Source organism: Nocardia otitidiscaviarum NBRC 14405, from assembly GCF_000308635.1.
GTDB lineage: Bacteria > Actinomycetota > Actinomycetes > Mycobacteriales > Mycobacteriaceae > Nocardia > Nocardia otitidiscaviarum.
In genome coordinates, this window is record NZ_BAGD01000281.1 from 113364 (window position 1) to 223170 (window position 109807).

Below are 109807 nucleotides of genomic sequence, written 5' to 3' on the forward strand. Positions count from 1 at the left end.
GCACCACACTGGCAGTGTGGGGGTCAGGGGTTCGAGTCCCCTTAGCTCCACAGAAGGTGAATTCCTGCGGCTTCGTCTCGTTTGCGGCATGGTGCGAACCAATCGCATACCCCCGTTCGGGAATGCTCGTGCGCCGCTGGCTTGCACGGGATTCGCGTGGTCTGTGTTACGTCTGATCCGAGTGGCTGGTCTGCCTTCAGGCGGCGTCGGTGTGGTGGCTGGTGAAGTTGACGCGGGTGTCGTTGGCGTCGAGGGCGATATTGAGGGTCGCGTCCAAGGCGTCGGCGAGTTTGGCGAGCAGCGGGAGGGTCGGCACGGTGTCGGAGCCCTCGATGCGTGAGATTTTGGCTTGAGTGAGTCCGGCGCGTTCGGCGAGGTCGGCTTGGGTGAGTCCGAGTTCGGTCCGGCGGTCGTAGACGGCTTGGGCCAGTGCCATGGAGAGCCGGATTTCGCGTCGGGCCTCGGTGACGTCGGCGGATTCGGTGTAGCCCTCGGTGAGTTGGCGTCCCCGGAGTGTTTTCCAGCGTGCGTGGCTCATCTGTCCAGTTCTCCTCTCTCGATCGTGCGGGTGAATTCTTCATGGGCAGGTTCATGTTCGGCCTGGCAGACCTGCTGCGCGAGTTTCGCCCGTTTGACTTCGGCATCTTCGCGCATCCGTGTTTTGCGGAACACTGTCAGCAGGATCACTCGCCGTCCGGGTGCGAGCCAATAGGTGATTCTGATGGCCGCGCCGTCAATCGTTGGGCGCAGCTCACGGACCCCGTCGCCGAGATATCGGGCGTATGGCTCACCGAGCGATTCGGCCTGCTCTGCGAGTAGGCCGACATATTCATCGATCTTGAGGAAGTGCCTGGCAGGCAGTGCTTACAGCCAGTCCCGAACCTCGGGTTCGATCTCGATGGTGAAGAGTTCACCCACGTCGACAACGGTATATGTCGTTGACAGCATATGGCAAGTCGGAGCTGGATCGGATCGGGTCCGCTCAATGGCGGCTGCCTACCTGCCGAATCATGACCGGAGGCCCATCCACCAGCATCGCCCGGTTCGTATGCTGGTCCGTCAGGTCCACTCGAACACAAGGCCAGGCCCGGGCGATTTCCGGATCTGGGCCTCGGGTTACCGGTCCGCCGCCGGGGGATTGGCGGTCTGGCCGAGTTTTGCCTCGTGCTCGGTATTCCGTGCTCTCATCCCGCGCGGGAGAACACCGCGACCATAAAGTCGGATTCCTCTGTGTAGGGGCGTAGGTCCCAGGTCGAGAACCGCAGATCCGGTGTGAGCCCGGCGGTTTCGGCGTCGGCCAGGAAGTCCCGGAAGTCGTAGCCGCGATCGGCACCGAATCCCACCACCACTCGGCCGGTCGAGGCGACACTGCGGGCGAACCCGGTCAGCACTGTCACGCGGGTGGCGGGCGCCAGGAATGTCATCACGTTGCCCGCGCACACGATGGCGTCGAAGTCGGCGGTGACGCCACGGCCGGGGAAGTCCGGTGCGGCGAGATCGCCGACTATCCAGTTCGGGCCGGGGTAGTCCTGTTCCGCCGCGGCGATCAATACCGGGTCGAGGTCGACGCCGACCACGGTGTGGCCGACTCGATGGAGGTAGCCGCCCACGCGCCCCGGCCCGCAGCCCGCGTCCAGGACGCGGCTCCCACGCTCGAGCATCGCGTCGACAAGTCGCGCCTCACCGAAGATATCCGTGCCATCGGCCGCCAACGCCCGGAACCGCTCGACGTACCGCGCCGAATGCGTGGGGTTGGCGGCGGTGAGCTCCTCCCACTGATTGCGGGTGGGTCCGATCATCGTCAGTGCCTCCTTGCTCGAGTCGATACTCGGTTCACTGTCCCACGGTCGCGCCGACATTCCAGGACGACGAAGATCGCATTCGGTCCGGTCGCGTCGTGGTGCAGGGGAGTCTCCCGAAGTTGCGGCGCAGGTGGGCTGTTCAGGCGGGCGCGAACGTAGGCCGTCCGGCAATGGGCAGCCGTTGTGACCGGAGCGCGAGGACGATCATGACGGCAGGGAAGAGCAGGTCGCACAGCAGCACCCCACCGGTGTTGCCGGGAGCGTGGTCGCCGTGGGCGAACCACTGGTAGACGTGGCCGATCGCCGCGCCCCACAGGAACATGCCGGCGCCGAGGCCGATGGTGATGCGCTCGCGGGCGGTGGCCGAGACGGCGCGGAAACCCATGACGGCGAGACCGAGGTTGGCGAAGGCGATCTCGAACTGGAACGGGGTCCGGTCGAAGCCGATCGCGGTGGCCATCACGTCCGGGATGGTGAGGAAGGCGATCGTCATCCACAGGCTGCCGCAGCCGAGTGCGGCGACGGCCCACCACCGCTGCCAGGTTTCGAGGGCGGCGGCACGGGAGGGGCTGTGTCTTGTTCGGATCAGTGCGCCGACCACTGCGATCAGTATCCAGACCACCGGAAAAGCCGATTGGGCGAGGTAGGACATCTCGTTCATGACCTCGAGTGTTGCATGGTTAATATTAACCAGTCAAGATTCATATCCGCCGAGGCGAGGGCGCTTCGGAGTATTGGATGGAGCTATCGTCGGGGCTCGAGTAGCTTGGCCAGTGCGGCGGTGTCGCGCAGGTAGCGTTCGTACGGGAAGCCCGCTTCGACCAACGCGTCGCGCAGCTCGTTCTGGAGCGGCCGGTCGTTGCCGTGGAAGGCGTCGCGGCCGGCTTCGGTGGTGCTGACCAGTCGTCGCCGTCCGTGCTCGGGGTCGGTGCGGATCGTGACGAATCCGGCCGTTTCCAGCGGGCGCAGGGCTCGGCTGACCGCCGGGTCCGACACCGCCAGCGCCTGTGCCAGCTGATGCTGGGTCGCCGGCTCGATTTCTTCCAACGTACCCAGCAGGCGTATCTGGCTGTACGTCAGCCCCTCGGAGTCGTCCACGCGCCGCCGCGCGGCCTCCCCGAGCAGGTACACGACGCGATGCAGTAGATCCCCGAGTCCATCGTCCACATGCCGAACGTATCAGGGTCTTGCATGGTTAACATTCATTCGCGCGCCGGCCGGAAGTCTCGCCGTGCCCTCGGGAGCCTCGATCGGGAATCGCCGATCACTCGATCTGCTCGGCCAGCGCGACGAGGATGCCCGCCGGCCCGCGGAGGTAGCAGAGGCGGTAGCTGTTCTCGTATTGCACCAGTTCGCCGAGGAGTTCGGCGCCGTGCGGGCGGAGGCGGTCGAGGGCGTCGTCGATGTTGTCGACGGCGAACATGATGCGGTGCATGCCCAGGGTGTTGGCCGGAGTGTGTGGGTCGGTGTCCCGGGCTCGTGGCGACTGGTATTCGGTCAGTTCGAGGCGTCCGTGGCCGTCGGGGGTGCGCATCATCGCGATGTCCGATCGGACGCCTTCGAGTCCGATGAGGCGGTCCACCGAGCTGCCCTCGACCGTCGCCTCGCCTTCCAGTTCCAGGCCGAGTGCGGTGAAGAACGCTGTGGCTGCCGCGAGGTCGTCGACGACGATGGCGATGTTGTCCAGTCGCTGAATTGTCCCGGGTCGGCGGCTGCGCGGGTCGGTGTCGCCCATGATGGCTCCCTTCGGGGCGCGCCGCCGGTCCGGTGGCGCGTGTGTGTTGACGCTTGGTTCGAACTACTCGGTTGTAGCAGCGGCGTCCGAATGATTCTGTGGATCAGACGGGGAAACCAACCGAAATTCATCGATGCGGCCGCCCGATCGGCCTCGCGCCCGCTCTGCACCAGATAGGCGGATCCGCCTATCCTGATCGCGAGCAACGCGATACTCGGAATGAGCACAATGACCAGCACTCTGGTCCGGACGCTGACGGTCCGCCGCCACCGTGCTGAGATCTTGCGGAGGAACTGCTGCCGATCACCGAATTTGCGGAGGCCGTCCGGCGCATCGCGTGGGATCGCCGGTGTGGGGTCGCACCCTACGCGCGCCGCGCAAGCGCTCCTAGCGGGCGTGGTCGGGGTGGGTGAGGAGCCGGTCCATGCGTGCGCGGTTGTCGTCGTCGACGGGGGTCCAGACGGTGAGGATGGTTTCGGGGGTGGCGGGTAGTTCCATGCGGGTCAGGGTCAGCGAGAGGTCGCCGACCGCGGGGTGGCGGTAGATCATGGTGTGGGTGGGTGGGGCGGCGACGTCGCGGAAGGAGGCGACCATGTGGGGGAGGCCGGCGTCGCGGTTGACGAAGCAGCGCGCCTCGGCGGGGGTGGTGAACAGTTCCCACAGCACGTTGCGTGAGCCCTCGGGGGCGGTCAGACGTGGCCACAGCGCGGCCGCGGCGGCATTGTGGCCGAGCAGGTCCCAGCGGGTGTTGATGGCTGCGGCCGGATACCCGGTGACGGCGTCGAGGATGGATTGCAGGGTGGGAGTCAGCGCCCGCGCTCGGGTGGCCGTCGTCGGGATCGGGACCTCGGCCAGTCGGTAGAGGTGGGCGCGTTCCGCGCCGTCCAGGCGCAGCGAGCGTGCGATGGCGTCGAGGATTGCCGCGCCGACGTTGATGGGGCGTCCCTGTTCGAGCCAGGTGTACCAGGTCACCGATACCCCGGCCAGCCCGGCGACCTCCTCGCGCCGCAATCCTGGTGTCCTGCGCCGCAATCCGGGTGCCAGGCCGACCTGGGCGGGGGTGAGACGGTCGCGGCGGCTGCGCAGGAACGCGGCCAGTTCGGTGCGGCGGGGAACGGGAGGCACGGCGTACATCATCGGACACACCCGGCACCGGATGCCAGGCGGTTGCCGGGTGCTGCTGACACCAGTGTCAGCAGTGTCTTGGTACCGGTGCCGCGCCCCCGGCAGGCTGCGATTCGCACCATTCGACATTTCCAGACGAGGAGTCCATAGCTCATGACCGAAACATCAACGTGCGCAACGGCGTCCGCGCGGCAGAAAGCCACGTCCGAGGGTGCGGCCGGGATCGACGGTGTGCCTTTCACGTTGCGGTTCGCGGTGCGCAGCTACGAGCTCGACACCAATCACCATCTCGCTTCCACGGTGTATCTGCAGTACGCCGAGCACACCCGCTTCGCGTGCGGGCAGGCCGCCGGGCTGTCTCCGCAGCGGCTGCTCGCCGACGGGTTCGGGCCGATCAACCTCGAAACCACCGTACGCCACCATGCCGAACTGCGCGCCGACGACCAAGTCGACGTGACGTGTGCGTTCGTGTGGGGGCCGGGCAAGACCCACCGCGTCGAACACGTGCTGACCACACCCGACGGCACCCTGGTCGCCGAGATCACCAGTGTCAGCGGCCTGCTCGACATGCGGACCCGACGCCTGGTCGCCGACCCGGGTCGGGAACTGCGCGCCCGCGCCACCAACCCCGAGCTACTGGGTCTCGCGTGAGGCCGGGGCTGGACAGCGGCACGAAACACCGGCTGGGGCTGATCGATCACGGCTTCGTGCCGCGCAAACTGACCGTCAGCTATGTGGCGATCTGCACCGGAGAGGTCGATATCGCGCTGCTGCACGATGCCTTTCGGCTGCTGTGTCGCACGTATCCGATGCTGACCGGCACGATCGAGGTCACCGGGGACCAGTGCTGGCTGCGGATTCCCGGCGACGGCACGAGCGCGGCCACCACCGAGGTCGTGGCGGGCTCGATCGCGGACTGGCTCGCGGGCGCGGGGCTCACGCCGCTCGATCCCGCACGCTGCCTGGCGAAACTCACCATCGTGAGCGACGGCGCGAGGACCGCGGTCGCGCTGCGGGTGTGTCATGCGATCAACGACGCCACGTTGGGATCGGAACTGCTGGCCGTGCTCTGGCGCATCGCCGCCACGCTGGCCGGGAACGCCGCGTTCCCCGACGTCACGCCGGTCTACCCGCACAGCCTCGAACACGCCTATCACGCCCGCGGCATGGCCCTGCCCGACCTCGCAGCCTCGGTAGCGGCCCAAGTGCACAGCATCCCGGCCGCCGACCGCGGTGACGGCCCGGGGTTCGCGCCCGTGCCGAGCGGGCGGATCACCCTGTCCCAGGCCGACACCGCCGCGCTACGAGCACGTGCGCGGGCGTCGGGGACGACGCTGCACGCTCTGCTGTCCGCCGCGATCGTGCGGGCCGAACGCGAGCTGCTCACCGCAACGGCCGGTGACGCCACCGAATTGCCGATGGTCATGTTTCATCTCGTCGACCTGCGCGGCCACCTGCGTCCCGCGGCACGCTCCGACGAGGTCACCAACGCGTTGGGGTTCGCGCCGACGGTCACCGCGTGCACTCCCGGCGCTGACCTGGAAACGCTGGCCACGCAGGTGAAGGCGCAGATCGTCGCCGGCATAGCGGGTGGGTCCGCACTGGCGGTGATGCGAGCCGCGGCGGCGGTGGCCACGCACGGCGGCCCGCGCAAGGGCGTCGGGAACTTCATCACCAACTGGGGTGTGATGCCCGATCTCGCTGTTCCGGCAGGAATCGAGATCGTCGACTTCCGTGGCTTCGCCACCTCCGAGCCGGTGAGCTGGGTCGGCTACTTCGTGTCCACCTTCGCCGGGCGGTGCAGCATCGAGCCGGGGTTCTCCCCGCGCTTCCACCGTCCCGCACAGATCATGCGACTGCGCGAGTTCCTGCTCGCCAACCTCGGCGAACTGACCCGCGCCGCACTGCCCTGACCCACTCCTGTCATCACGAAAGCCGTTAGGGCGCAGCGGCATTCGTGTGCGAGACCGACCCGCCGGGGTGCGAGCGCAGCCGCCGGTTCGGAGTCCGAGTTGGCAGCCGTCCATAGTTACGTTACAGTCACTAACTGTAACGAAAGTCGGTGATCGTTCCGCAGCGGAGCGGGACGACACCTCTCGTTGAAGGAGACATTTCCATGAGCAACCACTTCGTCGCCTCGCTCGAGACCGCCCTGGCCTCCCTGGTGGGCCGCGCCGACCGAGGCGACGACGGGCAGTCCAAGCCGACGGTGGTCCTCGTCCACGGCGCGTTCGCCGACGCCTCGGGCTGGGAGCCGGTCGCGGCACGGCTGCATCGGCGGGGCTTCCCGGTGATCGCGGTGCCCAACCCGCTGCGCGGCCTGGCCTACGACACCGCTTACCTGCAGGGCCTGCTGGCGGGGGTGGAGGGTCCGAAGATCCTGGTCGGGCACTCCTACGCGGGCGCGGTCATCTCCAACGCCGCCCTCGCCGTCGCCGACGTGACGGCCCTGGTGTTCGTCGCGGCGTTCGTGCCGGACGAGGGTGAAGCCCTCGGCGGGCTCCTGGAAGCGCACGCCGACGCGTCGGTGCCGTCGCTGCCGCAGCAGGTTTTCCAATTCACCCGCCCGGACGGCTCCACCGGCACCGAAGTCTGGCTCGATCACGCCCGGTTCGGCACCGCGTTCGCCGCCGACGTCGACGCCGCCACCGCCGCCTACCTGGCGATCTCGCAGCGCCCGGTCGCCGCCGAGGCGTTCGGGGAAGCGGCCACGGCCGCGGGCTGGAAGACCGTCCCGTCCTGGGCACTGGTCGCGACCAAGGACAACGCCATCGCGCCGAGCCTGGAACGGTTCATGGCCGAACGCGCCGGCGCCACCGTCACCGAGGTCGATTCCTCGCACGCGGTCATGCTCAGCCACCCCGACGCCGTCGCCGACCTTGTCGAGCAGGCCCACCGGGGCACCCGCTGACCATCCGAGTCTGCGGCGGTGGGCGGGTATCGACGTTGCTGCCCACCCATCGGCACCCCTTCTCTATCCATCCACGGCACCGTCACCGCGCGCCGTTAATCATCAAGGGGCACACATGGATTCGTTCGACATCGCCGTACTGGGGCTGCGCGTCGGACTCGGCGCGGTGCTGATCGCGCACGGCTGTCACAAGCTTTTTCTCGGCGGGCGGCTGGCCGGGACCGCGGCCTGGTTCGAGAGTCTGGGGATGGCACCCGGCCCGCTGCACGCGCGGGCGGCCGCCGCCACCGAGATCGGCGCCGGGCTCGCACTCGCGGCCGGATTCCTCACCGCCCCCGCCGCGTCGGCGTTCGTGGCGCTGATGCTGGTCGCGGTAGTCACCGTGCACCGCCGCAACGGGTTCTACGTCATGGACTCCGGCTGGGAATACAACTTCCTGATCGCCTTGGCCGCCGTCGCTGTCGCCACCCTCGGTGCCGGTCGCGCCAGCGCCGAACAACTGCTGTTCGGCCACCCGGTGCTCACCGGCTGGACCGGGCTCGCCCTGGCCTTGGCGGGCGGGCTCGCCGCCGGGACCGCGCAACTGCTGCTGTTCTACCGGCCCGCTCCCGCGCCGACGGTGTGACCGCGCCGGACCACCCGTGCGACACCAGGATTCGATAAGGAACCGCTGCTGTGACGATCGAGATGAAAGCGACATCGCCCGGCGGGCCACGGTCGCACACATCCTGAGGGTTACAGTCCAGTCTTGTAACGCAACGCCGTAGCGAAGGGGAGGCCATGACCCGCCCGCACACCGAACCCGGCAACCAGCCACGGGCCGATAGGTCCGGCTCGCGAGGCGGGCGACCCCGGGATCCCGCCGTCGACGAGGCCATCCTCGTCGCGACGCGTCGCCGCTTGGTCACCGACGGCTACACCCGCATGGCGCTCGGCGACATCGCCGCCGACGCCGGTGTCACCCGCCCCACCCTGTACCGGCGCTGGCCGGGCAAACTCGAACTCGTCATCGACGCCCTCGACTACGGGCTGCGCGCCCAAACCGCTGCCACCCCACCATTTCCCATCGACGAGCTGACCCCGCGCGAGGCGTTCACCGAAGCCATCCGCCGCGTCGACCCCTGCTACCACAACCCCGACGCCATCGTCCTGCAAGGCGGGTTCATCAGCGAAGCCGACCGCGTCCCGGAACTCCTGAACCACCTCGTGACACGCGCCGTCGAACCCCGTGTCTCCCAAGTCGAACAGGTCCTGGCGCAGCTGATCGCCCGTGGCGCGGTGCGGCCGGACATCGACTCCCGCACCGTCGCCACCATGGTTTTCGGCGCCTTCTTCGGGGCGTTCCTGCGCGGCGAGGACGCCGTCATCCGCGCCGGACTCGCCGACAAGCTCACCGCCACCCTGTGGCCCGCCCTCAGCACCGACGCCCAGCACTGACCAGGACTCATCGCCCGCACGTCGACCTCGATGTCGATCCGTTCCAGGATCATGTAGGAGAGTCCGCCGATCCACCGCGTTCGGGGTAATCGGTGGCCTTCCGGGACCGTCTTCCGGCCGGGTACACGGTCGACGGCGAGGAAGGTCGGTTCACAGGCACGATGTGGTGGCCGATGAGGTCTTCCACCGGTCGCCCGGCCTCGCTTCGGTTCGGGGGTTCGGCGCCGTCGAAGATGGCGTCGAGGATGTCGGCGTGGTCGAGGGTGGCGGGCAGGCGGTGGGATGCGCGGGCGCTGACGATGACCGCGTGCAGTACGGCGGCGTAGATATGGGAGCGGGGGACGGTCAATCGCCATCCGTAGCGTTCGCGTTCGCGCAGCCGGGCTTCGACGGTGTCGAGCACGTCCACGATGACCTGGATCTCGATCCGGTCCGGGTCATCGCAGGGCATGGCGGCCGCCCAGAAATGCTGTGCTGTAACCGAATACGGCGTGACGCAGCAGAGTGAGCAGTGACCTGCGCGGCGTCGCCGGTAGCCGTATCGCGCGTGAGTCGAGGACCATGCGCCCGGCCGCCACCAAGGCGGTGCGCGCCCGCTGACGCACCCGGCAGGTGGCGATCCCGCATTCGAGATGCAGTTGCATGGCGATCAGCTCCATTCTGTCATCGACATCGGTTTAGCGTCGGCCGGGTGCTCCGGTGCGGGACGGGCCTTCAGCACACCCCTGGACGGCGCGATGGACGCCAGAAAATGGATAATTCGTTCGAGTTGATCCGAAACCCCAGCGGTGGGTCCACGAACGCGGAGACAATCGTCCGCACAGCACAGCAGCGTCATCCGAAAATCGTGGGTACGTCATCCAATCGGGAGGCCGCCATGGGAGAAACCGGATCCACAGTGCCGCGACGGCAGCTCGGCCGCTACCTGCGTGACCTGCGCCAGCAATCCGGGATGACAATCGCCGAGGTCGCTCGACGCATCGAGCGGGGAGCTACCACGCTGCAACGGCTCGAGACCGGCCAGGCCGACCGCATCCGATTGTGGGACATCGAAGCCCTGTGTCAGGTTCTCGGTGCCAGCGACACCGAGACAGCCGCCCTCAAAGGGCTCGCCCAACAGGGCAATACCAAGAGCTGGTGGCATGAGTACGGCGATCTCATCCCAACGAACTTCGATGTCTACATGGGCTTGGAATCGGCGGCGGAGTCATTGACCTCTTTCCAGGAATTGGTGCCGGGACTTGCCCAGATACCTGAATACGCCCGCACCCTGATTCGGTCCGTGCACCCGCGCGAACCGGGGTCCGAGATCGACCGCCGCGTCGAGATGCGCATGCATCGACAGGTGCTGATCACTCGTCGGGCGCAGCCTGCGGCGCTGGACGTAATTCTCGATGAGTCGGCTCTGCATCGGGTGATCGGCAGTCCGAAGATCATGGCCGCGCAGTTGCGTCACCTCGCAGACCTCAGCACCCGGCCGAACATCACGATCCGCGTCCTGCCGTACGCGGCGGGCACTCCTCTCGGCGATCTGACCGGGCCGTTCACAATCTTGGACTTCGGCGACGGCGACCGCCAACCCGCTGAGCCATCGGTGGTCTACGTCGAGAGCTACACCGGTGCAATGTACTTCGATGATCGCGATAGCACTGCGCGCTATCGTGCGGCGCACGACACCATGCGGCGGGTAGCGTTGGACGAGAGGCAGAGTCGAGACCTGCTTCGGCAGGTGAGTAAGGGAGCATGAGCATGAACGTCGATCTGTCCGATGCTCGGTGGTTCAAGAGCAGCTACAGCGGTGGCAGTCAGGATTGCGTGGAGATCGCACACCTCGCGGCGGGCGGGGTCGGTGTTCGCGATTCCAAGAACCCGACCGGACCGGCCCTGGTCTTCGCCCCCCGAGAATGGGACGCCTTCACCGCCGGTATCGTCGGCGGCGAGTTCGATCACCGGTAGCTGCTGATCGGCGTGCATGCTGGTGCACCGGATGAGGGCCCGCAGGGCGATTCGCGTGGGCCATTGGTGGTGGCCGATTACCCTCGGCGGGTTCCGCTCGTATGATCCTGCCGGTCTGGTGATCGCGGCGGCGTGTAGCAATCACGCTGGCGGACAGCAGGTTTCGATCCCGACCGGGGCGGGACCCGAGAATTGGGGGCGTAACCGGCGGCCTTCCCGGACCGATTCCCGAGTGGGGATGAAAACGGGAGGAAACCGTATGAACAGGATCATTAGAACGGGTCTGGCGGCCTTCTTTGCGGCCGGTGTGGTCGCGGGGTGTCAGGACGCCACCACACCGCCGGAGCCCGGAACGCCGACGCCCGGCCCGTCGGAACCGGGCACGGTGACCGGGACCGCCGCGCCGACGAACACGTCGCGCCCGGAGCAGCCGCCGGTGACGAGTTCGCCGACCGACGGCCTTCCCGCTACCGCGGGCAACGGTCTGTGCCTCGATCCGGGTTCGGACGTAGTAAGCGCGGCCATCACCTCGCTCGGCCCCTCGGTGGGCGGCGATCCGTACCGCATCGACAGCGCCACCGACGCGCCGGTCGGCTCGTGCCCGGAGTTGCTCTGGGTGCTGGCGACCACACCGGGCGGCACCGCCAGCTCCCCCTATCACGTGCTGTTCTTCAACCATGACGGTTACCTCGGTACCGCGACGTCCAAGGCCACGTCGTACACGAGCGTCGTCGGTTCCTCCGACCGCGCTGCCCAGGTGCGCTATCGCTGGCTGACCGGTGACGACGCCAACTGCTGCCCGTCGGGCGGCCCGGTGGTCATCACCTACACCCTCGGCTCGGACGGCCGCACGGTCACCCCGAATCCGTCGATCCCGGACGAGGTCGCGAATCCGGGCGCTCCTCGGTAATCCGAGCTGTCGGCCGGGCTGTGCGGCACCACCGATTCACAGCCACGGCACCCCCGCGCGCAACAGCACATTGGCGTAAGGCTGTGCCTCGCCGGTGCGGACGACGAAGCGGCACTGGGCGATACGGGCTTTGAACTCGGTGTGGTCGAGGAGCTTCGCCTGGAGGCGGTCGGTGAGCAGGGCCGCGGCGTCGGGGTTGTGAGTGGTGACATCGCTGCTGCCCCAGGCCGCCTCCACGGTGACCTCGCTCAGAATGAGGTCGAGTACCGGCTCGAACCGGGGGAGTCCGTAACTGATGCCGAGGTCGATGACCGGGACGTCGGCGGGAACGGGGAGACCGGAGTCGCTGACGGCGAACAGGTCGGTGTGCCGTAGCGCGGTGAGAGCCGACAACAGGTCGGCGTGGATGATTCCGGTGGATCGCACGATCGAAATCCTTTGCGGGGAAGGAGCGGTCAGGGCAGCTGGGCGGCCGGGGGAACGGTGCCGAGAGCGGCGGTGATCTGCTCATGGTCGGGGTAGGCGGTATGGGTGCCGGGGGACTGGACCGCCAGTGCGGCGGCGGCGGTCGCGAAGGCGACCCCGGCGGGCAGATCGTCGCCGCGTGCGAGCGCGGTGGCCAGTGCGCCGACGAAGGCGTCCCCGGCTCCGGTGGAATCGGTGGCGTGAATCCGCGGTGCGGGCTGATGTGCGCCGACGACGGTGCCGCCGTCACGGCGGACCCAGACGGCCCCGGCCGCACCCAGGGTGGCGACCACGGCGGGAACACCGCTGCGGCACAGTTCACGCGCCTGGTCGAACGCCTCCGGCGGTGTCGTCGCGGTCGCGCCGGTGAAGGTCGCGAGCTCGGTTTCGTTGACTACCAACGGATCACACCGATGCAGGAGATCCGTGGGCAGTTCCGCCGCCGGGGCGGCATTGAGGATGAACCGCCGTGCGCGTCGCGCCGCCCAGTCCACCACCCGCACCGGCACCTCCAATTGCGCCACCACCACATCCGCGTCCGTGATCAGCCGGGCCGCGGCGGTGGCGTCGAGCTCCGGATCGGTCTCCCACTGGAAGTTGGCGGCCGGGTCGACCACGATCTGGTTCTCACCCGAGGCGACGGTGATGTAGGCCGTTCCGGTGTGGGCACCCGGCACCTCGCACACCGCCTCGAGTCCGACGCCGAACTCACGCAGCGACTTCCGTAGCGAGGGGTCCGGCTCCGCACCGATTCGGGCCACGAACTCGACGCGCCCGCCAGCTTTGGCCGCCGCCACCGCCTGATTGGATCCCTTGCCGCCCAGATTGGTTCGCGTGCCGACCGCGAGGACGGTCTCACCGGGTGCGGGCAGCCGCGGCACCTCGCACACCACATCCCGATTGACCGAACCGAGCACCACCACGGTCACGGGCCCACCTCGGCGACATCGAGGTTGCCGGGTGCCGCACCGGTGATCAGCGCGACCAGCCGGTCGCCGTCCACCTCGTCGATGCGATGTGCGGCAACGGATCTGCCGCGCCGCAACACCACGACGTTGTCGCAGATGCGCAGCACCTGGTCGAGATCGTGGCTGATGATCAGCACCGTGACGCCGCGCTCGCGCAGCCCGCGCACCAGCTGTTCCACCGCGGCCGTTTCCCGGACTCCGAGTGCGGCGGTGGGCTCATCCATGATGACCATGGACTTACCCCACGCCACCGCCCGCGCGATGGCGATGCTCTGGCGCTGACCGCCGCTCATCCGTCGGACGGTGGTGCGCACCGACGGCACGTCGACATCCAGGTCGCGCAGGATCTCTCCGGCGCGGGCGATCATGGCCTTGCGGTTGACGATGCCGAGCGGATACACCAGCTCGCGATTGAGGAACAGGTTCTGCCAGACGGTCAGGTCGTCGATGAGCGCCAGATCCTGGTAGACGGTCTCGATACCCATCCGCCGGGCATGCTCGGGCGAGCGCAACCGCACCGGCTCGCCGCGGAACAGTATCTGCCCGGTATCGGGCGGCTGCACGCCGGTCAGGCAGCGCACCAGCGTCGACTTGCCCGCGCCGTTGTCGCCGACCAGCGCGGTGACCTCACCCTCGGGAATCGTCATGCTGACCCCGGCGAGCGCGCGCACCGAGTCGAACGACTTGGTGAGATCTCGTGCCTCCAGCAGTGGAATCGCCATGTGCTGACCTACTTTCGGAAGCGGGCGATGCCCGCGGCGAGCAGCAGTACCGCGCCGACCGCGACCGGCTGGTAGTACTGCGAGATGCCGAGAATGGTGAACCCGTTGATGAGCGAGGTGAAAAGCACCGCACCGCAGACTGTTCCGAGGACAGACGCCTTGCCGCCGGACAGCGATGAGCCACCCAGCACCACCGCCGCGATGGAACTCAGCAGATAGGTGGTCTGCAACGACGGATCCGCCCCGCCATTGCGGGCGACCAGCATGACACCGGCTATGCCGCACAGCAATCCGGACATGGCATAGGCGAACAGGCGAATCCGGTTCACCGGAATACCGGTGTCGCGGGCCGCCTCCAGCCGGCCGCCGGTCGCGAGCAGATGGGTGCCGATCCGAGTCCGGAAGATGATCACCGCCACCGCCAGCGCGGCCAGCAGCGCCAGCAGCCAGAACCAGCGCACCGGGCCGATGCCGTCGAGTGCGAGCCGTTGCAGGAACTGGGAACTCACCGCCTGCGTATTGCCGTGCGTCAACAGCAGCGTGATGCCGTTGAGCACGCTCAGCATGCCGAGAGTGACCACGAAATCGGTCATGCCCAGCCGACCGACGAGCACCCCGTTGACGACGCCGACCGCGAGCCCGCCGAGAATCGCACCGGTGATGCCGATCGCCAGAGGATAACCCTGTGCGGTCAGATAGCCGAGAATCGCGGCGGCCCACGGCAGGTTGGCTCCCACGGACAGGTCGATGCCGCCGGCCGTGATCGCGAACTGCTGGCCCAGGGCCAGTACGGTCAGAATGGTCGAGGCGACGAGCAGGTCACTGATGTTGTCCAGCGTCAGGAAGTGCGGGGTGGCGATGAAGAACACCACCCAGAGCACCACCAGGGCCAGGGGAGCCGCGAATTCCGCGATTCTGGACAGGATCTCGGTGCGTCCCGCGCGCTCGCGCGAGTCGACCGATGCGGTGTCCACGATGGCCGTCACTTGTCCAGGAGCCCTTCGATCGGGTTGTCGAAGGCGACGATCGGGCGCGGGAACGCCTCGATCTGCTGTTCGACATTGTCCGCGCCGATGAACGCGATCGGGGCGACGACGCGCGAGGGCAGGGTCTTACCCTGGTGCAGGGCCAGGCACCCCTGCACGGCGAGTTGGCCTTCCGCATAGGGGTATTGGGTCACGGTGCCGTACAGATCCCCGGACCGCACGGCATCGAGAGCGGCCTGGATGCCGTCGACCGAGATCACCTTGATCTGTTCCGACTTGCCCGCGTTCTTGATCGCCTGTGCCGCACCGAGTCCCATGGTGTCGTTCGCGGCGAAGATGCCGGTGATGTCCGGATGCGCCCGCAGCATCGCCTCGGTGACCTGCAGGCCCTTGTCCTGCTCGTAGTCGGCGGGAGCCTTCTGCACGATCTCCAGCTTGCCCGCCACGGCGTCGCTGAAACCCCGGTCACGGTTGATGCCGTTCTGCTCGCCCGCGATGCCCTGAAGCATCACCACCTTGCCGCTGCCGCCCAGCGCCTGCACCATCCGTTCACCGGCGATCCGACCGGCATCGAGATTGTCCGAACCGATGAAGCTGGCGTAGCTGACACCCGCCGCCTCGGACGCCTTCGCGTCGATCTGGGTGTCGAGGTTCAGGATCGGAATGTCCTTGCGCGCGACCGGCGTCAGCGGCGTGATCACATTGGTGCTGTTGACCGGGACCACGCCGAAACAGTCGTAACCCTGGGCCGCCATGGTGGAGATCTGGGCGTTCTCGCCGTCGGCATCGGTCTCGGACTGTCCGGCCTGGACGTCGACCCGCACGCCCAGCGCCTCCGCCTCGGCCTTCGCACCGTCGCGCAGCGCCGCCCAGTACGGGTTGGTGAAGTTCCGGGTGACGATCGCGATCTTGAAATCGTCGGAGCCGGAGTCATCACCGCGGCCGCAGCCGGTCGTCAGTGCGGCAACCGCGGTGACCAGGGCGACAGGTATCAGAGCGCGGCGAAATCGTGCATTCATCGTGAACCGACCTAATCTGTTTCGTAGTATCAACTCGTGTTGATCAACACGAGTTGAATGACAGTGTGTGATGCGGGTCACGAGCTGTCAAGGGCTGGTCTTTCACCGTCGGCCGGTTCGATGCTTGGATGGACGGTGCGCGAGAAGGAGATAACTCGATGGCGGTCACACGGGCCGACGTGGCTCGGCTGGCGGGTACGTCTCCGGCGCTGGTCAGTTATGTGATCAATGGCGGTCCGCGACAGGTCGCGCCGGCGACCCGGGCCCGCATCGAGGCCGCCATCGCCGAACTCGGCTACCGGCCCAATATGTCCGCCCGCAGCCTGCGCACCAACCGCGGCCACGCCCTCGGCATGGTGATTCCGGACGGCGCCAATCCCTTCTTCGCCGAGTTGTCGGCGGTGATCGAGGCGGCGGCGTTCGCGCGCGGGTACCCGCTGTTCGTCGGCAATGCCGCCGGAGATCCCGGGCGGGAACAAGCCTATGTGCGCTCGTTCATCGACCGGCGCGTCGAAGGGCTGCTGGCGATTTCCTCCGCCTGGGAGACCGGCATCGCCGACGCCTGCGAGCAGGCCGGAATGGTGTTGGTCGCCCTGGACCGCATTATCGATCCGGCGCGCTGCACCCACGTGCTGTGCGATTCGGTCGCGGGGGCGCAGCAGGCCGTGGACCATCTCATCGGACACGGCCACCGCCGGATCGCCTGCCTGAGCGGACCGCATGTCTCCACGGCCGAGGACCGGGTGCAGGGCTATCGGAATGCCCTGGCGGCCAAGGGCTTGCCCGAAGGCGTCATCGTGCGGACCGATTTCGGCGGCTCGGCCGGATATCACGCCCTGGCCGAGTTGACGGCCGGGCCGAACCCGCCGACCGCCGTATTCGTCACCAGCGATCTCCAGGCCATGGGAATGCTCCGCGCCGCCTACGACGCGGGACTGCGGGTGCCCGACGATCTGGCCGTGGTCGCCTTCGACGGCATCGAATACTCCCGGTACACCCGCCCCGGCCTGACCACCATGGTCCAACCGGCCCGCCGCATGGGTGAGCTGGCGGTGGACCTACTGCTCGAGCAGATAGAAAGCCGCACACCGGATCCCGGCATCATCCGTCTCGATGCGGAACTGCGCACCCGCGGTTCCTGCGGTTGCTCCGACGAGTTCTGACGCCGGTGCCGAGTGCTCGGATCAGGAGGAGGCCGCTCCGCGCTGGAGGCGTGCGCCCAGCAGGGTGCACCCCAGCGCGACGAGCAGGAGCAGCGCCAGGGTCCAGGCCAGGGCCGAGAACCCGTGCGGCGCTGCGATCGACGCGATGATCGGGCCGAGGGTGGCGCCGACGTAGAAGCTGAACATGGCGACCGAGGAGGCCGCCGCCCGGGCCTCGCCGCCGAGTTCACCGGTGGTCTGGAGGACGGCGGGCGCGATGACGCCGAGTCCACCGACCAGGATCGCGAGCAATGCGGTCAGGATGCCGATATGGCCGCCCTCGAAGGTGGCGGCCACCATGGCCGCCGCCGCGACCAGCGCGCCCAGCACGATCTGATTGTGCTTGGTGAGCCGAGCCAACGGCACCGCGAGCAGCGGCAGCGCCACCATGACCGGTAGCGCGCCCGCGCGCAGGGCGAGCAGTTCGCCCGACCCGTGGACCAGGCCGGTGATCTCGATGCCGGTGTAGACGCCCACCATGACGGCCATGGACAGGGCGCCCGCGATCAGCAGGGGGAGTAGCGGCGTGATCCGCAGTACCGCGGGGACGGTGGCGTAGCTGTGTAGCAGCGGACGGTCCGTGCCGGTCGGCGCGTCGGGGACCATGACCGCGCGCAGTGCCAGTGCCAGCGCCGCGAAGGCCACCGCCGATCCGAGGAACATGGTGCGCCACGGGAGCGAGGCGACCACGGCCTGCGACGCGATCTGCGCCAGCACCGTCGCGGCCAGGAACGAGGTGGCCACCGACATGGTCACCACGGCGCGATGCGCGGGCGTGATCCGGGTGGCCACATAGGCCATGATCGCGGGCGGTATCGAACCGACCACCAGGCCTTGAACGACCCGCAGGCCAATGGCGAGCGGCGCGCTGAGCGCCAAACCAGTCAATAGGGTGACCACTGCGGCGGCGAGCATCCCGGTCATCAGCACACGCCGGTGGCCGTACCGGTCCGACAGCGGGCCGAAGGCGACGAAGCCGCCCGCGTACCCGAAGGCGAAGGCGCTGATGATCCACGTCATGGCGCTCGCGCTCACCTGCCAGTCGGATTGCATGGCGGTGAACAGCGGAATCGGTATGTACATCTGCCCCGTCGCCAGCAGGGCGGACAGCACGAAGACCGGTAGCGTGCGCGCGGTGTGGGCGCGGTGCGTCGCGGTCGAGACCTGGGTGTCGGTCGGATTCGGCAGGGCGGTGGTCGGCATGGTGACGACGGTAGGACGCCGGTGACCATCATGTCAACCAAATAGTTGGATTACTGGATGCTAGAGTCGCCGTCATGAACGCTCCGGCCAAGCGCAGTGACGCGACCAGGCGGGCACTGCTGCGTGCGGCCCGCGCGGAATTCGCCGAGTACGGCCTCGCGGGCGCGCGCGTGGACCGCATCGCGGAGGCGGCGGGGGTGAACAAGGAACGCATCTACGGCCTGTTCGGCAGTAAGGACAAGCTGTTCGACGTCATCCTCATCGACACCATGCGCGAGTTCCTCGAGGTGGTGCAGCCGCTGTCGGAGACCGAACCCGGCGAATACGTGGGCAAGCTCTTCGACTATCACCGCGCGCATCCGCAGCTGCTGCGGCTGCTGCTGTGGGAGGGCCTGCACCGCGGCGCGGACGCGCACGACATCGACGGCTGGCGCGCCGATCACTATGTGCGCAAGTTCAATCGGGCCCAGGAGCAGTTCGGTGTGGACGAACGCCGGGCCGGTTTGGTGCTGCTCGCCCTGTGCGGGCTGGCCAATTGGTCGCTGGCGGTGCCGCAGACCACCCGACTGCTGCTCGGCGAGGCGGCCGACGACACCGAGGCCACCAAGCGGTTCATGGCCGATTTCGCGCGATCGGCCATGCGGGCGGGGCACGGGGATCTCGAACTGGTCAATGCATTGACCGATGACGCTCCCGGGCGCAGTGAGGATGTGCACGCGGCCGCGCGCAGCGAGGATGCGCGTGCGGGCGATGTGGTCGCCGCGGCCGCCCGCCGCCTGCGGGAGGCGCAGACGGCTGCCGCGGCCGCCCGCGACGACCTCGCCGCCGCACTGCGGGAGTCCCACGCCGCCGGGGTGAGCGCGAACCGATTGGCCCGGCAGGTCGCCGGTACGCTCTCCCGGCCGGTGGTGCTGAAACTCCTTGCCGCCGACACCGCTGACACCGACACCGCTGCCGCCGACGATGCTGTCGCCGACTCTGCCACCGGCGCCCGCTGACACCGACGCTGCTGCCGCCGCCGACTCTGCCGCCCCGCTACTGCCGCCGACCCTGCCGTCCCTGCTGCCGTCGATACCGACGTCCCTGCTGCCTCTGAGGCCGTCACCGCTCGCGGACGGAAGCGGCTTCCGATGTCACCGAGTCCTCCTCGGCGCTGGGTTATCCGGAGATGCTCGGCAACGGGCAGCCGAAGCTGCCGGTGGCGGTGCTCGCGGCGACCTGGACGGTCAGTGGCGTCAGTGTGATCACGTGGTCATCGCCCCAGCTGCCGATGGCCGTGAGCACGTGCTGTCCGGTGGTCTTCGGCGTCCAGGTCACCTTGGCGGCCTTGCCGACCAGGCCGCCGCCCACCTCGTCGGTCCCGATCGCGACGCCGTTGTCGTAGAAGGTGATCGGCAGCCCATTGCTCGAACTGCTGCCGCCGCCGACGAGATCACCGCTGGTGACCGCGTAGTCGCACCCGACCTTCGGATTCGATGCCGCCATCGCCACATACCCCTGGCCCGCGGCCGCCGCATGCGGCGCCAGCATCACCAGCGCCGCGCCGATGCCGAGCGTCGTCGCACCCAATCCGGTGCCGCGCACCCGAGTAGTAGCCATGAGATCCCTTCCGGCCGTGTAGCTCTCGCCCCGATCAGAGTGAAATTAGCATTCTTCACATTATCGCGCGGCTGATTCGCGCCGTTGGTTCACGCGGCCACGGTGAGGTGGAGCTGGTTCTCGATATCGGCGGGCGAGCCGGTGTAGTGCAGTACGCGCAGACCGATACTGGCGGCGGCGCGGCAGTTGTCGACGCGATCGTCTATGAACAGCACCCGGCCCGAATCGTGAACGCCGGTCGCCGACAACGCGTTCCGGTAGGTGTCCGGGTGGGGCTTGTTCATGCCCAGGCGAGCCGAGTAGAGGGCATCGTTCATCAGGGGACGCCAGTGGGAGGCATCGAGAGCATCACTCACGGGGTGCGGTGCGTTGGACAGCAGGACCATCGGGAGGTCGAGCTGTCGTGCCCGGTGCAGGAGCGCGACCACGCGGTCGTCGGTGCGGGTCCACAGCGCGGTGTCGACGGCACGCAATCGCTCGAGCAGGCCCGGGTTCGGGCGGTGGCCGAGTACGGCGGTCCAGAAGGCCGTGTCGTCGAGGTCACCGGAATCGTAGCGCTCGCGGGCGCTCCAGAAGGCGGTGCGAAAGTGCTCCAGCTGATCCGCCCGGAATCCGGCGAGTTCGGCCAGCTCGCCCCACATCGGGAGGGTCGGTTGCAGGCCGATGACGCCGTTGTAGTCGAAGATGACCGCGTCGAGTCGCGCGGGCTGAGTGGGCTGTGGGGTGATCACCTGTTCTCCAGTGCTCGATGTGAAAGGACGGCGACCACCGCGGCGAGCGCGGCGGGCAGGACGAGTGCGACGGGCAGGGTGGTCACGGCGGCCACGGCTCCGATGAGCGCCGGTCCCGCGAGCAGACCGAGGTAGCCGGTCACGGCTACGGCGGCGACCGCACGCGGACCGCCCGCGCCCGCTGCGCTGAACAATGACGGGATCGTGACGGACAGGCCGAGCCCGAAAGCGGCCCAGCCGAGCAGCGCGAGCGGCACGGTACCCGCGGACAGGCCCGCCACGAGTCCCACTGCCGCCAGGATCGCGCCTGCCCGAACGACTTTCGGCGCGCCGAAGTACGCGATGAGCCGATCGCCGACCAGTCGGCCAGCCGCCATGGCCGCGCTGTATCCGGCGTATGCGGCAGCACCGACCGCGGTGGAGGCGTGCAGTTCGCTGAGGTGAACCGCGGACCAATCGGCGGCGGCGCCTTCACCCAGCAGACACGCGGCGGCCAGCAAACCCAACAGCCAGAGTCGAATTCGAGGCAGCGCCGCGGGCTTCACGGGCGCTTGCGAGGTTTCCGGGAGTGGGGCCGGGTAGCCGATGTGGCGGGTCGCCGGTGCCACCGCGAGCGTGGCCGCCACGGCGATGGCCGCCGTGGAGGTGAAGATGTAGGTGTGCGAATTGTGCGCCGCGACAGCGACAATCAGCGCGCCGCCCAGGGCTCCGAGGCTGTAGGCGGCGTGCAGGCTCGACATGATCGGCCGACCGTAGGCGTCCTGACACCGAACCGCCGCCGCATTCGCCGCGACATCCAGAACGCCGTGCGCGGCGCCGAAGAGCAGCGCCGCCGCAAGCAGAGCGATCGGGTCCCGGCAGACGCCGAGCAGCGCCAAGCTCATGGCGAGGCCGAGTGCGCCCGCGGTCAGAAGTCGTGGCAGCCGGGCTGGTTCGGCCAGTCGGCCGCCGGCTTGCAGGCCGCCGACCATCCCGACCGCGGCGGCGAGGAGGACCGCGGCCAGACCCGCGGTATCCAGACCCGCGGCCTCCTGAACGGCCGGTATGCGTGTTCCCCAGACGGCCATCACGACGCCGAGCCCGGTGAAGTATCCGATCAGCAATCCCCGGCCGCGCACGACGGCGTCGGGTATCTCGTTCACGCACACCGAGACCGGTGGCGTGGTGGTGGGTGTCATGCAAGCTCCATCGATGCCGCCGCCGATCGCGCCGTCGAGACGGCCGTGTGTCGGCTGCGGGTGGATATGGCTGTTACCGCCTCCGTCGACGACGAAAGAGGCGCTCGGACATGGATGTGGGGACGTTCCGCGGATGAGGGCTGGAAGTCATGCGCCGCGCTGCGCGAACACGCCGAAACCTACCAAGAGGTCCGCCTGGCTACCACCCGGACGAGGGCCGTGGTGATCCGGTCCACACAACGCCGCTCGCGGGTCTGACCGGTAGTTTTGCCGTGCGGCGAAGCTGTCGCGACGGCACGGAGACGCGACGGTGAACTCAGCGTGCGGTGCGCCTGCGGTATTCGCTGGGCGCGACGCCGTGGAGGCGGTGGAAGGCGCGGCGCAGGGCGCGCACGTCGGCGTAGCCGACCCGGGTGGCGATGGACTCGACACCGAGTGACGACTCCCGCAGCAGGCGTGCGGATTCGGTGTGGCGGACGCGTTCCAGTTCGGTGCGCCAGGTGGTGTCCTCCTCGCGCAGGCGGCGCTGAAGGGTACGGGGGCTGGTCGCCATGCGGTGTGCGACGGCGCGGAGGGTTGGCGCCGAACCCTGTTGCAGCGCTTCGCGGATCGCGGTGTGCAACTGGTCCAGCCAGCCCAGCATCGGGCGGGCGGAGGTGATGGTGGTCTCGGTGTAGGACCGCATGATCGCGGCCAGTACCGGATCGGCCTCCGGAAGGGGCTGTGCCGCATCGGCTTCGGTGAAGGTGATGGTGGTGTGCTCCGCACCGAAGTGCATGTCGTCGGTGCCGAAGAGTTCCACCAGATGCCGGTGGTGCGGCGGCGGCGCGGTCGTGAACGTCACCCGCTCCGGGCGGAGGTGCCGACCCGCGGCGGCGCGTGCCTCGCGCAGAATGAGGCCCATCGCCAGTTCGTTGATCATCGAGCCACACGACAGGTCGGCGTAGGGCGTGCGGTAGACGACGGTGGCCGCGCCCGCGGCGTCCATGGTGACCTCCGCGCTCTCCAGCGGGTCGCGGACCGCCGCGAGCAGGTTCGCCCCGGCGGTGAGACCACCGGTCAGGGTGGGGGCGGTGCGGAACAGGTAGTCCCATGAACTGAGCAGTCCGGGCTGCCACAGGGTCGCGATCCGCGCGCCGCCGCCCCATGCCTCCATCTCGTCTCCGGCGATCTGCCAGATATCCAGCGCCATGGCGGAAGACAGTCGGACGCCGTCCTCGTGAATGGCCGCCATCCCGCGCACTCGTACGAGATCGGAGTCCTTCACCCCGGCCTCGAGCGCCGCGGCGAGGATCAGGCGCAGCATGTGCGGCGGCACCGTTCCTGCGATCACTTGCTCACGATAAAGCGGTTGGCGCGTTCTGTCCCGCGCACGGCGCATTGTGGTCTGACAGCAGGCCGAGCAGCGGTTTTACCTTCGATCTGTCAGGAGTTCGGTCCATCCGGGACCGGATCGAGAACGTTGGGACAGTGCAATGCGCAAAGTAGTGGGCGGCTTGTTCATCACCGTGGACGGCGTCGTGGAATCACCCGATCAATGGTCGTTCGATCTGTTCGACGAGGATTTCGGCGCGCATATGGGAACGGTGCTCGCCGCCACCGACACCATGCTGTTGGGCCGCAACACCTATACGGAGTGGGTCGACTACTGGCCCACCTCCACCGACGAGCCCTTCGCCGGACATATCAACAGCGTCCGGAAGTACGTCGTATCCGACACCCTCGACGAGGTCGGCTGGACCAACGCCACCCTGCTGCGCGGCGCCGACCTGGCTACCACCCTCGCCGAGTTGAAACGGCAGCCGGGCAACACCATCGGCACCGCGGGCAGCCCCACCCTGGTCCGCCGCCTGCTCGAGGCCGATCTGCTCGACGAACTGGAACTCATGATCTACCCGGTGGTCGCGGGCAAGGGGGCCCGCTTGTTCACCGACAACGGGCTACTGCACCGCCTCGACCTCGTCGACACCACACGCACCGGCAGCGGCATCGTCATCAACACCTACCGCCCGGCATGATCGACCCTCGAGGCCGACTGCCGGACCACCACGAATGAGTGATCCGGCAGGGTCCGGGCGAGAACCGCTGGCGGGAACCACGCCACGGATTCTCGGTCGGCGCGGACTCGCCGTCGGTGAGAATGCTCGGGTGCGCGTCGTATCGGCGGTCCGGCGTAACCGAACGCGGCTACCCGCTGCCGCCCGCCTACCACCGCGCGTGACGCGTGTACCGGGCATCGGATGGTTCCCGGCCGTTCACCTGTCGGTCCCGGCCCGCCGCTAGCGTGGTGGCCTGTGGCGCATGGATGGCGTAGGGCTGGGCAGGTAGCACTGGCGGTGGCGGTCGCGGGGGTGTTGGGGGCGCCCACGGCGCACGCGCAACCGGGGGTGCGGTTGCTGGGGGAGCGGGTGATCGCCCACGATCTCGATGTGCGGGGGACGGTGCTCGGTGGGCTGTCGGGAATCGACTATCGCGCGAGTACCGGCGATTACGTGCTGATCAGCGATGATCGGTCGGAACGCGATCCGGCGCGGTTCTATACCGCGCGCTTCACGGTGGACGGCCACGGGGTCGGGCCGGTCACCTTCACCGGCACCCACCCGCTGCTCGATCCCGCCGGTGCCGAGTATCCGGCGAAATCCGTCGACCCCGAGGAGATTCGGGTCGATCCGTGGACCGGCGACTACTTCTGGACCCAGGAGGGGGAGCGCGCGGACGGGGTGCTGATCGACCCGTCGGTGCGGATCGCCCGCCCGGACGGCACCTACGCCAGGGGTCTCCCGATACCCGACAACGAACGAATGCGCCCGGACACGGGTCCGCGCCGCAATGCCGCCTTGGAGGCCGCGACCTTCGCCGCGGGCGGCACCCTGTTCGTGACCGCGCTCGAGGGCCCGCTGCTCGAGGACGGTCCCGGACCCACCACCGGCGGCGGATCGCTCAACCGCCTGACCGTGCAGGCTCGATTCGGTCCGGTGCTGGCCCAGTACCTGTATCCGACCGAGCCGGTCTTCGCCGCGTCGCGCCCCGAACCGGGCCGCGGCGACAACGGCATCGTCTCCGTCCTCGCCGCCGACGCCCTGAACCCGTCGACGCTGCTCGTCCTGGAACGCGGCTTCGTCCCGGGCGTCGGCACCAAGATCCGTCTCTACGAAGCCGATCTGACCGCCGCCACCGACGTGCACGGCACCAGCGTGACCGACGCCCGCCCGGCCGCCAAACGGCTGGTCGCCGACCTGGACGAGCTCGGCCTGTCCCATGTCGACAATATCGAGGGCATGACCTGGGGGCCGCGTCTCGTCACCGGTGAGCGCACCCTGATCCTGGTGAGCGACAACAACTTCAGCGCCGAACAGGTCACCCAGCTCATCGCGCTAGCCATTCGCTGACCGGGCGACCAACGCGTTTCGCACGTACGGGGCCGGACCGCCCGGTACCGTCACGGACACAGCGCGTTGAGAGGTGGGCTATGTCACATTCCACTGATTCCGCGGTCGTCGTGGACGATTCCAGCGGCGCGGTCTCGCGACGTTGGATCGGCCTCGGCCTCGGCGTGATCCTGGCCGTGATCGTGTACTGGATACTTCCCGATTCGCTCGGTACGCCCGCCCGGTCGACCGCGGCGGTGGCCGTGCTCATGGCCGTGTGGTGGATGACCGAGGCATTGCCGCTGCCCGCTACGGCGCTGGTGCCGCTGGTGGCGTTCCCGCTGCTGAATGTCGCACCGATGGGAACGCGGGGGCTCGATGCCGTCGGGGACGACGCGACCACCGGTGATGTGCTCGGCGCCGCCGCCCCCTACGCCGACAAGATCATCTTTCTGTTCCTGGGCGGCTTCCTGCTGGCGGCGGCCATGCAGAAATGGGGACTGCACCGCCGCATCGCCTTGCGGACCATCCGTGCGGTGGGCACCCGGCCGGTATGGCTCATCGCGGGGTTCATGCTTGCCACGGCCTTCTTATCGATGTGGGTGAGCAATACCGCGACCGCCGTTATGATGCTGCCCATCGGACTGTCGGTGATCGTGCTGACCACTCGGCTGGGCGACGGGGACGGCGATCCCAACTTCGCCGCGGCGCTCATGCTCGGTATCGCCTACGCGGCGTCGATCGGCTCGCTGGGGACGATCATCGGCACCCCGCCCAACGGTCTGCTGGTGTCGAATTTGGCCGAGGAGGGCATAGCCATCTCGTTCGGCCAGTGGATGCTGTTCGGGGTGCCGATCGCCGCGGTGTTCCTGGCGCTGGCCTGGATCGTATTGACCCGCTTGGTATTTCCGCCGCGCATGTCCGAAATACCCGGCGGTCGTGCGGCCATCGACGAGCAGTACCGCGAGCTGGGGCCGATGTCGCGCGGGGAGATCACGGTGCTGGTGGTGTTCGTGACCACCGCGCTGGCTTGGATCCTCATCCCGACATTGTTCGGCTCCAATGGAATCGACGCACTGCGCGACGCCTTGCCGTTCCTGACCCGCATCGGTGACGAGGTGATCGCCATCGTCATGGCCATCGCCCTGTTCATCGTTCCGGTCGGCCGCGGCGAACGTCTGCTGGACTGGGAGACGGCCAAGGGCATCCCCTGGGGCATTCTGCTGCTCTTCGGCGGCGGGCTGTCGCTGGCCAATCAGATCCGGGTGACCGGATTGGGCACCTGGATCGGCGATCAGGTGTCCGGGCTCGGCGGCATTCCGATTCTGCTGCTGGTCGCCGTGGTCACCGGCCTGGTGCTGCTGCTCACCGAGTTGACCAGCAACACCGCCACCACCGCCACCTTCCTCCCGATCATCATCGGCGTGGCGGGCGGCCTCGGCCTGGACCCGATGCTGCTCGCGGTCCCCGTGGCCCTGGCCGCGACATCGGCCTTCATGCTGCCGGTGGCCACCCCGCCCAACGCCGTGGTCTTCGGTTCGGGACATATCCGCATCGGCCAGATGATCAGGGCCGGAATCGGTCTCAACGTGATCGGCATGGTCTTGATCACCCTGGCCATGTTCACTCTCGCCGGACCGATCCTGGGCGTGGACCTCTGACCCGGTCGCCCTCACGAGCCTGCGGGGACCGCCCGGGCCGTAGCGCGCGGGGGAGTACCCCGCCGGTCCCGGCGGTGCCAGGCGAACGCCAGCCCCATGGCGACACATAGCGCCGCGATCAGGGCGGTGAACACATTGAACGCGCCGCGGGTGAGGTAGGAGGACACGGCCGTCCCGATCACCCCGGCGGCGAACGCGAAACCGAAGCCGAGTGCCGGGACTGCATGTCGGTGGGGCAGCAGCGCGGCGGTGGTCAGCCATACGCACAGCACCAGATCGGGCAAAAGAAACAGGTTGTCCGCGTGGAATCGATTCCGCAGGAAGAGATAGAGAAAGGTCGGGAGGCTGACGGTGACGGCGGCCAGGCGGCCCGCGATCAGCAGCATGCCGCCCATCAGGCGAGCGCGCCGATCGTGCGTCGGGGGCGGGCGTACCGGATCGCCACACCGGTGAGTGCGGCGATGCACAGCAGGTCGAACACGATGCTGAACGGTGCGAGATCGCCGCGGATGGTCGGGTTCGGCAGGATCAGCAGCAGGAAGGTCGATTTGCCGACGATCGCGGCGATGGCCGCGGCGAACCGGGCGGAAGGGTGGAAGGCGGCCCACACCAGGGCCGCGCCCAGCAGGAGTTGCAGCATGCCGCGGTGTTGCAGCAGCGCGAGGGTCATGGGATCGGGATCGGTGACCCGGTAGGTCCATTCCAAGGCGTATGCGTCGACCAGTGCGATGGCGGGGGTGGCGGTGATCACCCCCATCGTCATCAGCAACACCCGCAGTGTGGATTCGCTGTTCGATCTCTCGGCCACAACCGTCTCCAATTCGTCAGTAGTGCTGATAATCAGGCTAGGCGACTATCAGGAGGCTGACAAGGGCGGCGTAAGGTATGCGCATGAGCTCGCAATCCCCCACGGAACTGGTCACCTCGTCGACCGGCTATCTCATGCTGCGACTCGGCGAGTTCCTGCGCGAGCTCACCGAAACGCTGTTGGGGCAATGGCATCTGAGCGCCCGAGACCTGCGTGTGCTCGGCTTCGCCGCCGCGCGGTCGATGTCGCAGCGGGAGTTGGCCGAGGCCGCCGGACTGGACCGCACCACCATGGTCGGTGTGCTCGACCGGCTCGAATCGATCGGTTACGCGCGTCGGGAACGCGACGAACACGACCGCAGGCGCTTCCTGGTGGCGGTGACCGAGACGGGGGGGCGCACCCTGGAGCAGGCGGTGGCCGAACTCGCCACCGCGCAGGCCGACTTCCTGGCTCCGTTCACCCCGGAGGAGCGGCGGCAGTTCCACGCCATGGTCGAGCGACTGTTCCGTGCGCACGATCCATCATGTGACCCGGCCTGATTCCGATGTGACACTGCTGCGGTAGCCGGATTGCCCGGTGCCGCACGGATTTCCGCCGGTCGAGGCCGTGTGGACGGCCTAGCGGGCGGGGGCGGGCTCGCCGGTCGTGCCCTCCCAGGCGCGTTCCGGCGGACTGCCTATGAAGCGGCCGCAGAGGAGGGCGGCGGCGGTGGCGACGATCCAGCCCGGCACGATCTCGTACCAACCGGTGTCGGCCAGGGCGTCGACCTGGCGCCAGACCACGACGGTGATCGCTCCGCCCAGAATGCCAGCCATCGCACCCGCGGCCGTCATGCGCGGCCAGTACAGCGACAGCAGGATGACCGGGCCGAAGGCCGCGCCGAAACCCGCCCAGGCGTAGGCGACGATATCGAGGACCGCGCCACCGCTGAGCGCCATCACATAGGCCACGACGGCGACCGCGACCACGGCCGCGCGGCCCACCCACACCAGGACTCGTTCGGAGGCATCGCGGTTGAGGAAGGCGTGGTAGAAGTCCTCGGTCAGGGCGGTGGAGGAGACCAGGAGCTGGCTGTCGGCGGTGGACATGATGGCGGCCAACACGGCGGCGAGCACCAGACCCGCTATCCAGGGAGCCAACTCCTGCTGGGTGAGGGCGATGAACACCGTTTCGGGATTGTCCAGCGGCTCATCGAGCGCCACCACGCCGATCAGGCCGACCAGACACGCGGCGGTGAGCGTGATGAGGACCCAGCTCATTCCGATGCGCCGGGCGGTGGGCACGTCGTCGGCGCTGCGAATGCCCATGAACCGCGCCAGGATATGCGGCTGGCCGAAATAGCCGAGCCCCCAGGCGAGCAGCGACACGATGGCCACGAATCCGAGCGAACCGCCGTCACCCCAGACGCCGTCGGCGAAGCTCGCCTCCGCGCCCATATCCAGCAGGTCGGGCGTCTTGTCCCGCAACGCGTCTCGTACCGCGCCGAATCCGCCGAAGCCGGCGACGGCGACAATGGGCACCAGCACCAGGGCGAAGAACATCAGCAGGCCCTGCACCACATCGGTGAAGCTCACCGCGAGAAAACCGCCCAGGAAGGCGTACAGGACGATCACCAGCACCGCGACCGTGATGGCCAGCGTCGAGTCGACGCCGAACACCTCCTCGAACAGCACGCCCCCGGCGACCAGCCCGCTGGCCACGTACACGGTGAAGAACACCAGGATCACCAGCGCCGACACCACCCGCAACAGCCGCGTGCGGTCCTCGAACCGACTCTCGAAATACGAGGACAGGCTCACCGCGTTACCGGCCCGCTCGGTGTAGGTGCGCAAGCGCGGCGCGACGAACAACCAGTTGAGATAGGTGCCCACCGCCAGCCCGACGGCGATCCAGGTGGCGCCGATCCCGGCCGCGTACACGGCCCCCGGCAGCCCCAACAACAGCCAGCCGGACATGTCGCTGGCCTGCGCCGACAGGGCGGCGGTGGGGGCGTTGAGTTTTCGGCCGCCGAGGGCGAAATCGGCGAGTGTCGCCGTCCGGCGATACACCCACACCCCGATCGCCACCATCGCCACCAGATAGATGACGAACGTGGTCAGCGTGACCGCGTCCAATTCGACCATGACGGGCACCTCCCGGGTCCGCAGCGGCTTGTGGCCGCGAGAACGTACGGCACCGCGTCAGAGCGGGTGTGCCCGGAAGCTGGTGCCCGAGTTGTCGGATCACCGTAGACGATGATCACGGCGCGCGGTGGCGACTCCCGAGATTTCCGTACCGGTCGATCTCATCCGGTCTGAGCGGCGTGTCGGGGGCGAGGAGTTCGATCGGTACCCTGCCGTGCTACCGCTGGCCGTCGGATTCGTCGACGATGTCGTAGTAGCTCATGCCGAAGGGCTGCAGCAGTGCGCGCATGAACCCGGGTCCGTCGTCGGGACGCACGTAGTTGCCGGTGCCGAGGACCTCGATACCGGAACGATGCCATTGCTCGGCGAGAGCGCAACCTCCGGGCGTAGTGAACGTGAGTGCCGCAGTACCGGTCTCGGTCAGACGAAACTCGGCCACGCGCCGGGGATCCCAGGAGCCGAGGTCGTATATCGCGACCAGGGTAGGTAGATGTTCGTCCATACGGCTGCGATTTCCTAAACGATAATGCCTGGCCGCCATTCTCTTCCGGTGATCTTACCGTCCCGTTGGATCTCGCCCAGGCGATCGACGGCTCCCCTGACGGCATCGTCGCTCAGACCGAGATCTCCGAGAGCGGCCTGCAGCTGATCGGGGTGCAACGCGCGGACGTCGCGCAGGACATCGGGGTGCAGTTTGCCGTCGTCGCCCGGGACTCGATCCTCGTTCATGTAGTGCGATATGAAGTCGGAACGTATACCGAATTGCGTATCCGGATACTCCGGGAACGTCAGCGAATGGTCGATAGCCACGGGTCGGTTCCGACCCGGCTCCGCCACCGTCCGGTAGTTGCCCGCGTGTCTGTCGGTATTGCCCATGATGTAGTCGAGTGCCGCCATCCGATGCCGGTCCACTCTGCGGTAATCCGCGATCAGGCTCGCTTCGTCCGACTCCACGAATTTCATCACCGCGCTGGGACCCAGATCCGCGGCGTTGTCGGCGATCCCCGCCGGTGGAACGAGATCCCAGCCGAGCAGGTGGTTCACCCGATACGCCGCGACCTCGCGTGCACCCTGACCGCCTTGGGTCGGGATGCTGGCCCGCGTTCGGATCTCTCCGGCGAACGGTTTCACCACGCTGCGGCTGCCATCGCTCGATTCGACGCGGTAGACCTGCTTCTTGCGGTGTCCGTGCTCGAGATCATTCCCCAACGTGGCGTCGGGTCCGTGCAGTGACTCGACGCGCCGTCCCGGATCCGGCTCCGCCAGGCGACGGCGCATCTCCAGTTCCTCGCGGCTCGGCCGGTAGACGTTCGATGTGGCAGGCGGGGTATTCCGCGGCGATCCGGAGGGCGATTGCCCCTCCATGGTCCTCGCATTGTCCCGGTCGACTCCCAGGATATTCGAGACTGTCGTTCGCACCTCGCCAGCACGTTCGCGCATCGACGGGGCTACCGCCTGATTGGCTTCCAGATGGAGTGCCGTTCTGACCCGCTGCATGATCTGTTGTCCCAGCCGGGTGAGCGACCCACTCATTCCATCGCTCCCCGTGCCCGGCATCAGTCAACCGGCATGACTCATCACGCCGCGTCATGATCATCCGAGATAACGGCAGTGCGCGTCGGGCAGGTATTCCCAGTATTGGTAAGGCAGGTGACCGATGATCGTGGGGGCCGCGGCTCTCCCACCGCCAGTGGCTATGCCGGTGCGCCGGGAACCACTCCGGCGGAGGAGGGCAGTTGGCCGGTGGCCGAGGAGAAGGAGGCCATCAGTTCCCAGGCGCGGGCTTGGGCGCGCTTGGACGCCTCGCGGCCGGCCGCCGCGACAGCGGTGCCCAGCTGTTCCAGGGAGATTCGCCGGGCGGCGGCGCCGAAGCGCACGTCGGTGAGTACACCGGAGGCGTCCACGGTGACCTCCACCAGGCCGTCCGCCGACTCGGCGGTGCAGCGCAGCGTGTTCAGCCGCTGATGGATGTCGGCGAGCCGTGCCTGTTGCTCGCCGAGTGCGCCGACGACCTGATCGATCTGCTCGCGCGCCGAATCGGTGGGTGAGCGCAGGTCTACTCGTTCCGCACTGTCCATCGCATCTCCTCGTCTCGCGATCCGGTTCGTTCGCTGCCATTGTCGGTTCTTCCCAGTGTGGGGAGCACCGCATGCGTGCGGCGGCGAGCGGACGCTCAGTCGCCGAGTGCCGTGATGGCGGCGCGCAGCCGGTCGGTGGCCTCGTCGGCCACGTCCTCGAGGGCGGGGGCGTCGGCGAGATCCGCCATCATGCGCGGGTCCGCTACCTCCACCAGCACGGTGTCGGGTCCGGCGCCGCGGACCACGACATTGCAGGGGAGCAGCAGGCCGATGCGGCGCTCGGCGTCGAGGGCGCGGTTGGCCAGTGGGGGATTGCACGTGCCGAGGATGAGGTAGTCCTCCATGTCGATGTCGAGTTTGGCCTTCATGGTGGCGCGGACGTCGATTTCGGTGAGCACTCCGAAACCCTGCTGCGACAGGGCCGTTCGGGTGCGTTCCACGGCATCGGCGAAGGAGGTGCGCAGGGTGGTCGACAGTTCCGGGTTCGTCTTCATCTCGTCACCTGCTCGCTATCGGTTGCGGAGGCGGCGCAGCCAGCCTCGGTCGGTATCGGTCTGGTGGCCGGGGCACCACTGGTCGGCGGGGACCGCGGCGCGGACCTGCGCGACATGCTGGCCGCAGCCGGACCAGGTGGTCTTGCCGCAGGTTCGGCAGCGGACGGGACTACACATGCGGGATTACCTTTCCGTGGTGGGTCATGCCGGGTTGTCGCCGTTGTCGACCGCGTCGGCGAATTCGCAGAAGGCTTCGTAGGCGCGGGCGCCGTGGATGGTGGCGGGGCCGCCGTGCATGAGGAAGGTGACGCCGATGGCCTCGGCGGCCTCCTGCCGGGTGGCTCCGGCACGAGCCGCGGCCTGCCCGTGCGAAGCGATGCACCCGTCGCAGCCCTCCACCACGCCGATGGCGAAGGCGATGAGTTCCTTGGTCTTGCGGTCCAGCGCCCCGGGCGCGAACGCCGCCTTGCTCAGCTCGCCGAAGCCCTTGTAGACCTCGGGAATGCTGCGGCGCAGCTCACGGTGCTGTGGGGACAGTTCGCGCAGCACCGCGGTGCCGTGCCGGGAGGTGTGCTCGGTGACAGGTGACATCGGTGTTCCTTTCGGCTCTCACTTATCCCCCCGGGGGGATACGAGACCCAGCGTACATCCCCCCGGGGGGATATACAATGAACGAGTCCGGCCGCGATTCGGCCGATCAGCCGAAGGAGATGGACCCATGCGACTAGAGCCCGAGGACACCAGGGCCGTGCTCACCCGGATGAAGCGCGCCCACGGCCATTTGGCCAGCGTCATCCGCATGATGGAGGAGGGCGCGGAATGTGAGGACGTCCTCACCCAGCTCGCCGCCGTCAACAAGGCGCTCAGCCGCAGCGGCTACGCGCTGGTGGCCACCGGCCTCCAGCACTGCCTGACCACCGGCGGCCCGGACAGCGTCGACACCAAGAAGATGGAGAAGCTCTTCCTCTCCCTGGCCTGAGTTCGACCGGTCGCCAGCGGGATTCCCGTCATCGCGCACGCTGTGGCAGGGTGGTCCGGGCAGGTGTCGTTCGGTGTTCGGAAGGCTCGGTGTGGTTTCGCGGTTGGGGCGCAGCAGATTTCCGTGGCTAGTCGCCCTCGTGGCGGTGCTGGCCGGGCTGGGTGCGGTGCCCGTGCCCGCCGCGGCCGACGCCGTCGACAACCATGTCGACGAGCTGGCCGAGGCGGCGGAAACACCGGTGCTGCACTGGAACGACTGCGGTGACGGGTTCGAGTGCGCGAGCGCGACGGTGCCGCTGGACTACCACCGTCCGCGCGACGAGGGCATCGAACTGGCCGTGATCAAACTGCCCGCCGCGGATCCGGATGCCCGAATCGGCACCCTGTTCGTCAATTTCGGCGGTCCCGGCGCGTCCGGCGTCGATCGACTGCGGGAACGGGCTCGCTGGCCCTGGCTGTTCTCCGCGGAGCTGCGGGCGCGCTTCGACATCGTCTCGTGGGACCCGCGGGCGGTGGCGCGCAGCGCGGCGGCACGGTGTTTTCCGAATACCGATGCGCAGCTGGCATTTCTGGGTGCGTTCCCGGATATGCCCGGAGATGCGGCGGGCGAGGCCGAATTCTATTCCTACAACCGGGAATTCGCCGAGCGCTGTGCGCGATCGGCGGGCCCGATACTGCGCCACGCCTCGACCGCCGATACCGCGCGGGACCTGGAACTGCTGCGGCGGGCCGTCGGTGAGCCGCGACTGACCTACCACGGCATCTCCTACGGCACCCTGCTCGGCGCCACCTACGCCAACATGTTCCCCGGACGTGTCCGGGCCCTGGTGTTCGACGGCTCCATGGACTTCCAGGGCAGCGTCACCGGCCACGGGACCCAGGGGACCACCGTTCCGCTGGACGCCCGCCAGGACGTGGCCACCGGTATCGCGGAGACCTTCGACGCCTTCCTGCGGCAATGCGCGCAGGCGGGATCGAACTGCGCCTTCTCCGCAGGGTTCCCCGGACTCAAGTGGCGGTTGATCGCCGAACGGGCGCGCTTCGCGCCCATCCAGTTGAACGGGTACACGTGGACGTACTCCGCCATCGTCAATGCGGCGTCGGACCTTTCGCGCCCGTCCACCTATCCCGAGCTGGCCGAACTGCTGCAGTCGCTGTTCGACGCGGTGTTCGGGCTGCCGGGCATCGCGCCGGTCTCCGGCGGGGCGAACTACACCGGCAATCGTACGGAGGCGTTCTTCACAACCCAGTGCGCCGACAGCACGGTACCCACCGATCTCGCGGTGTACAGCCGCGCCGCCGTCACCGAGGACCGGCGGGTGCCCTACTTCGGCCGGATCGGCGTCTTCGACATGATGGCCTGCGCGTTCTGGCAGGCACAGGACGCCGACCGCTACACCGGCCCCTGGAACCGCCGGACCGCCGCCCCGATCCTGGTGCTCAACAGCCGCTTCGACCCGGCCACGCCGCTGGCGGGCGCGTACGCGGGAGCCGCGCAACTGGCCGACGCCCGCGTCGTGGTGGTCGAGGGGACGGGCCACAGCAGCATGTACGTGCCCAGCACCTGTGCCGAACGGGTGAAGCGGGAGTATCTGTTCACCGGCGAACTGCCTCCGGCGGACACCCGATGCGAGATGGACCGGTCGCCGTTCGATCCGGCCTGACTCACCCGATGGTGACGAATCCCCGCTCCGCCATCCACTCGCGCGCCACCTGCGCCGGTTCGCGGCCCTCCACATCCACCTGCCGGTTCAATTCGGTGATGGTCTCGCTGGTGAGCAGTCGCGAGATCGGGGTCAGCACCTCGATCACCTCCGGATGCGCCGTGGCGAAATCCTCCCGCATGACCAGGGCCGCATTGTATTTCGGGAAGAATCCGCGATCGTCGGTGAGCAGCCGCAGATCCAGTGCGGGAATACGGCCGTCGGTGGCGGCGACGGAGCCGAAGCGGCACTGGCGGGCATCGGCGACGGCCTGATAGACGAGCGCGTCCTGCACGATCTGCTTCGGCACCCGACCGGCGTCGATGCCGTAGGTGCGCGTCATGCCCGGGAAGCCGTCTTGGCGCACATTGAATTCGGTGCCGACACAGGTGGCGGCAGCGGCCGGATCGGCGGCGACCAGCGCCGCGTAGTCGGACAGGGTCCGCACCCCGGTCTCCTCGGCCGTACGGGCGCTGGTCGCGATGGCATAGGTATTGTTCATGGGAGCCATTGCCGCCCAGACCATTCCGTGTGCGGCCAGATCGGCGTCCCGCACCGCCTCGAACTGCTCCCGGGACCCCGGCACCGGGGTCTCGTTGCCCAGGTAGTTGATCCAGCCCGTCCCGGTGTAGTCGTAGGCGATATCGATCTGCCCGCGCTCCTGCGCGGCGCGCAGACTGTTGGAGCCGACGATATTGGTGAGGTCGCGCACCTGTGCCCCGGCCGCGGAGAGCGCGAACTCGATGAGGTACCCGAGCACGATCTGCTCGGTGAAGTCCTTGGAGCCGACCGTGATCGCCACCCCGTCCAGTGCGGGAACCGGCTGAACAGAGCCTGGCTCGACGCGCAGCGGCACCGCGCTACCCGCCTCCAGGCCGCAGGCCGCCGCCAACATTCCGATGGCGAGCAGCACGGCCGTGCAGCCGCGCCGGATCCGACCGTTCACCGCAACCCCCTCGGGCCGAGGAACCGCTCGGCCAGCGCCCCCAGCCAGTCGATGAACAGGGCGAGCGCCACCGTCAGCAGCGCGCCCACCCAGAGCGTCACATTGTCGCGCAGCTTGTAGCCGGTATCGATGAGGATGCCCAGCCCGCCCGCGCTCACCAGGAACGACAGGGTGGCGGTGCCCACCGCCAGCACCAGCGAGGTGCGCAGTCCCGCCAGAATGTAGGGCACGGCGAGCGGGAATTCGATGCGCCGCAGCACCGTCGCCGCCGACATGCCCTGGCCGCGACCCGCGTCGACGATCGCCGGATCGACCTCGTCGTAGCCCAGGATCGTATTGCGCAGCACCGGCAGCAGTGACAGCAGCACGATGGGGGCGACCCCGATCCAGAAGCCGGTGGTGCGGGTGATCAGATAGAACAGCACGATGAGGCCGATGGCCGGGGCCGCCGCGCCGATATTCGCCAGACCGACGAACAGCGGTGTGAGACGCCGGAATCGGGGGCGGGTGAGCAGGGTGCCCAGCGGTACCGCGATCACGACGACGATCGCGACCACGGTGACGGTGATGAGAACGTGCTGTCGGGTGACGGTGGCGATATTGTCGGCGGTGAGGCTGGCCCGCTGCGTGGCCGTGAGGTCGCGCGCGAAGGCCCACACCAGAACTCCCGCGCTCAGCAGCACCGCGAGCAGCGGCTGCGCCACCAGCCGGATGCGTTCGGCGCGCCGCTCGGCCCGCGCGGTCACGCCGAATCTCCCGCGTCCGCGCGCGCGTGCGCGGTCCGGATGGCGGACAGGTGCGCGACCAGCGTGTCGATGGTGATCAGACCGGCGTAGGCGCCGCGGCGGCCGGTGACGACGGCATTGGCGGTGCTGTCGGCGAGCAGCGCCTCCAGTGCCTCCTGCAAGGTGGACCGCAGCGAAACCGCCTCGCCCACCGGCGTTCCCACCTCCCGCAGTGAGGTCGCGTGCGCGAGCTGGGGGAGGGTGACCCAGCGCAGCGGGCGGCTGTGGTCGTCGAGAATCAGCCCGAAGTCGCGCTGACCCCTGGTGAGTGTCTCGCGCAGCAGGTCGACCGAGGAGCTCTCCACCACGGTGGGGCAGTCGCCCAGCCCGACGTCGGCGACCCGGGTGAGGGTGAGCTGTTTGAGCGCCGCGTCCGCGCCCACGAACCCGGCCACGGTCTCGTCGGCCGGTTCGGCCAGGATCGCGGCCGGGGTGTCGTACTGCAGGATGCGGGATCGGTTGCCCAGCACCGCGATACGGTCGCCGAGCTTGACCGCCTCGTTGAAGTCGTGGGTGACGAAGACGATGGTCTTGCGCAATTCGGCTTGCAGCCGCAGCAATTCGTCCTGGAGCAGGCCGCGGGTGATGGGGTCGACCGCGCCGAACGGCTCGTCCATGAGCAGCACCGGCGGATCGGCGGCCAGCGCCCGCGCCACCCCGACCCGCTGCTGCTGACCGCCCGACAGCTGGCGCGGATAGCGATCGCGGAAGGTGCCCGGATCGAGCCCCACCAGCTCGAGCATCTCGTCGACGCGCGCGGCGATGCGGGCGCGATCCCAGCCGACGAGGCCGGGGACGGTGGCCACATTCCGCGCCACCGTGAGATGCGGGAACAGTCCGGCCTGCTGGATGGAGTAGCCGATGCCGCGCCGCAACCGGTCCGGGTTCACCGCCGCGGTGTCGCGCCCGTCGATGGTGATGGTGCCCGAACTGGGTTCGATGAGCCGGTTGATCATGCGCATGGTGGTGGTCTTGCCACAGCCCGACGGCCCCACCAGCACCACCGTCTCCCCGGCCGGAATGGTCATGGAGACCCGGTCCACCGCCGGATCACGCTGGCCCGGATAGTGTTTGGTGACGGCGTCGAGCACGATCTCGGCCCCGGAGACGGCCGGTTCGACGCTGCTGGTGTCAGGCACGGATACCCCCGGAAGTGGTCAGTCGCCCGGTGAGGACGAGGAGTGCGTCGAGCAGCAGGGCCAGGACCACGATGAGCACCGTGCCGGTGAGCGCCTGCGGCACCGCCGTCGGCGTGCCCAGCCGGGCCAGTCCCGAGAAGATGAGATTGCCCAGGCCGGGACCCTTGGCGTAGGCGGCGATAGCGAGAATCCCCATGATCATCTGGGTGCTGACCCGCATGCCCGCGAGAATGGCGGGCCAGGCCAGCGGCAGTTCGATTCGCGTCAGCACCCGCAGCCGGTTCATCCCCACGCCCCGCGCGGCATCGGTCACCGCCGGATCCACCGCGGACAACCCGACGATGGTGTTGCGCAGGATCGGCAGCAGCGCGTACAGCACCAGCGCGGTGATGGTGGGCGGAACCCCAAGGCCCAGAACGGGAATCAGTATCCCGAGCAGTGCGAACGACGGAATGGTCAGGATGATGCTCGCGGTGGCGGTCGCCGCCGCCGACCCCAGCGGGCTGCGGTGCACCAGCGCCCCGATCAGCACCGCCACCACCGAGGCGATGGCGATGGCCTGCACCACCGCGGAGACGTGCAGATACGAATCCGTCATCAGCTGATGGCGATGGTCGACGATATAGCTCCACAGGGTGTCCAGTGCTCACCCCTCCCACTGGTCGGTGTCGCGGCCGAGCATAGTGGGGAAACCGCGACGCCCGGGGATTTCGCCGGACACCGTCGCACCGACGCCGACTGACCGAACGGTATGGTCTGACCCGACGCAGGGAACACCGGTGCGAATCCGGGGCTGTCCCGCAACTGTCACCGAGGAGCGATCCGCCGAGTACGGCCACGACCTGCCCAGGTTGGAAGGCCGGTGGGGAGCGTCGATCCGGGAGCCAGGATACCTGCGCCAGCGGTACGGGATCACACCCACGAGGATGGCAATGAACAACTACACATCAGCCCGGCCCGGCTTCGGTCGCCGGCGTTTTCTGCTCGGCGGCATGGGCGCACTCGGCGCGGTCGCGCTGGGCGGCACCGGCATGCTCACGGGCTGCGGCAGCGAGACCGCTCCGGCGGGCGCACCGGATGGGCCACCGCGCCCGGGCGGGCGGCTGCGGTCGGTGATCGCGGGCCGCTCCGCGACCTCCGATGTGCTCGATCCGCACCAGGCGGGTAGTTCGGCGGGCGGCGCGGTCTCGAAGAACGTGTGGGACAAGCTGGTCGCGTACAACAACGACCTGACCCTGCGCTACCGACTCGCGGAGTCGCTGGAACCCAACGCCGACGGCAGCCAGTGGCGGATCCGGCTGCGCCCCGGGGTGGTCTTCAGCGATGGCACGCCGCTGACCTCGCGGGATGTGCTGTGGAGTTTCGAGCGCATGCTGGATCCGGCCAAGAAGTCCTCCGGTGACCTCGCGGCGGTCGACATGTCCCGCAGCCGCGCCGAGGGCGACCTCGACGTGCTGGTGGCGATGAAAACCCCGCTGGCCGACTTCGGTTCGGTGCTGGCGGGCTGGTACTGCTACATCGTCAAGGACGGCACCGGCGTCATCGACGGCTCCGTACTGCCGGTGGGCACCGGTCCGTTCGCACTGGAACGCTGGTCGCCCGGCGACCGGACGCTGCTGCGCCGCAACGAACGCTACTGGGACGGGCGTCCCCTGCTCGACGAGGTGGAGATCATCCAGATCGCCGAGACCGAGGCGCGGGTGAACGCCTTCCTGTCCGGGGAAGCCGATGTGGTGCACGAGATCTCGTACCTCCAGGCGCGCACGCTGTCCAGCGATCCCGACACCACCGTGGTGGTGCCGCCCGCGGGACTGATGGGCGCGTTCCAGATGCGGGTGGACACACCGCCTTTCGACGATGTGCGGGTGCGGCAGGCGATGCGTCTGGCGGTGGACCGGCAGGCCATGGTCGACGCGGTGTACTACGGCTACGCCGAGGTCGGCAATGACATCTACGGCAAGGGAGCGCCGTTCTACCACGACGGACTGCCGCAGCGCTCCTACGATCCGGACCGCGCGCGAGAACTGCTGCGCGCGGCGGGCAAGGAGAATCTGACTGTCACCCTGCCCACCGCCGACGGCACACCGGGCATGCTCGAATCGGCCACGCTCTTCGCCGAGCAGGCCAAGGCCGCGGGCATCACCATCAACCTGGAGTCGGTTCCGGCCGACACCTATTTCTCGCAGGTCAGCGGTAAAGCACCGCTGTCGCATATCGGTTGGTGGAACTACAGTCTCGACTACTTCTACGGCCAGACCATGACCAGCGGCTCACCGAGCAACGGCACCGGCTGGCGGCGGCCCGAGTGGGACGCCACCTTCGCGCAGGCCCGCGCCGCCATGGATCCGCGGCGGCGCGCGGCGCTGTATCGCGAACTCCAGGAAGAGCTCTGGAACGAGGGCGGCTACATCCTGCACAGCTTCGCCAAACGTCCCGACGCGGCCAAGAACTACGTCGGCGGCGTGCGCGACGGCGTGCCCGGCACCGACGACTGGGCCAACTACGCCACCACCTGGCTCGCCACCTAGGCATGCTCGGCTATCTGGCACGGCGCGTCGGCGGCGGTCTCGGAGTGCTGCTCGCCGTCGCGCTCGCGGTGTTCGGCCTGTTCGAATCGCTGGATTCGGATGCGGCCACGGTGAAACTGTCGCGCACCGGCGGCGGTGACCCCACCCCGGAGCAGTTGGCCGCGGTGCGCGCCGAACTCGGGCTGGACCGGCCCGCGCCGGTGCGCTTCGTGGCGTGGCTGACCGGCTTCGTCCGCGGTGACTTCGGGACCTCGCTCATCTCGGGACGGCCGGTGGACGAGGTGCTGCTCGGCCGGGTGGCCAATAGCGCCACCCTGGCGGCCATCACCGTCGCGCTGCTGATTCCACTCGCCCTGACACTCGGACTGCTGGCGGGAGCGCGGGTCGGGTCCCGCACCGATCGGCTGATCAGCACGGCGGCGCTGGCCGCGGAATCGGTGCCGTCCTTCGTCTTCGGCGTCCTGCTGGTGGCGACCGTATCGCTGTCGCTGCGGCTGCTGCCCGCGGTATCGCTGCTGCCGACCGGCGCGAGCCCGTGGAGTCGCCCGGAGATTCTGGTGCTGCCGGTGCTGTGCCTGTTGATCGGACTCTCGCCGCATCCGGTGCGGCTGGTGCGGGCGCAGACCGCGGAGGTCATGTCCCGGCCCTTCGTTCGGACCGCGCGGCTCAATGGCATTCGCGGGCCGGGACTGCTGCTGCGGCATGTCGCGCCCAATGCGGTGTCGGCGTCGATTCAACCGCTCGCCGGATCGGTGGTCGGGCTGATCGGCGGAATCGCCGTGGTGGAAACGCTGTTCAGCTATCCGGGCCTGTCCCAGGAGCTGCTGCGCGCCATCGAGGCCAGGGACTTCCCGTTCGTGCAGTCGGCGGCCGTGCTGCTGGCCGCGGTCGGTATCGGGGTCTATCTGGTCGCGGATCTGCTCACCTTGATGGTGAGTCCGAAGGTGCGGCACCTGGCCGTCGCGGGGGAATCGTCATGAGTCGTAGACCGATTCGTTCCGGCTGGCTGTTCGTCACGCTGGCCGTGCTGCTGGTGGTGCTGCTCGGACCGGCTCTCGCGCCGTACGGGCCGACCGCGGCCGTCGCGCCGCCGTTTCAGGGGCCGTCGGGGAGTCATCCGCTCGGGACGGATGTGGTGGGCCGCGATGTGCTCTCGCGGGTGTTGCACGGCGGGCTGCCGCTGCTGTCCACTGCCGGGCTGGCTCTCGTGGTGGCCTATGCGCTGGGGCTCGGGCTGGGGCTGATCGCGGGACTGCGCCGGACGGTGGACGGCTGGATCATGCGGCCCGTGGACGCCATCGTGGTGATTCCCTGGTTCCTGCTGCTCGCGGTGATCGCCACCGCCATGGGTGCGGGACCGGCCGCGATCGTGGTGACCACGGCCCTGGCGTCGGTGCCGTGGATCATCCGCATCGTGCGCACCGGCACGATGGAGGTCGCCGCCACCGGCTATCTCGAATCGGCGCGGGCGCGGGGGGAACCGCTGTGGCGGCTCGCGGTGGTCGAGGTACTGCCCAATCTGCGGTCCGTGGTGCTGGCCGATGCCGGAGTCCGCATGTCGGCCAGCATCTCCATGGTCGCGGTGAGCGGATTCCTGGGTTTGGGACTGCGGCCGCCCTCCGCGGACTGGGCGCTCATGATCACCGAGAACCGGCCCGGCTTCGGGATGCAGCCGTGGGCGGTGCTGGCACCCGCGCTGCTGATCATGGTGCTGGTGGTGTCGGTCAACATGGTCACCGACCGAGCGCTGAGTTCCGCGCGTTCGGTGGGAGCGTGGTCGGCGGATGTGCGGCGCGCCGGGATACGACAGGGGGGCGTGCGCGGGGCGGGTGTGCACCGCGCGGGATGGCGGCAGATGGGGTCGCGCGACGTGGTACCGGTGGCCGGACCGGGGTTGACTGTGGCCGGGCTCGATGTTCGCGATGCCGCCGGAAATGCTGTGCTGGAGGATATCTCGGTGCACGTGCCCGCGGGAAGCGGCTTGGCCGTGGTCGGTCCCTCCGGCGCGGGCAAGACCACCTTCGCGCTGGCGCTGCTCGGCGCGCTCCCGGACGGACTGACGGCCTCCGGCGCGGTGGGGCTCGGCGAGAACGGGCAGCGCCGCGCCGTGGGGTACGTGCCGCAGGATCCGGCGACCGGCCTCAACCCCGCGCTGCGCATCGGCAGCGTCCTGCGCGACATCGCCAGGCGGCACGGCGAATCCGACATCGCCGCGAGCGTGGCTGCGGCGCTGCACCGCGTCGAACTGCCTGCCGACCGCGCCTTCCGGCGTCGCTTCCCGCACGAGCTGTCCGGCGGTCAGCAGCAGCGGGTGTTGCTGGCCATGGCCCTGCTCGGCGACCCCGCCCTGCTGGTCCTCGACGAGCCGACCACGGGACTGGACGCGCGCACGCGGGATCGGTTGGTGGACACGCTGCTTCGCATCCGCCGCGACCGCACGAGCACCCTGCTCGTGATCACCCACGACCTCACCTCGGTTACTCCGCTCATCGACGACGTGCTGGAGCTGGACGCGGGGCGGTCGGTGCCACCGGTGACGCACGGAAGCGTGTCACCGCCGCCGAGAAACGGCGCATCCGGGTTTCCGTGTGATGGCGAATCCGCGACGCCCGGCGGGGTGGGCGGCTCGGTATCGAGGTCGCGGTGCACCGGTGCGGCCGCGCCGGTGCTGCGGGTGGACGGGCTCACGGTCGGGCATGGGCGGCGTGGGGGCTTCCGCCCCGTGGTGGAGGGGCTGTCGTTCGAGCTGCGCGCGGGGGAGTGCCTTGCCGTGACGGGGCGGTCCGGGGCCGGAAAGACCACGGTGGCACGGGCATTGGCGGGTCTGCACGCACCGGTGCGGGGTGCGGTCGAGCTCGACGGGACCCCCTTGCGTCCGCGCGTCGACCATCGGCCGACCGAGCATCGGCGCGCCATCCAGCTGGTCTTCCAGAATCCGGCCACCTCGCTCAATCCGGCCTACCGCATCGGTGCGCAGATCGGGCGGCCGCTACGACTGCTGCACGGACTCGACGATGCCGCCGCCGGACAACGGACCCGCGAGCTGCTCGCCGGTGTCGGACTCGACGCGGGGCTGCGCCTGCGACGGCCGGAACACCTGTCGGGCGGTCAACAGCAGCGCGTCGCCATCGCCCGCGCGCTGGCCGCCGCACCGCGCGTGCTGATCTGCGACGAGATCACCTCGTCGCTGGATCCGTCGTCACGGGACACCGTGCTCGACCTGCTCGAGCGGCTGCGACGAGAGGGGCTGGCGCTCATCGTGATCAGTCATCAGGAAGCCGTCATCGATCGGCTGGCCGATCGTGTGCTGGAGCTCCCGGAGCACGGCGCGGACGGTGGCGCGATATCGCCGTCGAAGGTGTCCCCGGAGACGTTCCCACTTGCGCCATCCGGTAAATCCCACTGAGCCACAGCAGGATTCGTCGCTCAGGAGTAGCGTCCACAGTGGGACTACGGTGGGAGGTACGTGGTGGACGGGGTCGTGCGGTCCGGAGATCGAGGGGTGATTCACGCGTGGTTGCGGGTGGTCGTCACGATGGTGGCGGCCGTCGCGCTCATGGCCTCGCTCGGTGCGGCGGTGGCCGATGCCGCCCCGGCGCGGCGCGCACCGGCCGGTGGTTTTCAGGAACTGTGGGTGCCGTCGAGCATGGGCCCCATCAAGGTACAGGTGCAGTGGGCGGCACGGGGTGGGAGTGCCGCGCTGTACGTGCTCGACGGGTTGCGCGCGCCGGACGACCACAGCCAGTGGACCAGTGACACCGATGCCCTGCGCCAATTCGCGGGTGACAACGTGACATTGGTGTTCCCGGTCGGCGGGCGGTCGAGCTTCTACACCGACTGGTATCGGCGGAGCGGGACCAACGGCCAGCGGCTGACGTACCGGTGGGAAACCTTCCTGACTCGGGAACTGCCCGCTTTTCTGGCGCGGTACGGCGTATCCCGCACCAACAACGGCATAGTCGGCGCTTCCATGGGCGGCAATGCCGCACTCGTCCTGGCGGCCCACCACCGCGACCAGTTCCGCTTCGCGGGCAGCTTCTCGGGGTTCGTGAATCCGACCTTCCCGCTGTGGCACGAGGCCATGCGAGCGGCGATGTGGGATGAGGGCCGTTTCAACGTCGACGACATGTGGGGTGTCCGGCGGGCGATCCCGCCTGGCGGCGCAATGACGCCACGGTGCAGGCCGAACGGCTGCGCGGCCTACCGATGTACATCTCCACCGGCAACGGCGTCCCCGGCCTGCCCGACATCGGCTACGGCCTCGGCAATACCGCCAATGCCATGGCCCTGGAGGCCATGACCCAGACCGCCGCCCGCATCTTCCACGACCGCCTCGCCGCCCTCGGCATCCCCGCCCGCTTCGACTTCGTCCAGGGCACCCACGTCTGGCCCTACTGGCAGCAGGCCCTCGCCACCGCCCGCCCCATGATCCTCGACGCCCTCCGCGCCCACTGACCAGAGGCAACTGGTCGGTCGCATCTCATGGCCTGGCGGCGGTGATATCCGCCCGCGGGCCGCGAGTACTGTCGAAGGGCATTGTTCGAACTCTGGTGGAGGTTGTGCTGATGGCTCGAATTCCCACGTCGTTGCTCGCGGCCGGTGGGCTCACCGGTGGTTTCGCGCTCGCACAGGCGACCAAGCAGCGGCAGTTGGGTGGGGCGGTGTTCGCGGCGGGGACCCTCGCAGCGGTGCCGCGGTGGTACAAGACCGCCGGTGCCGGGGGTGCGGCGGCGTTGACCGGGATGGCGATCGGGGCCATGGGGGCCTCGCATCCGCTGGCGAAGAAGATCGGGGCCTGGCCGTCGGTGGCGGTGGTCTCGAGCGCGGTGGCGCTGGCCGCCTGGGTCGCGGTCGACCGGCGGGCCTGAACACCCGCGTCCGGCACCGGGAAGTCGTCGTGAGGGAGCGGGCCGTGGCGGCCCTGCGGGTGACGGTCGCGGTCACGGGCCGCGATACGGCCGAGATCACCTGGTCACCCGCCGGGGACGCCCGCGTCAAGTTCGAGTACGCGCGAATCTTCCTGGTGCCCTTGGGTACCGACGCAACCCGCCGGTACCTGGAACTCGTGGACGGCCGCCGCACCGCGGCCGTGCTGCGCCTGCCCGCCCTCCCCGACGGCGACTACGCCATCGAGGTCGACGCCTACGGCAGCGCCAGCTGGGGCGACGGCAGGCTCGACGGTCGCGGACGCAGCGCCGCCTTCACCCTCGGCGATCGGGGCTGAGCCGCGCTCCGGTCGCGGCGCCGCCTGTCCGGCGCGCCGCATAAAGTTGCGCCATGACGATCAACCCGTTCTTCGGGCGCAGCCCGCTTCCGTACGAACTCCCCGTCTTCGCGGAGATCGCCGACGAGCACTACCTGCCCGCGTTCGAACGGGGAATGGCCGAGCAGCTGGCCGAGGTCGCGGCCATCACCGCCACCGGTGCGGAACCGACCTTCGCGAATACGATCGAGGCCCTGGAACGCTCGGGTGCCCTGCTGACCCGGGTGTCGAATGTGTTCTTCAACATCGCCTCCGCCGACTCCACCGAACGGATCGAGGCCATCGAGGCGGACATCTCGCCGCGGCTGGCGGCGCACCGGGACGCCATCCACCTGGACCCGGCCCTGTTCGCCCGCGTCGAAACGCTGTACGAGCGGCGTGACGAACTCGATCTGGACGCCGAACAGGCACGGCTGCTGGAGCAGTACCACATTCGATTCGTTCGCGCCGGTGCCCGGCTGGATGCGGCGGGCCAGGCCAGGCTTCGTGAAATCAATGCCGAACTCGCCGCGGCGGCAACGGAATTCGGGCAGCGCAACCTGGCGGCCGCCAATGCCGCCACGCTGATCCTCGACAGCGAGGCACAACTGTCCGGGCTCTCGCCCACGGCCGTCGCCGCCGCGGCCGAACTCGCCGCATCGCTCGGGCACCAGGGCAAGTGGGCATTGAGCCTGCAGAACGTCTCCAATCAGCCGGTGCTGGCGCAACTGGCCGACCGGGAGGTGCGGCAGCGGGTCATGGCCGCCTCGCTGGGGCGCGGCTTCGACGGCACTGGTGACAACGCCGCGCTCGCGGCTCGCATGGCCGCACTGCGGGCCGAGCGGGCGACGCTGCTCGGCTACCGCGACCACGCCGCCTACGCGGTCGCCGACCAGACCGCGAAAACCGTCGCGGCGGTGGAGGATATGCTCGCCCGCCTGGTCCCGCCCGCGGTCGCCAATGCCGAGCGTGAGGCCGCCGAACTCACCGCCGCCATGCGGGCGGAAGTCGGCGCCGACGCCGAAATGCGCTCCTGGGACTGGCAGTTCTGGTCGGAAAAGGTACGCGCCGAACGCTTCTCGGTGGATGCCGAGGCACTGCGCCCGTATTTCGAACTGGAACGCGTGCTCTTCGACGGCGTGTTCTTCGCCGCCGAACAGGTCTACGGCATCACCCTGCGGGAGCGGAAGGATCTGATCGGCTACCACCCCGAGGTCCGGGTCTTCGAGGTCTTCGACGTCGACGGCGCACCGCTGGGGCTGTTCCTCGGCGACTTCTTCACCCGCCCGTCCAAACGCGGCGGCGCATGGATGAACGAACTGGTCAGCCAGTCGGCGCTGTTGCGACAGCGGCCGGTGGTGGTCAACAATCTCAATATCGTGAAGCCGCCGGAATCGGAACCGGCCCTGCTCACCTGGGACAATGTCCGCACGCTCTTCCACGAGTTCGGGCACGCGCTGCACGGGCTGTTCTCGAACGTGCGCTATCCGTTCTTCGCCGGCACCGAGGTGCCGCGCGATTTCGTCGAGTTCCCGTCGCAGGTGAACGAGATGTGGATGTCGCATCCGGCGGTGCTGCCCAACTACGCCAGACATGTCGAGACCGGCGCGCCCATGCCCGCCGAGCTGGTCGAGCGCATGGCCGCGGCCGAACGCTTCGGCGAGGGTTTCCGCACCGTCGAGTATCTGGCCGCCGCGCTGCTGGACTGGGCGTGGCACCGCATCGCCGCCGACGCACCGGCCGACGCCGAGGCGTTCGAACACCAGGCGCTCCGCGCGGCCGGAATCGCGCTCGCCGCCATTCCGCCGCGCTACCGCACCGGTTATTTCGCCCACATCTTCGCCGGGGGCTACGCGGCGGGCTACTACTCCTACATCTGGAGCGAGGTGCTCGACGCCGACACCGTGGAGTGGTTCGCCGACGGTGCGGCCCCGATCCGGGACAAGGGCGAGACCTTCCGACGGGAACTGCTCTCGCGCGGCGGCTCGGTCGATCCGCTCACCGCCTTCGCGGCCTTCCGCGGCCGGGCCCCGGAGGTCGGACCACTGCTCGTCCGACGCGGCCTGACCGCCTGAGCCGCCCACGCGCGGGTTCATATCGGGCGGGTATCGCCGGTATAGTCGCCGCGGATGAGTTGTTCCACCGCTGTTGCTGTGCCGAAGTCGCCGGACCGCCGTTCGAGGCGGGTCATGTGGCTGGTTCCGCTATTGTGCGCGGGCCTGGCCACGCTGTGCCTCACCGCGTCGGTCTGGCCGTTCAAGGAGATCAGCGGCGGCTTCATCGACCTCCAGGTGTACCGGCTGGGTATCGATACGCTGCGGCGTGGCGGTGACCTGTACGGGCAGTTGCCGCAGACCACCATCGGCATCGGGCTGCCGTTCATCTATCCGCCCTTCGCCGCGCTGGTGCTCATGCCGTTCGCGCTGGTGCCCTGGCCGGTGGCGGCCGTGGCCTTCTTCGTGACCTCGGTGGCCGCGCTGGCGGTCACGCTCTACGTGGTCGCCCGACGGATCTGGCCGGGCGCGGGGCGCCGTCGGCTCGCCGTCTTCGTCACCGCGTGCGCGACGCCGCTGGCGCTGCTGCTGGAACCGGCCCGTTCGACGCTGGACTTCGGCCAGGTCAACCTGCTACTGATGGCGTTGGTGGCGGCCGACTGCCTGGTGGAGAAGCCGCGGTGGCGGCGCGGCGCGCTGATCGGCATCGCCGCCGCGGTCAAATTGACCCCGGCCGCCTTCGTGCTCTACTTCCTCATCCGCCGCGATTACCGCGCCGCCGTCACCGCCGCGGTCACGGGGGCCGCCGCGACCGCGGTCACCTTCCTGGTGCTGCCCCGGAGTTCGATCGACTACTGGTTCGGCGGGCTGGGCAATGCCTCCGGGCTCAGCGGGTCGGCGTTCCATACCAATCAGTCGATCCAGGCCGTGCTGACCCGGCTCTCGGTGCACAAGCCGCTGTCCACCATCCTGTGGTTGGTGATCGCGGCGGCGCTGCTGGTGCTGGTGGTGGCGGCCATGCGCCGGGCCGTGGACTGCCCGCCGCTGCTGCTGGCCATCAACGCGGTGTTCACGCTGCTGGTCTCGCCGATCTCGTGGTCGCACCATTGGATCTGGATCGCTCCGGCCCTGCTCGCCATGGTCGGATACGCGACGCGACTGCCGTGGCGGCAGGGGATCGGCTGGTACGCGGCGGCCGCCGTCACGGCCGCGATCTACGTGATCGGTCCGCAGAACTGGCTGCCGGACGGGGAGCATCGCGAGACGACCTGGACGCCCTGGCAGCACTTCATCGGCAATACCTACATCTGGTGGAGTCTGCTGCTGGTGGCGCTGTTCCTGGTGGCCACCCGGCGGCGGTCGCTGCCCGCCGCCGTCACCGCACCCGAGCTGACGCCCGCCCGGTAGCGGACGCTACTGGCGATAGGTCGCCAGGAAGCGGCCGATGCGCTCGATGATCGCCTCCAGATCGTCGGCGTGCGGCAGGGTGACGATCCGGAAGTGGTCCGGCCGCGGCCAGTTGAAGCCGGTGCCCTGCACGATGTGGATCTTCTCCTGGAGCAGCAGGTCCAGAATGAACTGCTCGTCGCTATGGATCGGGTACATGTCCAGGTCGATGCGGGGGAAGGCGTAGAGCGCGCCCTTGGGCTTGACGCAGGAGATGCCCGGAATGGCATTGAGCGCCTCCCAGGCGCGTTCGCTCTGCTCGCGCAGCCGCCCGCCCGGCAGGGTGAGGTCGTGGATGCTCTGATGACCGCCCAGGGCGGCCTGAATCGCCTGCTGCGCGGGCACATTCGCGCACAGGCGCAGCCCGGCGAGCATGGTCAGGCCCTCGAGGTAGTTCTCGGCATGCTGGGTGGGGCCGGTGACCACCAGCCAGCCGGAGCGGAAGCCCGCGCAGCGGTACGCCTTGGACAGGCCGGAGAAGGTCAGGCACAGCAGATCCGGGGCCAGGGTGGCGGTGGCGGTGTGCGGGGATTCGTCGTAGCGGATCTTGTCGTAGATCTCGTCGGAGAACACCACCAGGCTGTGGCGGCGCGCGACCTCCAGGATCTGGCGCAGCACCTCGTCGGAGTACACCGCGCCGGTGGGGTTGTTCGGGTTGATGATGACGATGGCGCGGGTGCGGTCGGTGATCTTGGATTCGATATCGGCGACATCCGGGAACCAGTCCGAGGATTCGTCGCACACGTAATGCACGGGACGGCCGCCGTTGAGCGTGGTGGCCGCCGTCCAGAGCGGGAAGTCCGGTGCGGGAACGAGGACTTCGTCGCCGTTCTCCAGCAGCGCCGTCATCGCCATCATGATCAGTTCGGAGACGCCGTTGCCCAGGAAGACGTCCTCGACGTCCACATCGGGCAGGCCGAGCGTCTGGTAGTACTGCACCACCGCCCGGCGCGCGCTGAGCAGGCCCTTCGAGGTGCAGTAGCCGCTGGAGCCGGGCAGGTTGCGCACGATGTCCTGAAGGATCTCGGCGGGCGCCTCGAAGCCGAACGGCAGCGGGTTGCCCGTGTTGAGCTTCACCACATGATGACCCTCGGCCTCCAGCCGCGCGGCGTGTTCGGCCACCGGGCCGCGGATCTCGTAGGAGACACCCGCCAGCTTGCTGGACTGCTTGACCTGCATGAACAACCCCTTCTCGATCCGGTTGCCGCACACTCTACTTGGAAAATCAAAGTTTGTGCTTGGAATTTCCAAGTGACACGTTACAGTGGGCTCGTGCCACGCCGAAGCTACGACCACTACTGCGCCGTCAGCCGGGCCCTCGATATCGTCGGGGACCGCTGGAGCCTGCTGGTGGTGCGCGAATTGTGTTCCGGGCCGCGCCGTTACAGCGATCTGTTCGCCGATCTACCCGGCATCAGCACCGATATGCTCGCCGCCCGGCTCAAGGATCTGGAACGCGAGGGCATCCTGACGCGCGGGCGGGCCGGAACGCGGGCCGCGACGGTCGTGTACGAACTCACGCCCGCGGGACTCGCGCTGCGGCCCGTACTGGACGCGCTCTCCGCCTGGGGAACGCCACTGCTCGGCGAGCGCCGCGCCACCGACGCCGTACGCGCCCACTGGTTCGCGCTGCCGCTGGGACGCGCTGTGGCCCAACTGGTTCCGGAGGGCACCGTCACCGTGCGCATCGGCGATACGGTGTTGCACTACACGGTCACCGACAGCGGGATCGCCCATTTCGACGGTCCCGCCGTCGACCCCGACCTCGAACTCCATCTCGATCTGTCCGCGGCCATCGCGGTGGCCACGGGCGCTCGGTCGCTCACCGAGGCGGCCAGAACGCCTGCGCCGGAACGGTGAACGACCCGTTGTTCACCACGCCGCGCCGATGAATCCGCCGATGACGGCACCGACGAAGCAGCCGACGATCGCGCCGACCAGGAAGAACCAGATCCCGATCAGTACGCCGATCACGCAGCCGATCGCGATGCCCGCGAAGATGTGGCCGGGGCCGCCGGCCTCATTGACGAAGGGCAGATCCTGAGAGGTGAGCGCGGCCGGCGTCGGTCCGCCCACCGGGGCGAGGGTCAGTTCGGTATCGCTGTGCAGAGTCGGCGTGACGGCGAGGTTCGCGCCGGCCTCCGTGCGCAGGCTGGTCGGGATCGCCCCGACGACCGCGCCATTGTCCGCCACCACCTGCACGGCGTCCGGCGTCAGCACGAATGTGCCGGAGGCGAGGGTGATGAGGGCATTCGAATGATCCGCGGCCAGGGTCGCGGTGTAGCCGACCGGGCCGTCCACTCCGCTGACGCTGAGGCCCGCCTGGCCGTGAGCCGTTGCCATGGTGATTCCGGTGGCCGCTACGGCGAGTATCGCTGTCGCCACCAACTTCCTGATAGACATTTTCTCTTCCATCCGTTCGGGTTTCCTTTGACGTTCCCCCGACGAACGGCACTGGACGGTATGAAAATGATGCGCTTGCGGGCCGTTTGCTGTCCAGAGGGGTGCGCGGTCCCCCGAAAGCGTCTTCGGGTCGGGTTCGTGCCACCCATCGGTGCCCTGCGGCGGCGGGCACAGATGCGACGGAGCCGACGCGGCCGGGCGCGGTGTCCGGCCTCGTCGGCTCCGAATGGCTGAGCGTGGAGTTGTCAGCCGATCAGGCGGCAGGCGCCCGTGCCGTCCGCCTCGCCCTCGCGCGGCGGGATGCCGGCGATGGTGCAGTACGCTCCGGCGGGCATGGGGGTGATCTTGATGTCGGGGCCGCTGATGCAGTTCACGAACGCCGGGTAGCCCTGGATCGCGAACTGGACCTTCTGGTACTCACCATTGCCGGTCTCGTGGCAGACCTGGGTGGCCTGCGCGTCGAAGTCGGCGGGGTTACCAGCGCTGGCGGTGCCGCCGCCGAAGGCGGTCAGCGCGGCCGCGGCGACGCCCACCAGTGCCGCAGTCCGGACGTTGATCATATGAATCTCCTTGCTGTGGGGATGCTTTGGTTCCAATTCCCGACCTCGGGATACCGTACGGGGCGACTGCCCTCCCGGCCAAGAATTCCAGCTACTGATCGGGAAAACCGGCTGTTCCGTGGCCCGGCGGAAGGCGAGGACCTCGGAGCCCGCCCACGGCGACGGTTCCCGGACGGTCCGATCCAGGTGGTGGTGGACGCCGATTTCGCCCGCGTCCGCGCGTGCGGCGGTGCCGATCCCCGCGAGAAACCTCGTAGTCCGCACTAATCTGGACTCGGCTACCGCCGTGGGTCGAGATGAGGGCGTGTTTGTGATCTGTCCGCATTGCAGTGCGAATCTGCTGCGCCGAGAGCGGGGTGATCGGCGGTGTTCGACGTGCGGACGGTCCTTCGCCCTCGAACCCAAGGAGAGTCCGCTCGGGCTGCACGATCTGCGCCTGCGCAGACTGGTCGACCGGCTCCGGGACGAACGGGAGCTGCGCTATACGGCGGCGCAGCTGTGGTACGCGGCCTCCCGGACGAAACTGCCCGACGGACTCGGGCTGTTCCGCGGTGTGCGGCTGGCGGTCTGCGCCACCGTCGTGGGATTCGGCCTCCTGGTCTGGTTGGGCGGTGTGTCGGGGTTCGCGGCAATCGTGATCACCGCCGTGCTGGTGGTGCTGGCCGTACTCGGCATGCGGCGGGTGCGGCCCTGGTTCGCCGAGCGTGCTGTGATCCGAATGCCGGTGCCCTACGACAGCTTTCGTGCCGATGTCATCGGCGCGTGGGCGCACACCTACGGCGCCGCGCCCCCGGGCGTGGTGGACGAGAACACGATTCGGCCCCCGGCGGTGGATGATCCCCGGTACGCGGTGCTGTGTCAGGACCGCAGCGTGCTCGCCTGCCTCACCGCAAATGACGTGGCCGGGACCTGGTCGATGCTGGTGACGGACCGAATGGACCTGCTGCCCGCCGACATTCCGGTATTCCTCCTGCACGATGCCAGCGTGCGCGGCGTCACGTTCGCCGTCGACGCCCGGGCGGCGCTGGGTAGCCGCGCCGTGACGGTGGGCCTGCTGCCGCATACCGTCGCGATGAGCCGATCGGCCCTGCGGCTGCGGGAACCGTGGCACGGCGACGCCGATCTGGACCGGCTGCGGCGAGAGGGCCTGCCGGAGTCGGGGATCGAATGGCTGGCCGAGGGCTGGTGGGCGCCGATCGCCGCCGTACCGCCCGCCAAACTGCTCTCCGCACTGGGGCGGGCGATCGAGCGGGTGGACGCCGCGGGCGACCCTGACCACGACCGGGCCCGTCGGATCGGGTTCCTCTCATGGCCGACCGGATGAGACGGGCGCTGCTCGACCGGCTGCTGCCCGGGGCGGTCGAGCGGGCGGGCGCGCCGGGCGGGCTGCGGTTCACCGAACGTCAGCTGTATCACGAACTCTGCCGGGCGGCATGGCCGCGGCTGCCGCGCCGACCGCTGTTCACGGTGCCGACCACGGTGCCGTATCCGGCCTTTCGGTCCGCGCTGCGGCGCTACGGCGAGATCCCCGGACTGCTCACTTGCACCCCGTCACACCCCCGGCCCGCCGGTCGGCACACCCCCGAACCCGATCTCTTCGACTACGGACTGCCGCGCCTGCTGGTCGCCGAATCCGACGCCGTCGCCCAGATGCTGCGCGCCAACGGCGTGCCCATGGAATCCGCCTGTCCGGTGCTGAGCGCGGCCGAGCTGCCGCTCGACACGCGCGTCGTCGACATGCTCGCGCGGGCGTCGGGGACCATCTATCTGCTGCACGACGCGAGCCCGGCGGGGCTCACCTTTCCGGCGCGGTTCACCACCGGGACCGAGGTACCGCCGGGCGTCCGGGTGGTGCCCCTGGGTCTGCGGCCGCGACAGGCAGGTGCGCTGCACCTGGCGCACCACACCGGGCCCACGCCGGATATGCCTGCACCGCACCTGGATTCGTGGGAGCGTGCCTGGTTGCGCCGCGGCCGATCCGTGGACGTGGAGGCGGTGCGACCGGCGGCGCTGCTGCGCACCGTGCACCGCCTGGTACGGACCGTGCGTCCGCCCCGATCCGCCCTGGCGGGGCTGCGCACCGCGCGGTCCGCGGGCTTTCTGACCTGGCCCGCCCCCTGAGGCCGCCCGCGCGTAGGAGATATCAGCCGTGCCGCAGCGACAGACCACCTACACCGACGAACTGCTCGCCGACGCGACCGTGCACCGGCGCTACTCGGACGGACGCGAGGAATGGCGCACCCGGGGTCCGCACGGGCTGGTGCACTGGCAGGACGACCGCGGCGATTCGGGAACCGATGAGCCCCTGGGCCGTTCGATCGTCAAACGCACCCACCGCGACGGCCGGGTGCGCTACGGACGCGAGGGCGGTTACGGCCGAACCCGGTGGAGCGACGGGGAACTCACCGTCAACCGATCCTCCTTCGGCGGCCGGGTCGGTGCGCTGCTGGCGGTGGTGACCGGCGGTGCGCTGCTCGGCACCGTGGCCGTGCCGCCGCAGACGCTGACCGCGGCACAGGAGGAAGAACTAAGGCGACAGGCGGAGCAGAGCGGATCGGCGGACTTCGGCGGCGGGGACACGGGAGGCTACGGCTACTGGGGTGGCGATGCGGACGATGACGACGATTTCGGCTGAGGGGGATAACCGATGTCACGATGGTGCGCGGTGCTGACCCCGGACGATCCGGGTGGTCAGCTGCGGGCGATGGGCGCCGACCCGGTCGCGGTGGGCGGCCGATATGCGCTGGGTCTGCTGGCGGGTCCCGGCGTGGCGGGGTTCTTCACCGCGGGTGAGCTGACCGCGGTCGGCGAGGTGACGCTGTTCCACGCGGAGCGGTTGCGTGCCCGGCTCGGGGCGGACGCGCCGCCCCCGGACCGCCCGGACGGCGAACTGCTGCTGCACGCCTACCGCCGCTTCGGCCTCGACGGCATCGCCGCGGCGGACGGAATGTTCACCCTCGCCGTCGCCGACGGCCCGGAACTGGTGCTGATCCGCGACCACGTCGGCGCCCGCACCCTCTTCCACGCGCGGGCCGGGACCGCCTGGGCGGCAACCACTTCCCTGCGCGCCCTGCAGCGGTGGCCGCGACTGCGCACCGGGCTGCATCTGCCCGCGGTGCGCACCTTCCTCACCTTCGCCTACCTGCCCGGGCGGGAGACCCTGCTGCGCGGCGTCGAGGAGGCGCTGCCGGGCCGCTGTGTGCGACTGCGCGCCGACGGCTCCACCACCGAGGAGATCTACTGGGAGCCAGCGGAGATCGACGATCCGCGCGCCGAGGCGGAGCACGCGCCCGCCCTGCGCGCACTGCTGGAAGCGGCGGTGTCCACACGTCTGCCCGCCGCGGCACCGGTCGGCGTGCTGCTCTCCGGCGGCATCGACAGCAGCCTGGTCACGGCGCTCACAGCGAGCATCCACGACCGTGCCGTGCGCTCCTACTCCATCAGCTTCGGCCCGGACGCGCCCGACGAACTCGCCTACTCGGGACTCGTCGCCGCGCACTGTCGCACCCGGCACCGGGTGCTCACCGTGCCGGGCGCGGCGGTCGCCGCGCGGCTGGCGGAGACGGTCGCGCTGCTGGACTGCCCGGTCGGCGACCCGCTGACCGTCCCCAATCTGATGCTCGCCGAGGCCGCCGCCGCGGACGGTATCCGGGTGCTGCTCAATGGCGAGGGCGGTGACCCGGTCTTCGGCGGCCCGAAGAATCTGCCGATGCTGATCTTCGAACTCGCCCGCGACGATCCGGACCCGGAGGCCAGGGCGCTGGCCTACCTGGACAGTTACCGCAAATGCCACGGCGATCTGCCGGTCCTGCTCACCCCCGCGGTGCTCGCCGAACTCGCCGCCTCCCCACCGCCGACCCGGCTGGTCGCACCCTATCTCCGCCAAGGCCGGATGAGCAGCCTGCTCAATCAGCTGCTGCACGCCAACCTGCGCACCAAGGGCGCGCACCACATTCTCACCAAGGTCGAACGGCTCACCGCGGCCTGCGGATTGGAGGGCCGCGCACCGCTGTTCGACCGCGCCGTCGTCGACTACGCCTTCCGGGTGCCGCCGCGCTGCAAACTGGCGGGGACGCGGGAGAAATGGATCCTCAAACAGGCCGTGCGCGATCTGCTGCCGTCGACCATTGTCGACCGGCCCAAGAGCGGAATGCGAGTACCGGTGCAGCAGTGGCTGTCCGGCCCGCTGCGCGAACTCGGCCACGACCTGTTGCTCGGCGAATCCGCGCGCGCCCGTGGCCTGTTCCGCGAGGACACCGTGCGGACCTGGCTGCGCGGTGACGGCGTGCTGCTGCCGCGCCAGGGCGGCAAGCTGTGGTTGGTGCTGTCGCTGGAACTGTGGCTGCGCTCCTTCGGAGTAGGACCCTGACACCGGCGAAAGACGAACCACCGCAGCAGTTTCGAGGAGCATCATGACCGAACCACGCCTGAAGCGCGACGCCGACGCGGAGAACGAGATCCACGACCTGTCCGACTTCGTGGACGCGGGCCGCAATGTCGTCACACCGGTGGCGCAGTTCCCGCCGGAGGTCGCACTCGCGGTGGTGGAGGCGTTCGCGCGCATCGTCCGCGATGCCGCCGCCAGTGGCATCGCCACCAGTCCGGACGCCGACGGCATCGTGCGCGCCCAGACCTTCGAGGAAGGTGAGGTCTATCTGATCGAGACCCCCTTCGACGGGTTCTTCGCCGACCGGTACCTGATGGACTTCTACGATGCCGAGGAACGCGGCATCTGCTCACGCATGCACCTGCACACCGGACTGCGCTTCGTCCGCATGATGACCGGCCCCGACACCCATATCCGGGTCGGCAGCCTGTCCCCGTTCACGGTCACCCACATTCCGGGCGTGACCCCCTTCGCACCGGCCGAATTCACCGACACGCTGCCGAACACCCCGCCGGACGCCCACCGCACCCGCTACAACCTGGTCGTCCCGCCCTGCTCCTTCGTCGACATGCAGATCCCGCGCGGCGTCAGCCACCAGTTCAACGCCGTCGGCCCGCACGCCGTCATCGACTCGGTGCACCCCGAGGAGTCCATCGAGGTGTTCCGGGAACGGATGTCCGGTCCCAAGATGATGGCCCAAACCGTCTTCCTCGCCGACGAACTGCCCCCGGCCGCCACCTGTACGAGCCTGTCGTAGCGACGGTCGGCAACCGGCGGGCGTCGGTAAGGTGGAATCCGTGTCCGACACCGGGGAACTCGCGTCCGCGCTGGCCCGGATCGCCCTGCGGTCCGGACGTACCATCGCGGTCGCGGAATCACTGACCTGCGGGAAGATCAGCGCCGCCCTCGGCGCCGCACCGGATTCGGCGCAGTGGCTGCGCGGTGGACTGGTGGCCTACAGCACGGAGGTCAAACGCAAGGTACTCGGCGTGCCCGATGTGCCGGTGGTGTCGGAGACGGCGGCACTGGCCATGGCCGCCGGGGTGCGCTCACTGCTGGACGCCGATCTCGCGGTGGCGGTGACCGGGGTGGGCGGACCTGATGCGCAGGACGGCGAGCCCGCCGGATCGGTGTGGCTGGCGGTCGACTCGGTGTACGGCTCCCGGGCGCGGCACCGGCAGTTCGACGGCCCGCCGGAGGATGTGCTGGCACGGACGGTGGAGACCGCGCTGCGCATGCTGGTGGAGGCGTCCGACCCGCTCGACTAGCGGGGCTGCTCGCGCAGGCGGCGGCGCTTGCGGTGACTGGTGTCGCACAGCGGATAGAGCGCCGAACGGCGACACAGGCACAACGCCACCACACAGCGGTCCGACCGGATGGTGCGTCCGTCGGCCGTGACGAGTTCCACCGGCCCCTCCACCAGGGCCGGTCCGTCGGCGGTGTAGGTGATCCGCCGCCGGTCACTGTCGGGGTCGGTCGGCACGGATCACCACCAACTCCTCATGTCGCTGGGAGGGATGGATGAGACCCGCACGGGCCAGCCGGTCGGCTTGGCGGCGCAGCACCGGACCGAACGGAATGGTGGCGCGGGCGACCACGGCGGCTTTCAGGCCGCCCTCGCGCAGGTGCGTCAGGGTGCGGTCGGTGCCGCAGAGGCTCGAATGGACGAGCAGCAGCATCCCGGTGCGCGACAGCACGCGGGGCGCGAGTCCACACACAGCGTCGACCGCGTCCCGGCCGTCCGATCCGGCGGCCCAGTTGCGTGCGGCACCCCGGGCCGGACCGTCCGAAGCCGCCGGAACATAGGGCGGATTGGCCAGGACCACATCGAAACGCCTGTCGTGCAGCATTTTTCGGATATCTCCACGCAGCAGCTCGATATCGATGCCCCGCATGCGGCAGTTCAGCCACGCCGAGGCCAGCGCGGCGCGGGAGATGTCCACCGCGGTCAGCGCCGCGGGACGGATCCGGGACGCGGCATGAATGGCCAGCGCACCGGTGCCGGTGCACATGTCCAGCACCCGGCCGTGCGGTGCGACGGCGGCATCGGCCAGAGCGCGAGCGAGCAGCCGGGTATCGGCCTGGGGGCGGTAGACGCCCGGTGCGCGAATCAACATCACGAATACCGGATAACCAGGAACCGGCGAGCTAATCGGCCGCGGCGGGCTCCCACAGCGACGGACGACCCTGCCGCCAGCAGGCGAGCACCTGGTCGGCGAACCGCTGTTCGAGCAGGTCGGTGGCCTGGATGCCGAAGACCACCGACTCGCGCAGCCCGGGTTCCCGCAGCAGCAGATCGCCGATCACATCGCGGCGCATGAGCTGCTCGTGCACCGCGTCCGCCTCCACGTGCTCGCGATAGAACCGCACGCAGGCTGGATGCGCGTCCAGGCGGGTCAGCGCCGCCACCATGTGCTGCGAGGCCGGTGGGGAGGTGATCTCCACGGCGGCGAAATGACCGATGCCCGCACCGCGCAGGCCGCGGTGCAACCCGAACAGCGACATCATGTCGACCAGGGCGAGCATGGGCGTGGCCGCGACCTCCAGGTAGTGCAGATAGCCGGGATGCAACTGCGCGCCCGCCAGCAGATCGGCGTAGAGCTCGGCGTGCACCCGGTCGCCCCGTCCGCCGCCGAACTCGTCGAACTCCACGGCCACCAGGGCGGCCTTGGACCAGCCGCGCAGGCGGGGGATCAGCCAGGCGTACGGGTCGGCCTCCTGGTGATGCAGCACCGATCGGTGCACGAAGTACTCGCGCAGTTGCCACATCTCGCCCTGATCGCGCAGGAACCCGCTCGGACCGCCCGCCTCGGCGGGGACCTCGAGCAGCCGGTCGAGTTCACCGTCCAGATCGTCGCCGCCCGGAGTGTCGGCGCGCAGGGCGGCCAGGAACACCTGCTCCAGACCGGCGCGCAGGCGCAGCAGTTCCGGATCCCACTCCCAGTCCGCGTCCACACCCGCCAGCCCCTGATAGTGCAGTTCGTAGCAGGTGTGCAGGGCCAGGTGCAGGTCGCGGCCGTAGGGATCGGCCGATGTGAGGCTCGGGGTGGGCACCGGCGTCCCCGGCGGTCGGCGCAGCGTCTCGACCACCGCCGCGGACAGTTCTCCGCAGGGCGCGGGCAGTGCCGTGACCGGTGCGCTCGTCGCAGTCATCTCAGGCCGCGCGTTCCTCGCCGAGTGCCTGGTGCCGCAGCTTCGCCAGGGTTTTGCTCAGAATGCGGGACACCTGCATCTGCGACACCCGCAGCTGGGCGGCGATCTGGGATTGGGTCATGTGCTGGTAGAAGCGCATGGTCAGGATCCGGCGCTCGCGTTCGGGCAGGGCCGCGATGAGCGGGCGCACCGCCATGGCGTCCTCCAGGAGGCGATAGCAGGGCTCCTCGGTGCCCAGCGTGTCCACCGTCCGGGGCGCGGGGTTGTCGTCCTCGGTGTGGGTCGCGGCGTCCAGGGAGTCGGCCTTGTAGGCCGTGCGGGCGATCAGCGCCTGGGTCACCTCGGTGAGTTCGACTCCGAGTTCGGCGGCGATCTCGCGGGCGGTGGGCTGACGGCGCAGCCGCTGCGTGAGACGGTCCACGGCCGGACCGATATTCCGCTGAATCTCCTTGGTACGCCGGGGCACCCGCAGCGCCCAGGTGTGGTCGCGGAAGTGGCGGCGCACCTCGCCCATGATGGTGGGCACCGCGAAGGACAGGAATCCGCTGCCCCGGCTCACATCGAAGCGATCCACGGCCAGCACCAGGCCCAGGGTGGCGATCTGATGCAGATCCTCGAATTCCTCGCCGCGTCCGGCGAAGCGGCGCGCGATGTGCTCGGCCAGCGGCAGGCACAGGTGCATGATCTGGTCGCGGATCTCGGCGCGGTGCGGATCATCGGGGGCCAGCGCGGCCAGCTTCTCGAACCACGGCTCGATATTGTCGTAACTGTCAGTGCCTGCCCTCAGCGGTTGGTCGGTTCGGCTCGTTCGGGTCTCTGCGGTCGGCATCGGCTGCTCCTCGCACTCCTCGGAAATCCGATGTCTTTCGGATACCCCGACTCTCGTTACCGAAACGTGATCGGCGAGCGGGATCCCCGTATCGGTTGTCGTGGCGAGGCGCGCGCGAATCACTGCTATACACGGGGCATGTCCGAAGGACCTGAGCCGCGAGCGGCGTTCGACGCGCTCGTCGCCGCCGCCGACGCGCCGATCGTCATCGTGACCGCGGCCGTCGACGACGAGCGGGCGGGCTGTGTGGTGGGGTTCGCCACGCAGGTCGCCATCGAACCCCCGCGCTTCCTGGTGTGCGTCTCCAGGGCCAATCACACCTACGGTGTCGCGCGGCGGGCGCACCATCTCGGAGTTCATCTGGTGGATCGCGAGAATATCGCTCTCGCGCAGTTGTTCGGGGCCGAAACCGGGGACGAGATGGACAAGTTCAGCTGGTGCCGGTGGTATGTGGGGCCGCACGGCGCGCCCCTGCTCGAGGAGGCCGCCGCCTGGTTCGTCGGCAGGGTGGTGGCGCGCCACGACTTCGGCGATCACGAGGGGGTGGTGCTGGCACCGGAGTACGGGGCGGGACCCGGCGCGCCGGTGACCGCGCTGCGCTACCACGACGTCGCCGATCTCGAACCGGGACATCCCAGCTGAGAATGCCTGTGGCGCAAGGAGGGTCACTCCATCCCGTGCGCCTGCGCCACCAGATCGAAGAACACCCACACCCCGCCCCGGTCGTAAGATTCCGGAGCCTCCGAGCCGCCCAGGAACGGATACGGCGTGGCGATGTACACCTCGTCGGGCGCCAGTGCGCCCAGGCGGGCCCGAATCGCCGAAACATGGTGCGGCTGTAGCACATACGTCACCACATCCGGATCGAACAGGACGCGGTCCACGAAATCGGCGATCTCGGCGAACGGGCCGTAGACCTTGACTCCCGGACTGTAGGGATCGAGCAACCCGTACTCGCCGGTCCGGGTGCTCATGAGGAAGGCGTGCCCCAGATCCGAGTACCCCACCACCGTGTCGAACCGCGGGTAGTGCGGTGCCCACGCGGGCATCACCCGGTCGAAGCGGACGGGGTCGAGCAATCGGAAGGGCACGCTGGTCACCGCGCCCATCCAACCAGAGCGGCCGTCAGTCCCCGGCGGGCGGGCCGTGGCGGCGCAGCGCCCGCGGCAGGGCGACCGCCACCGCCGCCGTGACCAGCGTGCCACCCGCCCCCGCGACCACCAGCGTGGTGCGGGGATCGGTGGCATCGAGCAGCAGACCGCCGCCGACATACGACAGCGCGGCGGCGATTCCGATGGCGCCGTACAGATTTCCGAACACCCGGCCGAGCATGCCGTCGGGCACCAGCCGCTGGATCAGGGTGCTGGATGCCACGTCCATGCCCGCGATACCGAGGCCCCGCACCGCCTGCACGGTGAACGCGGCGGCCACCGACCAGGCCAGTCCGGTGAGCAGATTCCCGGCGCTGCTGACCAGGAAACCGCCGATGAGCAGTGCGGTCATCGACATACGGGTGCTCAGGCGGCCGATCAGCGCGTAACCGATCAGCAGCCCGATGCCCACCGCGCCCAGCAGCAGGCCCACCGCGGCGTCGCCGGAACCCAGGGTCTGCGTGGCCAGCAGTACCAGGGCCACATCGTCCACGCCGTTGCACGCCACCACCGCACAGAAGCCGAGCGCAACGATCCGCACCACCGGGGTGCGCAGGATGTAGCGCAGGCCGGTCCGGGCCTCGGTCAGCAGCGAACCCGGGTCCCCGTCCGCCGGGGTCGGCGGCATCGGCCGGGTGGCGAGCAGGACCAGCGCCGACAGCAGGAACGAGGCCGCGTCGACCAGCAGCACACCCCGAATGCCGAGGAAGGGCAGCAGGGCGGCGGCCAGCAGCGGGCCGAACGCCTCGGCGGCATTGGCCCCGAATCCGATGGTGGAGTTCGCGGTCGCCAGATCCTTGTCCGCCACCATGGCGGGCACCGCGGACCGGGAGGCGGGCTGGAAGATGTTCGATGCGACGGACCGCGCCGCCACCAGCGCCAGCAGCAGCGGCAGCGGCGGCAGGGACAGCGCGATCAGCAGGACCAGCACGCCCTGCGCCACCTCGCAGCCGATCATGAGGCGGCGGCGGTCGAAGCGGTCGCTGAGCGCACCGGTGAGCGGACTCAGCAGGGAGGGCACGAAATCGCCGACGAGCAGCAGCAGCGCCACCGCCAACCCCTGCCCGGTGGTGTGCGCGACGTGCAGCATGAGCGCGACCAGGCTCATGGAGTCGCCCGCATAGGACACCACCCGCGCCGTGAACAGCGCGCCGAGCGGGCGGTTGGTGCGCAGCAGTCGCAGCGCGCGGCCGCGCTGCGCGGTCGGCGCGGGGGTCGGCATGCGGATGGGCCTCCACCGGATCGGATCTCTCGCCACGGCGGGCACGCCCCGGCAGCGCCCCATGGTGCCCCGGGGGTCGAATGTCACGCAATCGATTTCCGGATTCGGCGGTGCGCGCCTGCGCAACAACCGCGCACCGGTCGGATACCCTGCGAGCCGATTCGAAGATCTGGCCACGATTGACCCGGGTTCACCGAAAGGCGGGGCACGATGAGCGGATTCGACACTTCACGCCTGATGGCCGGCACCGCGTGCGCGGCAGCCTGTCTGGCACTACCGGCGGTCATCGCCCCGCACGCGCAGGCGGCGGTCTCACCGACACTGTCGGTGACGATGGGAGGTTCCGCGCTCGGCGCGGCCAGACTAGCGGCGGTCGGCTGCCCGCAGACCGCGACGGCCCGGGTGACCATGCCCGACGGCAGCCCGGTCACCGGCGGCTTCGTCGACTTCTTCAGCCGCCTCCCCGGTGTAGCCGGCAATACCGTCGGCACCGCCCCGGTGCACGACGGCACCGCCAGCATCCCGTGGGTTCCCGATATCGACGGCCAGCACATCGTCAGCGGCGTCTACTACGGCGGCCCCGCCCACGTCCGCACCACCGCCGGCTACACCACCATCACCACGGTCGACACCGGCGGCGTCTGCGCCTGACCGACACCGACATCGACATCACAAACGCGCCGCGGGGCACCATCCGCGGCGCGTTCGCGTTGCGGGCGGTGACGCCGAAACAGGGGCGGATGTCCGATAGCGTGGGCCGGGTCGTGTCCCTACTGTCGGTGCTTCGGGTCGGGATCCAGGGAAAGGAAACGGATGAAGGTGCGTGGCAGGGCCTGGGGTGCGAGTGTGGCTGCCGGTGTGATGGCAATGGCGGCAATGGTGTTCGGCGGGGCAGGAAGTGCCGCGGCCGATCTTCCCAGCAGCCAGGTGGATATGCGATGTGTCGGCATCAGCCCCAATATCGTGGACCTGCCCTACAGCTCGCAGGTGATCGTCTCGTATCTCTACGACGAGTCGGGCTTCCCGTACATCACCGTCCACACCGGCGCGAGCCTGTGGGGCTACCACACGACCGCGACGCTGCGCTGGACGAATCTGGCCACCGATGCGTCGGGCACAGTGACCGGAGACTCGCCGGTGTCCTCCTTCTTCGGCACCGGCGGCACCGTCTATTTCCGCGAGCCCACGGGTCCGGGGCCGGTTCGACTCGACCTCACGGTGGTGAACTCCGGTCTGGTGCCGGTTCCCCCGGTGAACTGTTCGGGGACCATCGACATCCACTAGCCGCAGTCCGTGTTCGACGAGGGCCCGGTCCACACGGACCAGGCCTTCGTCGCGTTCGCAGCCGAACTCGTGAACGACAGGATCGGGGCCGGAGCGAGAGCGGGTGCGCCTGTTCCGATAGGAGGACGGTCAGTCGGGCCCGCCCGCCGCCGATGCGGCGATGATGGCGGGGAGGTAGGTGCGTGCGAAGTGGCGTGCCTGATCGTCGTCGTCGATCGGCAGGGAGTCGCTCGGGACCATCAGGAACGAGGCGCTGACGCGGATCAACATGTCGGCAGCGCGCAGCGCTCCGTCGAGGGGGAGGGACTCCCCGGTCAGCGCCATCGCGACGGCTGCCCGAATGGGCTCCATGGTGGCGAGATGGTCGGACAGGAAGGAACTGAGCGTTTCGGGCTCGAACTGGCGGAGCGCGGCCATGAGGGGGTGGTGCCGGGCCTCGTGCATGCCCAGGACGAAGGCTTCGATCGCCTTCTCCTCGGGCGATGACTTGGCGAGAATCCGGCTGCTGACGGTGAGGAAGAACGACACCACTTCACGGATCACGACCTGGCGGACGATCTCGTCCTTGTCGCCGAGTCGGCGGTAGATGGTGGGGCGCGATACCTCGGCACGCCGGGCGATATCGCCGACCGAGGTGCGTCGGAAGCCGTGCTCGACGAATTCGGTACGGGCTGCGTCGAGCAGTCGGCCCTGTTCCACGTCGGTCGTGAGCAGCCCGGATCCGAAGAGTTGCTCGACGTCCATACCCATGTGCGTCATATGGGGGAGATTATCGTTCGCAAGTCGGTAACCCGCTACGGGAAGAGGTTTTCGTCTCATTGATCGCCGCAATCCAGTTGTCACGTCATACTTGTCCGATGACGAGGGCGTCACGATCGCGCGCGGGACGCGCGGCCCGGTTCGGCGGTGCGGTGGGCGCCGAAGCGGCGAAACTCGCTGTTCACCAGGCCGTGGGCGTGGTCAGCCCGGGCGCGTCCGCGGATCGCGCCGGGCAGTTCCCCGCCCTCCTCGCGGATCGCCTGGTCGTCGTGCTCGGAAGTCTGCGCGGTGTCGCGATGAAGCTGGGGCAGTTGCTGTCGCTGATCGACGCGGGCCTGCTGCCGCCGAGCGAGCGCGAGTTGTTCCAAGAGACGTTGGCGCGTCTGCAGGACAGTGCTCCGGTGGTGCCGTGGCCCCGGATGCGCGCCCATCTGGAGGCGGAACTCGGCGGGAGATCGGCCGCGGTCTTCGCCGAATTCGATCCCGAACCGGTCGCCGCGGCGTCCATCGGGCAGGTGTACCGGGCACGACTGGCCGACGGGCGTGACGTGGCGGTCAAGGTGCAGTACCCCGATATCGAGGCGGCGGTCCGGGCGGACCTGAAGAATCTGCGCACGCTGCTGAGCGTTTATCGACTGATCCATCCGGCGCTCGACACGGCCGCACTGGCCGACGAACTGGAGGCCCGGATCGGGGAGGAACTGGACTACCGGCTGGAGGCGGCCAATACGCTGCGGCTGGCTGCGGCATACCGGGATCATCCCTTCGTTCGGATACCGGACGTGGTGTCCGAGCTGTGCACCTCTCGGGTACTGGTGACGGACTACCTGTCCGGACGTCCGCTGCGCGAGGCGTATTCCGCGCCGCCGGCCGAGCGTGACCGGATTGCCGAGATCCTTTTCAGATTCTATTGCGGCACACCCTATTTCCTGCGGTTCTACAGTGCCGACCCGCATCCGGGGAACGTGCTGCTCCGCGACGACGGTACGGTCGGATTCATCGACTTCGGCCTGTGCAAGGCCGTGGACGCCGATACGGCCGAGACCGAACTGGCGGCGCTGCGCGCGGGAATCGACGGCGACAGCGAGCGGATCGTCGCGCTCATGGAAGCCCGCGGGTTCGCCTCGCGATCGTCGGTGTCGCGCGACGAGGCGTACGCGACACTGCTGCGTGTCTTCGGCTGGTACCTGCGCGACGGCGAGGTGTCCTTCACACCCGCTGTCGCCAACGATCTGGTGGCGCTGCTGGGGTTCGGGGCGAACCGGACAGGATCGGTGCGGTCGTTCAACCTGCCCGCCGAACAGCTCTTGCGCGGGCGCACCGAGTTGCAGCTGGTCGCGATGCTGGGGCAGCTGCGGCCTCGGACGAATCTGCACGTGGTCGCCCGCGAATGGATCTTCGGCGAGGAACCGGGTACCGAGCTGGGGCGGGCACATCGCGATTGGCGTGAGTGTCAGCGGGTGGGCAGTGCGCCGTCCAGCCCACCGACCTCGGAGACCTGCCAATCCGCATCGCGGTCCACCGAGACCCGGTAGGTGACGGTGGTGCGCGCCCCGTCCGGGGTCTGCGCGCTGGTCGAATTGACATCGAGGAATACCTCGACCTGGTAGATGCCGCCCGATTCGGAACTCACCTTCGCCGCGATGGGCGTGGCGGTGGAGGTCCAGCGCAGCGGTGTGAGCAGTTCCCGTAGCGCCGGTCCGGTCGCGTCGAACTTGCTGGCCAGCTGTGGTGCGGTGCCGTCCTTGAGCTTGGCCAGCCAGGCGGGGAAGTCCTGGTAGTCGATGGTCGAGGCGCCCACCGCGTAGTCGGTCGCGACCTGTTCGGCGTGGCGGCGTCGGTCGTCGCCGGCGGCGCGCTCGTCGAGTTCGTGGCGCGCGGTCCACCACAGGATCGCGAAAACGGCGGTGGCGGTCACGAGTACGGCGGCGATCCCCGAGCGCGCGAGGGCTCTCAGCGGTATCGACACCGCACGTGGGCCGGGTCGGGCATCACGGTCGGCGGCAGCCTGCTCGGCGGCGTCCCGGGTCGGTGTGGTGTCGGTGGGGTCGGTCATGGCTGTTCCCATCTATGGTCAGCGGACGGAAATCTGCAGGCGTACGGACTGGTCGCCGGTCTGCGCTAGTGCCTGGGTGAGCAGCGCGCCGATATCCAGCGCGCCCAGGACGCCCGTGGTGGCCTGCGTCAGCGGCGCCAAGACGGGCACGAGCGGCGCGAGTTCGGGACCGAGGAGACCGAGGCGGTCGGTGAGCTGGTCGAGGAACGGCGCCAGACCGGTGCCGGTGCGGTAGGCGTCGGGAAATCCCTCGCTGTGCACCAGGACATCGAGGGCGTCGACGACCTCACGGACCTTACCGCCGAAGCGGCCGAATTCCGGGCCTCCGGCCCGCAGCGACGTTCCGAGCCAGTCCAGGTCGGCACCGATGGTCTGCAGGTCGGTGAGCAGGCCGCGCAATTGCGGCTGGCGGCTGAGCAGGGTTGCGGCCAGCAGTTCGGCGGACCGGTTCACCTGCGGCAGCACCGATCCGGCGCCGTCGAGACCGGCGGTGAACGTGCTCACCAGGTCGTCGATCGCGCCGGGATCGAGCTGGGTGAGCAGATCGGTCGCCGCCTCGGCCATGCCGGGCAGGGAGAGAGGAGTCCGCACCAGGCGGGTGTCGACCTCGGCGCCGTCGGCGAGCACCGGTCCGCCCACCTCGGTCGGGGTGAATTGCAGATAGGGCTCACCGAGCGCGGACAGCGCCTCGATGCGGACGGTACTGGCGGCGGGGACGGGATGGGTGTCCTCGAGCCGCAGCCGCACCAGGACTCCCCGCCCGGCCACCTCCACCGCGGTGACCTCGCCGACCGGCACGCCCGACAGTAGAACGGGGGAATGTGGTTGCAGCCCACCGGATTCCGGAACGGACATGGTGACGTGCAGGTACTGGCGGAACCAGTCCACCCGGACGACGCCGATGGCCAGGTAGGCCGAGCCCACCACGAAGACCGCGAGGATCGCCGTCACCGACAGCGCGGACCGCGCCGTCATCGCACGACCCCCACCATGCGCAGTGCCGCGAGAATCGCGTCCATCTCGGGCGCGGAGTCCGCCGCGGGCGTTGTCGCGGTGCGGAATTCGGTGACGTTCACGGTGGGACCGTGTTCCGCCCACGGCAGGATGCGATCGTCGAGCAAGGCGACCAGCCTGTTGAGGTTCGAGGGTGCGCTGGTGTCCAGCGGGCCGGTGGTGAACAGCAGCGGCAGGAGCGCGGCGGCCGAGGCGTCACCGGCCTGGGCCAGTGGGCTCAACCAGACCAGCGCGTCCGGCAGCGTGCCAACCGCCGGGAGCAGTCCGAGCAGGCGCACCACGGATGCGGTGGCGGTGGCGACCTGATCGGCTCCCGCCGCCGAGAAGTGCTCACGTATGGCCGACGCGTTGGCGCGGACGGCGTCGAGATCCGATGCGGTGGCGGCCAGCAGCGCGTCCACGCTGTCCAGGTGGTCGCCAAGGTCGGTGACATTGTCGGCGAACAGCGCTCGCAGGCGGGCGGTCTCACGGGGATCCGCCGGTAGCGCGGCGTTGACTTGATTGAGAATGTCCTGCAGTCGGGTGACCGTGCCACCTCGCACGAAGGCGGCCAGACCGGCCATCGTGTCCTCCACCTGAACGGCGGGGCGGGTCTGGTCCAAGGGAATCGTCGCGCCCTCCGACAGTGCGGGACCGGCGTCGCCCGCCGGGGTCTCGAGCGCGATGTACACATCACCGAGCGGCGTGTCCTGCCGCAGTTGCGCGGTGACCGCGCCGGACAGCCGGACGTCGGCGTCGATATCCACGTCCGCCAGTACGAACCCGGGCCGGGCGGCATCGGGAGCGACCAGGGCGACGGCGGTCAGCTTTCCCACCGGCACGCCGTCGGCGACCACCCTCGCGCCGGAGGGCAGGTTCAGCGCGTCGGGGAACTGGATGTGCAGGCGGTAGGCGGGCGTGCGCACGCCACCGCTCAGCGTGGGGAGCGCCGCCGGGTCGACAGCGCATGCGGCGATGAAAACGGCTATGGCCGTGACGAAAACGATGAGCCCGAGCCGTGCCGACCGTATGCCGTGGGCCGGGCCGCAACGCTGTACCGCCGGGTAGCGCCGGTTCCGCGAGAACATCATCGTCCACCTGTCATGCCGAAAACAAATGTTGCGAGATCGATCGCCGCCACCGCGTCCGCCGCGGAGCAACGGCCTGGTTCGAGTGCGTCCACCGCCGCGCACACTGCGGCCCCGACGTGCTGCGGGAGGTGCACACGTGGCGGCGTCCAGGTGAGCATGGGCTGCCCGTCGGGTCCCGCCATGCGGGTGAACGCGCCGACGAGAACCGGCACGGCGTCGACGATGCGCTCGAGCGTGCCGGCGTGGGACGCCAGCAGCCGGATGTAGGGCACCACGGCGTCGAGTCCGCCGAGAATCGCGCCGCCGTATTCGCGAGTGATGTCGTTGGCCCAGGGCAGGATCACCCGCAGGCTGTCGACGAGTTCGGCGAGTTCGGCGAAGATCTCGTTGTTGATCTGATCGAAAACCGCGGGGAAACGCGTGAGAACCTGCTTGTACTCCGCCCAGTTCGCCGCCGTGGCCGCCGACAGGGAACCCAGCGAGTCGATGAGGGCGCCCAGTCGCACCACCGTGGCGTCGGAGGACAGGGCGCCCGAAGCCAGTTGCGTGAGCAGCGCATCGGCCTGACCGCCGGTACCGGCCGTCGCCTCACGCAATTGCCGGAGGGTGCGGCCGACCAGGTCGGGATCGTCGGGGGAATTCAGCTCGAGCATGAGTTCGTTGGCGGCCCGCAGGGTTTCGCTGATGCTCTTGGGTGTGAGCGTGCGGGTGACGCACCGATCCGGATCCCACGGCGTTTCGGTGGAATGCCCCGGCAGCACCGCCAGGTCACGGTCGGCGGCCAGCGTGGTCGCCACGGTCGCCGCGGCGACGTCGCCGTGCAGTCGATGATCGGCGTCGATGTCGAAATCGACCCGGACGCTACCGGTGTCGAGCCGCACGGCGGTGACGGATCCGACGACGACGCCGCGCAGCTTCACATGGGTGCCGGGATACAGGCCGATGGCGTCGGGCATCAGTGCGCAGTAGTGCTCCTCGGGAGCGAGCGGCCGGGCCAGCACCACATAGCCGGCGAGCGCGACAATGGCGGTGACCAGCGCGCCCGCGATCGTGACGAGTCCGCGTGAGGCGAGTAGTCGGCGCACGGTCAGCATTCCTTTCCCGGTAGCGGAACACAGACCGGGGTCAGCACGATCCCGGATTGATCTACCGTCACCCCATTGCGCGCGGCCAGCTGTGTCAGCCGGTCGGTCAAATTCCCGACGGTGCCGATCATCTGGTCGAGCCGCTGTCCCAGCTGCCGCAATGCCGGTAGGGCGCGAGCGAACTCGTCGGCCAGAGGTTGCAGCGTGGTGCGGTAGGCGGGTTCCAGCGCGGCGACGCGGGAGAGCAGCCGGGTGGTCAGGGGCAGGGCGGCATTGATCTCGTCTCGCTTGTCGATCAGGATCGTCTCCACCGCGTTGATGTGCCGAAACAATTGCGCGACAGTCGATTTCGCGGCGTCGATGGTGCCGAGGTACTCGCTGGCGACCGTCAGAGCGGCGTCGATGTCGGCCCGCTGCCGGTCGAGCAGGTCCGTCATGACCAGGACGGTGTCGCCGATTCGGCGCAGTGAGTCCGGATGCCCCGACAGCGCACTCTCCAGGGCGGTGAGATTCTCGCGCACCACGCCGCCGTCCACCCGCTCCAACGGTGTTGTCGCATCCTGGAATACACGCATGAGGCTGTAGGGCAAGCGAACCCGGTCGGCGGGGATGGCAGCGGTGCCGAGGGGGGTCGACCCGGCGGGGGAGAGCGCCACGTAATGTCCACCGACGGCGGTGAGCATGCGGATCTCGAGGCTGCTGGCGTCGCCGACCGGCACCTCGTCGTCGACGGTGAAACGCATGCGGACCTCGTCGGCAAGCAGGTCGACGGCGGTGACGGCGCCGACGGTGATTCCGGCGACGCGCACGTCGTCGCCGACTCGTACCGCGCCCGCCTCGCTGAGCAGCGCCGTGTAGGTGGTCCTGCCCACGGGCAGGACGTACAGCGCCGCGCTGGCCGCGAGCGCGACGACGAGGACGACCGCACCGGCGATGCCCCAGCGCACCTCGCGCCCGGCCGCGTCGCGCCCACCCACACAGTCCTTCAGTCGCGTCATCGTTGGCATACCGTGATCCTTTGCCCGGCGATGAGGATCGCCAGTGGTGCGGGGACGGGCGCGGGCCCGTTGCCGCAGGCGGCGGCTGTGGGCACGACCGCCGCGGCCGCCAGTGTGTCCAGGGTCTGCAGCAGGCCGGGCAGCCGCGACAAGACCTCGCGCGCCGCCTCCGGATCGGGCAGTGCCGCACGCAGCAGCCGGTCGAGGTCCGCATTGGTACCCGGGGAGAGCCCCAGCCGCGCGGCGAGGTCGTCGAGCGGCCGCAGCAGCGCGGGCATGCTCTCGGCGTAGTCGACAATGCCGTGCAGATGCTGTTCGAGTGTGGCGAATACGGCCGTCAACTCGGTGATCGCGGTGATCATATGGGGCGAGCGCCCGGCCAGCGTGTCCGACATCTGCCGCAGATTGCGGACGAGTGTGGATATCACCATCTGACGGTCGCCCACGTAGGCGCCGATCCGCTCGATCGCGTCGAGCACCGGGCCCGGTCCTGCGCCGTCCCCGTCGAGTACGGCGAGCATGGATTCGGCGAACTGGTTCACGGCGTCCGGCGATATCTCGGCCAGTACGGGTTGTAAGCCGTTGAACAGCGCCGTGATATCGAACGAGGGGATGGTGTGCGCCGTGTCGATGGTGGTGCCGCCGGGCAGTGGATCGGTGGTCTGCTCCGGCTGGCGCACATCGAGGTAGCGCTGCCCGGCGAGGCTCTGATAGCGAATCGCGACCCTGGCGTCGCGGTCGATCGGTTGGTCCTGTCGCACCGTGAAGTCGACCCGCGCCAGCGTGCCGTCGAGTTCGACGGTCCGCACCTTGCCGACCGCGAGCCCGTACATGCGGACATCGGCACCCGCGTACAGGCCACTGGCATCGGTGAACAGCGCCGTGAAGCGTTCCGTCGGGCCGGGTACCGGCCGCTGGATCAACTGGATGACGGCAACCAGCAGAACAGTCATGACGGCACCGAAAGCCGTTGTACGCCAAGCGAATCGGAGTGTCTTGCTCATCGGCCGCCACCTGTCCCGATCGCGGATGCCAGCGGGACGGCCACCGCGGGCACACCGCGCAGTACGACCTCGACGTCGAGTGCCGGGCCGTCCGGACCGTCGGTGAACGCACGCCCCAGCCGATCGAGCAGTTCACGCAGCTCCGCACCGGACCGATTCGGATCGGGCACCGTGGCGGCGACCGCACGCAGGATCGGGGTGAGCAGATCGGCGTAGGGACCGAGGCTCTCGCGCGCGGAATGCCCGAAACGCGTGAGGGCGGGAAACAATTCGTCGATGAGGACATCGACCCTGCGGTCGAAGTCGGCGCTGTCGGTCCGTATCGCCGGAATATGGGTGATCTCGTTCAGCAACGCCATACTGCCGTCGAGGAAAGCGGGCACCCCCGTCATCGCGGCGGCGTATCGGTCGATCAGATAAGACGGGGTGTAGCGCTGGGTGTCGGCCACCGTGCGCGCGGTGGCCACGACCGCGTGCAATACCGGGGCCACGGCGTCCAGTTCGACGCTGAGCCTGCTGAGCGAGGCGCTCAGTTGCGGGGTCAGCACCGCACCGGCCAGGCCCGACAGCTGTTCGAGCAGATGCCCCATCGTGACGTCGACCGTCCGACCCGCACCGGTCAGGTCGACGGTGGCGCCGTCGTACAGACGGGTGCCGCCGTCGCCGGGACGCACCGCGATCCGGCTGACTCCGAACAGGTTGGTGGGCGCGAACGCGAGGGTGAGCGTATCGGTGAGATCGCCGACGGCGTCCGCGTCCAGCAGCAGGGTGAGCCGCTGGCGGCCCGGCGATGTGTGCCGGGCGGCGTCCAGTTCGCCGACCGGCACGCCGTACATCTCGACCTGTGTCCCACGGGTGATCCCGCTTCCCACCGCGGCGGTCGTGATCTCCAACCGGAGCTGCCGGTCGGGCGTGGTGGACCGATAGCCGACCACGCCCGCGGCGACGACGGCGACGGTGAGCATCGCGATCAGACCTCGTCTGCGTGCGGTACGCCGATCCGTTGCGGCGCCGGGCATTCCGTATCTGGGCATGGCCCTCACCCCGTGAACTGGATCGAGGAGTCGACGCCCCACAGTGCGAGGGTCAGCACCATGTCCAAGGCGACGATCGTGACGAAGCTGGCGCGCACCGCACGTCCGGAGGCGATGCCGACGCCCTCGGGCCCGCCGGCGGCGAAGAAGCCCTGATAGCAGTGGATGAGGATGACCGCGGTGACGAAGACCAGCACCTTGATCACCGCGGCGACCATGTCCCAGCCGGAGACGAACTGGAAGAAGTAGTGGTAGTACACACCGCTGGACTGGCCGTGCACCACGATGACCACGGCTGCGCAGCTGAGGTAGGCGAGAATCAGCGCGATAAGGAAGGTCGGCACGATCGCCACGGCCCCGGCGATGATCCGGGTGGTGACGACGAACGGTATGGACCGCAGCCCCAGTGCTTCGAGGGCGTCGATCTCCTCCGAGATCCGCATGGCGCCGATCTCGGCGGTCATCCGGCACCCGGCCTGGGCGGCGAAACCGATCCCCGCCGCGATGGGTGCCAGTTCGCGGGTGTTGGCGAAGGCGGAGATGATTCCGGTCAGCGGGCCCATACCGAGCATGTCGAGCATGGAGAACGCCTCGATGCCGGTTCCGGCGCCCATCACCAAGCCGAGTACCACCAGCGTGGGCACGGTTCCGCCGCCCACCACCAGTGAGCCTCTGCCCCAGGTCAGGTCGGTGACCAGGCGAAGGGTTTCGGCGCGATAGTGGCTGAGCGTCAGGGGAATCGAGCGCAGCACCTGCCAGCAGAAGTCCACCACGAATCCCGCGGTCTCCACGGCGGTCGCCGGCAGTGCGGTGACGCGGGCGCCGCGGCGTGTCCACCGCAGCCCGGCGGGCAGGTGACGGCTGGCGATCATGCCAGCCTCACCGGCAGGAACATGGCCGCCAGCTGGGTCAGCGCCAGATCGCAGACGGCGATGGCCACGACCGAGAGCACCACCGCGGCGTTGACGCCGTCGGCGACGCCGCGCGGCCCGCCGCGGGCCTCGAGTCCGCGTTGGCAGGACACGACCACCACCAGGAACCCGAAGAGCACCGACTTGCCCAGGGAGACCCAGACATCGGTGACGCCGGTGAAGGAGCCGAAGGTGAGCCAGTAGCTGCCCGGCGTCACCCCCTGCGCCGTCACGGCCATGAGGTAACCGGCGCCCACACCCACGAAAATGATCAGAACGTTCAGCAGCGGCGCTACCAGCAGCATCGCGGCAACTCGTGGAACGACGAGTCGCCGTACCGGATCCAAACCCATGACCCGCAGCGCGTCGATCTCTTCCCGGATGGTCCGCGCGCCCAGATCCGCGGCGATGGCCGAGGCGCCCGCGCCGCCGAGCAGCAGTCCGGTCGCCATCGGCGCGCCCTGCTTGATCACCCCGAGACCGCCGGCCGCGCCGATCATCGAATCCGCGCCGAGCTGGTGAATGAGATTGCCGACCTGCGCGGACACGATCACACCGAACGGTATGGCCATGAGTACGGCCGGGATCGCGGTGACGGTGATGAGGTACCACGCCTGCCGCCAGAACTCGAGCCATTGGAAACGGCCACGCACCAGGTCGGCGGCGGCGCCGCGCACGGCGATCACCGCCAGCTGAACACCGCGTCCGTAGGTGCGCAGTCCGGTGACGGCGACGTCGGTCAGATTCCGTCGCAGGATCGCCGCGCCCGTCGCCGACGTCGCTGTCGGAGGCGTTGTGGTCATGGGCATCTCTTCCTGGGCAGCAGAGGTAGTGGTGACACACTAGCGTTAAAATGTCACTCTGTCCGCTCAATGGCAGACATCGGCTGGCTAATTATGTCGACTTGATTACCTGCCCTGAACGGCATCTAGTGATTGCTGACGCATAGCTATCTGGAGGGAATTTCGATAGTGTCCGCAGTTCGCGTCCAATCGCAGCATGGTTGTTACCAGGCGGTACGTTACAAAACGACTATCGTGTAACTTCAGTTCTGGTGTGCGATACCGCGCGATTGGCGTCATAGGAGAAGGAGCGCTATGCCGCAGTTCGATCCGGTGGTCGTCGGCGCGCCCGAGACCGCCCTGACCGCCACGCTGCTGCGGCGACTGCCTGCGGAATCCGTCCCCGCCGCGTGGGCGTGCGAGTACGAGGCGGTGTTCTGGTTCGACCGCGCCGCCACCACCGCGTCGCGGGTACTGCCGCCGCTCCTGCGCGGTCGAGCCCGGCCGCTGGTGGTGGTGGGGGGCTTCCTGCGATGCGCGGACTCGCCGATCGGCCCGCATGGAAAGGTGTTGGCGGCCATCGGGTTTCGTTCCGGATTGCGTCCCCGTGGGCATATCGCGTTCATGGCGACGGACTCCGAATCGGGCCTCGTCGGCGGGCGCGGCAACTGCGCTCTGCCGGTGACACTCGCGCGGTTCACCGGCGATCTCGCCTCGGGCACCGTGGTCGCCGTGGAAGGCGACGGCGACGCGACACCGTGGACCCTGGGCGTGACCGCGCGCGCCTTCGGACCCGCCGTGCCGATGCGGTCGACCGTGACGATGCTGCAACAGTTCTCGACAGGTCCGCTGCATCCGGTCACCGCGCGGGCGCGTTTCCGGGCGCGAATGGCGATCGTGGACACCACCATCGACGCCGATACCGAGCTGCCCACCTGGCTACGCTCGGGACGCCGCCCGGGAATCCTGCTGTCGCACCTACGAATAGCAATGCCTCCCGTGGTATCCGACAGTTCGTAACCCGCGTCGTGATCCCGGAAACCGGGCAGGCCCCGCGGCCTGCTCGGACGTGGTGCCGATGCAGGCTCGAGCCGCCCCATCGGCGTCCGGCCGGCGGTCCGCCTTCCCTGCCTCCGATCATCGGGGATGGCGGGCCCGCCGCGCGATCAGAGGTCGCGCCGAGCACCGTTTAGGCTGGCAGCGTGGCCGATGAACGAGTCCAGTTACCGAAGCTCCTCGCCAGCGTGGGATTCGACGCGGATGCCGAGCAGATGCGGTTGCTCGACGCCGCGCGCGCGGAGTTCATCGCGCACGGATATCGGCGCACCTCCGTGGGCGATATCGCCCGTCGCGCGAAGATCGCGCGGCAGACGGTGTATCGGCGTCTGGGCGACAAGGGCGATATCGTGCGGCAGGTGACGCTGCGCGAGGTGGTCGAATTCCTCGAGGCCGTCGGCCCGCGGGTGCTGGCCCACCCGACGCCGGTCGAGCGCGCCGCCGAGGCGTTCGTGCTCGGCGTGGCCGAATGCCGGACCAATGAACTCCTGGCGGCGCTGCGCCGCTTCGAGCCGGAGACGGTGCAGCCGCTGCTGGATGATCGCGCGTCGGCGCTCGAACCGGTGCGCACGCTGATCGCGATGGCGATCACCAGCGAGGGCCTGCCCATGGAGGCGGCGGTGCGCGCCGCCGATCTGATGTTCCGGGTGGCGGCGTCGCTGGTGATCGTGCCATCGCCGGTACTGCCGATCGATACAGACGACCACGCCCGATGGTTGGCGCGCACCTATTTCGGACCGCTCATCGAGGCGTCGGCGGTCGCGGCCTAGAGGTCCAGGACCAACCGGGTCAAGGTGCCGGTGGTGGCCACACAGAGCCGGATGGCGCAGCCGCCCGGTCGCGACACGATCGCCTCCGGCGGCTCGGTCGATTCGAATTCCGCGCCCAGCACCGTGACTTCGCAGCTTCCGCACAGTCCGGCACGGCACAGCGACGCGACCTCGATGCCCTGATTCTCCAGGGCTTCCAGGACGGTGTGCGCGGGCAGCACCGTGACCGTGGTTCCGCTGCGGCGCAATTCGACGCGCAAGGCGGGTGAATCGGTCATGGCCGCCGCCACCCGCTCAGTGCATTGGGCATGCCGTCACACCCTCGGCAGAGCCGTCGTGGTGGTCGTAGGGCGTGCCGTGGATCCCGGCGCGCGCGGCCAGCCTGCGGGTGATGTATGTGTTGACCCGCCATGCCATATCGTCACCCGCGGTGCGACGCCGCATGCGCCACCGCGCCCCCGGCAGCCGATCATCGAGCGCCCGCAGCCGGACATTGACATTGGCGGCCAGGCCGGTGAGCGACGCCCACGGCTGGATGCCGATATCGCGCAAGGGGGTGGCGGCCAGCAGCGCCTTGGCCAGGTCGGTGCTGCTGTAGTAGGCCATCAGTCCGACCGCCGGACCCGCCGCGACGGTGCGCAGGCGCGTGCGCAGATCGGGGGTGGTGAACGATGCGGTGGCGGCGGTAGCCATCAGGTCGGTCCACTCCGGTGCCGTGCCCGCGGTGGCGACCATATAGTCCGACATCTCCATGCCCTCGAGCGCCGAGCGCGGAATGAGCTCGTCGGCCACGCCGAACACGTAGGCGATGTAGGCCCAGTAGTGCATGGCGGCATCGAATTGCGCCATGGTGAATCGGCGGCCGTGGACGTGGTCGAAGCACATGGGGGACAGGCCGAAGGTGACCGCCGCGCCCATCATGGTCGCGTTGGAGATCGGGTTGCCGTTGTGCGCGAAATGCTCATCGCCCCATGCTTTCCGGAGCCCGGCGCGGACTTGGGCGTGCATCAGGCGCACGCGCACGGTGTCTTTGAACACCGGTGACCGGCGGTCCATCCCGCCGGGACGGGTGACGTTCCAGAACCAGGCGGCGGTCTCCAGGTTGCGGCGGTAGGGGTCGTTGACGAAGCGGCCGGTCGCCCCGGTCGCGGAGGCGACCTCCGCGCCGACGAAGGTGCCCATGAAGTCCTGCACGCCCATGGCGAGTTTGCCGGAAGTGGATACGTTGATCCACAGGCGGCGGCCGTGCTCCCACAGGTCGGGGTCGTACCAGTCCGGCGGGTTGTCGAGCTGGTCGAACAGTGCTACCAGTTCCGGCAGCGGATCGGTGACGGATTCGATGCCGTGGTCGAGAGCCTGCTCGAGCATGGCCCGGCCCGCGGCGGTGCCGATGCGGCGGAAAGTGGCGACGAGGTTGTCCATGAGTTCGTCGCCCTGCCAGAGATGGTCGGCCATGAGTCGTGTCGTCGGTGTCGATACGGGCTCGCGGCGCACGTCGATCCATGGTGAGAGCATCTTACGGCGGGGCTCCAGCCACAATGACGAGGAAATCGCCCGCGGCGGCGCGGGCCGCAACGGCATACCGGGCCGCCAGTAATAGTCATGGGGATGTCTGTCGCGGTCGACGGCGACAGCGGCGCTGCTGTCCGGTTCGGTCATTGTCAGAAGCCTGTCAGTTGGCGGAATTTGGTGGTCGTGTCGGACCCGAAGTCGGCGTGCACGGGGCAGTAGTGCTTCGGGTCGTCGCGACGATCGGGTGCGGGCCAGAGAAACTCGGGCGCTTCGGGCGGTGGCAGGTCGGCAGGGCGTTTACCGGCCTCGCGACGGCGGGCGGCCCGGATACGCGGGAAGAAGTATTTGACGGCGTCCGGCGTGACGGCGTTCATGATCGATAGCAGTCGGGTGAGCCGGTCGAAGCGGCGCTGGTCGCGTTCGCTCCAGGCGAAGCACATGGTGCGGCGGATCCCGGGATCGCAGAGGCCGATGGTGACGAAGTGGAAGAAGCGGGCTCCGAGTGGACGGATCACTCGCTCCCACAGGGGTTTCGGTATCCAACGCAGCACCGGGAAGGCGGGTACCGGCGCGGTATCGGCCAGGTGCCAGATATCCCACGCGGCGGTGGTCGGCTCGAGGCCGTTCTCGCACATGTCATCCCAGTACTGCCGGAATTCGTCCCAGCTCTTGGGGACGACGCGCATACTCATGCCGTACATCTCGTACCACTGGTACTGCTCGGCCCACAGCTGTTGTTTCTGCGCCTCCGTGAGGCCGCCCATGAACAGCTCGCCCGCGCGCAGCGTCTGGACGAAGAACACCGCGTGCGCCCAGTAGAAGGTGCCCGGGTCCAGCGCGTGATAGCGCCGCCCCCGACCGTCAACCCCCGTAATGGTGCGGTGGTATCCGACGATCTCGCGGGCGGTCTCCCTGGCGCGCGGGCCGTCGAACACCACCCCGATGATCGGGTAGCCGGACCGGAATACCCGCTGGTAGAACTCGCCCTGGATCTCGGAGTGGAACTCGACACCCGCGCCGAGCCCGGGATGCATGTTCTGCACCATGCCGAGGAACAGCCCGGTCGGGGCGAAGTACAGCGATCCGAAGATCTTCCACGTCAACGAGTCGGGGCCGAGTGGCCGCGGCTCCGGCCGGGAGCTCTCCGCGTCCGCGCTATGTGACAACATGACAGAAGTGTCACATAGTTACATTTGGATGCGCAATAGTAGAACGAACCTGTGAGTCTGACGGCCGGGGTGCGGGCGGCTGCGGCCCGGCCTCGCCGATGGGGTGCGTGCCCGTGCGCTCGCCGGTGGGGCACACGAATACCGGCGGACGCGCCCACGGCTGGTGGAATCTCGTGCGCCCCGAGAAGTTTGGGCCCGACAACTTGGGTCTGAGCAGATGACGCGACGGTCGCTAGCGTGCTGGCCGAGTCCTGATGGGTCGGGGGAGTGGAGAGGCTGGCGTGCGTCGAGCGTTGATGAGTGCCGTGGTGGCGGCGGTGGCGGCCGGAATGCTGCTCGTGGGGTTCGAGCAGCCGGTGGCCGGGGCCGAGCGCGCGGGGGTGAAGCACTGTGCGGTCAGTAGCGGGCGGGAGCCGGACACCGCCACCCCCGAGGAGGTGGGGCTGGACGCGCGGAAGTTGCGGGAGGCACTGGATTTCGCGAACGATCCGACGCGCTTCACCTTCCGGGTGTACCGCAACAACTGTCTCGTCCTCGAGCGCGAAAGCCATGCGGGCGCGGGCCGGATGCCGTGGAATCTGTGGAGCAGCACCAAGAGCGTGGTGTCCATGGTGGCCGGAATCGCGGTCGGCGACGGGAAATTGAATGTCGACGACCCCATCGACCGCTATCTGCCGCCGGGGCTGGGCGATGCCGCGCACCGGGCCATCACCGTGCGCAATCTGCTTACCGAATCCTCGGGCATGCAGGTGGCGGTGGCCTCGGAGGGGATCACCGGGCTGGCGCAGATCGATCCGAATGTGGTGGCGCAGGCCCTGGGTATGCCGATCGTCCATGAACAGGGCACCGAATGGCAGTACAGCCAGCGCGCGGTGGATCTCGTCGTCTACGTCGTCCAGCAGGCGGTCGGCGAGGACTTCCAGGCGTATGCGCAGCGAAAGCTGTTCGATCCCTTGGGAATCCCGGCCGACGACTATCACTGGGCGCGTGACCGCAGCGGAAACACCTACGGTTACGCCCACCTGGTGCTACCGCCCGACGACTTCGTCAAACTCGGTCTGCTCCTGGTCAATCGCGGCAATTGGGATGGGCGGCAACTGATTCCGATCGACTACCTGGAACAGGCGAGCAGTTCCGCCGCCACCCATCCCTGCTACGGCTTCCTGTTCACCATCAACGGCCCGAGCTGCGACGGCGCCTTCCCCGGCCTGCCGAAGGACGCCATCCAGATGTCGGGCATGATGCGCCAGGACAATTTCATCGTGCCGAGTCTCGGACTGCTGGTCAGCTGGACCGGCGTCACGGTACCGGGCGGATCGGTGAGCTTCCCGCACGATGTGCTGCGCGCGGTATCCCAGGCGTTCCTGTCCCCGGAACTCCCGGATCCGGGTCCGTACGCGCCGAAACCGGATATCAGCCTCACCGATCCGATGATCACCAACCCGGACGCGACCCTGGCCGCGCTCGGCCTGGGCCCGATGACCTATCCGGGCTGCGGCCCGCTGAACTGCCTGGGCAAACCACTGTCCCCGCCGTTCGCCGACTGGCCCGCGGGCTGCTTCGTCCTGGGCTGTGTCGGCCCCGTCCCGGGCATTCGGTAGGGCCGCATCAGAACCTCAGGTGAACCGAGGCGATATGCCAGAAGGTCCGATCGTGGACGGTCTCGAAATCCCAACTCTCGGCGAGCGCGTGCGTGGTGGCGACGATGCCCGGGACATCGAAGTCCTCCCGAGTGGCGGTGCCTTTGGCTTCCAGGGCGGCGATGACGTAGGCGGTGGCGCTTTCCATCGTGTGTGGCATGCGAACTCCAATCATCGTTGAATGGTGTGCGGCCGTGGCAACCGGCCGCAGTGACCGGTTACGTCCTGGCGTCGGAAAGTACGTCCTCGTATCGGTATTCGGTCGGTATGGCGGTGCCGGCGGCGTGCGCCTGCTCCTCCCGCTGGCGCAGTTCCACGCGCCGGATCTTGCCGGAAATCGTCTTGGGCAGTTCGGTGAACTCCAAGCGTCGCACACGCAGGTAGGGCGCGAGGTGATCGCGGGCGTATTCCATTATGGCGCGCGCCGTTTCACGCGACGGCTCCCACCCCGCCGCGAGCGTCACATACGCCTTGGGAACGCTCAGGCGGGTGTCGTCGGGCTGCGGCACCACCGCGGCCTCCACCACGGCCGGATGCTCGATGAGCACGCTCTCCAGTTCGAACGGCGACACCTTGTAGTCGGAGGACTTGAACACGTCGTCGGTGCGGCCGACATAGGTGATGTAGCCGTCGGCGTCCCGGCTGGCCACATCCCCGGTGTGGTAGTAGCCGTCGGCCATGACGGCCGCATTGCGTTCGGGATCACCCAGATAGCCCGTCATGAGATTGACCGGCGCGGCACTCAGATCCAGGCAGATCTCGCCCTCGTCACCGGGCGCACCGCTGATCGGATCGACCAGCGCCACCGGCACTCCCGGCGCGGGGCGGCCCATCGAACCGGCCTTGACCGGCTGCCCCGGCGTATTGCCCACCTGCAAGGTGGTCTCGGTCTGGCCGAAACCGTCACGGATGGTCAGCCCCCACGCCTTCTCCACCTGCGCGATGACATCCGGGTTGAGCGGTTCGCCCGCGCCGAGGATTTCGCGCAACCCGGTCGGGCGCTCACCCAGGTCGGCCTGAATCAGCATGCGCCACACCGTCGGCGGGGCGCAGAAGGTGTTCACCTCGGCGCGGCGCAACTGCGCGAGCAGCGCCGCCGCGTCGAACCGGCCGTAGTTGTAGACGAAGACCGTCGCCTCGGCGATCCACGGTGCGAAGAAGCAACTCCAGGCGTGCTTGGCCCAGCCCGGCGCGCTGATGGCCAGATGTACGTCGCCGGGTCGCACGCCGATCCAGTACATGGTGGACAGATGGCCCACCGGATAGCTGATCTGTGAATGCTGCACCATCTTCGGCTTGCTGGTGGTGCCGGAGGTGAAGTACACCAGCAGCGGATCCTCGACCGTGGTGACGGCCGCGAACGGCCCCGCCGACGGGTAGGTCGACGATTCCGCGTAGCCGTGCCAGCCGGGGATCTGCCCGCCCACCACGATGCGCCGGTAGTCACCCGCGACCTCGGCGAACTTCGGGGCGTCGGCCGCGTTGGCGATCACGAAACGCACCGCGCCCCGCTCGATCCGGTCGGCGAGGTCGGCGGGCCCCAGCGCCGCCGTGGTCGGCATGATGACCGCGCCCAGCTTGGCGATGGCCAGCATGGCCTCCCACAGTTCGACCTGATTGCCGAGCATGAGCAGGACCCGGTCGCCCTTACCCACCCCCAGCGCCGACAGCCAGGTGGCCACCTGATCGGAGCGGTTCGCCATCTCGTCGAAGGTGACGCGCTGTTCGCGGCCGTCCTCCTCCACGATCCAGAGGGCGGGGCGGTCGTTGCCGCGCGCGATCACATCGAACCAGTCCGTGGCCCAGTTGAACGTTCCGGTCAGCCGCGGCCACGCGAAATCGCGCACGGCCGCGTCGTAATCGGTTGCCGCGGCGACCAACTGGTCCCGGGCGGCACGGTAGGCGGCGGTGTTCGCGGTCATCGGTCCTCCTCGGACAGGCCGAGCAGGCGCGCGGCGACCTCGCGCATCTCGACCTTGCGGATCTTGCCGGTGACGGTCATGGGGAACTCGTCGACGACGTGGACGTAACGGGGGATCTTGAAGTGCGCCAGGCGGCCGGTGCAGAACTCGCGCAGCGCCTGCGGGGTCAACAGCGGCGCGTCCTCGCGCAGCCGCACCCAGGCCATGAGCTCCTCGCCGTACTTGGCGTCGGGCACCCCGATCACCTGGGCGTCGAGGATATCCGGATGGGTGTAGAGGAACTCCTCGATCTCGCGCGGGTAGATGTTCTCCCCGCCGCGGATCACCATGTCCTTGATCCGGCCGGTGATGGCGACATAACCCTCGTCGTCCATGGTGGCCAGATCGCCGGTGTGCATCCAGCGTGCGGAATCGATGGCGTCGGCGGTCTTCTCGGGATCGTTCCAGTAGCCGAGCATGACCGAGTAGCCGCGGGTGCACAGCTCGCCGGGTTCGCCGCGCGGCACCGTCAGCCCCGTCACCGGATCCACGATCTTGATCTCGATATGCGGTCCGGCGCGGCCCACGGTGGCGGTGCGCTGCACCAGGCTGTCGTCGCGGCGGGTCTGCGTGGAGACCGGGGAGGTCTCGGTCATGCCGTAGCAGATCGACACCTCGCGCATGCCCATGCGCTCGATGACCTGCTTCATCACCTCCACCGGGCAGGGTGACCCGGCCATGATGCCGGTGCGCAGCGAGGACAGGTCGTAGGAGTCGAAATCCGGCTCGGCCAGTTCGGCGATGAACATGGTCGGCACCCCGTAGAGCGAGGTGCAGCGTTCGGCCGCCACCGCCTCCAGGGTGGCCTTCGGATCGAAGGCCGGGGCCGGGATGACCATGGTGGCGCCGTGGCTGGTGGCCGCCAGATTGCCCATGACCATGCCGAAGCAGTGGTAGAAGGGCACCGGAATGCAGATCCGGTCCTGCTCGGTGTAGCCGCACAGCTCGCCCACGAAATATCCGTTGTTGAGGATATTGTGGTGGCTCAGCGTCGCGCCCTTGGGGAAACCCGTTGTGCCCGAGGTGTACTGGATATTGATGGGGTCGTCGGGGGAGAGGGCGGCCTGTGCCCGCGTCAGCTCGCTCGGATCGGCGGCGCGTCCGGCCTCGAACAGTCCCCGCCAGTCGCCGGAATCCAGCAGGATCACCCGGTCGAGGTCGGGGCAGTCGGCCCGCACCTCGTCGATCATGGCCGCGTAGTCCGAGGTCTTGAACGCCGGTGCCGCGATCAGCGCGCGAATTCCCGCCTGCCGCAGCACGTAGCGCAGCTCGTGCGAACGATACGCCGGATTGATGTTCACCAGGATGGCGCCGATCTTGGCCGTCGCGTACTGCGTCAGCGTCCACTGCGGGCAGTTCGGCGACCAGATGCCCACCCGGTCGCCCTTGCCGATCCCCGCCGCCAGCAGGCCCAGCGCCAGCGCGTCGACCTCGGCGACGAACTCCCGGTAGGTCCAGCGCTCGCCGGTACCGTAGTCGACCAGCGCCTCACGGTGCGGATGCGCGGCGGCCGTGCGGTCGAGATTGTCGCCGATGGTGTCGCCGAGCAGCGGCGCATCCCAGACGCCGAAGGTATAGCTCACCGGCCGGAGCCGGTCCATGCTCTTGCTCACTCCGATAGGATCCACATCACACCGATCCGACGACTACCCCCGAAAAGGTGTATCCCGATGACCCGCACAGCCGACTCGCTGCGGCCCCGCGACGCCGATGCGCTGCGGGCCGAACTGCGTCGGATCGCGACCGCGACCGGGGCTCCGGTCGCCTTCGGCGGCGCGGTCCAAGCGGGGACGCTGGTGCTCAGCGAGTTCATCGGCACCCGCACCAACGGCATGCGCGGACTCGCGGTGCAACCGCAGTCGGGATTGGGCGGCCGGGCGGTGGCGAGTCGGCGGCCGACATCGGTGGCGGACTACCGCTCGGACGCCACCATCACCCACCACTACGACGTTCCGGTGCTCGGTGAGGGGCTGCGGGCCGTGGTGGCGGTGCCGGTAGTTGTCTCGGGGGAGTCCCGGGCCGTGCTCTACGTCGCCAACCGCGACCCCAGCCCCATCGGTGACCGCATCGCCGAATTCATGGTGCAGGCCGGTCGCCGCCTGAGTCTGGAGTTCACCATTCGCGACGAGGTGGACCGGCGCGTGCGCCTGCACACCGCGCAACCCCGGCGACCCGTCGTGCCCGCGGTGGATGCCGTTGTGACTGAACAGCTTCGGGACCTGCACGCCGAACTGCGCGGCCTCACCCAGGAAGTCTCCGACGCCACCGCCCGCGACCGCCTGCGCGCCATGTCCGAACGGATCGCGCGCCTGGTCTCCGGTGTCGCCGCACCCGACGATCCGGTCACCCTGGCTCCGCGCGAGGTCGACGTCCTCGCCCAGATCGCCCTCGGCTGCACCAATATCGAAGCCGCCCAGCGACTTTCCCTGAAACCCGAAACGGTGAAGAGCTACCTGCGCAGCGCCATGGTCAAACTCGGCGCGCACACCCGCCACGAGGCGGTGGTGCAGGCCCGCCGCCACGGCCTGCTCCCGTAGCCCTGGTGTGCGGGTGACCCGGTCCCGGGGCGCGTCGCCACCGCGTCGGATCTCGTGTGCGGCGCGGAGGTCTGGTGTCTCCGGCTATACGGTGACCCCGGCTGCGCGATGGTTCCGGCTCGGCGCGCACACCCGCCACAAGGCGGTGGTGCGGGTCCGCCGCCATGGCCTGCTCCCGTAGCCCGGGCGCGTCGCCACCGCGTCGGATCTCGTGCGCGGCGCGGGAGGTTTGGCGCTTCCGGCTGCGCGGCGCTTTCGGCTAGGCGGTGGGCCGGATGCCGTAGGACTCGATCTTGCGATAGAGCGATGAGCGGGCGATGCCGAGCATGCGGGCGGCATGATGGCGGTTGCCGCCGACCTGGACCAGCGCCCGCACGATGGCGTCGCGTTCCACCACCTCGATGGGGGTGAGCACCCGTCGGCTGGCGGCGAAACAGGATTCCGGCAGGTCGGCGCGGCGCAGATCGCCCGCCGGACGGCGGGCCAGGGCGGTGCGCAGGGCGTCGCGGAGTTCGGCGATATTGCCGGGCCAGTCGTAGCCGAGCAGCACGCGCATGGTATCCGGGGTGGGGTGCACCGCCCGCCGGGGCGCCAGCGTACGCAGCAGGCGCGGAACGATCTGGCGCAGATCGTCGATGTGATGGCGCAGGGCGGGCACCGTGATCGAATGCTCGAAATGCCGGAGCACGGCGTCCAGCCGTCCGGGCTCGGCCGATTCGGTGGTCGTCATGGTCACCGCCAGCCAGTGGTCCGAGCCGTCCGCGTTCTCGAGCCGGGCCGCCAGTTCCTCCACCGACCGGTCGGGCAGCTCGTTCAGGTGCGCGAGCACGATGGTGGCCGGCCGCGACCGGTTCCATGCGGCGTCGAAGCCGCTCGGCACGGCGTCGTCGCGACAGTCGACCACCACCAGCGACCGGGTCGGATAGGTGTGGCGGTGGGCGGCGGCGATCAGGGCGCGCTTGCCGACGCCCGGTTCGCCGAGCATGACCAGCGGTCGGCGCACCCGCGCGGTCTCCAGCACGTCGGAACAGGCCATCCGCCAGGCGGGCGAGTCACCGGGCACCTCCGCCAACCCGATTCGCCTGGTGGCGTGGGGGATCGCGCGGGCGGTCGCGGGGGTGAGGTCCACCTGCAACACCACACCGGCCGCCGGTCCGTCCGCGGGTACCGGAATCGAACGCACCCGAGCCTTCCGACCGGTCGGCAGATCGACCGACACCACCGTGCCGCGCGCACCCGTCAGCCCCGCCGCGAGTTCGCGCAGCCGGATGCGGTCGTGCGGGCTGAGTTCCGCATCCGCGCGGGCATCGGTCATGAACACCTCGCCCGCGAGTGCGACCGTCGGGGTGCGGCCCATCCGGCCGATGCGCAGGAAACTGTCCAGCACCGCCTGCTGACCCAGCGACGCCGCGGCGCGCAGTTCGCTCTCGATACCGCAGGCCGCCTCCCGCACCAGGGCCAGCATGAGGCCGTTGGCGTCCTTGGCCAGGCAGCTCAGATCCAGAATGCCCTGCACCGCCCCGGTCAGCGGATCGCGCACGGGCGCACCCGCGCACGCGAAGACCGTGATGTTCTCCGCGTAATGCTCCGCGCCCCGGATCAGCACGGCCTTTCCGGCGGCGAGCGCGGTGCCGACGCCATTGGTGCCGACGGTGTCCTCGGTGTAGACGAAACCCGGCGCGAAGAACACGCCGTCGAAGCGACCGGTCAGAAAGCGCTGATTGTCTCGGCGCAGCAGCACGCGACCGTCCTGATCCGCCAGCGCGATGCTCACCGGCATATCGCTCAGTTCGTGTTCCAGTCGGTCGATCACCGGCACCGCGCAGCGCGCGAATCGGCCGTGCAGATCCAGATCGTCCAGATAGGTCCGGTCGAGCACATTCTCGACATCGTCGACCCCGGCGTTCACCGAGCGCTGCCACGAGGCCACGACCAGGTCCGATACCGCGCCGGAGGGAATATCGCCCGCGGAGACGAATACCTCTCGTGCGCGTTCGACACCGATCGTGTCATCTCCAGCGTCCACCGCACTCCTCGAGCCATCGAATCGTCGGAAGGAACGGCGGGGTGCATACGCCGTCAGCGGATTGTCCGCAGTGCGCGCCGGACTCGTCAAGGGGCAACTGTCCCAAAGTAGGACAGCGGACCGACTCCTCGGTTGCGCACACTGGTAGAACCGACGACGAATCCGCGTGCGGTGTGAGCGAATCCGAGTCTCGCGCCGTGGCGTCAGTTGACGGTCTGCTCCGGAGCATGGTGACAACGTCGTCGCCCGTGGCCGCCCGCCCAAGGCCGCGTCGCCCCGGAACAGGTTGCACCCCTCCCTCGGCCACCCGCACGAGCCCGAAGTGCCCTCGGGTTCGAGCGGGTGGCCGCTTCGCTCGGCAGCTCCGCGTACGTCCCGAAAATGGCTCGGGCGCGCTGGAAGTCGACTGATCTACGTCGACTGATCTACTCAGCGGCGCGCGGTCAGGAGCGCTGCGATGCGGTCGAGTTCGGTCGGGAACTCGCGTTCGTCTAGTCGTTCCTCCACGTCGATCACACCGTCCGTCGCCAGCCGGGCGGTCATTCGTCGATCGGCCCGCTGCTGGGATCCGGACGGCCGCCGCTCCGCCAGCGCCGCGCGGCGGGTGCGCAGTTCCGCCCGGAGGGCGTCCATGAAGAGCAGGTATTCCACCGCGGGCACGCAGACCTCACGGACCGGTGATCGGTGCGCGGGTCGGGCGCGCGCGGAGGCCGGGACGACCACGCCGTGGCGCAGTGTCGTGCCCGCGGCCTCCTGGGCGCGCAACCAGGCTCGCAGATTGTTGGAGGCGATACTGGGCAGGAACTCGACGGCACGGTCCCACTCCAGCCCCTCCACGGCGCACGGATCGCTCACCGCGGTCACGACGACGGCATATGCCGTACCCACGGTCGCGATCATCCGCATCAACCCCTTGTCCTGTCGTGCCGTTCGCCGATATCCCGGTCCGTCAGCGGTCCGGGACTCGTTGTGATCTTTCAGGATACGACGAAATATATTGCACTACTGGGCGTTTCATTACGCATATTGTTCGGTCGGCTCCATTGTGCGGTCCGCGGCGCGGTTTGCTGGGGCGGTGCGTGGACGGTCGCGGTTCAGCTCACTCGCGCCACCACCGCGCGTGGCAGCCGGGGCAGTACCGCGCCGATCAGCCGCCAGGGCCAGGCGGGCACATCGGCGCGCACCGGCTCGCGCTCGATGGCGGCCACCATGGCGGCCACGCCCTTGTCCAGCGAGGCAACGAGTTTCGCGTCCCCCGCCTGTGCCGACATCTCGGTGGCGATGAAACCCGGCTGCACGGTGGTGACGGTGATCGGGCTGCTCCGCAATTCGATGGCGAGACCTTCGCCGAGCGCTGACAGCCCGGCTTTGCTGGCCGCGTACGCCGCCTTCTTGCCGGGCAGCCCGCGCACCGCGCTCATGGAGGAGATCAGCACCAGATGACCGGACCGCTGCTCGCGGAAGATGCTCAGGGCGGCCTCGGCCTGGGCCAGCGCGCTCACGAAATTGGTGGTGGCGGTGGCGATATTGGCGTCGGCGCGTCCGGTGCCCAGTCGGGCGCCCTTTCCGATGCCCGCGTTCACGATGATCCGGTCCAGCCCGCCCACCTCCTCGCCCAACTCGCCGAACACCTTCGGCACCGCCGCGTGGTCGTCCACGTCCAGGGCCCGCACCGCGATGGTGATGTCCGGATGGGCGGCGCACAGTTCGTCGCGCAGCTCCGTCAACCGGTCCAGTCGGCGCGCGCACAGCGCCAGATCACGACCGCGGCGGGCGAACTCGCGCGCCATGCCCGCACCGAGTCCGGAACTCGCTCCGGTGATCAGAATTCTGCGCCTCGTCATACCGCCACCCTAGCCGGACCGCACGGTCGGAATGCTGTGCTCGTCAGCCGAACGAGCCGGTGCTGGGTGGTTTGGGAACCATGCGCCAGCTCCCGCAGTTGTCGCTGCGGAATGCCACATCGGTGGCCTTTATCTCCACCCGGACGGGACGGACCCGGGTGAAGTCGCTGGCGATGATGTAATAGTTCGGATCGTTGTAGTCGGTATCGGTCTGGACTTTCCACACCCGCCGCCAGAAACAGGCGACGGCGGGATCTTCGACGCCACTGGCCTCGTAGTAACCCGGCTGTATATCCACGCCGACCAGATACTGACCATCACCCGGCATTTCCGCGGCCGGTGCCGCGGCGGCGACACCCGATGTCAGCGGTATGAGCGCGGACGCCATGACCCCCGCGATCGCAAGCGTGCGCATACGCACGACGGTCCTCCCTCGCAGTTCGCGACGGCCGCACGGAATTCCGGTGCGTGCGGCCCCGTGGTGAAAGATCCCCGAATCTCTCCGGGCGCAGGTCTATCAGAGAAAACATGGGTAAATGTGAGGAACGCCCGAATTCATTGCGTACAAACCGGTTTCAATGTGCTCGATCGAGGGTGTCGTGCGGCGGTTCCCGGATCGTCCCCGCGGGTTCCCCTCGGACCCACGGGGACCGCGCCGCCGGATTCGAGGCGGTGGCGCGTAGAAAAAGATACCGGATGGTTTCACAACTGGGCAAATCATCCATTCGCTTAGCTCTGGGAATGAGTTTGGGCGGCAATCCGACCGGCCGGACGTTTCGGAATTAGGTACCAACCACCGATGTCGTTCCCGGGTCGGCTCGCGATATTCAGGACATGACACACTTGCGGCCCCTCCCCACCCTGACCGCCACCCGCATCGGCCGGCCGGGGTGCGCCGACCGCTGCGCGCGGCTGTGCACCGACTCCGGCCTCGCGCAGGTGCTGGGCGCCGACAAGGCCCTGCTGCACTGGCGCGCCCTGCGTCGCCTGGGAGACCCAGGGCTGGCCGAACACGCCGTCCAGGAGACCCTGCTCCGGGCCTGGCGCGCCTGTGGCACCTACAACCCCGACCGCGGCAGCGTGCGCACCTGGCTGCTCACCATCGAACGCAATGTCCTCACCGATATCGCCCGGGTGCGCGCCGCCCGCCCCGGTGACAGCGCCTGGGACGAACTCGGCGACGTGGCCGAGGGCCACTACGCCCGCCCGGATTTCGCCGACACCCTCGCCGACGGGCTGCTGGTCGCGGAACTGCTCTCCCGGCTGCCCGCGCCCCAGCGCGACGCCGTCGTGCAGGTGATCCTCAACGATCGCGCCTACCAGGATGTGGCCGCCGATATGGGGGTTCCCGTCGGCACCGTCAAAACCCGCGTGCACTACGCTCTGCGCTCCCTGCGCCGACTGCCCCTCAGCGCCTGATCCCGTCCCGCCGCCCCAGGAGTTCCCATGAAACGCGCCGGTCCCGTCCTCACCCTCCTCGCGGTGGCCGCCGTCGGCGGCGGCATGCTGCTGACCAATATCGTCACCGGGGGCGGCAGCGACTCCGCACCCGCCGACAACGCCGGTCCCGCCAACACCGTCACGGTGCCCACCACCGCGATTCCCGCCACCACGACCCCCACGGCCAGTGCGACGCCGTTCCCGGCTCAGGCCGACTACGTGACCACCATCGCGACCGAGGGGCGTCCGCTCACCCTGTCGGTGACGGTCTCCGGCGATCGCTCCGTCGCCTATGTCTGCGACGGCGCGAGCGTCGAGAGCTGGCTGCGCGGCGACGCCGCCGCCGGGCGAACCGAGTTGTCGGGCAAGGAATCCCGAATCGAGGCCGCCCTCCTCGACGGTGCCCTGACCGGGCTGCTGACCATGGGGGAGCGCAGCTGGGAATTCACCGCACCCGCCGTGCGCGATCCGGCGGGAATCTACATCGACCGCGGCGCGGGCGCGCGCGACAGCTGGGTGGTCGCCCCCGACGGCTCGGTCACGGGTGTGCGCCGCAATGCCGACGGGACCACCTCACCCGCCCCGGGCCTGGCCCCCGACGCCCGAAAGGTGACCGGCGATGACGACGACTTCTGAGCCTCCGGCCCGCGAAACCAGCGGCAGCACAACGGCTTCGGCCATCGCCCTGATCGTGCTCGCGGGCGCGGCCACCGCCGTCGCGCTCGGTGTCTACGGCGCCGTGCACACCCCGGCGGGCACCGCCGTGAGCCTGGCCGGATTCTCCAGCCCGGGCGCGGTGAAATCCTGGCTCGCTACCGCGGTGGTGGTGCTGGCCGTCGGGCAGGACATCAGCGCGCTGGCCATGTACGGCCTGCTGCCGAGGGTCCGGCCCGGCCGGTGGGCCTCGTTCTGGCACGTCTGGTCGGGCCGCCTGGCGGTGCTGATCAGCCTGCCGGTCGCGGTGCACTGTCTCTACGCCTTCGGTTTCGCCACCTTCGACACCCGGGTGCTGGTGCACTCGCTGCTCGGCTGTCTGGTCTACGGCATCTTCGTCACCAAGATGCTGCTGCTCACCCGAAAAGGGTTACCCGGCTGGGTGATTCCGGTCGCGGGTGGGCTGCTGTTCACCGGATTCGTGGGGCTGTGGTTCAGCTCGGCGGTCTGGTATTTCCGCGTCAAGGGTTTCAGCGCGTGAACCCGGCGGCCCGCCCGTACGTCGATAACCATGAGCGGCCGTCTCGTCGGCCCCCTGCGAACAGGAGTGAATCCATGACCCACGACAGTGACAACTCGACCGACAGTGACACCTCGACGCCGGACGCCGAGCCCGGCGGCCCACGGCTGGACCGCCGCACCGCACTGGCCGGTGTGGGCATGGCCGCGGCCGCCGTGACCCTGGCCGCCTGTTCCAGCTACGGCGGCGGCCAGGCCGATTCGGGCGCGCCGGAGAAGCGGGCGGACGGGCAGCCTCCGGCCGAGTTGGCCAAGACCACCGACGTGCCGGTGGGCGGCGGGCTCATCGCCGGTGATGTGGTGATCACGCAGGCCGCGGCCGGAACCTTCCAGGGCTTCTCCTCGACCTGCACGCACGCCGGATGCACGGTGAGCGAGGTGTCCGACGGCCTGATCAAGTGCCCGTGCCACGGCAGCAGCTTCCGGTTGGACGGCACGGTCGCCAGTGGTCCGGCGGCACGTCCGCTGAACGGTCGCTCGATCCGGGTGGAGGGCGACCGCATCGTGTCGGCTTGACGGTGTAATACGGCCTGACCACTGGTAACAGTTCGATCACGGCGCAGCCCGGCACTTGCCAGAAGATAACCGGCGTTGCGAGAGTGAACCACTGGGTTTGGTGTTACTAGTGGGAAGGGAGGGGCGTTCCGCCCGGATCGCCGTCACCGCTTATGAAGCCAAGCATCATCAAGGCTGGTATTCGCTCTGCCGTCACGGCCGCGGCGATCACCACCGTGGCCGGATTCGTGCCGGCCACCGCGCTGGCCGCGCCCGACAACCCCGCGCCCGACAGCCCCGCGATATCCGAACTGCCCCAGAAGCTCGCCGGGAAGACCGTCTTCCTGGATCCGGGACATCAGGGCCCCAATCACAATCAGAACATCGCCCGGCCGGTCTCCGACGGCCGCGGCGGCTCCAAACCGTGTCAGACCACCGGCATGGTCACCGTCAACGGCGTCCCCGAGCACACCATCAACTGGAATGTCGCGCAGTTGGTGCGGACCTCGCTCGAGGGCCTCGGCGCGGAGGTCGTGCTCAGCCGGTCCGACGACACCGGCTGGGGTGGCTGCATCGACGAACGCGCCGCCGCGGCCAACCAGTCCGGTGCCGATGTCGCGGTGAGCATCCACGCCGACAGCGCACCCGCCGAACTGCGCGGCTTCCACCTCATCGTTCCGGAACTGCCGGTGCCCGACGCCAAGGCCACCGAGGTGCAGGGCGGACCCGGACTGGTCGCCAGCCAGGCCATGCGCGACGCCTACGTGCGCGCCGGTTTCCCCATCGCCTCCTACGGCGGGAACGAGGGCCTGCAGACCCGCGCCGATATCGCCGGACCGGCGCTGACCCATGTGCCCGACGTCTTCCTCGAAATGGGCAATGGCGCGAACCCCGAGGACGCGCGACTTCTCGAATCGCCCGAGGGGCAATTGCGCCACGCGGTGGCCATCACCACCGGCCTGGCGGCCTTCCTGCTCGGACTGGACCCGGGTCCGGCCGAGCCGCAGCAGGCGGCCGTTCCGGAACCGGACCCACAGGTGCAGGCGCAGGCGCCCGCTCCGGCACCGGAGGTGCCCGCCTACCCGGTGCAGCCCGCGCAGGCGATCGAGCCGGACCCGGCCCCGGGCGCTGAGCAACCCGCGGTGCAGCCGGGAACTCCGGACGAGCCGCGGGCGGAGGGTGCGCCGGTGCAGCTCCAGGCGCAACCGGGAGCCAACGACGACGCGACCGTGCCGCAGCAGGCGGTTCCGGGCGACGCGGCCGGCAACGGCATCCGGCCGATCTCGGAGGGTGTGCCGATCCCGGCCGGCACTCCGGCCGCCCCGCAGGCTCCCGGCGCACAGCCGAATCCGCAGGTGCCCGCCGCGGCCGCCAAGCCGAATCCGGCGGCACCGGCCGCACCGCAACTGCCGAACGCGAAGCCGAGTCCGGGGGCGACGGCACCGTCCACGCCGGGGGCGGACAAGACGAAGCCGTCGGAGTCCGGTTCGCTGAAGACGCTGGTGCAAACCGCCGTGCAGCTGCTGGGGCCGATGGCCAAGATGCTCGGTATGAACAGTCAGGAGACCGGGATCGCCTCCAGTCTGGTCAATCTGGCCTACACGCTGGTCTCGACCCTCATGTCGGAGTTGATCGCGCCGACCAACTGAGCGCCGTGCCCGCCGACCCGTGCCGCCCTCGCGCCGAATTCCCCGGTGCGAGGGCGGTTTTCGTTGTCCGCAAGCACGGGTGCGGCGGGGGCGGGCGGTTCGTGGCGGCAAGATCAACACGGACCGACCGGTGCGTGGGATTCGGGCAAACTTCTCGCGATCTCGATGTCCGCTCGCGTGCGGCGTCACCCAGCCCCCGCTCACCGGCGGTGCCGTCACCGGGAGGCGCAACTGCGGACAACCGGGTGTCCTCTGCTTGGCAAGCATCCGGCGCGGTGGTTGCCTGAAACACGGGTCGGGTCATGGTGACTGGTGAAACAACGACTCGTCGATCGAGGTGAACTGATGGTGTTCGGCGTTGGTCTCAGTATCGGCACGGTCAATACGGTGTGCGCGACGGCATCGGACCGTGCGGGCAAGAATCCGCCCGGCCGTCGCCGCGGCGCCGTCCCCGTCACCTGGCGGACCACCCTCACCTTCGACAGTTCGGGCAATGCCCGCGTCGGCCGGATACCCAAACACGGTCGCGTCATCACCGAATTCGCCGATCTGACCCAGCGCGGCGCGCCGACCGCGCGCGTCGGCCACCGCGCGCTCACGGCATCCGATCTGGTGGCGACCGTGGCGTACAGCGTGATCGAGGAGGTGCTGGGGAAGGCTCCGGCCGCGGATACCGCCGTTACGGTGGCCCATCCGGCCGGGTACTCCGACGATCACGTGGCCGACCTGCGTGCCGCGCTCGCGGGCGTCGGGCTCGACCGGGCCACCCTGCTGGCCGAGCCCCTCGCCGCGGTGTCCTGGCTCGCCGCCGAACGCGGACCGCTCACCCCGGGACTGGCGCTCGTCTACGACCTGGGCGGCTCCGGCCTCACCGTCACCCTCGTGCGCGTAGGCGCGGGCGCTCCCGCCGATCCCATCGTGGGGGAGCCGGTGCGCTCGACCGACTACGGTGGTCGCGCCTTCGGCGGCATGCTCGCCCAGCATCTGAAGCGCCACGGCGGTTCGGTCGTCTCCCACGTCTCCGACGCCGATGCCGGCGAGCTGCGCGCCCGCCATGTGCGCCGCTCCCTCGCTCTGGTCTACCGGGGTCTGCGCATCGCCGACGTCACCATGGCCGACGTCGACCGCGTACTGGTCGTGGGCGGTGCGGCCCGCCCGCCCGAGGTCGCCGAGGTGCTCTCGGCCGAACTGGCACGCCCGGTCATCGTGGCACAGGACCCCGAACGCACCATTGCCGACGGCGCGGCCATCGCGGCCCGCGATGCCCAACTCGACCACGAGGCCGCGACCCACCGACACCCCGGTTTCAGCCTCTTCCGTCGCCGCCTAGCCCGCGTCGCCGCCATCTGAGCGGTTCGGGTTACGGATACTTCCGTGCGCTGTGACGCGGGTCTCTTCGCGGTTTCGCGCGCATCCTCCCCGGTCACGACTCGCGGGTAACCAGATATCCGTGACAGCATTATTGACGTAACTCCGGTTTGGTGTAACCATGGGACACAGTTACCGACACTGAACTGGAGAGGCTGTGACGACGATGTCCGTAGCCACAACGCCCATCGACGACCCGATCGTCGCGGAAGCTCAGGAATACGCGCAGAAGCTGCTGCTGCTGTCGGAAGGGTCGGTGAACAAGCACTTCGACCCCTACGAGGACATCGACTGGGAGAACCCGGACTTCGACGCGAACACCAAGCCCGAGCGCTGGATCCTGCCCGAGTCCGCCGACCCGCTGGGTCGCCACCCCTGGTACCGCGCGCTGAGCGATGAGCAGAAGATCGCCATCGGCAAATACCGCCAGGCCAATGTCGCCAAGGTCGGCCTGCAGTTCGAGTCCATCCTGATCAGCGGCATGGTGCAGCACACCTTCTCGCTGCCCAACGGTGACCCGGAGTTCCGGTACTGCACCCACGAGATGGCCGAAGAGCTCAACCACACCCTGATGTTCCAGGAGATGGTGAACCGCATCGGCATGGACGTACCGGGCATGGGCCCGCTCGTGCGCCAGCTGCGCCACCTCGGCGTGCCCGTGGCCGTCATGTTCCCGAATCTGTTCTTCATGGCCGTGCTCGCGGGCGAGGAGCCCATCGACCACATCCAGAAGCAGATCCTGCGCTCCGGCGAGGACGTGCACCCGATCATGCGCGGCGTCATGGCGATCCATGTCGCCGAGGAGGCCCGCCACATCTCCTTCGCACACGAATTCCTCAAGCAGCATGTGCCCGAGCAGGGCGCGCCGCAGCGCTTCGTGCTCTCCATCGCCATGCCGATCGTCATGTGGATTCTGGGCCGCTCCATCGCGACCCCGCCCAAGGCGTTCTTCCAGGAGTTCGACATCCCGGAGAAGGTGCGCAAGGAGCTGTTCTACGGGTCCTCCGACGCCAAGCAGGTCTTCGCCGACTACTTCGTGGACGTGCGCGCCCTGGCCAAGGAGATCGGCCTGATGAACCCGGTCTCCAAGGCGGTGTGGAAGCTGCTGCGCATCGACGGCCCGACCTCCCGCTACCGCTCGGAGCCTCTCCGCGGCAGCAAGGCGGTCTAGATGCCCTACGTCGTCACGCAGTCCTGCTGCAGCGACGCGTCCTGCGTCTACGCCTGCCCGGTCAACTGCATCCATCCCACGCCGGACGAACCCGACTTCCGTACGGCGGAGATGCTCTACGTCGACCCGAAGGCGTGCGTGGACTGCGGGGCGTGCGCCACCGCCTGTCCGGTGGACGCCATCACCTCCTCGAAGAAGCTGACCGCGGACCAGCAGCCGTTCATCGAGATCAACGCCGACTTCTACCGGCAGGAGCGGCCCCGGCCGCTGCTGGCGCGGCCCATTCCCGCGCCCGAGGTGAAGCCCGGCCGGGAGCCGCTGCGGGTGGCCGTGATCGGTTCCGGACCGTCGGCCATGTACGCCGCCGACGAGCTGCTCACCCAGGCCGGGGTGCAGGTGACGGTGTTCGACCGGCTGTCCACGCCGTACGGTCTGGCCCGCTTCGGCGTCGCGCCCGATCACGCCAAGACCCGTCAGGTCGCCAAGCTCTTCGACACCATCTCGGCGCAGCCGGGCTTCGGCTCGTACCTGAACGTCGAGATCGGCAAGCATATTTCGCACGAGGAGCTGCTGCGGCACCATCACGCCGTGGTGTACGCGGTGGGTGCCTCCGCGGACCGCAAGCTCGGCATTCCGGGCGAGGGGCTGCCGGGCAGTGTCTCGGCCACCGAGTTCGTGGCCTGGTACAACGGGCATCCCGATCATGCCGATCGGTACTTCGACCTGTCCCAGCGGCGGGCGGTCATCGTCGGCAACGGCAACGTCGCCCTCGATGTGGCGCGGTTGCTGACCACCGATCCGGAGCTGCTGGCCGGGACCGAGGTCTCGCCCAAGGCGTTGCAGGCGCTGCGGCACAGCAAGATCGAGGAGGTGGTGGTCGTCGGGCGTCGCGGTCCGGCCGAATCCGCCTTCACCGTGCCGGAATTCGTGGGTCTGCTGGGCGCCGACGTGGATATCGTCGTCGAGGGCGAGATTCCCGAGACCCCGGCCGGCGCGCCGCAGAAGGTCGAGCAGAAGCTGAAGCTGCTGCGCGGACTGGCGGAGCGGCCGACCGGTGGGCGCAAGCGCATCGTCTTCAAGTATCTGGCGTCGCCCACCGCCCTCACCGGGGTGGACCGGGTGACCGGGATGGAGCTGGTGCGCAACGAACTCGTCGCCGACGCCGACGGCGCGGTGCGGGCCGTGGCCACCGAGCAGACCGAAACCCTGGATACCGGACTGGTTCTCACCTCGGTGGGGTACCGGGGTGTGCCGCTGACCGGGCTGCCGTTCGACGAGCGGGCCGGGGTGGTGCCGAATCTGGACGGCCGGGTGTTGGAGGCCGCGGGTGGTGCGGTGGTGTCCGGAGCCTATGTCACTGGGTGGATCAAGCGGGGACCGACCGGTTTTATCGGCACCAACAAGTCCTGCGCACAGGAAACCGTGCGGCAGCTGGTCGCGGACTTCAATGCGGGACGGCTGCCCGAACCGTCCGGTAGCGCAGCCGAATTCGACCGCTTGGTTGGAGCTCGACAGCCGCAGGTCGTCCGGGGTGGTGCCGCCAACCAGCCACGACGTTCGTTGCGTCTGCTGGTGCGGAGCCGCTAGTCCCGAGCAGGGCTCGGAAACCGACCTCACGACCGCCGTATGCGATCCGATCGCATACGGCGGTCGTCCTGTTTGGGCGAATAATCCTGCTGCATACCGTGATTCGAGGGCTCCTTCCGGGTGGATATCGCTGCGCGACCGTCCAGGATGTGTGAGTTGTGTGATCGCGTGTAATACCGCGGGGCGGCCGGACGACGTTCTTCGTGTGACCGTCCGAGTGTCGACCGGGTAGCGGTCTATTCCATTCCGAATACCGAAGTTTCGGGTGAGCAACCAAGCAGTGACCCGAAAATCACCGTGCCGTACGGACGTCGCGGTTTTGTTTTCCGGACTCTACTCGCGTACCGGTTGGTATTGAATGGCGTTCGCTGAGTTGTAGCCACAAAGCAAGACTGGTCGGTATTTCTGGGCTGTAAGTTGGCTGCGATCTTGGTCTTGATGCTGTCCGACCAGTAGATTCGCAAACTTGGCTACCGTTCACGAAAACTTTTCCACCGATTCAACATTCACGTCCGGCACGAGCCAGCTAACCTGAACGCGCTGTTTGGTAAACGACCGCGACCACATGGTTGTGCGACGTGGGGCCGTGGTCACGGTGCGTTGACGGGATAGCGATGACTGTTGGTTTTGGCATGAGCATCGGCACAGTGAACTCCGTGTGGGCGATCACCAGCTCGACCTCGCGGGCGGCGGGTGAACGCAATCGGCCCGCTGTCCGAGTCCGGCGCACGGCCGTCACCTTCGACAGTGCCGGCGGTGCCCGAATCGGTGGAATTCCCCGATTCGCCCCTGTTGTCACGGATTTCGCCGATCTCAGCCGCGAGCCCGATCCGGTGGTGGTGGGCGGCCGCATCTGGTCGCCCGCGGATCTGGTCGCCGCGGTGGTCAACGGGCTCATCGAGACCAACGCTCCCGAGGCGCCCGCCGTAACCACCTATCCCGCAAGTTATTCCGACAAGCACGTCCATCGGCTGCGGCGGGCGCTGGACTGGTCCGGTGGATCCGACGTCCTGCTCATGCCCGAACCGGTGGCGGCGGTGGAATGGCTCGACGCCCAGCACGGCATCTCCGAGGGCGGCCTCACCCTCGTGTACGACCTGGGCGGCAACAGCCTCGATATCGCGGTGGTGCGCACCGAGGCCGACCGCGGTGAGCGCGGGATACTCGGCCGGGCCGAACGCTCCCACGACTACGGTGGCCGCCCCCTCGGTACCCTGCTGGCCCGGTACGCACGCAGTATCGCCCCCGACGCCGCCCAGCCGGTCTCGGCGGTGGTGCCCGCGGCGGACACCAGCAGACTGCGTACCTGGCACATTCGCAATTCGCTACGGCTGGTGCGGGCCACGGTGCACCGCTGCGGCCTGAGCCTCAACCACATCGACCGCATTCTGCTCATCGGCGGCGCGGCCCGCCCGGTCGAGGTGGGGCGGGCGCTGAGCGAACTCGGACTGCCCATCATCATGTCACCGGATCCGGCGCACACCGTCGCCATCGGTGCGGCCATCGCCGCCGCGCGCAGCGCCGAGACCGGTTCCGCCATCGGCAGATACGCGCCCAAGGCGGCCGCTTTCTCCGGCGCCGCCGTCGCCTCGGCGCTGGCCATGTCGGCCGCCGCCATGATGGGCGGCACCTCGGGTGCGCCCGGCTTCCAGGCGACGCCGGACAATACCGGCACCACCAAGACTTCCGGGACCGGCGCTCACGATGTTCTCCTCCTCGACGACGTGAGTGCCGGGCCCGGGAGCCGCGTCCACGCGGTGAGCACCGCGGCGAGCATCCGCCAGTACGGCGTGATGCCGCCGACGGTGACCGCCGAATGGTCCGGCGGACGGCCTGTGAATCGGGTGCGCGCGGGCAACCAGTGCGAAACCCGTTCCAACGCGGGCAATACCACCTACGCCGACCCGTCGCGGTTCACCAATCCGGTGCCCTTCGAACTGCCCCGGGACAACGGCGGCGGTGGTGGCGGCGTGGTGATCGGGCCCATCGATCCGGGGCAGATCCCGTCGGTGAGCCTGCCACCCGGTCTGCCCGGCATGCCGAATGCCGGTGACCCGGTGACGAATCCGATCGGAATGCCCGATCTCGGCGATATCCCGACCGCACCGGTGGGTGGCACGCCGCAGCTGCCCTCGATGCCCGATGCGGTGCCCGATCTGCCGAGCGCGCCGGGAACCACGCCCGGCACCACCGATCCCGGTACGGCACTGCCCGACGGTACCGGCGGCGCGATCCCCGGCGATCCGGTCGGCACCGGCGGTACGCCGGATACGAGCGGCGGCACCGGGGCCCCTGCGGGCGGGAGCACCACCGACGGTGGAAACACCGGCGGCGGAACGACTTCCGGTGGCGGTGCGCCCACGGGCGGCACCGACGGTGGCGGATCGACGTCCGGCGGCTCCACCTCGGGCGGGAACACTTCCGGCGGCAGCACTTCCGGTGGCTCTACCGGTGGCGGTTCCACCTCCGGCGGCAGTACTTCGGGCGGGAACACGTCGGGTGGCTCCACCTCCGGCGGCTCGACCTCCGGGGGCGGCTACGGGTCCGGTGGCTCCGGCGGCGGCTACGGCGGCGGGGGCTACGGTTCCGGCGGTGACTCCTCCGGTGGTTCCGGCTCGGGCGGCTCCTCGTCCGGCGGGTCCGACTCGGGTGGCAGCTCCAGTTCCGGCGGCAAGAGTTCATCCGGCGGCAACTCCTCCTCCGGGGGCTCGAGCAAGGGCTCGGGCGGCTCCGGCGGATCGTCCTCCGGCGGTTCCGGTAAGAGCTCCGGCGGCAGCGGCGGTTTCGGCGGCAGCGGTGGTTCCGGTGGCTCGGGTGGCAGCGGCGGCTCGGGTGGCTCGGGTGGCAGCGGCGGCTCGGGCGGTTCCGGCGGCGGAGGCGGTGGTTCCGACAAGTAGCACCCGGATCGACCCCGAGCAGTACCGAATCCCTGTCCATCCCATCGGCTACCGCGCCCCCATCGCAGGTAGCCCTCGAACTGGTCGGCCGTCACGCCCCCCGTGCGACCCGTGTGACGGTCGGCTCGCCGCCCAGCACGACGAATTGCCCTTCGTGTCACCGGCATGCCACCGGTTACGTGCTCGGGCGGCCTCCAACGGGTCCACCCCGCGTCGTCCTTCGTGCCCGCGACGCGGCGGTGGGCCGTTCGACCGCCCGCCGCCGCGTGTCCGCACCGCGGCGGCGGGCGTCCCCAACCTCCGAGTGGGCGAGCAGGATTCGCCCCCCGTTCACTCGGGCTCTTTCACCCCGTCGAGGGCCGAACCGTCGCCGAACGCGGCGCCGGTGATGACGCTCAGGCTCCCGTCCGTCTCCAGGATCACCGCCGCGATGCGCGTCAGATCGCCGTGACCGTCGGACCGCACCGCTTGCCGGATATCCGCGGCGCTGAGCCGCTGCTGCCGCATCGCCCGCTCCAGCAGTCGACCGTCGCGCACCACCAGGGTGGGGGCGGCGGTGAGCAGCCGCCGTCCGCCGCGCGGTCGCGTCGCCACCAGCGCCGCCGCATACTGCAGCAGCGCCAACAGGAGCAGCGCCACCGCTCCCTCGGCCCAGGACACCTCCGCGCTGAGCAGGATGGTGGCCAGGGTGGAACCGAGCGCCACCGTGACGACCAGGTCGAACGCGTTCAGCTTCGCCAGCGTGCGCTTACCGGTGGCCCGCAGCACCACCACCAGCGTCACATAGGCCGCCGACCCCACCAACAGCACCCGCAGCAGATCCGGCCACGCGTCGAACCACATGAGCTGTCCCGATCGCCGTCAGCTCAGAGCGGCGAGCAACTCCCGGCAGGACCGGGCGCAGCGCAGACACGTCTCGGCGCAGATGCGGCAGTGCTCGTGGCGGTCGGCGTGCCGATCGCACTCCTGTCCACATCGCTCACAGATCAGGGCGCAGGTGTCGAGCAGCGACCGGATCGTGGCCGGGTCACCGCCGCCGCGGCGGGAGAGCACAGCGGCGGTGGTGTGGCAGATATCGGCGCAATCAAGATCGGTGCGGATGCATTCGCGCAGTTCGGCGAGCCCCTCCTCGCTCAGGCAGGCGTCGGCGCAGACCGTGCAGGACTCGGCGCACCTCCAACATGCCTCGATACAGGCGATCACTTGTGCCGAACTCGCGGCGGTGCGGTTCGCGGGATGCGAATCCACCATGGCGGCAACGGTGCTCATCGGAACTCCTCTCGTCGAGCGGGTGCCGGGTGGCGGCGGCGGTCGCCGTGCGTTCGTATGCTCGGACGACGATCCGATCGCCCACCACCCGGTGTGCTCGCTGGTACCCGCTGGCGACCGACGTACACGTGCGCCCGGAGATTCGCCGCCTCGGTCGGCGTACGAGGGTTCAGCGCGCGGTGAAGCCGCCGTCGATCGCGAGTGCCGCGCCGGTGACGAATGCCGCTTCGTCGCTGAGCAGGAAGGCGCAGAAGGCGGCGATCTCGTCGGGGGCGGCGATGCGTCCGAGAGGATGCAGGGCGGCGATCGTCGCCTCACCTTCGGGCGTCGCACCCATGGAATTGCGGAAGGCCGGGGTGTCGACGGCCCCGGACACCACCGCATTGACCCGGACACCCCGTCCGGCGGCCTCCAGCGCGACCGCCCGGGTGAGTCCGATGACGCCGTGTTTGGCCGCCACGTACGGGGCGACCTGTCCCATGCCGACCACGCCCAGATTGGAGGCGTTGTTGAGAATCGCGCCGCCGCCCGATGCGGCCAGGGCCGGAACCTGGTGGCGCAGACCGTAGTACACACTGGTGAGATTGAGTTCCAGGTCGGCACGCCAGCCCGACTCGTCGATCGACTCGATATCGCCGAAGGCGTTGACCGCCCCGGCATTGTTGAAAGCGGCGTCCAGCCTGCCGAATTCGTGCACGGCGGCGGCGGTGAGGCGTTCGACATCCGCCTCCACGGTGACATCGGTGGGCACGAAGATCGCCCGCCCACCGGATGCCCGCAGCTCCTCGGTCATCCGGTCGCCGACCTCCTTGCCACGGGCGCCCAGCACCACCGCGCCGCCCTCGGCGGCGACCCGCCGCGCCACGGCCGCGCCGACACCCGAGGTGGCGCCGGTGATCAGAACGACCTTCGACTCGAAGCGAGAACCCATCGCGCTATCCCCTTGCGGTAGAGATTGTTTCGTTGACACGTCTAGTAAAAGACGCGCGCGGGTTCGGATCCGGCGGGAATCGGTCGTCGCGTTCGGCGGCGAGAACTCAGCGGTCGGTGGGGGCGAGTAGATCGGGCAGCGCGTCCAAGCCGTCGACCACCACGCCGTAGCGCGTGGCCTGGGGCAGTTCCGCATGCAGATAGCCCCACGGCCCGCGCCGGATGAGCACCGGCACCATACCCGCGGCATTGGCGGGCATGACATCGTTGTCGACCCGGTCACCGACGTAGCAGATCTCGGGAGGCCGCAGCTCGGTCACCTCCACCACCTTGTCGAAGAATTTGGGATCCGGCTTCTCGAGCGCCCATTCGGCGGAGGTGTAGACGGCGTCGACGGGCAGGTCCATGGCTTCCAGCGCCGCCTTGGCCTGCGGCGGCTGATTGCCCGCGATGATCACCCGCAACCCGCGGGCGCGCAGCTTGGCCAGTGCCCGGCGCACATCCGGATACAGATCGTCGGCGTCGAAGTTCACCCGCAGGCTGTCGGGCTCCTCGGCCGCCCAGGCGATCTGCTCCTCCTCCAGATCGATTCCGGGCGAGAGTACTTCGAAGGCGTCGGCCAGCGGTCGTCCGGTGGCGGCCATGCCGCCGATCACCCCGAGCATGGCGAATCGGGGGACGCCCAGCCGGTCGGCCCACCGGCACCAGATCCGCGTCTCGTCGATCAGCGTCTCGCCCACATCGAACACCACAGCCTTGATCATCGGCCCAGCGTATCGGTGCGCGAGATGGGCCGAGCGCCCTCCTCGGCCCGGTGCCGGAATCGGTGCGTGGGACGAGGGTGAGCGGCCCCCGGCTCTGGGTGAGATCGGCGGGTGTGTCCGGCGACGGAAGTGGCATGGTCCGATGCCGGGGTGAGCGGCGCGGCCCGATGTCGGGGGTGAGTGACGCGGTTCCCGGGCGTGATCGGTCGGCGGTGGGTATGGTACGGACGGCGTTTGTGAAACTATTGCCTTTCAAAAGGAGTTCCCTCATGCGCATCCTGCTGCGGACCGGCGTCGTCGCCCTCGGGATCGGTGCGGCCGCCGCCCTCGCGGGACCGGCAGCCGCCGATATCCCGCTGGTCGAGGCGCCCGCCGAAGCCACCACCTCCGACACCCGTTCGACCTCGATCGGCGACGACATGTGCTCGTCGGTGACCGGGTCCTTCGGCAAGGACTACGAAGCCTGCATGTAGTCGCCGACACCGGCGCGCATGCGGCTGTCGGCCCGAGCAGTCCCGGGCGGGGGTACCGGCTCGGGCCGATGGTGTCGGACGACCGCGCGATGCGGACGATGTGCTACGACAGCACCGCTACGACGGAGGGTATGTCCGCCGCAGACGAGACCGGGGCGCGGATGGGTCAGGCGGTCAGCGCATGGGGGAGTGCCGCTGCGGTGTCGAAGCGGTCCAGCACGACCTGGGTGAGCAAGGGGTGGGCGCCGATCACGGCGGTGTGGGCGATATCGGAGGCCGCGTTCGCCAGCCGGTCGGTGAGCAGACCGGGAGCCAGGAACCATGGGGCGACCAGCAGCTGTCCCGCCCCACGGTCACGCAGGCGTGACAGTGCGGTGGTGACGGTGGGTTCGGTGGTGGCGAAGCATATTTCGGTGTCCCAGCCGGTTCGGGCGGCGAGTTGCCGCGCTACCGCAGCGGTGCGCGCGTTCGCTGCGGCCGACGACGAGCCCACGGCCGCCACGGCTACACCCAGATGCCCCCCGCTCGTCAGTGGCGAGGCGGCGCACGCATCCACGTCGACGCGTGGCACGGCGAGCGAGCGTGTGTCGATACGCGCGGCGTGCGACGCCTCTCCGGACGATCCCGCGGTCAGCGATTCGAGCACGCGGTCACGCAAGGCCTCGATCAGGCGCGGATCAGGTCCGAGCACATCGGCCTGGGTCAGCCGCAGCCGACGCTGCCGGGCACCTGCCGCGGCCAACAGCCCGGGCAGATCCACCCGGGCGTGAAAAGCCTTGCCCAGCAGCAGCGGCACCACCACGGCGTGGGTGTGACCATCCGCCGCGACAGCATCCACGACCTGCTCCACCGAGGGCGTACTCAGATCCAGGAAGGCCAAGCGCACATCCAGATCCGGACGTGCGGCGGCGACATCTGAAACCACCGCGTGCATGGTGGCGGCCGAGCGCGGATCCCGGCTGCCGTGCGCCACCGCGATGAGCGCCGGGCGGCCGCGATCGCCCGGCGTCTCGGCTCCGCCCACGGCGCGGCGGCCCGCTGCCGCGCCGGTGACGGTCAACGCGGACGCCGCTGTGACCACGGCAATCGAACTCGCCACCGTGCCAGTCGGATGCGTCACCGTGCCAGCGCGACCCGTCATCGTGCCGTCCGGCCTACGCGATGGCCGTGCGCTGCTCACACGCCGATCTCCGCACCGACCTCGACGGCGGTCAGCGCATCGCCCACCAGGCCCGCGGCCAGGGTGTTGCCGCCCGCGGGGTCGATGAGCAGGAAGGAGCCGGTGTGCCGGTTGACGCTGTAGTCGTCGGCCACGACGGGGTCGGCCACGCGCACCGAGATGCGGCCGATGTCGTTGAGCGACAGCGTTTCCGGGTTGGGATCGGCGGCCAGGTGCTGTTCGTCGAAACGTTCCAGCAGTGCGCCCACGATGGCCTGGGTGGTGCGGGTGCCGTGCTTGAGCAGCAGGCGCGCACCCGGGCGCAGCGGCTTGTCGCCGAGCCAGCACACGGTGGCGTCGAAGGAGTCGATGGGTTCGGGGGCGTCGGCCGCGGCGGCGATGGTGTCGCCGCGCGAGACGTCCACGTCATCGGCCAGCACCAGGGTGACGCTGCGACCCGGCTGTGCCTGCGGCAGTTCACCATCGGGGGTGTCGATGCGCTCGACGGTGGTGCGGGTGCCCGAGGGCAGCACCACGACCTCGTCGCCCTTGGTGACCACGCCCGCGGCGACCAGTCCGGCGTAGCCGCGGTAGTCCGGGTACTCGGCGGTGCGCGGCCGGATCACATACTGCACGGGGAAGCGCAGCCCCACCTCGTGGCGGCCGTGGCTGTCGGCGTCCACCGGCACCGATTCCAGATGCTCGATGAGCGAGGGGCCGGTGTAGTACGGGGTGTTCTCCGAGCGCGAGGCGACATTGTCACCGTGCAGCGCCGACACCGGAATCTCCTGCACATCCTCGGGAGCCCAGCCGAGTTTGGCGGTCAGTTCCCCGAATTCGCCGCGGATCTTGTCGAACACGGCGGCCGGATCGTCCACCAGGTCGATCTTGTTGACCGCCAGCACCAGCTTCGGCACCCCCAGCAGCGCCATGACCGCGGCATGGCGGCGGGTCTGCTCGATCACGCCCTTGCGGGCGTCCACGAGCAGGATCACCAGCTGCGCGGTGGACGCGCCGGACACCGTATTGCGGGTGTACTGCACATGTCCCGGCGTATCCGCGAGTACGAAAGACCGCTTGGGCGTGGCGAAGTAGCGGTACGCCACGTCGATGGTGATGCCCTGTTCACGCTCGGCGCGCAGGCCGTCCACGAGCAGTGACAGATCCGGGGTGGACAGGCCCTTGTCGACCGAGGCGCGGGTGACCGCGTCGATCTGGTCGGCCAGAACGGATTTCGTGTCGTACAGCAGGCGTCCGACCAGGGTGGACTTGCCGTCGTCCACCGACCCGGCGGTGGCGAGTCTCAGTAGGTCGGACATCAGAAATAACCCTCTCGTTTACGGTCTTCCATGGCGGCCTCGGAGACGCGGTCGTCGCCGCGGGTCGCGCCACGTTCGGTGAGCCGGGACGCGGCCACCTCGGCGAGAATCGCCGCGTTGTCGGCGGCATCGGAAATGATCGCGCCCGTGGTGGAGCCGTCGCCCACGGTGCGGTAGCGCACCGACTTGACCACCAGTTCCTCACCCTCGGCCGGACCGCCCCAGGAACCCGGGGTCATCCACATGCCGTCGCGCAGGTACACCGGGCGCTCGTGGGCGTAGTAGATGGTGGCCAGCTCCACGTTCTCGCGGGCGATGTAGCGCCAGATGTCCAGCTCGGTCCAGTTGGACAGCGGGAACACCCGCACATGCTCACCGGGCGCGTGGCGACCGTTGTACAGGTTCCACAGTTCGGGCCGCTGCCGCTTGGGATCCCAGCGTCCGAAGGCGTCGCGCAGCGAGAAGATGCGCTCCTTGGCGCGCGAGCGCTCCTCGTCGCGGCGGCCGCCGCCGAAGACGGCGTCGAAGCGGTTCTCGGCGATGGCGTCAAGCAACGGCACGGTCTGCAGCGGATTGCGGATGCCGTCCGGGCGTTCGGTCAACCGCCCGTCGGCGAGGTACTCCTCGACCGAGGCGACATGCAGGCGCAGCCCGTACTTCTCGACCACCTTGTCGCGGAACTCGAGCACCTCGGGCAGGTTGTGCCCGGTGTCCACGTGCAGCAGCGCGAAGGGCAGCGGCGCGGGCCAGAACGCCTTGATGGCCAGGTGCAGCAGCACCGTGGAGTCCTTGCCGCCGGAGAACAGGATTACCGGCCGCTCGAACTCGCCCGCCACCTCGCGGAAGATGTGGATGGACTCCGACTCCAGCGCGGCCAGGGTGTCGAATTCGGTGACAGTGTTATCGGTGACAGCGTTCGGCTCGATCAAACTGGTCATGAGGCGTGCAACCCGCATTCGGTCTTGGCGAGCCCGGCCCAGCGGCCGGATCGCGGATCGGATCCCGGTTCCGGCTTCCGTGTGCACGGAGCGCAACCGATGGACGGATATCCCTCTTCCACAAGGGGATTGACGAGGATGCCGTTGGCCTCGATATAGGCGGCCATCTCTTCGTCGGACCAGGCGGCGATCGGATTGATCTTCACCAGGCCGAACGCCTCGTCGAAGGAGATCAGGGGCGCGTTGGCGCGGGTGGGAGCCTCCACCCGGCGGATGCCGGTGACCCAGGCGTTGTAGCCGGACAGCGACCCGCGCAGCGGCACCACCTTGCGCAGGCGGCAGCACTCTCCGGCGTCGCGGGCGAACAGATCCTTGCCCAGCAGCTGATCCTGTTCGGCCACAGTGTGTTCGGGCGTGACGTTCACGATGTTCACGCCGTACACCATCTCCACGGCGTCGCGGGTGCCGATGGTCTCGGCGAAGTGGTAGCCGGTGTCGAGGAACAGCACGTCCACCGGACCCCGATCGACGGCGCCGCCGTCGGCCCGCACCTGCGCGGCCAGCTGCACCAGCACGGCGTCCTGCATATTGGAGGCGACGATGTAATCGGATCCGAAGGTGTCCTCGGTCCACCGCAGCAGTTCCAGCGCGGTGGCGTCCGGACCGAGTTCGGCCGCCCCCTTCTCGGCGATGGCCCGCAGCTCGGATTCAGCGAGTTTTATTGTCATACCGGGTATCTCCCAACTACCGCAGATCTGCCTCGTCGGCGCGAACAGCCCACTGCGCGAACCGCTCGTCACCGTCACGGTTCTTGACGAAGTTGCGCACCACGCGCTCGATGTAGTCGCCGAGCTCGGCGCTGGTCACCTTGTGCTGGCGCAGCTTGCGGCCGAAACCGCTGTCGAGCCCGAGGCTGCCACCCAGGTGAACCTGGAAGCCCTCCACCTGATTCCCGTCGCCGTCGTCGACGAGCTGGCCCTTGAAGCCGATATCGGCGATCTGGGACCGGCCGCACGAGTTCGGGCACCCGTTGATATTGATGGTGATGGGCACGTCCAGGTCGGCGTTGATGTCCGCGAGCCGTTGCTCGAGTTCGGGAGCCAGCACCTGCGAGCGCTTGCGGGTCTCCACGAACGACAGCTTGCAGAACTCGATACCGCTGCACGCCAGCAGATTTCGTCGCCAGTGCGACGGACGGGCGTGCAGACCCAGCGGTGCCAGCTCGTCGATCAGCTGATCGACCTTGTCGTCGGCCACATCGAGGACGATGAGCTTCTGGTAGGGGGTGAAGCGCACCCGGTCGGAGCCGACGCGCTCCACCGCATCGGCGACCTGCTGCAGGATGGTGCCCGAGACGCGACCGGCGATGGGGGAGAAGCCGACCGCGTTGCGGCCGTTGCGCAGCTTCTGCACCCCGATGTGGTCGATGGGGCGCGCGGGCTTCTCCGGGGCGGGTCCGTCGATGAGCTTGCGCTTCAGGTACTCGGTCTCGAGCACCTCGCGGAACTTCTCGACGCCCCAATCCTTCACCAGGAACTTGATGCGGGCCTTGGTGCGCAGGCGGCGGTAGCCGTAGTCGCGGTAGAGCGCCACGATGGCCTCCCACACATCGGGCACCTCGTCGAGCGGCACCCACGCGCCCAAGCGCTGCGCCAG

Annotated in this window: 118 protein-coding genes, 1 tRNA gene, 1 pseudogene and 1 riboswitch (2 of these 121 only partly in view); of the genes and pseudogenes, 50 read left to right on the forward strand and 70 right to left on the reverse strand. The window is 69.0% G+C overall.

The genetic code is table 11. The annotated features are described in order from the left end of the window. A tRNA-Ala gene (locus ON31_RS33745) sits at positions 1 to 50 on the forward strand; it begins 23 nt to the left of the window's first position. Between the two features lie 146 nt (positions 51 to 196). Here the strand turns inward: ON31_RS33745 and ON31_RS33750 are convergent. The 7 genes from ON31_RS33750 to ON31_RS33780 all read right to left on the reverse strand — a co-directional run bounded on the left by ON31_RS33750 (position 197) and on the right by ON31_RS33780 (position 4662). Next, positions 197 to 538: a helix-turn-helix domain-containing protein gene (locus tag ON31_RS33750; protein WP_039819272.1), complete on the reverse strand. Its 342-nt coding sequence runs from the start codon at positions 536 to 538 to the stop codon at positions 197 to 199. After that, complete coding sequence (locus tag ON31_RS36140) at positions 535 to 861, reverse strand: type II toxin-antitoxin system RelE/ParE family toxin (protein ID WP_218007428.1); 327 nt, start codon at positions 859 to 861, stop codon at positions 535 to 537. The genes ON31_RS33750 and ON31_RS36140 overlap by 4 nt, the downstream gene beginning before the upstream one ends. 323 nt (positions 862 to 1184) lie before the next feature. Then, positions 1185 to 1799, reverse strand: a complete 615-nt coding sequence (locus tag ON31_RS33760; RefSeq protein ID WP_039819402.1) for a class I SAM-dependent methyltransferase — start codon at positions 1797 to 1799, stop codon at positions 1185 to 1187. Between the two features lie 142 nt (positions 1800 to 1941). Next, positions 1942 to 2463: a DUF6790 family protein gene (locus ON31_RS33765; protein ID WP_039819275.1), complete on the reverse strand. Its 522-nt coding sequence runs from the start codon at positions 2461 to 2463 to the stop codon at positions 1942 to 1944. 83 nt (positions 2464 to 2546) lie between these two features. Further along, positions 2547 to 2969: a MarR family winged helix-turn-helix transcriptional regulator gene (locus ON31_RS33770; protein ID WP_039819276.1), complete on the reverse strand. Its 423-nt coding sequence runs from the start codon at positions 2967 to 2969 to the stop codon at positions 2547 to 2549. Positions 2970 to 3066: 97 nt separating this feature from the next. Continuing rightward, positions 3067 to 3537 (reverse strand): VOC family protein, encoded by a 471-nt coding sequence (locus ON31_RS33775; protein WP_172544845.1) that lies wholly within the window; start codon positions 3535 to 3537, stop codon positions 3067 to 3069. Positions 3538 to 3924: 387 nt separating this feature from the next. Then, entirely contained in the window at positions 3925 to 4662 is a 738-nt protein-coding gene (locus ON31_RS33780) for a helix-turn-helix transcriptional regulator (protein WP_218007427.1), read from the reverse strand. A gap of 153 nt (positions 4663 to 4815) precedes the next feature. Here ON31_RS33780 and ON31_RS33785 point away from each other — a divergent pair, with 153 nt between their 5' ends. From ON31_RS33785 to ON31_RS33805, 5 genes are all read left to right on the forward strand, one after another. Then, the gene (locus ON31_RS33785; RefSeq protein WP_115061630.1) at positions 4816 to 5313 is read left to right on the forward strand and encodes an acyl-CoA thioesterase; all 498 of its coding nucleotides are present in this window, start codon (positions 4816 to 4818) and stop codon (positions 5311 to 5313) included. Further along, complete coding sequence (locus ON31_RS33790) at positions 5310 to 6575, forward strand: phthiocerol/phthiodiolone dimycocerosyl transferase family protein (RefSeq protein ID WP_039819278.1); 1266 nt, start codon at positions 5310 to 5312, stop codon at positions 6573 to 6575. The genes ON31_RS33785 and ON31_RS33790 overlap by 4 nt, the downstream gene beginning before the upstream one ends. A gap of 203 nt (positions 6576 to 6778) precedes the next feature. Further along, a complete protein-coding gene (locus tag ON31_RS33795) occupies positions 6779 to 7573 on the forward strand; it encodes an alpha/beta fold hydrolase (protein WP_081592942.1) in 795 nt (264 codons plus the stop codon). A 115-nt stretch (positions 7574 to 7688) separates the two neighbouring features. Continuing rightward, positions 7689 to 8198, forward strand: coding sequence for a DoxX family protein (locus ON31_RS33800; protein ID WP_039819279.1), 510 nt, complete (start codon positions 7689 to 7691; stop codon positions 8196 to 8198). Positions 8199 to 8353: 155 nt separating this feature from the next. Further along, positions 8354 to 9010 (forward strand): TetR/AcrR family transcriptional regulator, encoded by a 657-nt coding sequence (locus ON31_RS33805; protein WP_051038266.1) that lies wholly within the window; start codon positions 8354 to 8356, stop codon positions 9008 to 9010. Between the two features lie 49 nt (positions 9011 to 9059). Here the strand turns inward: ON31_RS33805 and ON31_RS33810 are convergent, their stop codons facing one another. Together ON31_RS33810 and ON31_RS33815 are read right to left on the reverse strand one after the other, a co-directional pair. Beyond that, positions 9060 to 9461, reverse strand: coding sequence for a hypothetical protein (locus ON31_RS33810; protein ID WP_039819281.1), 402 nt, complete (start codon positions 9459 to 9461; stop codon positions 9060 to 9062). After that, on the reverse strand, positions 9448 to 9654 hold the full coding sequence (locus ON31_RS33815; protein ID WP_147287185.1) for a hypothetical protein: 207 nt from the start codon (positions 9652 to 9654) through the stop codon (positions 9448 to 9450). Before ON31_RS33815 ends, ON31_RS33810 begins: the two co-directional genes overlap by 14 nt. A 107-nt stretch (positions 9655 to 9761) precedes the next feature. Between ON31_RS33815 and ON31_RS33820 the strand changes: the two genes are divergently transcribed. The 3 genes from ON31_RS33820 to ON31_RS36145 all read left to right on the forward strand — a co-directional run bounded on the left by ON31_RS33820 (position 9762) and on the right by ON31_RS36145 (position 11876). Next, positions 9762 to 10757, forward strand: coding sequence for a helix-turn-helix domain-containing protein (locus tag ON31_RS33820; RefSeq protein WP_306306442.1), 996 nt, complete (start codon positions 9762 to 9764; stop codon positions 10755 to 10757). Positions 10758 to 10759: 2 nt separating this feature from the next. Beyond that, positions 10760 to 10966, forward strand: coding sequence for a DUF397 domain-containing protein (locus tag ON31_RS33825; RefSeq protein WP_039819407.1), 207 nt, complete (start codon positions 10760 to 10762; stop codon positions 10964 to 10966). Between the two features lie 259 nt (positions 10967 to 11225). After that, the gene (locus ON31_RS36145; RefSeq protein WP_157533842.1) at positions 11226 to 11876 is read left to right on the forward strand and encodes an LppP/LprE family lipoprotein; all 651 of its coding nucleotides are present in this window, start codon (positions 11226 to 11228) and stop codon (positions 11874 to 11876) included. Positions 11877 to 11912: 36 nt separating this feature from the next. Here ON31_RS36145 and rbsD read toward each other — a convergent pair whose 3' ends face one another. Genes rbsD through ON31_RS33855 form a run of 5 tightly spaced genes read right to left on the reverse strand, consistent with a single transcriptional unit; the run spans position 11913 to position 16036 of the window. Beyond that, the gene (rbsD, locus tag ON31_RS33835; protein WP_029931952.1) at positions 11913 to 12302 is read right to left on the reverse strand and encodes a D-ribose pyranase; all 390 of its coding nucleotides are present in this window, start codon (positions 12300 to 12302) and stop codon (positions 11913 to 11915) included. A gap of 29 nt (positions 12303 to 12331) precedes the next feature. Then, positions 12332 to 13270, reverse strand: a complete 939-nt coding sequence (locus ON31_RS33840) for a ribokinase (RefSeq protein WP_039819285.1) — start codon at positions 13268 to 13270, stop codon at positions 12332 to 12334. After that, positions 13267 to 14031, reverse strand: coding sequence for an ATP-binding cassette domain-containing protein (locus ON31_RS33845; protein WP_039819286.1), 765 nt, complete (start codon positions 14029 to 14031; stop codon positions 13267 to 13269). The genes ON31_RS33840 and ON31_RS33845 overlap by 4 nt, the downstream gene beginning before the upstream one ends. 8 nt (positions 14032 to 14039) lie before the next feature. Beyond that, positions 14040 to 15017: an ABC transporter permease gene (locus ON31_RS33850; RefSeq protein WP_255222369.1), complete on the reverse strand. Its 978-nt coding sequence runs from the start codon at positions 15015 to 15017 to the stop codon at positions 14040 to 14042. Beyond that, complete coding sequence (locus ON31_RS33855; protein ID WP_039819288.1) at positions 15014 to 16036, reverse strand: sugar ABC transporter substrate-binding protein; 1023 nt, start codon at positions 16034 to 16036, stop codon at positions 15014 to 15016. Before ON31_RS33855 ends, ON31_RS33850 begins: the two co-directional genes overlap by 4 nt. Before the next feature lie 158 nt (positions 16037 to 16194). Between ON31_RS33855 and ON31_RS33860 the strand changes: the two genes are divergently transcribed. Further along, positions 16195 to 17199 carry a LacI family DNA-binding transcriptional regulator gene (locus ON31_RS33860; RefSeq protein WP_039819411.1) on the forward strand — a complete coding sequence of 335 codons (1005 nt, stop codon included), beginning with the start codon at positions 16195 to 16197 and terminating at the stop codon, positions 17197 to 17199. A gap of 21 nt (positions 17200 to 17220) precedes the next feature. Here ON31_RS33860 and ON31_RS33865 read toward each other — a convergent pair whose 3' ends face one another. Then, a complete protein-coding gene (locus tag ON31_RS33865; protein ID WP_081592944.1) occupies positions 17221 to 18441 on the reverse strand; it encodes an MFS transporter in 1221 nt (406 codons plus the stop codon). 74 nt (positions 18442 to 18515) lie between these two features. Between ON31_RS33865 and ON31_RS35155 the strand changes: the two genes are divergently transcribed. Further along, positions 18516 to 19439: a TetR/AcrR family transcriptional regulator gene (locus ON31_RS35155; RefSeq protein WP_051038269.1), complete on the forward strand. Its 924-nt coding sequence runs from the start codon at positions 18516 to 18518 to the stop codon at positions 19437 to 19439. Between the two features lie 160 nt (positions 19440 to 19599). On the opposite strand, the gene ON31_RS33875 is transcribed toward ON31_RS35155, so the two are convergent. The 4 genes from ON31_RS33875 to ON31_RS33890 all read right to left on the reverse strand — a co-directional run bounded on the left by ON31_RS33875 (position 19600) and on the right by ON31_RS33890 (position 23282). Continuing rightward, positions 19600 to 20040 carry a hypothetical protein gene (locus tag ON31_RS33875; RefSeq protein ID WP_143979909.1) on the reverse strand — a complete coding sequence of 147 codons (441 nt, stop codon included), beginning with the start codon at positions 20038 to 20040 and terminating at the stop codon, positions 19600 to 19602. 89 nt (positions 20041 to 20129) lie between these two features. Beyond that, positions 20130 to 20771 (reverse strand): HAD-IA family hydrolase, encoded by a 642-nt coding sequence (locus ON31_RS33880; protein ID WP_255222370.1) that lies wholly within the window; start codon positions 20769 to 20771, stop codon positions 20130 to 20132. Beyond that, a complete protein-coding gene (locus tag ON31_RS33885) occupies positions 20768 to 21949 on the reverse strand; it encodes an MFS transporter (RefSeq protein ID WP_051038270.1) in 1182 nt (393 codons plus the stop codon). The genes ON31_RS33880 and ON31_RS33885 overlap by 4 nt, the downstream gene beginning before the upstream one ends. Before the next feature lie 316 nt (positions 21950 to 22265). After that, positions 22266 to 23282, reverse strand: coding sequence for an AraC family transcriptional regulator (locus tag ON31_RS33890; protein WP_169335066.1), 1017 nt, complete (start codon positions 23280 to 23282; stop codon positions 22266 to 22268). A 142-nt stretch (positions 23283 to 23424) separates the two neighbouring features. Here ON31_RS33890 and ON31_RS33895 point away from each other — a divergent pair, with 142 nt between their 5' ends. The 3 genes from ON31_RS33895 (at position 23425) to ON31_RS33905 (ending at position 26978) form a co-directional block, all read left to right on the forward strand. Next, positions 23425 to 23967 (forward strand): dihydrofolate reductase family protein, encoded by a 543-nt coding sequence (locus tag ON31_RS33895; RefSeq protein WP_039819291.1) that lies wholly within the window; start codon positions 23425 to 23427, stop codon positions 23965 to 23967. A gap of 276 nt (positions 23968 to 24243) precedes the next feature. Further along, positions 24244 to 25338, forward strand: a complete 1095-nt coding sequence (locus ON31_RS33900) for an esterase-like activity of phytase family protein (RefSeq protein WP_255222371.1) — start codon at positions 24244 to 24246, stop codon at positions 25336 to 25338. Positions 25339 to 25418: 80 nt separating this feature from the next. Continuing rightward, the gene (locus ON31_RS33905) at positions 25419 to 26978 is read left to right on the forward strand and encodes an SLC13 family permease (protein WP_051038272.1); all 1560 of its coding nucleotides are present in this window, start codon (positions 25419 to 25421) and stop codon (positions 26976 to 26978) included. An 11-nt stretch (positions 26979 to 26989) separates the two neighbouring features. On the opposite strand, the gene ON31_RS33910 is transcribed toward ON31_RS33905, so the two are convergent. After that, positions 26990 to 27373, reverse strand: a complete 384-nt coding sequence (locus ON31_RS33910; protein WP_039819292.1) for a hypothetical protein — start codon at positions 27371 to 27373, stop codon at positions 26990 to 26992. Beyond that, the gene (locus tag ON31_RS33915; RefSeq protein WP_255222372.1) at positions 27373 to 27786 is read right to left on the reverse strand and encodes a hypothetical protein; all 414 of its coding nucleotides are present in this window, start codon (positions 27784 to 27786) and stop codon (positions 27373 to 27375) included. The genes ON31_RS33910 and ON31_RS33915 overlap by 1 nt, the downstream gene beginning before the upstream one ends. Positions 27787 to 27869: 83 nt before the next feature. Between ON31_RS33915 and ON31_RS35160 the strand changes: the two genes are divergently transcribed. Then, positions 27870 to 28325, forward strand: a complete 456-nt coding sequence (locus ON31_RS35160; RefSeq protein WP_157533843.1) for a MarR family winged helix-turn-helix transcriptional regulator — start codon at positions 27870 to 27872, stop codon at positions 28323 to 28325. A gap of 78 nt (positions 28326 to 28403) precedes the next feature. Here the strand turns inward: ON31_RS35160 and putP are convergent, their stop codons facing one another. The 7 genes from putP to ON31_RS33950 form a co-directional block, all read right to left on the reverse strand. After that, on the reverse strand, positions 28404 to 29909 hold the full coding sequence (gene putP / locus ON31_RS33925) for a sodium/proline symporter PutP (protein WP_039819426.1): 1506 nt from the start codon (positions 29907 to 29909) through the stop codon (positions 28404 to 28406). Positions 29910 to 30126: 217 nt separating this feature from the next. Continuing rightward, the gene (locus ON31_RS33930) at positions 30127 to 30411 is read right to left on the reverse strand and encodes a hypothetical protein (protein ID WP_039819294.1); all 285 of its coding nucleotides are present in this window, start codon (positions 30409 to 30411) and stop codon (positions 30127 to 30129) included. A 14-nt stretch (positions 30412 to 30425) separates the two neighbouring features. Beyond that, positions 30426 to 31187 (reverse strand): protein kinase family protein, encoded by a 762-nt coding sequence (locus ON31_RS35165; protein ID WP_157533844.1) that lies wholly within the window; start codon positions 31185 to 31187, stop codon positions 30426 to 30428. Between the two features lie 416 nt (positions 31188 to 31603). Further along, entirely contained in the window at positions 31604 to 31987 is a 384-nt protein-coding gene (locus ON31_RS35170; protein ID WP_051038275.1) for a YbaB/EbfC family nucleoid-associated protein, read from the reverse strand. A 95-nt stretch (positions 31988 to 32082) separates the two neighbouring features. Next, positions 32083 to 32481: a DUF302 domain-containing protein gene (locus ON31_RS33945; RefSeq protein WP_039819295.1), complete on the reverse strand. Its 399-nt coding sequence runs from the start codon at positions 32479 to 32481 to the stop codon at positions 32083 to 32085. Positions 32482 to 32496: 15 nt separating this feature from the next. Next, on the reverse strand, positions 32497 to 32658 hold the full coding sequence (locus tag ON31_RS37405; protein WP_169335067.1) for a DUF8730 family Cys-rich protein: 162 nt from the start codon (positions 32656 to 32658) through the stop codon (positions 32497 to 32499). 24 nt (positions 32659 to 32682) lie between these two features. Continuing rightward, positions 32683 to 33072 carry a carboxymuconolactone decarboxylase family protein gene (locus ON31_RS33950; protein WP_039819296.1) on the reverse strand — a complete coding sequence of 130 codons (390 nt, stop codon included), beginning with the start codon at positions 33070 to 33072 and terminating at the stop codon, positions 32683 to 32685. A gap of 127 nt (positions 33073 to 33199) precedes the next feature. Between ON31_RS33950 and ON31_RS33955 the strand changes: the two genes are divergently transcribed. Both ON31_RS33955 and ON31_RS33960 read left to right on the forward strand, forming a co-directional pair. Next, entirely contained in the window at positions 33200 to 33460 is a 261-nt protein-coding gene (locus tag ON31_RS33955) for a metal-sensitive transcriptional regulator (RefSeq protein ID WP_029931973.1), read from the forward strand. Between the two features lie 139 nt (positions 33461 to 33599). Beyond that, positions 33600 to 35123, forward strand: a complete 1524-nt coding sequence (locus tag ON31_RS33960) for an alpha/beta hydrolase (RefSeq protein WP_039819297.1) — start codon at positions 33600 to 33602, stop codon at positions 35121 to 35123. Between the two features lies 1 nt (position 35124). On the opposite strand, the gene ON31_RS33965 is transcribed toward ON31_RS33960, so the two are convergent. From ON31_RS33965 to ON31_RS33980, 4 genes are read right to left on the reverse strand one after another with little or no spacing between them, the layout of a single operon-like run. Then, on the reverse strand, positions 35125 to 36057 hold the full coding sequence (locus ON31_RS33965; protein ID WP_051038304.1) for a glycine betaine ABC transporter substrate-binding protein: 933 nt from the start codon (positions 36055 to 36057) through the stop codon (positions 35125 to 35127). Positions 36058 to 36104: 47 nt separating this feature from the next. Beyond that, a complete protein-coding gene (locus tag ON31_RS33970; protein WP_029931976.1) occupies positions 36105 to 36854 on the reverse strand; it encodes an ABC transporter permease in 750 nt (249 codons plus the stop codon). After that, positions 36851 to 38032 (reverse strand): ABC transporter ATP-binding protein, encoded by a 1182-nt coding sequence (locus tag ON31_RS33975; protein WP_039819298.1) that lies wholly within the window; start codon positions 38030 to 38032, stop codon positions 36851 to 36853. The genes ON31_RS33970 and ON31_RS33975 overlap by 4 nt, the downstream gene beginning before the upstream one ends. After that, positions 38025 to 38630, reverse strand: a complete 606-nt coding sequence (locus ON31_RS33980; protein WP_370450470.1) for an ABC transporter permease — start codon at positions 38628 to 38630, stop codon at positions 38025 to 38027. Before ON31_RS33980 ends, ON31_RS33975 begins: the two co-directional genes overlap by 8 nt. A gap of 170 nt (positions 38631 to 38800) precedes the next feature. Further along, positions 38801 to 38927, forward strand: a riboswitch (cobalamin riboswitch). A 37-nt stretch (positions 38928 to 38964) separates the two neighbouring features. Between ON31_RS33980 and ON31_RS33985 the strand changes: the two genes are divergently transcribed. The 8 genes and pseudogenes from ON31_RS33985 (at position 38965) to ON31_RS34020 (ending at position 49203) form a co-directional block, all read left to right on the forward strand. After that, complete coding sequence (locus ON31_RS33985; protein ID WP_039819299.1) at positions 38965 to 40560, forward strand: ABC transporter substrate-binding protein; 1596 nt, start codon at positions 38965 to 38967, stop codon at positions 40558 to 40560. A gap of 2 nt (positions 40561 to 40562) precedes the next feature. Then, a complete protein-coding gene (locus ON31_RS33990) occupies positions 40563 to 41540 on the forward strand; it encodes an ABC transporter permease (RefSeq protein ID WP_039819300.1) in 978 nt (325 codons plus the stop codon). After that, positions 41537 to 43966, forward strand: a complete 2430-nt coding sequence (locus ON31_RS33995) for an ABC transporter ATP-binding protein/permease (protein WP_051038277.1) — start codon at positions 41537 to 41539, stop codon at positions 43964 to 43966. Before ON31_RS33990 ends, ON31_RS33995 begins: the two co-directional genes overlap by 4 nt. A gap of 129 nt (positions 43967 to 44095) precedes the next feature. Then, positions 44096 to 45015: pseudogene (locus ON31_RS34000) on the forward strand (alpha/beta hydrolase). A gap of 110 nt (positions 45016 to 45125) precedes the next feature. Then, positions 45126 to 45428, forward strand: coding sequence for a hypothetical protein (locus tag ON31_RS34005; RefSeq protein WP_039819431.1), 303 nt, complete (start codon positions 45126 to 45128; stop codon positions 45426 to 45428). A gap of 29 nt (positions 45429 to 45457) precedes the next feature. After that, positions 45458 to 45784 carry a hypothetical protein gene (locus ON31_RS34010; RefSeq protein WP_143979926.1) on the forward strand — a complete coding sequence of 109 codons (327 nt, stop codon included), beginning with the start codon at positions 45458 to 45460 and terminating at the stop codon, positions 45782 to 45784. A 53-nt stretch (positions 45785 to 45837) separates the two neighbouring features. Next, positions 45838 to 47877, forward strand: coding sequence for a M3 family metallopeptidase (locus ON31_RS34015; protein ID WP_039819302.1), 2040 nt, complete (start codon positions 45838 to 45840; stop codon positions 47875 to 47877). A 114-nt stretch (positions 47878 to 47991) separates the two neighbouring features. Continuing rightward, entirely contained in the window at positions 47992 to 49203 is a 1212-nt protein-coding gene (locus ON31_RS34020; protein WP_255222373.1) for a glycosyltransferase 87 family protein, read from the forward strand. Between the two features lie 6 nt (positions 49204 to 49209). Here ON31_RS34020 and ON31_RS34025 read toward each other — a convergent pair whose 3' ends face one another. Next, positions 49210 to 50421, reverse strand: a complete 1212-nt coding sequence (locus tag ON31_RS34025) for a pyridoxal phosphate-dependent aminotransferase (RefSeq protein WP_039819433.1) — start codon at positions 50419 to 50421, stop codon at positions 49210 to 49212. Between the two features lie 93 nt (positions 50422 to 50514). Here ON31_RS34025 and ON31_RS34030 point away from each other — a divergent pair, with 93 nt between their 5' ends. Beyond that, complete coding sequence (locus ON31_RS34030; RefSeq protein WP_051038278.1) at positions 50515 to 51102, forward strand: winged helix-turn-helix transcriptional regulator; 588 nt, start codon at positions 50515 to 50517, stop codon at positions 51100 to 51102. 12 nt (positions 51103 to 51114) lie between these two features. Here ON31_RS34030 and ON31_RS34035 read toward each other — a convergent pair whose 3' ends face one another. Both ON31_RS34035 and ON31_RS34040 read right to left on the reverse strand, forming a co-directional pair. Next, on the reverse strand, positions 51115 to 51645 hold the full coding sequence (locus ON31_RS34035) for a DUF8020 domain-containing protein (RefSeq protein WP_039819434.1): 531 nt from the start codon (positions 51643 to 51645) through the stop codon (positions 51115 to 51117). A 245-nt stretch (positions 51646 to 51890) separates the two neighbouring features. After that, complete coding sequence (locus ON31_RS34040) at positions 51891 to 52205, reverse strand: hypothetical protein (protein WP_029931990.1); 315 nt, start codon at positions 52203 to 52205, stop codon at positions 51891 to 51893. Between the two features lie 304 nt (positions 52206 to 52509). Here ON31_RS34040 and ON31_RS34045 point away from each other — a divergent pair, with 304 nt between their 5' ends. Genes ON31_RS34045 through ON31_RS34070 form a run of 6 tightly spaced genes read left to right on the forward strand, consistent with a single transcriptional unit; the run spans position 52510 to position 57860 of the window. Next, positions 52510 to 53529 (forward strand): zinc ribbon domain-containing protein, encoded by a 1020-nt coding sequence (locus ON31_RS34045; RefSeq protein ID WP_147287183.1) that lies wholly within the window; start codon positions 52510 to 52512, stop codon positions 53527 to 53529. Then, positions 53514 to 54326, forward strand: coding sequence for a hypothetical protein (locus tag ON31_RS34050; protein WP_255222374.1), 813 nt, complete (start codon positions 53514 to 53516; stop codon positions 54324 to 54326). Before ON31_RS34045 ends, ON31_RS34050 begins: the two co-directional genes overlap by 16 nt. Positions 54327 to 54354: 28 nt before the next feature. Next, complete coding sequence (locus ON31_RS34055; protein WP_039819308.1) at positions 54355 to 54840, forward strand: hypothetical protein; 486 nt, start codon at positions 54355 to 54357, stop codon at positions 54838 to 54840. Positions 54841 to 54852: 12 nt separating this feature from the next. After that, the gene (locus ON31_RS34060) at positions 54853 to 56574 is read left to right on the forward strand and encodes an asparagine synthetase B family protein (RefSeq protein ID WP_039819309.1); all 1722 of its coding nucleotides are present in this window, start codon (positions 54853 to 54855) and stop codon (positions 56572 to 56574) included. A 43-nt stretch (positions 56575 to 56617) separates the two neighbouring features. After that, complete coding sequence (locus ON31_RS34065) at positions 56618 to 57349, forward strand: hypothetical protein (protein ID WP_039819310.1); 732 nt, start codon at positions 56618 to 56620, stop codon at positions 57347 to 57349. A gap of 40 nt (positions 57350 to 57389) precedes the next feature. After that, entirely contained in the window at positions 57390 to 57860 is a 471-nt protein-coding gene (locus tag ON31_RS34070; RefSeq protein WP_172544844.1) for a CinA family protein, read from the forward strand. Here the strand turns inward: ON31_RS34070 and ON31_RS34075 are convergent. From ON31_RS34075 to ON31_RS34090, 4 genes are read right to left on the reverse strand one after another with little or no spacing between them, the layout of a single operon-like run. Further along, positions 57857 to 58075 carry a CDGSH iron-sulfur domain-containing protein gene (locus tag ON31_RS34075; RefSeq protein ID WP_039819313.1) on the reverse strand — a complete coding sequence of 73 codons (219 nt, stop codon included), beginning with the start codon at positions 58073 to 58075 and terminating at the stop codon, positions 57857 to 57859. The genes ON31_RS34070 and ON31_RS34075 overlap by 4 nt on opposite strands. Then, positions 58053 to 58709 carry a HemK2/MTQ2 family protein methyltransferase gene (locus ON31_RS34080; protein ID WP_039819315.1) on the reverse strand — a complete coding sequence of 219 codons (657 nt, stop codon included), beginning with the start codon at positions 58707 to 58709 and terminating at the stop codon, positions 58053 to 58055. The genes ON31_RS34075 and ON31_RS34080 overlap by 23 nt, the downstream gene beginning before the upstream one ends. A 31-nt stretch (positions 58710 to 58740) precedes the next feature. Beyond that, entirely contained in the window at positions 58741 to 59745 is a 1005-nt protein-coding gene (locus ON31_RS34085) for an iron-containing redox enzyme family protein (RefSeq protein WP_039819316.1), read from the reverse strand. 1 nt (position 59746) lies between these two features. Continuing rightward, a complete protein-coding gene (locus ON31_RS34090) occupies positions 59747 to 60574 on the reverse strand; it encodes an RNA polymerase sigma factor SigF (RefSeq protein WP_051038279.1) in 828 nt (275 codons plus the stop codon). Positions 60575 to 60712: 138 nt separating this feature from the next. On the opposite strand from ON31_RS34090, the gene ON31_RS34095 reads away from it, so the two are divergent. After that, entirely contained in the window at positions 60713 to 61216 is a 504-nt protein-coding gene (locus ON31_RS34095; RefSeq protein WP_039819437.1) for a flavin reductase family protein, read from the forward strand. A 23-nt stretch (positions 61217 to 61239) separates the two neighbouring features. Here the strand turns inward: ON31_RS34095 and ON31_RS34100 are convergent, their stop codons facing one another. Further along, positions 61240 to 61674, reverse strand: coding sequence for a T6SS immunity protein Tdi1 domain-containing protein (locus tag ON31_RS34100; RefSeq protein WP_157533845.1), 435 nt, complete (start codon positions 61672 to 61674; stop codon positions 61240 to 61242). 25 nt (positions 61675 to 61699) lie between these two features. Continuing rightward, on the reverse strand, positions 61700 to 62947 hold the full coding sequence (locus ON31_RS34105; RefSeq protein ID WP_081592947.1) for an MFS transporter: 1248 nt from the start codon (positions 62945 to 62947) through the stop codon (positions 61700 to 61702). Between the two features lie 210 nt (positions 62948 to 63157). On the opposite strand from ON31_RS34105, the gene ON31_RS34110 reads away from it, so the two are divergent. Then, complete coding sequence (locus tag ON31_RS34110; RefSeq protein WP_029932004.1) at positions 63158 to 63598, forward strand: hypothetical protein; 441 nt, start codon at positions 63158 to 63160, stop codon at positions 63596 to 63598. A 195-nt stretch (positions 63599 to 63793) separates the two neighbouring features. Continuing rightward, positions 63794 to 64231 (forward strand): hypothetical protein, encoded by a 438-nt coding sequence (locus tag ON31_RS35175; RefSeq protein ID WP_147287182.1) that lies wholly within the window; start codon positions 63794 to 63796, stop codon positions 64229 to 64231. A 129-nt stretch (positions 64232 to 64360) separates the two neighbouring features. Here the strand turns inward: ON31_RS35175 and ON31_RS34120 are convergent, their stop codons facing one another. Next, positions 64361 to 64990, reverse strand: coding sequence for a TetR/AcrR family transcriptional regulator (locus tag ON31_RS34120; RefSeq protein ID WP_051038282.1), 630 nt, complete (start codon positions 64988 to 64990; stop codon positions 64361 to 64363). Between the two features lie 98 nt (positions 64991 to 65088). On the opposite strand from ON31_RS34120, the gene ON31_RS34125 reads away from it, so the two are divergent. Beyond that, positions 65089 to 66525, forward strand: coding sequence for an ABC1 kinase family protein (locus ON31_RS34125; protein WP_081592949.1), 1437 nt, complete (start codon positions 65089 to 65091; stop codon positions 66523 to 66525). On the opposite strand, the gene ON31_RS34130 is transcribed toward ON31_RS34125, so the two are convergent. The 9 genes from ON31_RS34130 to ON31_RS34170 are packed head-to-tail and all read right to left on the reverse strand — an operon-like array spanning position 66444 to position 74965. Further along, positions 66444 to 67046 (reverse strand): hypothetical protein, encoded by a 603-nt coding sequence (locus ON31_RS34130; protein WP_029932008.1) that lies wholly within the window; start codon positions 67044 to 67046, stop codon positions 66444 to 66446. The two genes, ON31_RS34125 and ON31_RS34130, sit on opposite strands and share 82 nt — an antisense overlap. An 18-nt stretch (positions 67047 to 67064) precedes the next feature. Further along, positions 67065 to 68021 (reverse strand): MlaD family protein, encoded by a 957-nt coding sequence (locus tag ON31_RS34135; RefSeq protein ID WP_039819318.1) that lies wholly within the window; start codon positions 68019 to 68021, stop codon positions 67065 to 67067. Continuing rightward, positions 68018 to 69130, reverse strand: a complete 1113-nt coding sequence (locus tag ON31_RS34140) for an MlaD family protein (protein ID WP_051038284.1) — start codon at positions 69128 to 69130, stop codon at positions 68018 to 68020. The genes ON31_RS34135 and ON31_RS34140 overlap by 4 nt, the downstream gene beginning before the upstream one ends. Further along, on the reverse strand, positions 69127 to 70224 hold the full coding sequence (locus ON31_RS34145) for an MlaD family protein (protein ID WP_039819319.1): 1098 nt from the start codon (positions 70222 to 70224) through the stop codon (positions 69127 to 69129). Before ON31_RS34145 ends, ON31_RS34140 begins: the two co-directional genes overlap by 4 nt. After that, positions 70218 to 71222, reverse strand: coding sequence for an MlaD family protein (locus tag ON31_RS34150; protein WP_063821613.1), 1005 nt, complete (start codon positions 71220 to 71222; stop codon positions 70218 to 70220). Before ON31_RS34150 ends, ON31_RS34145 begins: the two co-directional genes overlap by 7 nt. After that, positions 71210 to 72217 (reverse strand): MlaD family protein, encoded by a 1008-nt coding sequence (locus ON31_RS34155; protein WP_039819322.1) that lies wholly within the window; start codon positions 72215 to 72217, stop codon positions 71210 to 71212. Before ON31_RS34155 ends, ON31_RS34150 begins: the two co-directional genes overlap by 13 nt. After that, positions 72214 to 73251, reverse strand: a complete 1038-nt coding sequence (locus ON31_RS34160) for an Mce/MlaD family protein (RefSeq protein ID WP_039819324.1) — start codon at positions 73249 to 73251, stop codon at positions 72214 to 72216. Before ON31_RS34160 ends, ON31_RS34155 begins: the two co-directional genes overlap by 4 nt. Before the next feature lie 5 nt (positions 73252 to 73256). Continuing rightward, positions 73257 to 74123 (reverse strand): ABC transporter permease, encoded by an 867-nt coding sequence (locus tag ON31_RS34165; protein WP_029932015.1) that lies wholly within the window; start codon positions 74121 to 74123, stop codon positions 73257 to 73259. Next, the gene (locus tag ON31_RS34170; RefSeq protein ID WP_039819325.1) at positions 74120 to 74965 is read right to left on the reverse strand and encodes an ABC transporter permease; all 846 of its coding nucleotides are present in this window, start codon (positions 74963 to 74965) and stop codon (positions 74120 to 74122) included. The genes ON31_RS34165 and ON31_RS34170 overlap by 4 nt, the downstream gene beginning before the upstream one ends. A 294-nt stretch (positions 74966 to 75259) precedes the next feature. Here ON31_RS34170 and ON31_RS35180 point away from each other — a divergent pair, with 294 nt between their 5' ends. After that, a complete protein-coding gene (locus ON31_RS35180) occupies positions 75260 to 75964 on the forward strand; it encodes an acetoacetate decarboxylase family protein (protein WP_051038286.1) in 705 nt (234 codons plus the stop codon). Between the two features lie 182 nt (positions 75965 to 76146). Further along, entirely contained in the window at positions 76147 to 76770 is a 624-nt protein-coding gene (locus tag ON31_RS34180) for a TetR/AcrR family transcriptional regulator (RefSeq protein ID WP_029932018.1), read from the forward strand. Here ON31_RS34180 and ON31_RS34185 read toward each other — a convergent pair. The 3 genes from ON31_RS34185 to ON31_RS34195 are packed head-to-tail and all read right to left on the reverse strand — an operon-like array spanning position 76767 to position 79451. After that, the gene (locus tag ON31_RS34185; RefSeq protein WP_147287181.1) at positions 76767 to 77048 is read right to left on the reverse strand and encodes a 2Fe-2S iron-sulfur cluster-binding protein; all 282 of its coding nucleotides are present in this window, start codon (positions 77046 to 77048) and stop codon (positions 76767 to 76769) included. The two genes, ON31_RS34180 and ON31_RS34185, sit on opposite strands and share 4 nt — an antisense overlap. 16 nt (positions 77049 to 77064) lie before the next feature. After that, positions 77065 to 78429 (reverse strand): oxygenase MpaB family protein, encoded by a 1365-nt coding sequence (locus ON31_RS34190; RefSeq protein ID WP_039819328.1) that lies wholly within the window; start codon positions 78427 to 78429, stop codon positions 77065 to 77067. A 2-nt stretch (positions 78430 to 78431) separates the two neighbouring features. After that, positions 78432 to 79451, reverse strand: a complete 1020-nt coding sequence (locus tag ON31_RS34195) for an oxygenase MpaB family protein (RefSeq protein WP_051038288.1) — start codon at positions 79449 to 79451, stop codon at positions 78432 to 78434. Between the two features lie 281 nt (positions 79452 to 79732). Here ON31_RS34195 and ON31_RS34200 point away from each other — a divergent pair, with 281 nt between their 5' ends. Next, positions 79733 to 81052, forward strand: a complete 1320-nt coding sequence (locus ON31_RS34200) for a serine hydrolase domain-containing protein (protein WP_255222376.1) — start codon at positions 79733 to 79735, stop codon at positions 81050 to 81052. 7 nt (positions 81053 to 81059) lie between these two features. On the opposite strand, the gene ON31_RS34205 is transcribed toward ON31_RS34200, so the two are convergent. The 3 genes from ON31_RS34205 to ON31_RS34215 are packed head-to-tail and all read right to left on the reverse strand — an operon-like array spanning position 81060 to position 84653. Beyond that, complete coding sequence (locus ON31_RS34205) at positions 81060 to 81251, reverse strand: hypothetical protein (protein ID WP_029932022.1); 192 nt, start codon at positions 81249 to 81251, stop codon at positions 81060 to 81062. A 58-nt stretch (positions 81252 to 81309) separates the two neighbouring features. Beyond that, positions 81310 to 83013: an AMP-binding protein gene (locus ON31_RS34210; RefSeq protein WP_039819331.1), complete on the reverse strand. Its 1704-nt coding sequence runs from the start codon at positions 83011 to 83013 to the stop codon at positions 81310 to 81312. Further along, positions 83010 to 84653 carry an AMP-binding protein gene (locus tag ON31_RS34215; protein WP_039819332.1) on the reverse strand — a complete coding sequence of 548 codons (1644 nt, stop codon included), beginning with the start codon at positions 84651 to 84653 and terminating at the stop codon, positions 83010 to 83012. The genes ON31_RS34210 and ON31_RS34215 overlap by 4 nt, the downstream gene beginning before the upstream one ends. 69 nt (positions 84654 to 84722) lie before the next feature. Between ON31_RS34215 and ON31_RS34220 the strand changes: the two genes are divergently transcribed. After that, positions 84723 to 85589 (forward strand): helix-turn-helix transcriptional regulator, encoded by an 867-nt coding sequence (locus tag ON31_RS34220; protein WP_039819333.1) that lies wholly within the window; start codon positions 84723 to 84725, stop codon positions 85587 to 85589. A 259-nt stretch (positions 85590 to 85848) separates the two neighbouring features. On the opposite strand, the gene ON31_RS34225 is transcribed toward ON31_RS34220, so the two are convergent. From ON31_RS34225 to ON31_RS34240, 4 genes are all read right to left on the reverse strand, one after another. After that, entirely contained in the window at positions 85849 to 87615 is a 1767-nt protein-coding gene (locus tag ON31_RS34225) for a sigma-54-dependent Fis family transcriptional regulator (protein ID WP_039819335.1), read from the reverse strand. Positions 87616 to 88044: 429 nt separating this feature from the next. Further along, positions 88045 to 88515: a hypothetical protein gene (locus ON31_RS34230; RefSeq protein WP_115061627.1), complete on the reverse strand. Its 471-nt coding sequence runs from the start codon at positions 88513 to 88515 to the stop codon at positions 88045 to 88047. Positions 88516 to 88709: 194 nt separating this feature from the next. Further along, positions 88710 to 89459 carry an SDR family oxidoreductase gene (locus ON31_RS34235; RefSeq protein ID WP_039819337.1) on the reverse strand — a complete coding sequence of 250 codons (750 nt, stop codon included), beginning with the start codon at positions 89457 to 89459 and terminating at the stop codon, positions 88710 to 88712. A gap of 43 nt (positions 89460 to 89502) precedes the next feature. Then, positions 89503 to 89874: an Rv1352/Rv1906c domain-containing protein gene (locus ON31_RS34240; protein WP_255222377.1), complete on the reverse strand. Its 372-nt coding sequence runs from the start codon at positions 89872 to 89874 to the stop codon at positions 89503 to 89505. A gap of 419 nt (positions 89875 to 90293) precedes the next feature. On the opposite strand from ON31_RS34240, the gene ON31_RS34245 reads away from it, so the two are divergent. The 9 genes from ON31_RS34245 to ON31_RS35185 all read left to right on the forward strand — a co-directional run bounded on the left by ON31_RS34245 (position 90294) and on the right by ON31_RS35185 (position 101299). Further along, positions 90294 to 90878 carry a sigma-70 family RNA polymerase sigma factor gene (locus ON31_RS34245; RefSeq protein WP_081592950.1) on the forward strand — a complete coding sequence of 195 codons (585 nt, stop codon included), beginning with the start codon at positions 90294 to 90296 and terminating at the stop codon, positions 90876 to 90878. Positions 90879 to 90905: 27 nt separating this feature from the next. Next, positions 90906 to 91535, forward strand: a complete 630-nt coding sequence (locus ON31_RS34250; RefSeq protein ID WP_051038291.1) for a hypothetical protein — start codon at positions 90906 to 90908, stop codon at positions 91533 to 91535. Beyond that, positions 91519 to 92094 (forward strand): DUF6529 family protein, encoded by a 576-nt coding sequence (locus tag ON31_RS34255; protein WP_039819339.1) that lies wholly within the window; start codon positions 91519 to 91521, stop codon positions 92092 to 92094. The genes ON31_RS34250 and ON31_RS34255 overlap by 17 nt, the downstream gene beginning before the upstream one ends. Positions 92095 to 92168: 74 nt before the next feature. Further along, complete coding sequence (locus tag ON31_RS34260; protein ID WP_081592951.1) at positions 92169 to 92648, forward strand: Rieske (2Fe-2S) protein; 480 nt, start codon at positions 92169 to 92171, stop codon at positions 92646 to 92648. A gap of 152 nt (positions 92649 to 92800) precedes the next feature. Further along, positions 92801 to 94276 carry an N-acetylmuramoyl-L-alanine amidase gene (locus tag ON31_RS38460; RefSeq protein ID WP_039819340.1) on the forward strand — a complete coding sequence of 492 codons (1476 nt, stop codon included), beginning with the start codon at positions 92801 to 92803 and terminating at the stop codon, positions 94274 to 94276. A 345-nt stretch (positions 94277 to 94621) separates the two neighbouring features. Continuing rightward, positions 94622 to 95626, forward strand: a complete 1005-nt coding sequence (locus ON31_RS34270) for an Hsp70 family protein (RefSeq protein ID WP_051038292.1) — start codon at positions 94622 to 94624, stop codon at positions 95624 to 95626. A gap of 184 nt (positions 95627 to 95810) precedes the next feature. After that, positions 95811 to 96815 carry an AurF N-oxygenase family protein gene (locus tag ON31_RS34275; RefSeq protein WP_029932036.1) on the forward strand — a complete coding sequence of 335 codons (1005 nt, stop codon included), beginning with the start codon at positions 95811 to 95813 and terminating at the stop codon, positions 96813 to 96815. Next, complete coding sequence (locus ON31_RS34280) at positions 96816 to 98402, forward strand: FAD-dependent oxidoreductase (RefSeq protein WP_039819341.1); 1587 nt, start codon at positions 96816 to 96818, stop codon at positions 98400 to 98402. 632 nt (positions 98403 to 99034) lie between these two features. Further along, positions 99035 to 101299: an acetate and sugar kinases/Hsc70/actin family protein gene (locus ON31_RS35185; protein ID WP_051038293.1), complete on the forward strand. Its 2265-nt coding sequence runs from the start codon at positions 99035 to 99037 to the stop codon at positions 101297 to 101299. Positions 101300 to 101629: 330 nt separating this feature from the next. Here ON31_RS35185 and ON31_RS34290 read toward each other — a convergent pair whose 3' ends face one another. From ON31_RS34290 to ON31_RS34305, 4 genes are all read right to left on the reverse strand, one after another. Next, positions 101630 to 102142 (reverse strand): DUF421 domain-containing protein, encoded by a 513-nt coding sequence (locus ON31_RS34290; protein WP_039819342.1) that lies wholly within the window; start codon positions 102140 to 102142, stop codon positions 101630 to 101632. A gap of 18 nt (positions 102143 to 102160) precedes the next feature. After that, the gene (locus tag ON31_RS34295) at positions 102161 to 102568 is read right to left on the reverse strand and encodes a four-helix bundle copper-binding protein (protein WP_039819343.1); all 408 of its coding nucleotides are present in this window, start codon (positions 102566 to 102568) and stop codon (positions 102161 to 102163) included. A 169-nt stretch (positions 102569 to 102737) separates the two neighbouring features. After that, the gene (locus tag ON31_RS34300; RefSeq protein WP_039819344.1) at positions 102738 to 103499 is read right to left on the reverse strand and encodes an SDR family NAD(P)-dependent oxidoreductase; all 762 of its coding nucleotides are present in this window, start codon (positions 103497 to 103499) and stop codon (positions 102738 to 102740) included. A 106-nt stretch (positions 103500 to 103605) separates the two neighbouring features. After that, a complete protein-coding gene (locus ON31_RS34305) occupies positions 103606 to 104262 on the reverse strand; it encodes an HAD family hydrolase (protein ID WP_172544843.1) in 657 nt (218 codons plus the stop codon). A gap of 269 nt (positions 104263 to 104531) precedes the next feature. Between ON31_RS34305 and ON31_RS34310 the strand changes: the two genes are divergently transcribed. Then, on the forward strand, positions 104532 to 104735 hold the full coding sequence (locus ON31_RS34310; protein ID WP_039819345.1) for a hypothetical protein: 204 nt from the start codon (positions 104532 to 104534) through the stop codon (positions 104733 to 104735). A 166-nt stretch (positions 104736 to 104901) separates the two neighbouring features. Here the strand turns inward: ON31_RS34310 and ON31_RS34315 are convergent, their stop codons facing one another. From ON31_RS34315 to ON31_RS34335, 5 genes are all read right to left on the reverse strand, one after another. Next, positions 104902 to 105759: a sirohydrochlorin chelatase gene (locus tag ON31_RS34315; protein ID WP_303621453.1), complete on the reverse strand. Its 858-nt coding sequence runs from the start codon at positions 105757 to 105759 to the stop codon at positions 104902 to 104904. 152 nt (positions 105760 to 105911) lie between these two features. Next, positions 105912 to 107213: a sulfate adenylyltransferase subunit 1 gene (locus ON31_RS34320; RefSeq protein WP_039819346.1), complete on the reverse strand. Its 1302-nt coding sequence runs from the start codon at positions 107211 to 107213 to the stop codon at positions 105912 to 105914. Beyond that, a complete protein-coding gene (gene cysD / locus ON31_RS34325) occupies positions 107213 to 108151 on the reverse strand; it encodes a sulfate adenylyltransferase subunit CysD (protein WP_029932046.1) in 939 nt (312 codons plus the stop codon). The genes ON31_RS34320 and cysD overlap by 1 nt, the downstream gene beginning before the upstream one ends. Further along, complete coding sequence (locus ON31_RS34330) at positions 108148 to 108879, reverse strand: phosphoadenylyl-sulfate reductase (protein ID WP_039819347.1); 732 nt, start codon at positions 108877 to 108879, stop codon at positions 108148 to 108150. The genes cysD and ON31_RS34330 overlap by 4 nt, the downstream gene beginning before the upstream one ends. A 16-nt stretch (positions 108880 to 108895) precedes the next feature. Then, positions 108896 to 109807 carry the 3' portion of a nitrite/sulfite reductase gene (locus ON31_RS34335; protein ID WP_039819348.1) on the reverse strand. The gene runs 879 nt beyond the window's last position, so the window shows 912 of its 1791 coding nt (coding positions 880–1791); its start codon lies beyond the right edge, outside the window; it ends in the stop codon at positions 108896 to 108898.

What these genes read in the sequence shown, in the direction of transcription:
- ON31_RS34210 (WP_039819331.1), bottom strand. Translation starts at nt 83,013, where the DNA reads ATGACCGCGAACACCGCCGCCTACCGTGCCGCCCGGGACCAGTTGGTC.
- ON31_RS34185 (WP_147287181.1), bottom strand. Translation starts at nt 77,048, where the DNA reads ATGACCGATTCACCCGCCTTGCGCGTCGAATTGCGCCGCAGCGGAACC.
- ON31_RS35155 (WP_051038269.1), top strand. Translation starts at nt 18,516, where the DNA reads ATGAACGCTCCGGCCAAGCGCAGTGACGCGACCAGGCGGGCACTGCTG.
- ON31_RS34040 (WP_029931990.1), bottom strand. Translation starts at nt 52,205, where the DNA reads ATGATCAACGTCCGGACTGCGGCACTGGTGGGCGTCGCCGCGGCCGCG.
- ON31_RS33990 (WP_039819300.1), top strand. Translation starts at nt 40,563, where the DNA reads ATGCTCGGCTATCTGGCACGGCGCGTCGGCGGCGGTCTCGGAGTGCTG.
- ON31_RS33795 (WP_081592942.1), top strand. Translation starts at nt 6,779, where the DNA reads ATGAGCAACCACTTCGTCGCCTCGCTCGAGACCGCCCTGGCCTCCCTG.
- ON31_RS34220 (WP_039819333.1), top strand. Translation starts at nt 84,723, where the DNA reads ATGACCCGCACAGCCGACTCGCTGCGGCCCCGCGACGCCGATGCGCTG.
- ON31_RS34240 (WP_255222377.1), bottom strand. Translation starts at nt 89,874, where the DNA reads ATGCGCACGCTTGCGATCGCGGGGGTCATGGCGTCCGCGCTCATACCG.
- ON31_RS33855 (WP_039819288.1), bottom strand. Translation starts at nt 16,036, where the DNA reads ATGAATGCACGATTTCGCCGCGCTCTGATACCTGTCGCCCTGGTCACC.
- ON31_RS33860 (WP_039819411.1), top strand. Translation starts at nt 16,195, where the DNA reads ATGGCGGTCACACGGGCCGACGTGGCTCGGCTGGCGGGTACGTCTCCG.
- ON31_RS33895 (WP_039819291.1), top strand. Translation starts at nt 23,425, where the DNA reads ATGCGCAAAGTAGTGGGCGGCTTGTTCATCACCGTGGACGGCGTCGTG.
- ON31_RS34150 (WP_063821613.1), bottom strand. Translation starts at nt 71,222, where the DNA reads ATGCCAACGATGACGCGACTGAAGGACTGTGTGGGTGGGCGCGACGCG.
- ON31_RS33820 (WP_306306442.1), top strand. Translation starts at nt 9,762, where the DNA reads ATGGATAATTCGTTCGAGTTGATCCGAAACCCCAGCGGTGGGTCCACG.
- ON31_RS38460 (WP_039819340.1), top strand. Translation starts at nt 92,801, where the DNA reads ATGAAGCCAAGCATCATCAAGGCTGGTATTCGCTCTGCCGTCACGGCC.
- ON31_RS34305 (WP_172544843.1), bottom strand. Translation starts at nt 104,262, where the DNA reads ATGATCAAGGCTGTGGTGTTCGATGTGGGCGAGACGCTGATCGACGAG.
- ON31_RS34095 (WP_039819437.1), top strand. Translation starts at nt 60,713, where the DNA reads ATGTCCGAAGGACCTGAGCCGCGAGCGGCGTTCGACGCGCTCGTCGCC.
- ON31_RS34290 (WP_039819342.1), bottom strand. Translation starts at nt 102,142, where the DNA reads ATGTGGTTCGACGCGTGGCCGGATCTGCTGCGGGTGCTGTTGGTGGGG.
- ON31_RS33965 (WP_051038304.1), bottom strand. Translation starts at nt 36,057, where the DNA reads ATGTTGGCGGCGGCCTGCGGCCTGGAGGCGGGTAGCGCGGTGCCGCTG.
- ON31_RS33785 (WP_115061630.1), top strand. Translation starts at nt 4,816, where the DNA reads ATGACCGAAACATCAACGTGCGCAACGGCGTCCGCGCGGCAGAAAGCC.
- ON31_RS34050 (WP_255222374.1), top strand. Translation starts at nt 53,514, where the DNA reads ATGGCCGACCGGATGAGACGGGCGCTGCTCGACCGGCTGCTGCCCGGG.
- ON31_RS34005 (WP_039819431.1), top strand. Translation starts at nt 45,126, where the DNA reads ATGGCTCGAATTCCCACGTCGTTGCTCGCGGCCGGTGGGCTCACCGGT.
- ON31_RS34310 (WP_039819345.1), top strand. Translation starts at nt 104,532, where the DNA reads ATGCGCATCCTGCTGCGGACCGGCGTCGTCGCCCTCGGGATCGGTGCG.
- ON31_RS34320 (WP_039819346.1), bottom strand. Translation starts at nt 107,213, where the DNA reads ATGTCCGACCTACTGAGACTCGCCACCGCCGGGTCGGTGGACGACGGC.
- ON31_RS34190 (WP_039819328.1), bottom strand. Translation starts at nt 78,429, where the DNA reads ATGACCGAACCGGACAGCAGCGCCGCTGTCGCCGTCGACCGCGACAGA.
- ON31_RS34260 (WP_081592951.1), top strand. Translation starts at nt 92,169, where the DNA reads ATGACCCACGACAGTGACAACTCGACCGACAGTGACACCTCGACGCCG.
- ON31_RS34160 (WP_039819324.1), bottom strand. Translation starts at nt 73,251, where the DNA reads ATGCCCAGATACGGAATGCCCGGCGCCGCAACGGATCGGCGTACCGCA.
- ON31_RS34295 (WP_039819343.1), bottom strand. Translation starts at nt 102,568, where the DNA reads ATGAGCACCGTTGCCGCCATGGTGGATTCGCATCCCGCGAACCGCACC.
- ON31_RS33950 (WP_039819296.1), bottom strand. Translation starts at nt 33,072, where the DNA reads ATGTCACCTGTCACCGAGCACACCTCCCGGCACGGCACCGCGGTGCTG.
- ON31_RS34245 (WP_081592950.1), top strand. Translation starts at nt 90,294, where the DNA reads ATGACACACTTGCGGCCCCTCCCCACCCTGACCGCCACCCGCATCGGC.
- ON31_RS37405 (WP_169335067.1), bottom strand. Translation starts at nt 32,658, where the DNA reads ATGTGTAGTCCCGTCCGCTGCCGAACCTGCGGCAAGACCACCTGGTCC.
- ON31_RS34275 (WP_029932036.1), top strand. Translation starts at nt 95,811, where the DNA reads ATGTCCGTAGCCACAACGCCCATCGACGACCCGATCGTCGCGGAAGCT.
- ON31_RS33750 (WP_039819272.1), bottom strand. Translation starts at nt 538, where the DNA reads ATGAGCCACGCACGCTGGAAAACACTCCGGGGACGCCAACTCACCGAG.
- ON31_RS34195 (WP_051038288.1), bottom strand. Translation starts at nt 79,451, where the DNA reads ATGTTGTCACATAGCGCGGACGCGGAGAGCTCCCGGCCGGAGCCGCGG.
- ON31_RS33905 (WP_051038272.1), top strand. Translation starts at nt 25,419, where the DNA reads ATGTCACATTCCACTGATTCCGCGGTCGTCGTGGACGATTCCAGCGGC.
- ON31_RS34215 (WP_039819332.1), bottom strand. Translation starts at nt 84,653, where the DNA reads ATGGACCGGCTCCGGCCGGTGAGCTATACCTTCGGCGTCTGGGATGCG.
- ON31_RS34015 (WP_039819302.1), top strand. Translation starts at nt 45,838, where the DNA reads ATGACGATCAACCCGTTCTTCGGGCGCAGCCCGCTTCCGTACGAACTC.
- ON31_RS34065 (WP_039819310.1), top strand. Translation starts at nt 56,618, where the DNA reads ATGACCGAACCACGCCTGAAGCGCGACGCCGACGCGGAGAACGAGATC.
- ON31_RS33865 (WP_081592944.1), bottom strand. Translation starts at nt 18,441, where the DNA reads ATGCCGACCACCGCCCTGCCGAATCCGACCGACACCCAGGTCTCGACC.
- ON31_RS34270 (WP_051038292.1), top strand. Translation starts at nt 94,622, where the DNA reads ATGGTGTTCGGCGTTGGTCTCAGTATCGGCACGGTCAATACGGTGTGC.
- ON31_RS34135 (WP_039819318.1), bottom strand. Translation starts at nt 68,021, where the DNA reads ATGACGGCGCGGTCCGCGCTGTCGGTGACGGCGATCCTCGCGGTCTTC.
- ON31_RS34020 (WP_255222373.1), top strand. Translation starts at nt 47,992, where the DNA reads ATGTGGCTGGTTCCGCTATTGTGCGCGGGCCTGGCCACGCTGTGCCTC.
- ON31_RS33800 (WP_039819279.1), top strand. Translation starts at nt 7,689, where the DNA reads ATGGATTCGTTCGACATCGCCGTACTGGGGCTGCGCGTCGGACTCGGC.
- ON31_RS35160 (WP_157533843.1), top strand. Translation starts at nt 27,870, where the DNA reads ATGAGCTCGCAATCCCCCACGGAACTGGTCACCTCGTCGACCGGCTAT.
- ON31_RS34035 (WP_039819434.1), bottom strand. Translation starts at nt 51,645, where the DNA reads ATGTCTATCAGGAAGTTGGTGGCGACAGCGATACTCGCCGTAGCGGCC.
- ON31_RS35165 (WP_157533844.1), bottom strand. Translation starts at nt 31,187, where the DNA reads ATGCGCCGTCGCCTGGCGGAGCCGGATCCGGGACGGCGCGTCGAGTCA.
- ON31_RS34110 (WP_029932004.1), top strand. Translation starts at nt 63,158, where the DNA reads ATGAGCGGATTCGACACTTCACGCCTGATGGCCGGCACCGCGTGCGCG.
- ON31_RS33980 (WP_370450470.1), bottom strand. Translation starts at nt 38,630, where the DNA reads ATGACGGATTCGTATCTGCACGTCTCCGCGGTGGTGCAGGCCATCGCC.
- ON31_RS34300 (WP_039819344.1), bottom strand. Translation starts at nt 103,499, where the DNA reads ATGGGTTCTCGCTTCGAGTCGAAGGTCGTTCTGATCACCGGCGCCACC.
- ON31_RS33910 (WP_039819292.1), bottom strand. Translation starts at nt 27,373, where the DNA reads ATGGGCGGCATGCTGCTGATCGCGGGCCGCCTGGCCGCCGTCACCGTC.
- ON31_RS33815 (WP_147287185.1), bottom strand. Translation starts at nt 9,654, where the DNA reads ATGCAACTGCATCTCGAATGCGGGATCGCCACCTGCCGGGTGCGTCAG.
- ON31_RS33995 (WP_051038277.1), top strand. Translation starts at nt 41,537, where the DNA reads ATGAGTCGTAGACCGATTCGTTCCGGCTGGCTGTTCGTCACGCTGGCC.
- ON31_RS33760 (WP_039819402.1), bottom strand. Translation starts at nt 1,799, where the DNA reads ATGATCGGACCCACCCGCAATCAGTGGGAGGAGCTCACCGCCGCCAAC.
- ON31_RS33945 (WP_039819295.1), bottom strand. Translation starts at nt 32,481, where the DNA reads ATGAAGACGAACCCGGAACTGTCGACCACCCTGCGCACCTCCTTCGCC.
- ON31_RS33825 (WP_039819407.1), top strand. Translation starts at nt 10,760, where the DNA reads ATGAACGTCGATCTGTCCGATGCTCGGTGGTTCAAGAGCAGCTACAGC.
- ON31_RS33765 (WP_039819275.1), bottom strand. Translation starts at nt 2,463, where the DNA reads ATGAACGAGATGTCCTACCTCGCCCAATCGGCTTTTCCGGTGGTCTGG.
- ON31_RS34120 (WP_051038282.1), bottom strand. Translation starts at nt 64,990, where the DNA reads ATGACGCACATGGGTATGGACGTCGAGCAACTCTTCGGATCCGGGCTG.
- ON31_RS34025 (WP_039819433.1), bottom strand. Translation starts at nt 50,421, where the DNA reads ATGCAGGTCAAGCAGTCCAGCAAGCTGGCGGGTGTCTCCTACGAGATC.
- ON31_RS35185 (WP_051038293.1), top strand. Translation starts at nt 99,035, where the DNA reads ATGAGCATCGGCACAGTGAACTCCGTGTGGGCGATCACCAGCTCGACC.
- ON31_RS34145 (WP_039819319.1), bottom strand. Translation starts at nt 70,224, where the DNA reads ATGCTGACCGTGCGCCGACTACTCGCCTCACGCGGACTCGTCACGATC.
- cysD (WP_029932046.1), bottom strand. Translation starts at nt 108,151, where the DNA reads ATGACCAGTTTGATCGAGCCGAACGCTGTCACCGATAACACTGTCACC.
- ON31_RS34230 (WP_115061627.1), bottom strand. Translation starts at nt 88,515, where the DNA reads ATGATCGCGACCGTGGGTACGGCATATGCCGTCGTCGTGACCGCGGTG.
- ON31_RS34105 (WP_081592947.1), bottom strand. Translation starts at nt 62,947, where the DNA reads ATGCCGACCCCCGCGCCGACCGCGCAGCGCGGCCGCGCGCTGCGACTG.
- ON31_RS33810 (WP_039819281.1), bottom strand. Translation starts at nt 9,461, where the DNA reads ATGCCCTGCGATGACCCGGACCGGATCGAGATCCAGGTCATCGTGGAC.
- ON31_RS34235 (WP_039819337.1), bottom strand. Translation starts at nt 89,459, where the DNA reads ATGACGAGGCGCAGAATTCTGATCACCGGAGCGAGTTCCGGACTCGGT.
- ON31_RS33775 (WP_172544845.1), bottom strand. Translation starts at nt 3,537, where the DNA reads ATGGGCGACACCGACCCGCGCAGCCGCCGACCCGGGACAATTCAGCGA.
- putP (WP_039819426.1), bottom strand. Translation starts at nt 29,909, where the DNA reads ATGGTCGAATTGGACGCGGTCACGCTGACCACGTTCGTCATCTATCTG.
- ON31_RS35180 (WP_051038286.1), top strand. Translation starts at nt 75,260, where the DNA reads ATGCCGCAGTTCGATCCGGTGGTCGTCGGCGCGCCCGAGACCGCCCTG.
- ON31_RS33885 (WP_051038270.1), bottom strand. Translation starts at nt 21,949, where the DNA reads ATGACACCCACCACCACGCCACCGGTCTCGGTGTGCGTGAACGAGATA.
- ON31_RS34330 (WP_039819347.1), bottom strand. Translation starts at nt 108,879, where the DNA reads ATGACAATAAAACTCGCTGAATCCGAGCTGCGGGCCATCGCCGAGAAG.
- ON31_RS34255 (WP_039819339.1), top strand. Translation starts at nt 91,519, where the DNA reads ATGACGACGACTTCTGAGCCTCCGGCCCGCGAAACCAGCGGCAGCACA.
- ON31_RS34165 (WP_029932015.1), bottom strand. Translation starts at nt 74,123, where the DNA reads ATGATCGCCAGCCGTCACCTGCCCGCCGGGCTGCGGTGGACACGCCGC.
- ON31_RS33845 (WP_039819286.1), bottom strand. Translation starts at nt 14,031, where the DNA reads ATGGCGATTCCACTGCTGGAGGCACGAGATCTCACCAAGTCGTTCGAC.
- ON31_RS33805 (WP_051038266.1), top strand. Translation starts at nt 8,354, where the DNA reads ATGACCCGCCCGCACACCGAACCCGGCAACCAGCCACGGGCCGATAGG.
- ON31_RS34205 (WP_029932022.1), bottom strand. Translation starts at nt 81,251, where the DNA reads ATGCCACACACGATGGAAAGCGCCACCGCCTACGTCATCGCCGCCCTG.
- ON31_RS34080 (WP_039819315.1), bottom strand. Translation starts at nt 58,709, where the DNA reads ATGTTGATTCGCGCACCGGGCGTCTACCGCCCCCAGGCCGATACCCGG.
- ON31_RS33985 (WP_039819299.1), top strand. Translation starts at nt 38,965, where the DNA reads ATGAACAACTACACATCAGCCCGGCCCGGCTTCGGTCGCCGGCGTTTT.
- ON31_RS35170 (WP_051038275.1), bottom strand. Translation starts at nt 31,987, where the DNA reads ATGGACAGTGCGGAACGAGTAGACCTGCGCTCACCCACCGATTCGGCG.
- ON31_RS34250 (WP_051038291.1), top strand. Translation starts at nt 90,906, where the DNA reads ATGAAACGCGCCGGTCCCGTCCTCACCCTCCTCGCGGTGGCCGCCGTC.
- ON31_RS34125 (WP_081592949.1), top strand. Translation starts at nt 65,089, where the DNA reads ATGACGAGGGCGTCACGATCGCGCGCGGGACGCGCGGCCCGGTTCGGC.
- ON31_RS34085 (WP_039819316.1), bottom strand. Translation starts at nt 59,745, where the DNA reads ATGACTGCGACGAGCGCACCGGTCACGGCACTGCCCGCGCCCTGCGGA.
- ON31_RS34140 (WP_051038284.1), bottom strand. Translation starts at nt 69,130, where the DNA reads ATGATGTTCTCGCGGAACCGGCGCTACCCGGCGGTACAGCGTTGCGGC.
- ON31_RS33875 (WP_143979909.1), bottom strand. Translation starts at nt 20,040, where the DNA reads ATGGCTACTACTCGGGTGCGCGGCACCGGATTGGGTGCGACGACGCTC.
- ON31_RS33930 (WP_039819294.1), bottom strand. Translation starts at nt 30,411, where the DNA reads ATGGACGAACATCTACCTACCCTGGTCGCGATATACGACCTCGGCTCC.
- ON31_RS34060 (WP_039819309.1), top strand. Translation starts at nt 54,853, where the DNA reads ATGTCACGATGGTGCGCGGTGCTGACCCCGGACGATCCGGGTGGTCAG.
- ON31_RS34090 (WP_051038279.1), bottom strand. Translation starts at nt 60,574, where the DNA reads ATGCCGACCGCAGAGACCCGAACGAGCCGAACCGACCAACCGCTGAGG.
- ON31_RS33955 (WP_029931973.1), top strand. Translation starts at nt 33,200, where the DNA reads ATGCGACTAGAGCCCGAGGACACCAGGGCCGTGCTCACCCGGATGAAG.
- ON31_RS34280 (WP_039819341.1), top strand. Translation starts at nt 96,816, where the DNA reads ATGCCCTACGTCGTCACGCAGTCCTGCTGCAGCGACGCGTCCTGCGTC.
- ON31_RS34170 (WP_039819325.1), bottom strand. Translation starts at nt 74,965, where the DNA reads ATGACCACAACGCCTCCGACAGCGACGTCGGCGACGGGCGCGGCGATC.
- ON31_RS34155 (WP_039819322.1), bottom strand. Translation starts at nt 72,217, where the DNA reads ATGAGCAAGACACTCCGATTCGCTTGGCGTACAACGGCTTTCGGTGCC.
- ON31_RS34130 (WP_029932008.1), bottom strand. Translation starts at nt 67,046, where the DNA reads ATGACCGACCCCACCGACACCACACCGACCCGGGACGCCGCCGAGCAG.
- ON31_RS36145 (WP_157533842.1), top strand. Translation starts at nt 11,226, where the DNA reads ATGAACAGGATCATTAGAACGGGTCTGGCGGCCTTCTTTGCGGCCGGT.